Source organism: Streptomyces panacea, assembly GCF_040560175.1.
Lineage (GTDB): Bacteria > Actinomycetota > Actinomycetes > Streptomycetales > Streptomycetaceae > Streptomyces > Streptomyces panacea.
The window spans coordinates 1-115,343 of sequence record NZ_JARJHW010000002.1; the positions used below are offsets into that span (position 1 = coordinate 1).

A 115,343-nucleotide genomic window follows, 5' to 3' on the forward strand; every position below is an offset into this window, starting at 1 on the left:
TCGGACGGTGGATCCGACTCCGGTGGCTCGGACGGTGGATCCGACTCGGGCGGCTCGGACGGTGGATCCGACTCGGGCGGCTCGGACGGCGGCTCGGACTCCGGTGGCTCGGACGGCGGTAGCGACTCCGGTGGCTCGGACGGCGGAAGCGACTCGGGCGGCTCGGACGGCGGCTCCGACAGTGGCGGCTCCGACTCAGGCGGCTCGGACGGCGGTAGCGACTCCGGCGGCAGCTCCAGCGGTGGGGGATCCAGCAGCGGCGGCTCCAACGGTGGAATGGTCATCGGCGGACTCATCGGCGGGTTCACCAGTGGCGGACTCATCGGCGGACTCATCGGCGGCGGTTCGTCCGGCGGTTCGTCCGGCGGCGGTTCCTCCTCCGGCGGCTCCTCCGGCGGCAGTTCGGCCAGCGGCGGTTCTTCCAGCGGCGGCTCGGAGGACAACAAGGACGAAGACGATGACGACGAGGATGACGACAAAGACGAAGAAGAGACCGAGACCGTCTGCAATCCGGTCATGGCTCCCTGGGGCATCATGCAGTCCTGCACGGAGGTGGAGAAGCCGAAGGATGACGACAAGGACAAGGACAAGGACAAGGACGACGACAAGGACGACGACAAGGACGACGACAAGGACGACGAGGACAAAGACAAGGACAAGGACGACTGCCAGAACAACACGAACGTCGCCTTCTACGGCAGTGTGACCACCGGCGCGGCCGGCAGCGGACGCTACACGCTCGCCTCGGCCGGTGGTGGGGTCGTCTACGCGGCCGGCTCCGGAGCTCCCTCCGGGATGAGCATCATGGCGGCCGTATCCGGAGCCGCCATCGCCGGCGTCGATACGTACCAGGACGTGGAGAACAGGGTCAGCAACGCTCTCGGACTCACCGACGAGCCGAAGCAGCCCCCGGAGCCGAAGCCCGACTCGAAGCCCAAGCCGGAGCCCAAGCCCAAGCCGCCGCACCTGAGTGGTTGCCCCCTGAAGACCCCGATGAACGTCCTGGACGAAATCCCGGACTACAAGCCGGGTAAGGACGCGAGCAAGAAGTGGGCGGACGAGGTCGAGAGGATCGCCAAGAAGTACGAGCTGACCAAGGACTTCACCGCCGAGGACGCGCTCATCATCGCCGACTACACCGGTTCCTGGGCCGATGACGCGAACAGTCACCTGCGTGGTAACACGATCCCCGGTCTCCGCGGGAACAAGATGGATGAGTTCATCGAGCGCATGGACCGTGCTCTGGACCATCTGCCGCCGGTCGAGGGGACGTTCTACCGGGGGACGTTCATGCCGGACGAACTGGTCGAGCGGTTCGCCAACGGTGAGGTGATCGAGATGCCCGAGTACCTCAGCACCTCCAGCGACCCGGCAAAGGCCGATCGTGCCGTTGAAGCCTCGGCGAACAAGAACCGGCCCGGTGGCGAGAACGTCCTGCTGGAAATCACCACGGACAACGGCCGCAACATCGACCCACTGTCCCGTTACCGGGGCAAGGAGTCGGAGGTCCTGATCCCGCGCGACGGCAAGTTCGAGAAGGTCGGAGAGCGGACGAAGATCATCGGTGGCAAGGAGTACAAGGTCATCGAGGTGAAGCAGGTCGGCTGAGCGACACGTACGGCCCTGTGCGGTGACCGGCCGGTCACCGCACAGGCGGGCGCCCGGCGCCGTAACGACGGCCGCGACATCCTCGCGGCCGTCGTTCGTGTGACCATCCACTGCTGCCAGAATGTTGGTGCGACCAACGCTGAAGTGGATTGTTGGCCTCGCCAATGCCAACCCCCTCTCTCGTCTAGGCTGACGTCGGCAGCCCTTGCGACACATGACGAAGAGGGACAGATGAACGACGAGACCACCCGCGCCGAACGCCTGTTGGACGCCCAGGCCAAGGCCGCCGACCTCTTCGCCGAGATCGAGTCGCGGGGCCTGGTCGCGCCGGGGGTGGGGGAGCAGGCGGTCAGTGACCGCATCCGCGATCTCGCCAATGAGCTGTTCGGTCCGACCCGCCACTGGCACAAGCGCATCGTCCGTTCCGGGCCGAACACCCTCCACCCGTACCGGGAGAACCCACCGGACCGGGTCATCGGCCAGGACGACATCGCGTTCGCCGACTTCGGCCCGATCTTCGAGGAGTGGGAGGCCGACTTCGGGCGCACCTTCGTGCTCGGTGACGACCCCGTGAAGCACCGGCTGCGCGACGACCTGCCCGAGGTGTTCGCCGCCGGGCGCCGCGCCTTCGACGCGGACCCGGACATCACCGGTGCCCGCCTGCACGCCGAGGTCGGCCGGCTGGCCGCCGAGCGGGGCTGGGAGTTGGGCGGTTGGCACGCCGGGCATCCGGTGGGCGAGTTCCCGCACGAGAAGATCGACGGCGCCGACATCGAGTCGTACATCGCGCTCGGCAACGACACCCCGCTGCGCCGCCCCGACCGCGCCGGACGCACCTGCCACTGGATCCTGGAGATCCACCTCGTCGACCCCGAACGCGGCTTCGGCGGCTTCTACGAGGAACTCCTCGACCTCGGCTGAGACCCCGGCCGAGACCCGCCCGAGCCCCCGTCCGAGACCCGTCCGAGCCATGTGATGATGTTCCGATCGCGAACGGTCCTGGGGAGGAACCAGTCGCGCGACAAGGGGGAACGTCATGGCCAAGGACGATGCGTCCATACCGGACGAGGAGTGGGAGCGCTTCCTGCGGGATGCCGAGGCCGGTGGCCGGGGCGCGCCCGAGGAGCCGTCGGCGCGGGCCCGGATGGTCGGACGGCGCCTGCGCGAGGAGACCGGACCCCCCGAGGGATGGCGGACCCACCAACCACCCCCGCGCAGACGGAACAAGGGGTGGCATGTCGTCGGACTGCTGCTCGCGGTCGGCCTGTTGGGCGTGGCGCTGGATCCGGGGCGGGTCGTCGGATGGTTCGGGGACGGCGACGGAGGCCGCGGAAACGCGTCGCCCGCCGTGGAATCCGTACCCCAACTGCCCACTCGGGAACAGCCGTTCAGGGGATCGCCGGCGGCGGAGTGGTTCGACGGGACGGCCGGGATCGGCGTGCCCGCGGCGCGGGCGACCGGCTGGATGACCAGGGAACAGGTCGCGCGGGCGCTCGACGAGACCCGGGACTTCCTCGCCGCGTCCAGTCTGGATCCCGACGTGCTGCGCGGGGGGCGACCGGAGAAGGCCATCGCGCTGATGAATCCACATCAGCGCGATGTCCAGGACTACGTGACGGCCGCGTTCCGCGAGCCCCACCAGGAGAACGATCGCGAGAACGACCCGCTGCTGCTGTTCAGCCGCTTCGCGCAGACGAAGGTGCGGCTGGTGGGTGACGTGGTCAAGACGCGGGGAGAGATCACGTTCCGCGAGGGCAAGCGCGGCGCGGTCGAGGTGACCGCCGACGTCACTTACGTCTATCCGCTCGTCCGCGCCGCGAAGGGCAGCGACGAAGTCGCGCGCACCATCGCGCGCCGCGAGACGGTGATGAGCTGGGACGACCCGGAGAAGGTGATCACCGAGGCGGGAACGTTCTCCCTCCTCTCCTACAAGGTGGACGCCGCCAACGGCGGTTGCGGCGACTCCACGGGCTACTTCCTCCCCGAGTTCACCGCCGAACGCGCGGTCAAGGGTTCGGGGAAGGGCCCCGAGGTGGACCCGTACGAGCGCGAGACATCGATGGACGCGCGCCTGGGGGAGCCGGGCGAGACGGAGTGCGGAATCGCCACGCGATCGTGAACTCCCCAGCGCTGTGACCGTGTAGCTCCGCCGGGTTGGTGGTTGTGGCGGTCGGATACGCGCCGACGTCCGGTCCGCTCACCGGCGGGCCCGGGACATTCGTGCTGCTTGAAGAGGGGCCTGGCGGGGCGTCCGGTCAGGAGCCGTCAGGAGTCGGGCCGGCGCGGGAGGCGGGTTCCCTCACGGGTCACCGCCGACCTGGCGGTGTACCTCCGCCCGTATCCGACGCGGGAGAGTCGCCGGCCGCTGCCGCGATGGCCGCGCGCGATGCCCCTGGAGGGCGAACCGGCCGAGGTCGTGACCCGCGTCAGAGGCGTACGGCGCGTGGCTCGCGACCAGCGAGAACGTCCCCGAGCTCCTGATCGACTTCGCCCCGGGCCCCGGCGGACCCCGGTGAATCCGCTCCGGCCACAGCAAACGAGAACACTGTTCTTGACTCTGGTCGGAGGGTGGGGCATGCTCTTCCTCAACGGAGAACAGTGTTCTCGGAAGCCACCTCCTCACCCAAAGGACGCCCGTCATGGCCACAGCGACCACCTCTGCCCACAGCACCCCGTCCCGGCGTTGGGACCTCATCGGCCGCGGCCTGATGGCCCTCAACTCGGCAGTCACCTTCGCGGTGTTCATCAACGGCTTCTTCCTGATGGCGGCGGCGAGCGACGACCGTTTGATGGTGGAGGGATGGCGAACCTTCGGATACTTCGTGTTCAGCGCGATGTGGGCGATGCTCGCGTACCGGCCGCGTCATGTCCCGGCGATCTGGGAGCTGGTGATCCTCCACAAGGTCGCGGCAGCGGTGCTCGCCTTCACCATCCTGGACACCACCGAGGGCATGCAGTCCTCGATCACCGACTCCTCGGTCGCGGCGTTCACGATCTTCGCCTACATCGTCTGCCGCGGGTGGGAATCGTGGCGGGTCGTCCAGCTCGGGAACGCCCCACTGAAGGCGATCTGAGTTGGCGCGCCCAGCAGGCCGGCCGGGACACCCGGCCGGCCTGCGCGCACTGCCGGTCCAGGAGAGAACACCGTTGACTTATAAGGTGGATGCATGGTCACTTCACGGCAAGTAGCACGCGAGCAGATGATGCGTGACATCGTGCGCGTGGGGCGGGAGCACCTGGCGACGGTACTTCCGGCCGACCTGTCCCTGCGGGCCGTGGCCCGCGACATCGGAGTCGTACCGTCAGCGCTCTACCGTTACGTCCGGGACCGCGAAGCGCTCATCACCCTGCTGATCGTCGACGCGTACGACGAACTCGCCGACGACGTCGACGTGGCGCTCGCCGCGGCGTCGCACCTGTCGCACCGCGAGCGGCTGGAGGCGGCAGTACTCGCGGCGCGCGCCTGGGCCGTCCGCGAACCGTCCCGATTCGCCATGCTCTACGGCACACCCGTCCCCGGCTACACCGCTCCCGGCAACCAGACCGTGGGGCCCGGCACGCGACTTGCCCTCGCGCTCGCCGGACTGGTCGAGGACGCTTGGCGAGCGGGCAAGCTGAGAACGGTCGAGGCACCGCGTAATCCGACGGTCCGCGCCGACATGGAGCGACTGCGGGGAGCGTTCGGCTTCGACATGCCGGTGGGCAACGTCGCCCGGGTCTACGGGTTGTGGAGCGCGGTCATCGGCGCCATCCTGTTCGACACCTTCGGCCACTACGCGGCGGACACGCTGACCGACCCCGAAGCCTTCCTCCGCGCCCACACCGACGGCCTGGCGGACACGGTCGGCCTCTGACCGAGGCGACCGAGGCGACCGGGTCGATCGGACCGACCGGGCCGGCGGAAATGGTGTCGTGTTGGAACGCCGGGACCGGTCTGTCGGAATTGGTCGAGGGAATCAGTGGGATCGGCTTTCGCCCCGGCAGAAGTGATCGCCCAGGTGTGCGGGTCTGTTGTCATTCGGATAAGTCCGCCCGCATTCCGGTCGAGGGTCGACTTCGTTGCCGAAAGCGACGTCGAATCTGGTAGGTCATCTCCGGGCTCACGGCCTTTCTCCAGGGGTGCCGTCTTCTCTTGGCGATACGAGTGGATTCGTCTGCTGTGCTACCGGATGAATTTATTCGGAGACCCGTCTGACCAGGTACTATCGTCACAGCGAGGGAATGCGCGACGGGAACTGGCGGGTCGTTCTCGTGGTAGAGTTCAGTGAATTCGCAGTACGTCGCAACAAAAGGGGAATGGCGTGAATACCGAGAAGGTTACGGCTCGACGTCTTACGGCCGGTGAGGTTTCAGAGCTGGGGCTCCAGGACGGCATCTTCGTCTCGGCGGAGATGGATGGCCTTCCTCTCGACTGCTACGCCTCGGCTTTCCTTACGGAGCCGGGTAAGAATTTCGAAGGAGGGTCCTTCACCGCGAAGACGGTCTTCGGTGAGGAAATCCACGTTCTCCCGGACAATGCCGAAGAGCGCGGGATCTGGGTCGCCGACAAGGCGGGGGAGGAAATCGAGGTTCTCCAGAGTGCCGGCGTCCTCCTGAACCTCGCCCTCTTCGTACCCAACGGGAACATGGAGTCTCTGGACTCGCTCTACTCCGCCGCACGTGACGCGTTCGGCGCGGGGATCGTTCAGCGCTGGAGCGAGGAAGTCGCCGCGGTGCCGGACGTCAAGGTCGACCTGTTCGAGGAGCCGGCCCGGGGGCGGAAGAACACGACTGGTCAGAATCGCGACCGCCGCGCCTTGGACATCTACCCGACTCGTGTGCGGTTCCTGGAGCCCAGCGACGGCTGGAAGTTCATTGTCGAACCGCACAAGGAGATCGTCGATGAAACGCCGACGATCTGATCCGAAGCTGATTGCGGCGTAGCGATCCGCCGGTCGGTCCGCCGGTCGATCCGCTGGTGGAGCGGCTGTTGTCAGCGGCTCGGCCAGATGCTCAGCCAGACGCCCGGCCGGGGACTCCCGGCCGGGCGTTCTGCGTGCCGCGGTCACTGTCCCGCTCGCCGCGCCGGGTACGGGCGGCACGCAGGGACGCCAGCAGCCGCAGCCGCTCGGCGTCGGGGGTGCCGGGCTCGGCGGTGTAGACGAACATGACCGGGCCGGGGCTGCCGGGCAGCGGGTAGCTGCCCCACTCGACCGTGATCTCGCCGACCTGGGGATGCCGGAATAGTTTCGTCCCGTGCACCGTCTCGCGCACCTCGTGCCGGGCCCAGAGCCGCCGGAAGTCCGCGCTGCGGATGCTGAGTTCGCCGATGAGCGTGGTGGCCCGCGGGTGCGTCGGGTCGGTGGCGACGGCGGCGCGCAGCATGCCGATGTACTGGAGCGCGGTGGCCTCCCAGTCGGGGCAGCGCATCCGGGTCTCGGGGTCGTGGAACAGCGAGGTGAGCATGTTGCGGTGCTCCGGCGGCTGTTGGTTCGGGTCGCCGAACAACTCCTCGGCGAGCGTGTTCCACGCGAGCAGGTCGAGGTGTCGGCCGAGCACCACCGCGGGGGTGTTCATGGCGGCCAGCAGGTGCCGGGTGCCGGCCGGTACGCGTTCAGGGGCGCGGCGCTTGCGGACGCGCTGCGGCCGGCGTGCCGCCCGGGCGAGCGCGAAGAGGTGCCGGCGTTCGTCGTCGTCGAGGGTCAGCGCGGTGGCGAGGTCGTCGAGGACGTTGTCGGAGGGGTGTACGTCGCGGCCCTGCTCCATGCGCTGGTAGTAGTCGGTGCTCAGCCCGGCCAGCAGCGCGATCTCCTCGCGCCTGAGCCCGGTGACCTTGCGCCGGGGGCCCGGCTCCAGCCCGACGTCCTGCGGGCGCAGCCGGCCGCGCCGGGCGCGGAGGAAGTCACCGAGTTCACGGGCGAACGGGTGGTCGGCAGGCATACGGACAGTGTGCGGGTACGGCGCGGGCCGAAGGTAGGTCTGGCACTCCTAGGGAAAGAAGTGCGACCGCGCGTCGCCGGTCCACTCCTACCGTTGTCGCCGAGCAGCCCTGCACACCCCTCCTCAGCCGTGTGCACACCACTCCCCGGGAGACTCGGCCATGCCCGAATGGACTGAACGTGACATCCCCGACCAGCGCGGTCGGGTAGCCGTCGTGACCGGCGCGAACTCCGGGCTCGGCCTGGTCACCGCGACCGAACTCGCCCGCGGCGGGGCAGGGGTCGTGATGGCCGTACGCGACACCGTCGCCGGAGAGCGGGCGGTCGCCGGTATCCGGCAGGCCGTACCGGGCGCCGAGATCGAAGCACGCCAACTCGACCTGGCCTCACTCCACTCCGTACGCGCCTTCGCGAAGAGCATGAACGACGACTTCCCGGCGATCGACCTCCTGGTCAACAACGCCGGTGTCCTCCATCTCGGCCCGCCCCGCACCACCGACGACGGGTTCGAGGCCCACTTCGGTGTCAACATGCTGGGCCACTTCGCGCTCACCGGCCTGCTGCTCGGCACCCTCAGCCGCGCGGACGGCCCGCGCGTGGTCAGCCTCAGCTCGACCGCCCACCGGGGCGCCCGACTGGACTTCGACGACCTGATGTCGCGGAACGACTTCAAACCCCGGCGCGCGTACGCCCGTTCCAAGCTGGCCTGCACCGTGTACGGCTTCGAACTCCACCGCCGCCTGGAACGGGCCGGCTCGCCCGTCGTCAGCGTCGTCGCCCATCCCGGGATCTGCCGCACCAACCTCAGCCCGCGGGCGTTCGAGGAACACGGGGCGTTCTCGCGGGCCGTCGACCGGGCGACGCAGCGGGCGTTCCCTTCGGTCCAAGGGGGCGCGCGGGCGCAGCTGCACGCGGCGACCGCGCCCGGCGTACGCGGCGGCCGGCTCTACGGACCGTCCGGCTTCCAGGAGATCCGCGGCCCCGTCGCCGTGACGAAGCCCAACCCGGAGGCGGCCGACCCCGCGTGCGGGAAGAAGCTGTGGGCCGCCGCCGAGGAGCTGACCGGCATCAGCTACCCGTGACCGCGCCGTACGCCCGCCCGGCCCGGTCCGATGCCCGGCTCCGTCAGTTCCTCGTGACGGAGCCGGCCGCGCCGAGGTCACGGCGCATGAGGCCACGGAGCTCGGCCACCGCCGTATCGAGCCGACACCGATCGCCGCCCCGAGTTCGGCTCCTACGGGTACGGCCCCGAGCGCCCGGAGGCGCGGGGTCACCGGCCGAAGGCGCCCCGCGGACCGAAGCCGATGTCGGCGAAGCGGTTGCCCATCCGCCGATAGCCGGCCGCGTTCGGGTGCAGGCCGTCCGGCAGGTCGCCGAGGTCGTCGGGGCCGAAGAGGTCGCGCCCGTCCAGGTAACGCACGTTCCGGTCGTGCTCGGCGCGCTCGCGGACGATGTCGGCGAGGATCTCGCGTACATGGTTCATCGTCAGCGCGCCCCGGGCCACCTCGGCGGCATCCCCGGTCGTCGTGGTCCCCTCAGGCGTAAGGAAGCGGGGACCGGGGGCGTCCTCGACATTCGGGCAGACGATCGGCGAGATCAGCAGCAACGGGGTGTCGGGGTGACCGTCGCGGATCATGTCGAGGAAGCCGTGCACGGCCGGGGCGAACGTGCGCCGACGGAACGAGGCGCCAATGACGATGTTGGCGCCCACCTTGAGGCTGATCAGATCCGCCGGGGAGTCCCGGATGGTGCGCGCGACATACGGGTCCAGCATCGCGTTCCCGGCCTGGCTGAGATTGACCAGGTCCACCCCGGCGATCGCGGCGGCCACGGCCGGCCAGGTGCCCGTGGGGGCGTCCGCCTCGATGCAGTGGCTGATGGAACTGCCGTGGTGCACCCAACGGCGCCGGTCGCTCGGCGTGGGCGGCAGGACCTCGGCGTCGGCGCGCAGGGCGATCAGTTCGGTACGGGTCTGCTGCGGCAGCCACAGTTCGACCTCCTTGACCCCGGTCGAAAGGTCCGCGAACCGCACCGTCCCCGGGGCACCGGGCTCCAGCCGCGGTTCACCGCTCGGACCGGCCAAGCCCAGCACGTTCCCGACGGGCACCTCCGCACGGCCGGCCAACTCCCCGTCCACCACCAGATCCACCGACCCCGGATCCATCGGATCCGGAGCGCCGTCGAAGTGCAGCACCGTGGTGAGGACCTCGAGTTCCAGCGCGCTCGCATCGGTGCGGAACACCAGCCGGACGCCCGTCGGCATCTCGGACACAGCCCGCATGAACACGTCCGGGTACTGCGCCCTGGTCCACGCCGGTAGCCGCAGCGGCAACACCGCCGTCGCGGTGGTCTCCAGTTCCAGCGTGCCGCGGAACTCGACCGGGCCGCCGGCGAGGGGGATTTCACGCATCGGCCTGCTCATGGGTACGCCTCGCTTCAGCTTGTGCCGTCCTCTGGTCACCTGATCACCGACGTCAGTGCCGCGAGCTCGGTTCACCCGAGCCGGACGTGGCGTCAGATTCGTATCAGGCCCGCCCCGCGGATCGCCGCACACCGGGCCCCTGCCGCCGGTCCACCCCCTCGCCTGTCGCGGATCTTCCGCGTTTGTCGCCGCCCCCCTGCGGGTTCGTCCGCGATCGGTAACAGAGGTGACCGGTACCGGCGTTCGTATGTCTTGATGGGCGCACGGCATCGGCGGAGACAACAAAAGGGCGGGCGACATGGCACGGCACAAGGGACGGGGATGGCACGGCCGGCTGCTCGCTGCCGCGCTCGGCGTGACCGCGGTGGCCGCGGCCACCTCGATGTGGAGTGCGCAGGCCAACCCCGGCGGAGGGCAGCGGCCGCAAGCACCCGTCTCCGTGCCGGGCGCCGGGGAGCAGGACGGGAAAGTGGCCAAGGTGGCGGCGGACATCGCGCACGCCTCGGACCGCGGTCCCCAGGGCGTCAACATCACCATCGACGACGGGCCTGACCCGCTCTGGACGCCGCAGGTGCTGCGACTGCTGAAGGACAACGGCACGAAGGCCACGTTCTGCATGGTGGGCACGCAGGCCGAGGCCCACCCGGACCTGGTCAAGGATGTAGTGGCGGCCGGGCACCGGCTGTGCAACCACACGGTCTCGCACGACACCACCATGGACACCAAGTCCGAGGCCTACCAGTCCAAGCAGATCCTGGACGCCGAACGCATGATCACCAAGGCGTCCGGAGGTGTCCGGCCGCAGTACTACCGGGCCCCGGGCGGTGCCTTCACCCCGTACAGCCGGCAGCTCGCCGCGTCCCGGGGGATGCGGCCGCTGGGCTGGAACGTCGACTCCAAGGACTTCGAGCGTCCCGGCGTGGACACCATGGTCGCCACCGTCAAGAGCGAGATCTCCGACGGTCCGACCGTCCTCTTCCACGACGCGGGAGGGGAACGCTCCCAGACCGTCGCCGCTCTGGGTGAGGTGCTGCCCTGGCTGAGGGAGCAGGGGTACTCCTTCGGTTTCCCCGTGCGGTGAGTGACGCGTACCCGCACCGCCACCGCACCGCACCGCCACCGACGCCTTCCATGAAATGACATGGATCACAAAAGTGGACCGTGTGCGGAAAGCAACTATCCCCTTACGAGGCAATTGCCCCGCCCATGTGAACGGCGTGCGGCTCTCGTTCCCCGCTTAACACGCTTCCGACAACGGTGTTTTCGGTCATACGATCACCAACAAGCCCTGCGTGGTGCTGCCGCAGTGGTCGCCTCAACACGTGAACCCGCTTTTCGAGGCTCGTTTTTCGAGCCTGTTCTCAGACCTGTTTTCGGACCCGCGAAGGACTCCGTTGAAGATTCGCCGCATTCTGGCCACCGCCGTCGCCGCCGCCGTGACCACCCCCGTCGTCCTCCTCTCCGTCACCCCCGCGCTCGCCGACGCCAAGCCGTCCGCCGCGTCGCAGGCGCGGCAGGACGAGCGGGGCAAACCTTCCATCGAGGAGCTTGAGAAGGCCGCGAAGAAGGCGCAGAAGGCGTACGAGAACGCCCTCGCCGCGCAGCAGGCCGCACGGATCGTCCTCGAAGCGGCTCTCTCCGACGACGCGCCCCTGAACGCCGCCGCGGCGACCGCCAGGAAGGAGGCGGCAGCCGCCGCCACCGTCAAGGAGAACGCCGACAAGGCGCTGAGCGACGCCGAGGCCGCGCTCGCCGCGCTGCCCGAGACCGCGACCGACGAGGAGAAGGCGGCTGCGGAGAAGGCCGTCACCGACGCCGGGACCGCCGCCGTGTCCGCCGGGGACGCCAAGGCGACGGCCGACGAGAAGGCCGCGACGGCCGGCCGGGTCGCCGACGACGCGCGCGTCGCCGCCGCCCGGGAGTACTCCAAGGCCCAGAGCGCCCTGAAAGAGGCCCTTGAGGTGAAGGAGGCCGCCGACAAGGCGCTCGCCGACGCCAAGGAGGAGGAGTCGGAGGAGCCCAACGAACCGGAGTGCGACTACGAGAGGGAGCTCAGCACCGTCGTCCACGGCCTGCCGTCCAAGATCGCCGCGGGCTCGACGACCGACTTCTCGATCCGCGTGGGCAACGGCACGAAGAAGACGCTGGACGAGGTCTCCCCGTTCGTCTACTTCCACGCGACGGACAAGAGCGGTCTCAACGACATCGACGACGCCTTCCACCTGCAGTGGTCGACCACCGCGTCCCCGGTCTGGAAGAACGTGGGAGAGGACGGCACCGCCGGCTCCATCAGCCCGCTGAAGGCCGGCGCCCACGCCGACGTGAAGCTGCGCCTGAAGGTGGACGCCAAGGCCCCGGCGGGGGACGGCCTCGCCTTCGCCTCCAGTGACTACGTCAACGACGACGAGTCCTGCGGCGGGAACTTCCCCACCGAGTACGCCTTCGAACTCCTCGCCGCCGACACGAACGTCCCCGACGACGTCGACGATCCCAAGCCGGACAAGACCACCCCGCAGACCCCGGACACCGAGCCGCAGGGCGGCACGTCCAGCACCACGGCGAACTCCGCCACCGGCTCCCTGGCCAGCACCGGCTCCTCCTCACCGCTCCCGCAGTTCGCCGCGGCGGCCGGCGCGGCGCTGGCGCTCGGCGCCGCCGCGGTCTTCACCGTCCGCCGCCGCCGGACCGACTCCACCTCCTGACACACCCGCACCCGCACCCGCACCCGCACCGCACCGCGCCGTACTGGTGCGGTGCGGCTGTCACCGCGGCACTGACCGGCACTGACCGGCACCGACCGGGCACGCGGTCGGGCTCGGATACGGCGCGGTGCACGCGGCCGGATGGCCGGTGGCCATCGGAATGTTCACGTCCGCCACCACCAGCACCGCGACGCACGTTCCCTTCCCGCCACCGTCGGCAGGCACGCTCCCTGGGTGCAGACCCCGGGCGACGAATCGCATATACGCAAATGCCGGCTGCTGGGGCTCACCGGTTCCGCGGCCGTGGCCGTCGGCGGTACGAGTGCCGGTGCCCTGCCGGTCGGTGAGGCCCTCGCACCGTCGTCGGAAGCGGCGGCGGTGGGACTCTTCGGCGCCTACTTCGGGCTCGTGCTGCTCGTCGCGGCCTGGGCCTGGCTGGGCCGCGCCGTGCGCGGCCCGCGACCGCCCGGTACGCGCGCCATGGTCGTCACGCTCATGGTGTGGGCCGCGCCGCTGGTGATCGCCCCACCGCTGTTCAGCCGCGACGTGTACAGCTATCTGGCGCAGGGCGCGATGGTGGACGCCCAGATCGACGTGTACACCCATGGTCCCGACCAGCTCGGCGGTCCGCTCGCCGCGCAGGTAGCGCCCATCTGGCAGGACACGCCGACCCCGTACGGTCCGCTGTTCCTGTCGTTGGCCTCGCTGATCGCGCGCGCCTCACGGGCGGAGCTCTCGGCCGGGGTGCTCGGCATGCGGCTGGTCGCGCTGCTCGGCGTGGGCCTGATGGTGCTGTCGCTGGTGCTGCTCGCCCGCCGGGGCGGAACCGCCCCGGGTGCCGCGCTGTGGCTCGGGGCGCTCAATCCACTGATTCTGCTGCATCTGGTGGCCGGCGCGCACAACGACGCCGTGATGCTGGGTCTGCTCGGCATGGCGCTGGTGGCCGCGAAGGGCCGCTTCCCCGTGCTGGGCGCGGTGTTGATGACGCTCGCCGCTCTGGTCAAGGCACCTGCCGCGCTGGGCCTGCTGGCCGTCGCCGCCTTCTGGGCCGGCGGGCTCACGGGCCGGTACCGATGGCTCAGAGCGGCGTGCGCGGTCACCGGTACCGCCCTCCTGACGACCGCCGTGGTGACCGCGGTGACCGGCACCGGCTACGGCTGGATCGGCGCCCTCAACACCCCGGTCTCCCGCCACAATTGGGCCCTCACCTCCCTCCTCGGCCGCATGACCGCGTCGGCGCTGCACAGCGCGGGCAGCGACCTGGCGCCGTTCGCACTGGACGCCTGGCGCGCGGTCGGCCTGGCCGCGACGGCCGTCGCCGTGCTGTGGGTGTGGCTGCGCCGTCCCCGGCACAGCCCCGTCTACGCGCTGGGCCTCAGCCTGATCGCGGTCGCCGTCCTGGGCCCGGCGATCCGCCCCTGGTACGTGCTGTGGGGCCTGTTCCCGCTGGCGGCGGCGGCCCCGCCGGGACCGGCGCGCCGGGTGGTGGCCATCGCCAGCGGAGTGCTCGCGCTGGCCCAACTGCCCAGCGGACTGGCCGCGGACGGCCTCCAGTTGGCGCTCGCGATGTGCGGCGCGGTGTTCGCGGCGGTCGCGCTCTGGTGGGCGCGCGAGATGTCGGGCGACGAAGAGACGCTGACCGCGCGGGAAGCGGGGAGGGCCGCATGAAGGGCCGGGGCATGAGGGGGCGTGGCACGAAGGGGCCCGGCATGAGGCCGCGGGACGCGACGAGGCGGGGCACGAAGGGGTGGTGGCCCGCGTCGCGGCGCCGCCGGTATCTGCTCCTGGGCGTGCTGTGCGCGGGCGTGACGGCTTTCGTCGCGACCGTGCCGTACCACCGCGACTGGTTCGACCTGTGGGTCTACTACGACGCGGTGCGTCACTGGACCGACGCCGGGGGCGGGCTGCGCGGCGCCGGGCTCTACGACTACCGGGTCCCCGGCCAGGTGTACGGATTCACCTACCCGCCCTTCGCCGCCCTGTGTGTGCTGCCGCTGTCGCTGCTCGCCTGGCCCGTCGCGCTCACCGTGGGCATCGTGGCGAACCTCGGCGCCCTGGCCCTGATCCTGCGCCGGCTCGCCGAACCGGTGATCCGCCGTCACGGCCTGGACCGGTGGACCTCGTACACCCTGATCCTGTGCATGCTCGCGCTGCTGGAACCGGTCTACGACAGCATCAGCTTCGGCCAGGTCAATCTCCTCCTGCTGGCCCTCGTCCTCACCGACGCCCGTCTGCTGTCCACCGGCAGCCGGTGGGCGGGCATCGGCATCGGACTCGCCGCGGCGGTCAAACTCACCCCCGCGATCTTCATCGGCTACCTCGTCGTCACGCGCCGGTGGCGTGCCGCCGGGACGGCCGTCGCCGTCGCCGTGGGCGCGACCCTGCTCGCCGGGTGGCTCGCACCGGGTGCCTCGCACGCGTACTGGACGTCGGCCCTCTGGGACACGAGCCGTATCGGCGACCTGAGTTATGTCTCCAACCAGTCCTTGCAGGGCGTCCTCGCCCGGCTCTCCGCACCGGCCGAACCCGATCGGCTGTGGTGGGCCTGCGGCGTCGTCGCCGTCGTCGGCGCCTGGGCGTACCGGGTCGACAAGGCGAGAACGGTGGGCGACGTGCGCGGCGGCATCGCGCTGACCGGCGCCGCCGCGTGCCTCGTCAGCCCGGTCACCTGGGTGCACCACCTCGTCTGGCTGCTCCCGGCGCTGGCGGTCCTCGCCGACCGGGCCCTCGAACCGCCGCGCCGCGGGCGCCCGTTGATCGCGGCGGTCGCGGTGTACGTGATCCAGTGCAGCTACGTCGTATGGCTGTGGCGGTACGACGCGAGCGGCGTCGCGGGCTTCATCGGCGGCAACGCGTTCGTCTGGACGGCGCTCGCGCTGCTCCTGACGCTCCCCGTCCGGCCGCCGCACCCGGCGCTCAGAGCACTTTCCGGCGGACCAGTACGACCAGCACCAGAGCCCCGGGCAGCAGCGGCAGCCACACCGTGACGAGACGGAATCCGAGGACCGCGCCGGTCGCCACGGAGACCGGGGAGCCGGCGCCGACGAGCGCGATGAGCAGCGCGGCCTCGACGGAGCCGATCCCGCCCGGCGTCGGCACGATCCCGGCGACGATCCCGGCGGCCAGGTAGGCGATCACGATGCCGACGGTGGGCACCGGCATGTGCAGCGCGCGAGCCACCGAGACCATGACGGCGGCCTGGAGGGCGGGGAAGGCGAGTGCCCCGGTCCACAGCGCGATCACCCGGGCGGGCCTGGTGTGCAGGGCGCGCGCGTCGGTCAGCGCGGTCCGCAGGAAGTCCCCGACGAAGCCGCGCAGCGGCCGTACCGACCACAGCACCAGCGCCGCCAGGGTGAGCGCGCCGACCAGGAGGAGCAGCGCCGTCACCCCGTGCTCCGCCGACAGCGCCCCGGCCTGCGGAATGGCCCACGGGCAGGCGGCCATGAGCGTGAGCAGCAGGGCGTACCGGCCGATCGGCTGGGCCAGCGAGTAGAGGGCGAGCGCGGCGCACGCCCGCGTGGTGGGTATCCCGCAGACCTTGAGGAACCGCAGCGTCACCATGTGCGCGCCGAGCCCGGCGGGCAGCAGATGGTTCGCCGCTCCGGCCGCGACCTGGGAGGCCAGCAGCCGCCCGGCGGGCAGCCGTTCCATGACGGTGCCCTGGCGCAGCAGGCAGACCGGGATCCAGCACGCCCCGGTCAGGACGACCGCCGCCAGCAGCCAGTTCCGGTCCGCGCCGCGCAACTCGCCGACGCCCGCGAGGACCACCGGCCAGTTCCCGGCCACCCAGGCGCCCACGAGGAGGAGCGGAACGAGACAGACCAACTGCCGCAGCGGCAGTCGTCGCAGTGCGGAGGGCAGGGTCATCGACATGGCGCAGCCGTTCTTCCATGACGCGCCAAGGCGCGGGCGGGGGTTCCCGGAAGAGATCCCCGCTCCACGCGACCTTGCGGTGTCGTCCGCCCGTCGACCGGCGGAACGGTTCGAGCCATGTGTCCGGGCGCTCCACGGAGCGGCGCCCTGTCCGGTCGCGTACGGAACGGTCGTACGTCCTCAGCCCCGCAGGGTGGGGAGATCGGGTCCGGGCGCCCCCGGACTCCCGAAGTCGGGTCCGGTGTAGCGCGGGCTGGTGAAGCGGGGGCGATGGATCGCGGACCCGTCGCCGCCCGCCACGGGCGGTGCGGTCTCGTCGAGGTGCTGGAGCAGCAGCGCCCGTATGGCGGCGCGCAGTTGTCGCAGCCACGCCACCCGGGCCGCCTCGGCCTCCGCCGTAGCACTGCGATCGCGCCGGTCGCCCAGGACTCGGTGCCGAGAGGCTGTGCGGTACAGGCCGAGCACACCGACCACGGCGGCCAGCGCGCCCACGCCGAGGCTGATCCACCCCGAGTCGACCAGGGTGCCGGCCATGGCGGGTGCGCTGCCGGTGAGGCGCAGACCGTAACCCAGCAGAAGGAACACGGTGGCGGCGCTGACGGCGAGGACGGGGGTGAGGACCGCCAGGACCGGCAGCAGGCCCGCGCCACTGACCTGCTGGTGCCCCGGGCCGGACAAGGACGGCAGGAGAGGGGTCTCGCCGAGGGACCGCTGCCGCAGCGCGACGTAGGACCGGTAGGCGGGTTCGACGGCCGATGCCACGCGCGGACCCGCCGCCAGTCCCCGTACCCGCAACTGGCCCGGCTCGACGCCGGATTGTCCCAGCCGCCGCTGTATCTCCGTCGACCCGATGACATCGTCCAGCGCCGCCGTGTAGGCGGCTCTGTCCTCGTCCCGCAGCCGCAGCGACCTGTACCCGTCCATCCCGCCCCCGACTCGTGGTTGTCTCCGGTATGTCGCCAGGGCCGGGCCCGGCCCTGGCCCGGGAGTACTCAGAGGTCGAATTCGTCCGGCGAGATGCCGACCGCGAAGCAGGCTTCGCGGACCACGGCGCGTTCCGACTTGTCGAAGTTCCCGTCGGCGCCGCCGATGACGATGCCGATCTGGATGACGGCGCGGGCCTCGGTGGGCTTCTTGGCGACCTTGCCGATGGTCTGGAGAACGCTGACCTTCCCGAAGTCGAAGTCGGCGGTCAGCTGCTGGCAGTAGTCGTCGAAGCGGCGTTGCAGATCGGCGGCGGGGAAGTTCTGAAGTACGTCGTTGCCCATGATGAGCGAGGCGACGCGCTGGCGCTCGGAGGGGTCGATGGAGCCGTCGGCCGCGGCGACGAGGGCGCACATGGCCATGCTCGCGTCGCGGAATCCACCGCTCTTGAGGTCGTTCTTCTTCGCGTTGAGCTGTGTCTGCATCGTCGACGCGGACTCTTTGATGCGGTCCCACAGTGCCATGTGTGCGCTCCTGTTTTTCGGTGGGCGGGGAAGACGAGAGCAGTCGGTCAGAGGTGCGAGGCGACGGCGGGCATCAGGTCCTGGAAGGTGCGGCCGTCGGCGGGGGCGCCGATGGCCGTCATCTGCCAACCGGTGCCGGAGCGCTGCACCTTGGCCATGATCTGCGCGGTGTGGCGTCCGCCTCCGGTCAGGGTGTAGCGCGCCAGTTCCTGCCCGGTGGTCTCGTCGACCAGGCGGCAGAAGGCGTTGTCGACCTCTTCGAAGGTCTGGCCGGTGAACGAGTTGACGGTGAAGACGATCTGGTCGACGTGTACGGGGACGCGTTGCAGGTCGACGACGATCGACTCGTCGTCCCCGCCCTGGCCCGCGCCGCCCACCCGGTTGTCGCCGGTGTGCCGCACCGATCCGTCGTCGCTGGTCAGGTGCTGGAAGTAGACGACGTCCTGGGCGTCCTTCCCGGCGAAGAGGACGGCCGAGGCGTCCAGGTCGATCTCGCGGGCGGTCATGCGGGCGAAGAAGCCTTTGCGGGGCGCGGATTTCCAGCCGAGTCCCATCCGTACGACGGTGAGGTCACCGCCGCCGGACTTGGTGAGGCTGATCTGCTGGCCTTTGGAAAGATTGACGGTCATGATTCATTCCGCTCTTGGCTGGGGGCGGTGGGCGGTCGATGACGTACGGGTGCGGAGGCCGGCGGCGGCATTCAGAGGTTGACGCCGAAGTCCCTGACGATGCCGCTCAGGCCGGAGGCGTAACCCTGCCCGACCGCGCGGAACTTCCACTCGGCGCCGTGCCGGTACAGCTCGCCGAAGACCATCGCTGTCTCGGTGGACGCGTCCTCGCTGAGGTCGTAGCGCGCTATCTCGGCGCCGCCGGCCTGGTTGACGACACGGATGTACGCGTTGCGCACCTGGCCGAAGCTCTGGCCGCGGGTGTCGGCGTCGTGGATCGACACGGGGAAGACGATCTTCGCGACGCGGGCGGGCACGGCGGCGAGGTCGACCTTCACGGTCTCGTCGTCGCCCTCGCCCTCGCCGGTGAGGTTGTCGCCGGTGTGCTCGACGGAGCCGTCCGGGCTCCGGAGGTTGTTGTAGAAGACGAAATTCTCGTCGGAGAGCACCTTGCCCGCCTGGTCGCAGAGCAGCGCGCTCGCGTCCAGGTCGTGGTCGGCCCCGGTGGTGGTCCGGACGTCCCACCCGAGGCCGACAAGGACCGCGGTCAGGCCGGGGGCCTCCTTGCTCAGCGATACATTTCCGCCCTTGCCGAGGCTCACACCCATCGCGATTCCCGCTCTCCACTCGTCGTGTCCCGGACGGCGACCGTCCGGAAGGCTCAGTGCCGCTCCCTGAAATCTACAACACTGTAGAGATGGAATGGTGCGGGATTCGCCGCGATCGGCGAGAGTGGACCGTCTTCCGGACCCGTCGGCGCCATGCCCCGAGGTCCGCGGGACAGCTGGAATCGGGAAGGGGATCACGTCGTGGCCGGAGAGCGGGACGATCACGGGCAGGCGCCGCGCGCCCGCAGGCGGGGGCAGGGTGAACTCGAAGCGCTGGTGCTGTCGGCGCTGGGGGATGCCACCACGCCGGTGCCTGTCGGCTGGGTTCAGCGACGGCTCGGGGAGGACCTTTCGTACAGCACGGTCATCACGATCCTGACGCGTCTGCACGAGAAGCGGGCGGTGACGCGCACCGGCCCCGGGCGGCCCGTCCTGTGGCAGTCGGTCGCGGTGGACGAGGCCGATCTCACGGCGCTGAGCATGCGCCGGCTGCTCGACCGGCAGGACAACCGCGACGCGGTCCTCTCCAGCTTCGTATCGGCGCTCTCCTCCGACGACGAGGACCTTCTGCGGTCCCTGCTGAACGACGCCGGACCCGGATCACCCGCCGCGCCGACGGCCGAACCGGACGAATGACCCATGGGCGTCTTCGTCTTCCTGCCTCTGGTGCTTCCGCTGACCGCGCTGCCCATCGCGCGCCTGGCCGAGCGGCATCTGCACCCCCGGCGTGCCGCCCGCCTGCTGACGACCGTCGCGGTGATCCTCGCGTCGTGCAGCACCCTGTGCCTGGGGCTGCTGGTGGTCGTGGGCACCGCGCAGCTGCCCGGCAATCCGCTGCCCGACGGCTGGTCGGACCCGGAGGTGCGGGAGGCCGTGCCGCACGACCAGTTCTTCGGCAAGGCGGCCATCGTCGCCCTGCTGGTGGTGGCGACGGCGTGCGCGTGCGTCGTGGGGCGTCAGCGCCGGTTCCACGCGCTCGCCCACCGCACCCTCGACTCCTCGTCGGACCGGTCCGAGGTCGCTGTCCTGCGTGACGCGTCCCCGTACGCCTACGCGCTGTCCGGTGCTTCGGGCCGGATCGTGGTGTCCACCGGCATGCTGGCGTGCCTCGATCCGGCGGAGCGCGAGGCCCTGTTCGCGCACGAGCGCGCGCATCTCGCGGGCCGTCATCACCGCCTGCTGCTCGCGGTCCGGCTGGCGGGCTGCGCGAATCCGCTGCTGCGCCCGCTGATGTCCGCCGTCACCTACAGCACCGAACGCTGGGCGGACGAGGAGGCCGCCCGTGTCACGGGCGACCGGCGGACGACCGCCCGCGCCGTGGGCAAGGCGGCGCTCGTCTCCCGGCACGCTTCCGCGCCGCCCCTGCCGGCGTTCGCCGCCGGACCCGTCCCGCGCAGGGTGGCCGCGCTGCTGGGCCCCGTACCGCCGGACCGGCGCTGGCCGCCGGCGCTGACCCCGGCCGGAGTCGCGGCGTACGTCGCCGCGGCGGGTACGGCGCTGTCCGCGCTGTCCGCGCTCAACGCCGCGATCGCCCTCTTCCTCGTACTGAAAGCGGCGACTCCGCTCTAGGCCGTGGTCTTGGCGACCCCGCTCAGGAGCGGGTCGGGGGAACGACGGCACAAGGGCGACGACGAGCCTTCCTCTACAGCTATGTAGAGTTCCGCGTGGTGCGGTTCGGCCCGGCGGACGGGCGGGCGGACCGGGGGCCGGACGCGGAAGGATCGGCATGAGTGGGGAACGCAGGAAGCCACGGGCGCGCGGCGCGCGCCGCGACGGCTCGGAGCCGCCCACGCGGCTGACCCGGCGCGGCAGGCTCCTCGTACGCGGCGGCGCCGTGCTGGCCGTTCTGCTGGTGGCCGCCGGCGGTGCGGGCCTCTGGGCGTATCAGAGCCTGGACGGGAACATCCACTCCGCGGACATCGACGGCAAGCTCGGCGGTGGGCGGCCCGCCAACGCCAGCCCCGGGTCGAAGAACATCCTCGTGGTCGGCTCGGACTCCCGCGACGGCGACAACGGGAAGTACGGCAAGGGCCTGACCACCATGCAGTCGGACACCCTGATGGTCATGCACGTGGCGGCCGACCGGAAGTGGGCGACCGTGGTGTCCCTGCCCCGCGATTCCTGGGTACGGATACCCGCCTGCGACCGGGGGGACGGCACCACGTCGACGGCGCACCACTTCAAGATCAACGAGGCGTTCGCGGTCGGCGGCACCGGTGGCGAGGTCGCCGGAGCGGCGGCCTGCACCATCAAGACCGTCGAGGAGAACACCGGCTTGCGTATCGACCACTTCATGTCGGTCGACTTCCAGGGGTTCAAGGGCATGGTGAACGCCCTGGACGGCATAGAGGTGTGCCCCGAGACGGCGATCCACGACACGAAGGCACATCTCGACCTGGACGCGGGCTGCCAGACGGTCAAGGGCGAGAAGGCGCTCGGCTACGTCAGGACCCGCTACAGCGTGGGAGACGGATCCGACATCGGCCGCATAGGCCGTCAGCAGGAGTTCATGGAGGCGCTCGCGGCCAAGGCGCAGGCGAAGCTGACCAGTCCGACGGCCCTGTACGGCTTCCTCGACTCGGCCACCGAGTCGCTCACCACGGACAAGGCGCTGGCCGGCATCAAGCCCCTCACCGCGCTCGCCTCCGAACTCAAGGGGATCCCGGGCGACCGGCTGACCTTCCTGACCGTGCCCAACTACCCGCGCGAGGCCGACGTGCCCACCGACAGGGCGAATGTGGTCTGGCAGTACCCGCAGGCCGCCGACCTGTTCTCGGCTCTGGCGAAGGACCGGGAGGTGGACAAGAAGTCGGTCGAGGCAGGCAGCGAGAACCCGCTCTACGCGGCGGCGGTCCGGGTCCGCGTACTCAACGCGACGGGCAGGGCGGGCGAGGCGGCCAAGGCCGCGGAACTCCTGCGCTCGGCCGGTTTCACCGTCGTGGGGACCGGCAACGCGCCCCAGGAGGCCGACGACACGGCGGTCGGATTCCCCGGCGGACTGGAGCGGCAGGCACGGGCGCTCGTCAGCCGGCTGCCCGGGACGACGGCGTCCAAGGACACCGGGGCCACGCCCGGCGAAGTGACCCTGACCGTCGGCGGCGACTTCGAGGGTGTTCGCTGAACACGACCGAACACGACTGTGCTCGTGCGCCCGGCTGTGCTCCTGTACGCGACGGCGCTCCTGTACCCGACCGTGCTCCTGTACCCGGCTGTGTTCATGTACCCGACCGTGCACCCGCGCTCGATCCGATGCCGACCCGCTGCCGACCTGACCCGCTGCCGATCCGACCCCCGATCCGACCTGACCTGACCTGACCCGATCCGATCCGACTTCCGTACGTCCTTCGGTCGACCGACCCGACAGAGAGCTGTGATCCCGTCATGGACGAACCTCCCGGCGCGGCCGGCGCCGTCACTGCCGCGCCCAGGGCCTGCCCGAGCCGCGGGACGGAGGTGCCGCGATGAGCGCCGTACTCCTCCTGCTGCTCTCCCTGGCACTCACCCTCGCCTGCGCCGTCTTCGTGGCCGCCGAATTCGCCCTGACGACCGTCGAACGCGGCGAGTTGGAGCGGTCCGCCCAGGCCGGTGAGCGCGGTGCCGGCAGCGCCCTCAAGGCCGCGAAACGGCTGACCTTCCAGCTGTCCGGCGCCCAACTGGGCATCACCGTCACCTCGTTGGTGATCGGCATGCTGGCGGAACCTTCCCTGTCCGTGCTGCTGCGCGGGCCGCTGGAAGCCACCGGCCTGCCCTCTGGCGGTGTCTCGACCGCCGCCACCGTGCTCGGCGTCGCCGTGTCCACCGTGGTCCTCATGGTGATCGGCGAACTCGTGCCGAAGAACTGGGCCATCGCGAGCCCGCTGGCCGTCGCGAAGGTGGTGGCGGCCCCGCAGCGGGCCTTCACCGCGTGCTTCGCCCCGCTGATCCGGCATCTGAACAACACCGCGAACCGTGTCGTACGCCGGATCGGCCTGGAGCCCGCCGAGGAGCTGGCCTCCGCCCGTACGCCGGACGAACTCGTCGCACTCGTACGGCACTCCGCCCGTGAGGGCGCCATCGAGAAGGACTCCGCCGAACTCTTCGTCCGTACGCTCCACCTGGCCGAGCTGACCGCCGAGAACGTCATGACGCCACGTGTCGACGTACAGGCCCTGGACGTCCGAGCCACCGCCGCCGACGCGGCGAACCTGGCCCTCGCGACCGGGCTGTCCCGTTTCCCCGTGCTCCGCGACAGCCTGGACGAGATCGTCGGCACCGTACACATCCGTGACGTGCTCGCACTCGACGAGACGGTACGGGGCACCACCCCGGTCACCGCGCTCGTGACCGAACCGCTGCGCGTACCCGACTCCCTGCCCGTGGACCGGCTGCTGCGCCGGCTGAGGCAGAGCCGCACCATGGCCGTCGTCATCGACGAGTACGGCGGTACCGCGGGCATCGCCACGGTGGAGGACATCGTGGAGGAGGTCATCGGTGAGGTCCGCGACGAGCACGACCCCCACGAGCGACCCGATCTGATGGAGTGTCAGCCAGCAGCGGACGGCCGCGCCGTCTGGGAGGCCGACGGCGGCATCCGCCTGGACGAGCTCGAACGCATCGGGTTCGAGGCCCCCGAGGGCTCCTACGAGACCCTCGCCGGTCTGATCGCCGACCGGCTGGAACGTATCCCCACGCTCCAGGACCGGATCGACCTCCAGGGCTGGCAGTTCGCCGTGCTCCACGTCGAGCACCACCGCGCGGACCGCGTCCGCGTCACCGCCCCCGAGCTTCCCCCGGCTTCACCGAACGACACGGAATCGTCATGACAGCCCTTCAGTTGGCCATCGGTGCTTTCACCCTTTTCACCAACGCCTTCTTCGTCGGGGCCGAGTTCGCCCTCATCGCCGTACGGCGCAGCCAGATCGAACCGGCCGCCCTCAGGGGCAACGCACGCGCCCGGAACACCCTGTGGGGGCTGGAGCACCTGTCGGCGGCCATGGCCACCGCCCAGCTCGGCATCACCATCTCCTCCCTCGTACTCGGCGCGGTGGCCGAACCGGCCATCGCCCATCTCCTGGAGCCGCCGTTCGAGTCCATCGGCGTGCCCGACGGCCTGGTCCACCCGATCGCCTTCGTGATCGCGCTGACCCTGGCCACCTACCTGCACATGCTGATCGGCGAGATGATCCCGAAGAACATCGCGCTCGCCGCCCCGGCGCGCACCGCGCTGATCCTCGCTCCGGCACTGGTCGCCCTGACCCGCGCCCTGCGGCCGGTCATCTTCGGCATCAACGCCTTCGCCAACGTGCTGCTGCGACTGATGAAGGTCGAACCGAAGGACGAGGTCGCCTCGGTCTTCACCGACGACGAACTCGTACGGATGGTCGAGGGCTCCAGCGACGCCGGTCTGATCGACCCCGCCGACGGGGAGCGGCTGCGCGACGCCCTGGAACTGGGCAAGCGGCCCGTCGGCGAGGTGATGGTGCCTCTCGCCGACACGGTCACGGTCGGCCACGACATCACCCCGCGCCAACTCGAACGTGCCGCGGCCACCTCGGGATTCTCCCGTCTGCCGGTCACCGGACCGAAGGGCGAGGTGCGGGGGTACCTGCACATCAAGGACGCCCTGGGGGTGGCGGAACGCGACCGGCCCCTGGCACCCACCGCCCTCCGCCCGGTGGTCGTCGTCGAGACCGACACACCACTCGACGACGCGATGACCGCGATGCGGTCCGCCGGGACGCATCTGGCATCCGTGACCGGCGACAAGGGCACCGTCCTCGGCTTCGTCACCATGGAAGACCTGCTGGAAGAACTCGTCGGCCCCGCGACGAGCGACGCCTGAGCGACGCCTGAGCGACGCCTGCGCCCCGGCACGAGCCCGACAGCACCGGCAAGCACCCGCACGAGCCCGACAGCACCCGCACGATTCCGCAACCGCCCGCACGAGCCCGCGGAGGCTCCCGAGAGAAGAAGCGACAACTACGCGATGTCCGAACGGACCTCCTCCCACTTACGCCGTGCCGTGGCGTCCCGTACGCGCCGTATCACCGAGTCGGCGGCGTTCACGGCCACGGTCTTCTGCCTCATCCTCGGCAACGCCGTACTGCTGGGAGTCGAGACGTACACCGGCGCCGTGGACCAGTGGCACGACACGTTGAAGGCGGCCGAACACGTCTTCCTCGCGGCCTTCACCGCCGAGATCCTGCTGCGCGCCGCCGCCTGCGCCGACCGTCCCGGGGACTTCTTCCGCGATCCGTGGAACGTCTTCGACCTCGCGGTGGTCGGCCTGGCGTTCATGCCCTTCGCGCGTGAGAACGCGACCGTACTGCGGCTCCTGCGCCTGGCACGCGTGGTGCGCGCGGCCCGCTTCCTCCCGCAGCTGCGCATCGTCATCGTGGCCGTCGGCAAGAGCCTGCCGGGCACGGCGAGTTTCGTACTCGTCGGCGCGCTGCTGCTGTACGTCTACGCGATGATCGGCTGGGTCTTCTTCGCCGCAGAGGACCCCGAGCACTACGGTTCGCTGGGCCGCGCGGCCCTCACGCTGTTCCTCCTGATCACCCTCGACGGCCTCGGCGACGCGGTACGGGCGGGCCTGGAAATCTCCCGCTGGACCATCCTCTACTTCGCGTCCTTCGTCCTGCTCGGCTCGTTCCTCCTCGTGAACCTGCTCATCGGCGTCGTCATCAACTCCCTCCAGGAAGCACGGGAGATGGAAGCCGAGGGAGAGGCGGGGCCGCTGCACCGAGAGGGCACCCCTGACACGGGGCACGACCTCCGGGAACAGATCGCCGCCGCGAGACGGGCCCTGGACACCATCGAGGCCGAACTCGCACGCGCCGGCCCGACGGGTCCGAGGGGTGAAGGGCCTTCGGTCCACTCCTGGTGAGGAGCTACGGACGTGGCGCGTCGTTGCCCGGAGGGTTGGTGGGGTGCGGGCCGGACGCCTCGGGGGTGACGCGGATGACACGGGGAGCCATGGCCTCCCCGGATGACGCCTGGTCCTCGGCCGGTGGAGTCCGGTCGGATTTCATCGCCTTGGCCTCGCTCTTGAGGATGCGCGCCGACTTCCCGGCGGAACGGGCCAGTTCAGGAAGTTTCTTGGCGCCGAAGACCAATATGACGACGATGAGGATGATGGCGATCTCGCTGATGCCGAACATCGGTATCTGTGCTCCCGGTGGTGGGTGGCAGTGTCCTGGCGAGGGGCGGCGTACGGGGTGCGGTCACCCATGACCGCACCCTCCGGCGGTCGGGTGCCCGACCCCGCTGCCCTCGGCATCTGGCGACGCGATAGAAATCTACAGGACTGTAGAGATGAGCGGCAGGGGGCCTTTTTCGTCCCGGCGGCGCGGGGGCGGGATCAACTCGGTTCAGCCCCCGCGTACACGACGGTGATGACGATCCCGACCCGTCCGCACGCGAAAACAGGCGCCCCCGGCCGGTACGGGTTCCGAGAGGCGTTCTCAGCCCTCGTCGCCCTCTTCCTCGTCCTCCCCCTCGAAGAAGTCGCCGACCTCGTCCACGACTTCGGCGGCGACCATGCCGCCGACGACTCCCACCGCGAGGCCCGCGGCCCCGGCGGCGACGACGGTGCCCATGCCGGGACCGGAGCGGTGGCCGCCGTCCTGGTGATGGTGCTGACCATGGCCGTGGTCGTCCTTGTGCGCGTGACCGCCGTGATCGCCGTAACCGCTGTGTCCGCCGTGTCCGTACGAGCCGTCGGCGCCGTAAGAGGCGCGGTGCTCGACGAGTTGGCGTACCCAGCCGTCGACTTCGGTGTTCCAGTCGTGCTGAGCGACGTCGTCGTGGCTGACGGTGAAACGGGTGAGCGAGTCGTGACCGGCGGAGAAGAGCCCACCACGCTTGTCGGCCTCCAACACCACCTCCATGCCGCCCGGTTGGGCGAGGAAGGTCACCTCGATCTCGTTCACGGCGTGCGCGTAGCGCGCGGCCGGCGCGAGCTCGATCTCCTGGTAGAACGGCAGTTGCTGTCCGGTGCCGCCGATCCGTCCGTACTCCAAGTCGGCGGACCGGAAGTCGAAGCCGTTCTGCCCCAGAGCCTCCAGGATCGCCTCCTGGACGGGCAGCGGTCCGACCGCGAGGGGATCGAGGTCACCCTTGTCCTTGGCCCCCGCCACCGCCAGCTCGGTACGCAGCCCGAGTACGACCCCCAGCGGCTGGCCGTACAACTCCGTGACCGGCGTCTCCCAGGGCAGCGTCACGGAGAAGGGAACGCCGTGCTGCTCCCCCTCGGCGAGGCGGAAGCCGCCCCCCACCGTGAACCGCTCGAAGACGACGGTGCCTTCGTGCTCCCCGTCCTCGGTCTCCGCCTCGACCCTGGCGACGAGTTCCAGGGTGATCTGCTCGATGTCGAAGTCGGCACCGCCGCCCTTGAGGTACACCTGCCCCCGCAGAACCCCGCCCGGCACCGCCACGCCGGGGTCCAGGACGGTGTCCACGGTGGGTCCGCCGACACCGAGAGAGCCGAGTAGCCGTTTGAACACCATGGTGGCGTTCACTCCTTCACGTAAGCGCGATTCGTGGCATCACAGGCCGCCATGGCCGGTGCGACCGGGGCCTGCGCATCTCTACAAGTCTGTAGAACAATAAGGGCGACGTACCGCCCGGAGGGCACATCCCGCCGCGCCGACCGGGAAAGTCCGAAAAGCCACGGCCCTTGTCCGAACAGCGGCGCGGCGGGAAGGCGAACCAGGTACGAGGCACGCTCCGCGACGTCACGATGGAGCTCTGAGAGACCGGCGACCATGTCGGAATCGGAATCGAGAGGATCTGATGACCGCGATGTCCGACCACCGGGAAACCCCAACGCGGCCGAGCTCCGAGCGGACCGCGGGTGAGCACGGGGCCGGCGATGCCGAACTGTTCGACTACGACGCGGAGTTGCGGCTGTACAACGAACACTTCCGCGCCGCGGCCCGCGTCGGCTCCGGCGACCGCGTGCTCGACATCGGCTGTGGCACGGGCCAGACCACACGCGAGGCCGCCCGCGCCGCCACCACCGGAAGCGCGCTGGGCGTCGACCTCTCCGCGCCGATGCTCGAACGGGCCCGCCGGCTCAGCGACGAGCAGGGACCAACTCCGTCGCGAGCGACGCCACTCCGGGGGCCTGTCCTGGCGATGCGGAGTGGCAGCCGCTCGGACGGCTTGTTCCGAACTCACGGGCTGGTCAATTGACTGTCAGGACCGCCGTGTTGTTCGTGCGGTCCGGGTCGAAGTCGAAGGGGTGCTCGCCGAACTCGCCGAACGCCGGGTGAATGCTCACGGCACCGGTCGCGCCGGGCACCACGGTGTCGACGCGTACGGAGAACGCGAACGTGCGCCGGGTGTCTTCCAGCACCCAGTACCGCAGGTCGCAGTCGTAGCGAGGGGCGCCAGTCTGCTGCGGGTAGTAGCCGCCGTCGAGGGTGCGCGGGTAGCAGCCGGACGGCACGCCGGTGACCTTGGCGCCTTGGGGCACGATCAGCCGGACCTCGGCGACCGGGTCGCCGGAGCCGAGGTTGCCGAGCCAGGCCGGGCCGTTGTTCTTGAAAGTGAGCTCGGCCGTGGCCGTCTCGCCCGCCCCGCCGGAGATGGAATCGCCGGTCACGGAGAAGTCCGCGGTGTTCTCCGCGCCGATCTGGAGGGCCACGTAGTCGTTGTCGGAGTCGATGTCCTGGGCGCCGCCGCCCGGCTCGACGTCGATGTCGAGCCGCTCGTTCAGCGCGTGCGGGGCGAGTCGCACCGTCAGCGGCTCGGGCAGCTCGAAGGAGTCGCCCGGCGCCAGCACCTGGTCGAACGTGCAGACCGCGGTGCTCGACGGTGCGTAGTCCTCGCCGTCCGACGTGGTGTAGGCGCAGGCGTCGTACCGGGTCAGATCCGTCAGGCCGTACGAGGCGTACAGCTTGACGGTGAACCCGTTCGCGCTCTGGTTGCCGTTGTTGGTCACCTTGAACGGGATCGTCCGCTCGTCGCCGGGCTGACCGACCTCGATGTCGGCGACGGGGTCGATGGCGAGGTCGGGCCCGGCGCCGACGGTGAGCGTGGTGTCGAAGCTCTCGTGCGGCGCGGTGAGTGTGCCGTCGGGTCCGCCGGTGGCCGTCGCCTCGTAGGTGATCCTGGCCTGCGCGCCGATCTCGGCGCCGTCAGCCGCACGCACCGTCAGGAGTACTTGGTCCTCGTAGTCGTCGCCGATCACGGGCACCACGGGGACGTCGCACACCGCGCTCGTGCCGCTCGGCGTGCAGTTGTCGGGCCAGGTCACCTCGGCGACCCCGGCGAGGTCGGAGACGTCGACGGTGAGCCTGCCGTCGGTCACCGTGAAGGTCTCGTTGTCGTGGTAGATGCCGACGCCAAGGGTGCGGGACTGCGGCCCGCCGCCGTCGGTGCCGAGCGGCAGCGTTTTCTCGTACGGCGGGTTGATCCACAACTGGTCGGTCTGCGGCGCGTCGTCGTCAGCGAACGCGGGCGCGGCGAGGCCGACGGTCAGCAGACCTGCCGCCATCGCTACGGCGGCGCCGGATCTGAGACGTACTGGGCGTCCAGAGAACGGTCTCATTGCTCCCCCAAGGGTGCGGTAACGCGACTGACGCACCGGCAGTTCCGGCGCACCGGAGGGATCATCACATGGCAGCGGATCCCACCGCGCCCCGGTTTCCGGCCCTGTTGGAGACCACCCGGCCGCTGGCACCAAGTAGCTGAGTCGGACGATTTCGCACGTACGCTCAGGCACTCGCGAACAGGATCGAGCTCAACGTCAACAGCCCGAGACCTGCCACGGCCACGATGCTTCCGATGATCCGGAAGAACCAGGGACCGATGGAGTCGTTGCCCGCAAGGCCCAGGTCGCCCGACCGTTGCCCCTTCAACTCCAGAACAGCACGTCGGCGCTGGAGGGTCGAGTCGACGGCACCACGCCAGTTGAACGCCCACCTCACTCCCATGATGAGCGCCACGGCCCCCATGACACCAAGGAATATGAGAAGCCCTGTGGGGGTGTCGGCGTCAGTGGCCGCCGCAAAGATCATGAACATGTTGCGGAGCATCTCAGGTAGTGAAGTAGATGTCATCAGCAGATCCGCAAGGCGAGGTCGGTGGAGCGGATTTGGCCGGTGGCCTGCTCGGTCCGGGGTCGTGGATGATCAAGGGCCCCAGCTGGTCGGCGAGTCGGGCTGGCCGTGCCCCTGCGAGGACGTCGACCTGGACGAGACAGCCATTCGCGTGTGCATGGCGGCGCCCGAGCTGATGACCGGCCGCCGTGCTCCTGGCGATACCAAGTCGGACGCGCGCAAGCGGGTCGTGGTCCTGCCGTCCTTTCTCCGACGGAACCTCCGACGCCACCTCGATTCGTACGCGCAGGGAGCAGGTCAGGCCGCTCCGGCGGTCCAACTTCGCTCGGAGACGGCGCAAGGCCCGTTCGCTACTCGGTTGCGCTGGTCCACCAGGACGCGGCGGCCTCTCGGTGTGAGACGGGGAGGGTAGGTCCGTCGAGGCCCCGGTGCTTTCCGGGGCCCCGGTCGGGTGGGTGGGTCAGCGGAGTCCGGCGAAGAGGTCGTTCTCGGGTACGGGCGCGGCGGTGGTGTCCTTGACGCGTACGAAGGTCTCCATGCCCATCCACTCGCCGAACTTCTCCTTGCCCATCTTGAGGAAGAAGATGTTCTCGCCCTGACTGGCGTGGGCGGCCAGTGCGTCGAATTTCTGGTCGCTGAATGCGGTGGTGTCCACCCATGTGGTGATCTCGTCGTCGGGGAGGCCGATCTCGGCCATGGCGGCGGCCTCGGCGGGATCCGGCTCCGGCATGTCCTGGAGCTCGCGCATGGTCTCCCCGAATCGCTGCATCAGTGAGCGGGGCATCGTGGTCCAGTACACCTTGGGTGTGAGCGTGGTCATCTCCAGTGCCGCCATGGTGATGCGGTTGGCCTGGATGTGGTCGGGGTGGCCGTAGAAGCCGTTCTCGTCGTAGGTGACGACCACGTCGGGCCGGTAGTGCCGCATGAGTTCCGCGAGCCGGGCGGCGCCTTTCTCCACGGGGGTCTGCCAGAAGGAACCGGGGGCGGTGTTGCTGGGCCAGCCCGCCATGCCGGAGTCGGCGTAGTCCAGCATCTCCAGATCGCTGATCTTCAGGACGTCACAGCTCTCCTTGAGTTCCTGACGCCGCATCAAGGCGACGGCCGCCGGATCGTGACCGGGATCGCCCGGCTTGACACCCCCGGGTCCGTCACCGCAACCGCCGTCGGTACAGGTCACGAGAACCGTGCGGATGCCTTCGGCCGCGTACCGCGCGAGGATTCCTCCCGTTCCGGTCGCCTCGTCGTCGGGGTGGGCGTGTACTGCCATGAGCGTCAAAGGCCGGTCGGTCATGAAAAGCAGTCCTTCTGTAGAAATACGTCTTGGTCCGAGTACGCGGCGGGCGTACCGCGATTCCGGGGCCCGGATCCTGGTGGGACGGACGACCTCGTGGTCTCCGTGTTCCCCGCCCGTGCGGCGCCGGCCCCTCGGTCCATGCAACCGTGCGGGCCGGACCGGCTGTTCCCGGCCCGGCCACTTGCCCTTCCGGGCGTCGGCGTTTCAGTGCCTACGAGGTACGGGCGCGACCCGCACATCTCCGCGCGCCACATTGGATCCGGCTTCCCCGGCCGAGTTCCGCCGTCTGCCGGCAGCTACCACCCGTACCATCATCCCGGCGCAGGCCGCTTCAGGGCTTTCTGGCAACCGCCCCGTACATGGCGATGTCGCGTCCGTCGATGCCGGCCTGTTCCGGGCCGGGGTGCCAGGTGTGCACCTGGGTGACTCCTGGCTCCTGTAGTTCCAGTCCGTCAAAGAACGAGGTGGCGGTGGCGAGATCGCGCAGCGCCATGGGCATGTTCTGCTGCCGGTATTCCTCTGCCACCCGGTTGACTTCCTCGGGTGCGAAGTCGGCGGTGCCGATGGTCATCGCCAGATAGCTGCCGGACGGCAGTGGTTCCAGGAGCCGTTTGATCAGGCGCCGGTCGTCCGGAGGCAGGATGAAGTGCAGGATGCCGATCACCATCAGGCCGACGGGCCGGTTCAGATCGATGAGGTCACGGAATTCGGGGCTGTCCAGAATGGTCTCGGGGTGGTGCATGTCGGCGTCCACATACGCGGTGGCCCCCTCGGCCGAGCTCTGCAGCAGGGCGCGGGCGTGGGCGAGGACGACGGGGTCGTTGTCGACGTAGACCACATGTGATTCCGGCGCCACCTCCTGCACGACCTCATGGAGGTTGGGCGAGGTCGGCAGACCGGTCCCGACGTCGAGGAACTGGCGGATGCCTCGCTCCTCGGCGAGGAAGCGGCCGGCGCGGTGCATGAATCGGCGGTTTTCCATCATGTGGACGGGCAGCGCGGGCCAGTGCCGGCGCATGGCTTCGCCCGCTTCGATATCAACGGGATAGTGATCCTTTCCGCCCAGAATGTAGTCGTACACCCGGGCGGAATGGGCGCGCGAGGTGGCAAGTCCGCTCTGTCGATCGTGCGGAGCATTCATGCGGCGCCTCTTTCGGTCAAGGACGGCTCACCAACGCCAACGGTATGAACGTGGTGTTCCGGTCGCAAGCGAAACAGCGGGAAACAGCGGGAAACAGCGGGATGAGGATGGGTCCGGTAAGCCGACGGAGCCGACCGGCCGCTCCGCGTATCCCCGGAGCCGTCGGGAGGACGTCGCTGGGGCGGGGTATCACCGCTCCCTCCGGGCTTGCAGGGCGATGACGGCGATGTCGTCCCAGCGGTTCTGGACGGGCGGCAGGAGCCCTCTGATCAGGGCCGGCTGGGACACCCCCTTCCGGACCAGTGCGTCGGTGTGCTCACGCAGGCGCTGGAGACCGTCACCGATGTCCGTGCCCGGCACTTCCACGAGTCCGTCGGTGTAGAGCACCAAGGTGTCGCCTTCCCGGATGACCGCGTGGATGTCGGTACGGGGGAGGGCCTCGCCGACGCACAGCGGTGGATCCGAGGCCGTGAGGTCGTGCAGGTACCGCGACGGCGCGTCGGCCGGGATCAGCAGGGGTGGCGGGTGGCCGGCGTTGGACAGAGCGATGTGCCAGGCATCGTCCGCCTGCCGGTGCAGGACCGCGTGCACCGCCGTGATCATCGACGGGCCGTCGAGCGCCTGCACGATGCGGTCGAGCCGGCTCAAGATGGCCGACGGGCTGGCGGCCGGGCCGCTGTCGTAGGCGAGTCCCCTCAGCATGCTGTTGACACGCCCCATCGCGGTGGCCGCGTCCACGTCGTGACCCGCGATGTCGCCGATGGACAGGGCGAGTGAGTCGGCCGAGAGTCTGACGGCGTCGTACCAGTCCCCGCCGACCTCGGCGGTCGAGTCGGCCGGATGGTAGAGCGCCGTGATGACGAGACCTTCGACGGACGGCGGGACGGCCAGGAAGGACTGCTGCAGTACGAGGGCCGTGTCGCGGATGCTCTGTAGTTCCATGGTCCGGCGCAGGGGCCCGCTCATCTGCTGGAAGACGTCCTGCAGGAGGTACAGGTCGGCCTCGTCCGAGGGCGGGTTCCCCCGGCAGGTCGCTGTGGTCGCCAGCGCGACAGTCCGGCCGTCCACCACGACGGGCAGCAGGGCCACGCTCGTCGCGTCGGCCTCCCGCAGCCACCGGACGGAGAGCTTGGAAAGACTGTCTTCGGGCGGCCCTCCGGGCGGGAAGGTCAGCAGCCCCGCCTCCTGGCTCTCGATGGCCTCTTGTGCGGCCGGCCCCAGCAAGAAGTGCGCGTCCAGCGGGTACATGGGAGGCAGCCCGGGAGCGAGCCCCACCCGCTCCGCCGACGCCCCGGCCGCTACGCCCCCGGAAGTCCGAAAAGCAGCCTCGGCGTCGCCCCGTACGTGGAAGACGGCGACGGCGTCGGCAAGTTCGGGCACGACGGCTGCCGCAGTGGTCAGAAAAGCCTCGGCCAGGTTGTGCGCGGCCGGTACCGGTGCCATACGAGCCAGCAGCTTCTCCCGCATCCGGGTGCGCCAGTGGTCCTCGGCATCGGTGGCGGTACCGACCCACTCCAGTTCCCCGCGACGGTCCAGGACAGGCGCGGCGATGATCTTGATGTGGCGGAAACGGTCGGGGGCGTGCTCAAGCCGTACTCGTACGATCGTGTCGAGGGAGGACCGCTGCTGGTTGGCCTTGCGCCACGCCCGCTGGAACCAGTCCCGGTCCTTCGGATGCACCGCGTCCATCCATGAGCTCTCACCGTCGGGGTGCCACAGCCTCTCCGGCATCCCGCTGCCCATCAGCAGAGTGACGACCCCGTCCGCCGACAACACCCAGACCGACTGCGGTACGGCGCCCAGCAGCGCTTCGTACTGTCTGAGGAGACGTCCCTCATTCACCGCCCCCTCCCCGCTGCCGGGCCGACGAGCGCGCGGAGCCGCCATGAGCGGCGGCTTTCTCGGCCCGGACCCGCCAGACAGGACCCGTCACCGACACGGCTGCCCCTGTCACCGCCTCCTCGAAGCCCTGAAAGCCCGGCTTCGCAGCACCGAACACCAGAGGATCATCGCCTCTCATGCATCGATCATCCCTCGCATGCGGGACAACAGCACGCCCTGGCCCTTCGCCCCTTCGCCCACCTGGCGATGCCTCCGTGGCCAGGCACGGACGGCCGCTGACCGGGTGCCGCGGATATGACCGGGCTGCTCGACCTCGTCACGGCGACTGGCGCCCGCGGTGCCGACTGGGGGTGCACTCGCTGAGCGGCGCCCTGCGTGCGCGCGCCTTCGCCGCTGCCAGGGCGTTGCCACGGGCCGACGATGCCGAAGATCACGCCGTCGACCGGCGCGCGCGACTGCGCGATACGGCGGCCGGGCTCGATCACCAGGTGCCCGCGGTGGTGCTCATCGCACCACTGCGGGTGCCCGCGGTGGTGCTCGCACCCGGCCGTAGCCGTCGCAGTCCCGTGAAGGCCGCGTTGCGGGTCACACCGATCGCCTGGGCGATCTCCTCCCGGCTCAGGCAGTCAGTCGTACGACGTCCGACTCGGCACCGGGCGCGGTGAGTTCGGCCAACCGTAGGAGCGTCCGCGCCGGCCTGACGACCGAGGGCAGGGTCAGCGGTTCGGTTCGGTGCGGTGTGCGTCGGACTCCCGCGGTCGGGAGAGGGCTTGGCGCACCACGTGAAGCGCGCCGCCTGGCATCGCGAGGGGCCGCGCGGCACGGGAGGAACCAAACCCGTGCCGCCGGCCCCCGCGCTCAGAAGGTGATGCGCACCTTCAGCGCCGACCGGTCGTCCCTCGCCCGACAACCGTCCGGAACCGTCCGGAACCGTCCGGAACCGTCCGGCACCTCGGCCAGGGGCAGGGCACGGTCGAAGACGGCCCCCGGATCGAGGGCCCCGGCGCACATCCGGCAGGAGTTCGGGGAGTGTAGGCGCGGGACCGGGGCGATACCCCCGTGCAGCGCTCCCGGACGGGCGCTCAGCGCCTCGTCTCGTACCTGGTCAGGATCACGCCGCCGGGAAGCGTCCGCGTCTCCACCAGGTTCAGGTTCACCCAGTTGTCCAGCGCGGCGAAGAACGGCGTGCCGCCGCCCACCAGGACCGGATGGACGGCGATCACGTACTCGTCGATCAGCCCGGCGCGCATGGCCGCCCCGGCGAGCGTCGCGCCGCCGATGTCCATCGGGCCGCCGTCCTCGGCCTTGAGCCGGGTGATCTCGGCGACCGCGTCGCCGGTGACCAGGCGGGTGTTCCAGTCGTCCTCGGCGACCGTCGAGGAGAACACCACCTTCGACATGTCCCGCCAGCGGCGCGCGAACCCGATCTCCGCCGGGGTGGCATCGGGCTGCTGGTCGCCGGTCGGCCAGTGGGAGCTCATCGTCAGCCACAGCTTGCGCCCGTACAGCGTCACGTCGGTCGCCTGCAACTGGTCGGACCAGAACTGGAACAGCTCGTCGCTCGGCACGCCCCAGCCGATGTCGCCGTCGGGCGCGGCGATGTAGCCGTCCAGGGTGAGGTTCATGCCGTAGATCAGTTTCCGCATGGCGCCAGCCTTCCGTGAGTCGGTCTCACATGTACAGACCGGCGCGGCGCGGGAAACTCATCGGCGCCGATCTGAGCCGATCTGAGCTCGCGTCTGGTCCTCGTGCTCGGCGGCTCAGCCGCGGACTCATCGGCGGACGGCATCGGTGGTGCGGCTGTTGATCCGCGTCATGTCGCCGTCGGACAGCCGCCCTTCGGCATGCCAGTGCTCAACGCAGCTGTTGCGCCACGCCCTTGACAGCGACCGCGGTGTCGATGCGGAGCGAGAGCTCAGCTCCGTCGGCATTTAACGTTTCACTTCTACCTCGGTCGTTACTTTCGTCCAATCCGTTGACCCGCTTTCTGTACAGCGCCTAGCCTCCCGAGCACCCGAATGAAACCTTTCATCCACTGGGGCTGCCCATGTCCGGACACCTGACGCGCAGAACTGCCCTACAGCTGGGGGCCGCCGCGTCCGCCTCTGTCGTGTTCACCGCACCCCGGGCGTCCGCCGCCGCGCAGGGCAAAGGCAAGGGCAAGGGCAAGGGCGCGCCCCCTTCGCCCACCGGTCTGCTGACCGACCTGCTGCCGCAGGCTCTGGGTACCACCGCCGGACAACGGCCCCGGTTCAGCTGGCAGGTCCCCGACCTCGGCCCCGGTACCCGCCAGCGCGCCTACCAGCTGGAGGTCGCCACCACCCCGGCCGGGTTCAAGAACCACCGGCTGGTCTGGAGCAGCGGCAGGGTGGCCGCTGCCGAGTCCACCGCCGTGGCCTACGGCGGTCCGGCGCTGAAACCGCGTACCGCCTACTGGTGGCGGGTCCGCAACTGGGCGGACAAGCGGTCGTCGTGGTCGGAGCCCGTGCTGATGGCGACCGCGGTGGAGGACGAGTGGCAGGCCGAGCCCATCTGGGCCCCGGCCGGACCCACCATGACGGACGGCGCCTTCGCCGCTCGCCTCAAGATCACCGCGGTGGCCGCCGGTCTGTGGTTCCGGGCCACCGACACCGCCAACAACTACATGTGGCAACTGCGCGCCGGCGTTACCGCCGGAGTGCTGCGCAAGCACGTGTGCGTGAACGGTACGTACAGCGTCCTCGGCGAGGTGACTCTGCCCTTCCCGGTCGCGACCGGTGAGTGGGTGGACCTCTCGGTCACCATGACCGGCTCCGCCTTCACCACCAGCGTCAACGGCACCGTCGTCGACACCACCACCCACACCCGCTACCCGGCGGGCAACATCGGCTTGCGCAACGGCCGCACCGAGTCGCAGGTGTACGACAGCGTCCGCTTCACCGCGGCAGACGGCACCGTGCTGCTCCAGGACGACTTCGCCTCCGCCAAGGGCACGTTCTCCGCGGGCACCGTCGCGAACGGCGTCCTCACCTTCCCCACCGACGCCTCCTCGCTCTCCTCCTACGGCGCCGACAACACCTGGGCCCTTCTGCGGCACGAGTACGACCTGGCGGCCGGCAAGAAGGTCGCCGCCGCCGTCCTGCACGTTGCCGCCACCTCAGCCAACCCGGCCAGGCAGTACGTCGCCAAGGTGTGGAGCAACGCCAGTCTGGTCGGCTACGCCTCCGTACGCTCCGGTTCCGGGGTCGCGTACCAGTCCTTCGACATCACCGACACCCTGCGCGCCGGCCGGGCCAACGCTCTGGCCGCGCTGTGTCACACCCGCTCGGAGAAGAAGTTCCTGGCCCAGCTGGAGATCACCTACACCGACGGCAGCCGGGCCACCATCGGCTCGGGCGGCGATTGGAGGGCCCGCGGCCAGGACGGTCTGCTCCCGGCCGGGGGCAGCGCGGGCAGCACGTTCTTCGCCGCGCCCCAGGAGCAGTGGGATCTGCGCAACGAGCCCGTCGGCTGGACCGAGCCCGGCTTCGACGACGCCGACTGGCTCACCCCCGCCTCCCGCCCCGCCATCGACGGCCTGGTCCCGGCGCTCATCGAGCCCGTACGGCTGCACGACGTCACCCCGGCCTCGGTGACCGAGGTGGCTGACGGCCGCTGGCTGGTGGACCTCGGCCGGGAGATCGTCGGCGGGCTGGCCCTGGAGGTCACCGGGAACGCGGGCGACACCGTGGAGGTGCGCCTCGGCGAGGAACTCAACGCCGATGGCACCGTGAAATATCAGTTGCGGGCCACCAACCTCTACCGCGAGGTCTGGACTCTGCGCGACGGTGCCCAGCGCTTCGAGCACTGGGGCTACCGCGGCTTCCGCTGGGCCGAGCTGCGTACCTCCGTCGACCTGTCCCGGGCGACCGTCAGGGGCCGCGCCTGGAAGCTCGACTGGGACGACTCCGGCTCCCGCTTCAGCAGCTCGGACCCCGATCTGGACCAGGTCTGGGAGCTGTGCCGCTACTCCATCGAGGCGACCCGCGGCGACCTCTACCAGGACACCCCGACCCGCGAGCGAGGCCCCTACGAGGGCGACGCGCTGATCAACCAGCTCTCCGAGTACGGCGTGCAGCGCTCGTACGCGCTCGCCCGGTGGTCCAACGACTACCTGGTCCGCCGGGGCACCTGGCCCACCGAGTACCGGCTGATGTGCGCGATCTCCGCCTGGGAGGACTACCTCGCCACCGGCGACGACCGGCAGCTCGCCAAGGACTACGCCCTGCTCGCCGCCAAGAACCTCACTTCCTATCTGGGTTCCGACGGTCTCGTTCACAAGTCGCCCGGCAACTCCAGCCAGGATCTGGGCGACTTGGTCGACTGGCCCGTCACCAGCCGCGACGGCTACGTCTTCACCAGTGTCAACACCGTCGTCAACGCCTTCCAGTACGCGGCCTTCGACGCTCTCGCCAAGTGCGCCGCCGCCCTCGGCAAGAGTGATGAGAGAGCGTTGATGCGGGAGCGGGCCGACACCCTCGCCGCCGCCATGCGCGACACCCTGCTCGACACCTCGGCGGGCCTGTTCCGCGATGGCGCGGGCACCACCCACAGCGCCCAGCACGCCACCGCCTTCCCGGTCGCGCTCGGTGTCGCCGCTGCCCTCGACGGCGAGGTGCTGACCAAGGTGGGCGACACGCTTGCCGCGGGCGGTATGAAGATGAGCGTGTACGGGGCGCAGTTCCTTCTCGACGCGTTGTTCCGACTCGGCCGCGCCGACGCCGCGCTCGCGCTGCTCACCTCCAGGGCCACCAACTCATGGCTGCACATGATCGACGACCTGAAGGCCACCATGGTCACGGAGGCGTGGGACCCGTCGCTGAAGCCGAACATGACCTTCTCCCACGCCTGGGCCTCCGCCCCCGCCAACGCCGTGGCCCGGCACATACTGGGCGTCCAGGTCACGGAAGCGGGCGCGGCCGGGTTCCGCGTCCGGCCGAGGACAGGGAAGCTGACCGAGGTCGCGGGAACGGTCCCGTCCCTGCGCGGCCCGGTCTCGGTCTCCCTGCGCCGTTCCAAGGGCACGCACTCCCTCAAGGTGACCGTGCCGCCCAACAGCCGGGCGGTGGTGGAACTGGAGATCGGCGACGCCGACCCGGCGGCGTACCGGGTGGCCATGTCGTCCGCGGACGCGCACGGAGGCATCAAGATGACGTCGTTCAACGACCTGACCGGCTCTGTCCTGCGGGTGGGCCCGGTCGGCTCCGGCACCACGGTGATCTCGCTGCGTGCGTAGGCGATGCGCTCCGGCGTTCCCCGCGCCGGCACTCCGCCGCTCCGGCGCTCCGGCGCGGGGAGCGGCGGCTGAAGCCGCGATCCGGCGCGTTGTGGAACTACCCGCACCCCGGGTCCAGGGACTCCTGGACCGCAGCGGACTCCCGGTCCTTTGCGCCTGGCTTGGCCGCCTCTGACCTGGGGAAACGCGTCCCTGGGAGTGTGTCGTGGTGGCTTCGACTCGGGACGGCCGGTGCGGGGCCCGCGCTGGTAAGGTTGGGTCGCGCTTGCAGAGAGCCTGGGCCCGTGCCGGACAAGGTACGGGCCCAGCTCCGTTCAGGGCGCCGAAACGAGGAACCCCAATGAAGGCGAAGCAGTCGGCCTCCGGTCGCTCCGGACCCGGCAGGTCCGACCGGGGGAGCGCCCCGCGGGGCGAGCTCTCGGTGCCGGGGACACTGACGCCCGGCCTCCCACCGGCCGGCTCCTTCGCGGAGCTGGAACTGCCGGACGAGCTGATGGGGGTGCTGGCGGGGCTCGGGATACGGGAGCCGTTCCCGATCCAGGCGGCCACCCTGCCGAGCGCGCTGGCCGGCCGGGACGTCCTCGGCCGCGCGCGGACCGGCTCGGGGAAGACCCTCGCCTTCGGGCTTGCGCTCCTCGCGCGTACGGCGGGCCGGCGCGCCGAACCGAAGCGCCCTCTCGCGCTGGTCCTGGTGCCGACGAGGGAACTCGCGCAGCAGGTGAGTGAGGCACTGGCTCCTTACGCGGAGGCGCTCGGGCTGCGCTCGGCGACTGTGGTCGGCGGGCTGGCGATCGCCCGGCAGGTGGCGGCGCTCCGGGCGGGTGCCGAGGTCGTGGTGGCGACGCCGGGACGGCTGGCCGATCTCGTGGCCCGGCGGGACTGTCACCTGGACCGGGTGCGGATCGCGGTGCTGGACGAGGCGGACCAGATGTGCGACATGGGTTTCCTGCCGCAGGTCTCGGAGACCCTGGACCGGACGCCCCCCGGCGGGCAGCGGATGCTGTTCTCCGCGACGCTCGACCGCAACGTCGATCAACTGGTCAGGCAATATCTGAGTGAGCCGGTGTTCGCCGCGGTCGATCGGGCGGAGGGCTCGGTCGCGACGATGGAGCACCACGTACTGAACGTCCACCCCAGCGATAAGTACGCCACAGCCACCGAGATCGCCGCCCGGGACGGGCGGGTGCTGATGTTCCTGGACACCAAGCACGCTGTGGACCAGTTCACCCGCCACTTGCGGAGCAGCGGCATACAGGCGGGTGCTCTGCACAGCGGGAAGCCGCAGCCGCAGCGCACGCACACGCTGGCCCAGTTCAAAAACGGGGAGATCACGGTGCTGGTGGCCACCAACGTCGCTGCCCGTGGCATCGACGTCGAGCACCTGGACCTCGTCGTCAACGTGGATCCGCCCTCCGACCCCAAGGACTACCTCCACCGCGGCGGGCGCACCGCGCGTGCCGGGGAGTCCGGCAGCGTGGTCACGCTGGTCACGCCCGGCCAGCGCCGGGACGTGAACCGGATGATGTCGGATGCCGGGATCCGGCCCACGGTCGCTCAGGTTCGCTCCGGCGAGGAGAGGCTGACCAGCATCACAGGCGCGAAGCGCCCGCCGGTGCAGGACGTGGCGAAGACCGGCAACGCGGCGTTCCGGGGGCTGGGTACCCGCGCGGGCCGCCCGCCGAAGGAATCCCGCAAGGCGGCGGAGGCGCGCACGATGGCGGAGGCCCGCAAGGCCGCCCGAGCGCGCAGGGCCCACTGACGGGCGGTACGGCCGTCGCGGTCGGGAGACACAAGGAGGCACCCACTGCCTCGCATCGAGTGGAGCGTCGAGGAGTGCCGATGGCGAACAGGGTCCAACGCCCCCATGAGGAAGCCGAGTTCGAGTTCATCCTGGCGAGGGCGGATGTGCCGGTGCTCGCGTACTTCCACGGGGTGTGGCCCAAGGCCGCGGCAGCATGCAAGGAAATGGATCCCCTGGTGGGGGAGGTGGCCGACGCCTATCAGGGCCGACTGATCGTCGTGCGGGCCGACATCGCGAGGTGCCCCGGCCCGGTACGGCGGTACGGCGTCACCGGCGCGCCCTCCTTCGTGCTGATCGATCGGGGCGAGGCGATGGCGGCCGGGAGCGGTCCGATGTCCAGGGCAGCGCTCGGGGAGTTCCTGGACGCCCACCTGTGAGCAGGCCGCATATACCGGCCGGCGAGGTTGCGCCGGATCGACCGATCGTTCTGGGGCCGACGTGACAGGGCGTCAACACAACAAACAAGGCCCAAGTCGCTGACTTGGGCCTTCATCGTGGAGCGGGACTGTGGTCTTCCCGCACCCATTGGCGGCATCAGTGGAGCACCTTGGTCTTCGCCCTCTGGAACTCTTCGTCAGAGATCGCACCCTTGTCGTGCATCTCGACCAGCTTCGTGAGTTGTTCTGCCTGGCTGGTGCCCGTTCCGGCGGTTGCGCGGATGTAGGAGTCGAAATCGTGCTGCCGGGCCCGCGCGTGGTGCTGTTCACGTTGTCCCATGCCGCGACCGCGGATGGCGACATAGACGAAGACCCCGATGAAAGGGAGGAGGATCACGAAGATCAACCAACCGGCCTTGGCTCCTCCGGTCATGTCGTCCCTGAATATGTCGGCGATGATTCTGAAAAGCAGAATCAACCACAGTGCGCTCAGGACGAAGAAAAGGACCGTCCAGAACGCGCCCAGGATCGGATAGTCGGTTGCCAGGTTTATTTCTCCGGTCATGGTTTCTACTCCGCTCGTAGGGGCGGTGGAATTCGTCCTTGCCTCCGGTCCCGCGCTACGCGTCTACTGGAGTCAGCGGCTGCACGATCCTACGGATGCGGGAACCCTCACCGTCATGGTGCGGCTTTGAGCAGCAACCTGCCACCCGAACGCGTCGCACCCGGAAAACCTCACGCGCGCCCGCTCAGGGCATGGGCCATGGCGTCCGGGACGAGAGCGGCCCGCGGGCACGTCGTCCGGCTGCGTAGCCTCCGATACCGGCCAGGATAAGCACGGTCCCGAGGCTCCCGAGCGCCACCAGCACCGTCGGCACGGCGGAGTCCTTCAGTATTCGTCCCTGTACTCCGGAAGCCGCGATGCTGCCTGACTTCTCACTGAGGTGAAAACGCGAGTCGTTGGAGTTCACCCGGTAGTCGCCCAGCAGGAACAACCGCCCGTCCGGCACCTTCACGTCATACGGCCTGACCATCAAGGGCTCTTCGCGATGCCTCACATACGGCTCATCGACCGGCTCGCCGTTCACTGTGACTTGGTTCCCGTCACCCGCCACGTGATCGCCACCCGTCCCGATCACCCGCCGCAGCATCGGTTCGCCCTGATAGTGCTCGGGCGCCTCGATGAGCAGGACATCACCCCGGCGTATCTCGCTCGCGCCGATCCGCTCGGTGAACAGCCGGTCGCCCTCGGAGTACGTGGGTCTCATCGAGTCGCCCATGACGGTGACCATCTTGTAGTTCGCGAGGGTGTGCACGACGGTCCCCATCAGGAGCGTCAACCCGAGTGGTGCCAACACCCACACCGCGTCCCTCAACTTGCCGATCACTCTTCGCCTTTGCCACATGAGCATCCATCCCCCTTGAACCGCACGACGGCGTCGCTGACTCGGGCCATCGTCGTGGAGCGGGTGACGAGAGTCGAACTCGCGCTCTGAGCTTGGGAATCAACGACGCGTGGGGCGAGGGACGACGCGGCCGGCGCCGCCCGGCGGCGGCGGTGCGTCAGCTCTGTGCGGGGTCGTCAGGGGGCGGGGAGTCGGGGGAGCCGTGCCAGCGGAGGGTGACGTCGAGGTGGGCGCCGACGTTGGAGCTGGCGATGACACCGCCCAGTTTGCTGTCCAGGACGACGCCGAAGCTGACTTCGACCTCGTCGGGAGGGTGGGCGAGGCTGCGGAAACCGTCGATCGCCTCGGTGGCGGCGGAGGTGATGGGGGCCAGAGCCTCGCGGAGGCTCTGCTGCGCGGCTTCCAGGCGGCGGCCGAGACCGACCGCTCCCGTGCCGGCCCGGGCGGGAACTTCCACAAGGACGATGGTTCCGTCGGCGAGGGGGAATTGGACGGCGTCTGGCATGGGATTCCAATGGTGAGGTGTTGTCGGGGGTCAGGTCGCGGGGGCGCACAGACTGTTCGGCCGGACCGGGGACTTCCCGCTGTCCGACTGGACCTTGTCGAGGCCTTCGAGGAGGGACCTCAGCGGCGACTCGTCGGCCGTGTAGTCGAGGACCGCCCGGTAGAAGGCGGCGGACAGGTCGGGTGTCATCGCGTCGGCGGCACTGAAGCACAGCGTGTAACCGGAGCCGGGCTCGAGCATCTTGGCGATCCGCTGCTGCACGGTGTTCTTGTACTCGGAGTGCTTCACCCGACCGTGGGCGGAGAGGCCGTAGCTTCCGGGCTGGTTGACCCAGGCCTGCTGGGCTTTGGCGCCGGAGAGATAGGTGATGAGTGCGGTGCCGCTCGGGTTCTCGGTGAACCTTCCGACAAAGTCCGCCGAGACCTCCAGCCGGCGCGTCGGCTCCGGGGCCGATGTCACGTAGTCGTAGGCCGCACCCGCGACGGCGGAGGACGGGAAGCCCATGGCGGACAGGGTGCCGTGGGCGAGAGCGCAGGTGGGGGACTTGGCGGTCATGCCCCCCGCCGCGTCGCCGAACTTCCTCTCGGGTGCCTTCTCGGCGCTCTCGGCGACGATGCTCCGCCACGCCGTCCAGGCCGCTGCGACTTCTGGCGAATCCCAATCCGGGTCGCCCGACAGCCAACCCTTGTATGTGTCCGTGCCGCTTTGGGAGAGCAGGATGTCGGCGATCCAGTCGGCGCCGGGCCAGCCGGAGGTCGGACCGGACGCCAGGCCCAGGCACCAGGTCTCCGGTCGCTCACGGGACAGGGCCTGGAGGGCGGGCAACGTGTTGGGCGGCGGCTTGGGGGTGACCTCGGGGTTGTACCAGATGAGGCTCTTGACATCAGCCTTGACGGGTACCGCGTACACCTTGTTCCGGACGATGCCGAGTCCGCGGAACGGCTGCGCGTAGTCCGCCGTGATGGCGGCGTCGAGCCGCCGCAGACTGCGGTCCCGCACGAACCGGTTCAGCGCTCCCACACTGGGGAGCACGGCCAGGTCGGGCGGCGCGCCCGCGGCAACCGCGGCGTCGAGCTGCTGTGTCTGGGCTCGGGTGACCAGCACGTCGACCTTGATACCGGAGTCCTTCTCGAAGGATCTGATCACCGAGTAGAACGCCCGGAACTCGGACCCCGACCAGGGAACCATCACGGTCAGCCGGTCGCTCGGCGGCCCGCTGCCGCAGGCGACCGCGGTCAGGAGCAGGCCGAGCGCCACGGCGCAGCGCGTCAGGCGCGCCGTCAGGGTGGCCATCAGGGTCTTCCCGACCGTGGGAACCGGTACTCGGCGAGGCGGGGACTGTAGGCGAGGTAGGCGAGCACGGCCGCCGTGGCGAGTGAGGCAAGCGCGAGTGTCAGCGTCAGCGGGTGCCTGGCCAACGGGTGTGCGGCCAGGTGGTGTGCGTCGACGGAGCTGAGGACGGCGGTGGTGACCCCGGCCGACGCGGTGGCCAGTAGCGCGACAAGAAGCAGCGGGCTGACGTGCCGACGGAAGTGCCGGGCCACGATGTAGCCGGTGGCCAGGACGAGCAGCAGCATCACGGCCGCCGGTCCGACGAGCAGCGGGTATACGTAGGCGGGGTCCAGCCAGAGCGAGTCGCGCTGCTGGGCCTTCGCCTTCTCCTCGGTGGTCCGGAGGTCGTTGAGTGAGGCCACGAGACCGCCGGTGCCCGCGATGGGCAGATGGGTGACGGGGTCCAGCTCCCGCGGGGCGGTCAGCGCTGTCTGGGCGGCGTCCATGCCCGTCACGCCGGTGCGGGCGTAGTCGCGCACCGCGGTGTTGGCCAGTTGCAGACAGGTGGTCAACTGGCCCTGAATGAACTGGATCTGAGTCCGTCCCCGCGCTCCGGCCGCGTTGCCCGCCGCCGCCGACGTGACGTGGGTGTAGACGCTGGCGGTGTGGTTGGCGAAATCGGTACCCGTGCCGATCAGGGAGACCTGTCCGTTGCCGAAGGCCACCTCAAGCGCTGAGTCCGCTTCCATGGCCCTGGTACGTGCGGTGTCGATGTTGTCGATGGCGACGTCGGTGCGAAGGGCGGCGGCCAATTGCTGTTCGGCCTCGGTCGACACCACCAGGTACAGAAGCGCGGTGGCCGCCACCGTGGCGACGACGCCGGTTCGGAGCCAGCGCAGCACCGTGGTCGGGTGGGTCGTCCGGAGCCGGGTCCGCCATCCGATCAGCGTGTCCCGAAGGAACCTCCGACGTGGGGCCGAACCGGTCATGAGGCGTCCACCGGAGTGCCGCCGTCAGGACCGTCGCCCTGTTCGTCCGTCCTGTCGCCGAACTCGTGGCCGCATTCCTCGCAGTGCCGCGGCAGTCGCGCCGTTGTCGTCGTGCCGCATCGCCGACAACGGCGCCGTAGCGGGCGACCGTGCGGCGGGGGGTGCGTCGGGTCGGCGTCCGGAGCTACGGTCCTGGTCGAGCTCAGGCCGAGCTGCTGCATGATGCCGCGCGGCGCTGTGCGGCTCAGCTGCGGCCTGCCGTCGGGGCCGGTGACGGTGACGGTACGCAGCAGCCTCAGCCGGGCGGTCTCCCCGAGGGATTCAGCCAGTTCGAGTGCGATCCGCAGCTCCTGGTCGGCCTTCTCGAATCGTCCGTTCCGCTGGGCGTCGGCGCAGGCCCGCATCGCCATGCCCAGCTCGTGGACGTTCTCGACCCGGGTGTGACTCGCGGGCGTCCTGATCGGGAAGTCCGATGTGGCCCGGCGCGTTACGACGAGCGCCTCGGGGGCGGCGCACGGTTCGCGGCTGCCGTCGTTCCGTTCGGCGCGCAGCGTGATTCGGGCGGCGCGCAGTTCCTCGCCGACCCGCAGCGTCGCGGGGTCGAGACGCAGCGACATGAGGTATTGGCGGTCCTCCGGCGGCCAGGAACCGAGCGGTATGTGGATCTCGTCGTCGTGGCGTTGCTGCTGGGCGGTCAGGTGGGCTTCGACGGGCAGGGTCTGACGGACGAAGTCCAGCCGGAAACGTTCGTTGAGGTGCAGGCCCAGGTAGACGCGGGGCACCACGATGCGGCGGGCCTGCTCCATGAGCAGCGTGAAGTCCCGGGTGAGGTCGGAGATGGTGACGACCGCGTTCGCGGTGCCGTGCAACGCCTCCGTGATGCGCAGCAGTTCGGCGTAGTGCCAGTCGTCGCCGAGTCCGCGGGCGTCGCACACGAACCGGTCGGTGCACGCTTCGAGCGCGCTGCCGAGTTCCTCGGGTGTTTCGTGCTCGTCCTTGCCGTCCGTGTAGAGCACGGCGTGACGTACGGTGCTGCGCGCGGTTACGGTGGCGAAGAGACGATCGGCGCAGGTCAGCCACTTGCCGATGGCGGTGCCGCCTTCGGGGAACTGGTCCAGGATCCGGTTCTTCGCCGCCGTCCTGGCCGCGGCGTCGATGCGGGCGAGGCCACCGGTGACCGGGTAGATGACCTCGGCGTCGTGGTGTCCGGCGACGATCCCCAGGTACGTGCCGTCCGGCAGGGTGTCGACGGCCGCGCACATCGCGCGTTTCGCCTCGTTCAGCTTGCCGTGGCCGGCCATGGACAGCGACTTGTCCATGATGAGGATCTCGGCGATCGAGGTTCCGGACGGCGCTTCCGCGGTGGAGCGGGCCCTGATCGTGAGGAGGGCGTCCACCCGCTGATCGTCGAACGCGAGGTCCGAGGACGCGTCCACCTCGACGGAGAAGCGCAGCCCCAGTGGCGACTTGCCCTCCGCAGACGTCACATGCTCGGCTTCTAACATGTCATGTCCACCCCCGGGTTAAGAGCCTAGCGGGCCGGTTGTCTCTCCGAAACGTGGTGACCGCTTCGGCTACGGCGCCTGCGCCACGGCCACTCCAGCGCCGGACGCAGTCGGTTCGCCAGGTCGACCAGGGCGGTGTAGTCGCGCTCGGTGGCGGCATGCGGGCCGAGTCGGCGGATCGTCTCCGACAGCGTCAGCCGGTCGTGGGTGCGCAGATACTCCGCGTACTGGAGTTCGGCGCCCAGCCCGGCGGCCGCGGCGGTGCCCACGTCGAGCCTGGCCAGCGCCTCGCGGGCGCGCGCCAGGTCGGCCTCCGTCGGACCGGCGGGACGGGCCGGGCCTCCCGGGGAGTCGACCGCCGCGCTGTCCGAAGTGCCGTTGCCCTCGGGCTCCGGCGCGGCGGCGGACACCAGCAGCCGCACCGCCGCCACGCGCGCCTCCCGCTCGTAGCGGAACTCCTGCGCCAGCCGTTCCGCGGTGGCCACCGCGTCCGCCCGCCGACCGGACAGCAGGTGTACGCGGGCCAGGCCGAAGCCCGCCGCGCCGAGTGCCGGGGTGGTGTCGAAGACCGTGCCGTAGTGCGACCGGGCGACGGTGAGGTCACCGCGCAGTTCCGCGCACAGGCCGAGCGCGAGTTGGGGGATGAGTTCGCCCGGGAGTGCGCCGCGTACCTCGGTGAAGTGCGCGGTCGCCCCGCCCGCGTCCGCGCGGGTCAGGGCGATCAGACCGGAGTACCAGGAGTGCAGCCAGTGCCACGCGGGCAGCCCCGCGCGGGCGAGGGTGCGTTCGGCCAGGTCCGCGTCGTCCCTGCGCAGGGCGAGCCGGCTCTCGGCCAGTGAGCTTTCGGCGAAATCGGCCAGGTCCGGCTCGTCGGGGTCGCCCAGCGGCGTGGGGAGCGCTATCGCTATGGTCCCGGGCGTCGGTGAGGAGAAGGCCGGCGGCAGGATCAGTGCCCCGTCCTCGGTCAGGGCCGCCGTGAACCAGTGGTCGAGCGGTCGTGCCGCCCCCAGACCACCGTGCAGTGGTTCCGGCATCGAGCCGAAGAGCGCCGACGGCCGGCTCACCTGCCGCAGGGTCGGCGGCGCCGCCACCACCTGCCGGATCACCCCGCTGAGCTGTTCACCGAACTGGCGGGCCGAGACGAACCGGCGCCTGGGCACCGCGGTGTCGGTGGCGCGCGCCAGCAGCAGGCCCAGTGAGTCGATGCCGGGCGCGGTGCGCTCGCGCAGATGGGAACGGGACACCTCCCTCAGCGTCATGCCGAGGCTGTACAGGTCGAAGCCGGGTGTGGGACGCACATGCTCCGGATCGTCCTCCGGAGGCGCGTAGTCACTGGTGTACGCCGTGACGGGCCCGGTGTCCTTCCGGGTCCGCACCGAACCGAAGTCGATGAGCCGCACCCGGTCGCGCGGCCCGGCGGAACTCTCCTCCTTGAACCGGATGATGTTCAGCGGCTTGACGTCGCAGTGCAACAGCCCTCTGGCGTGCAGGTAGTCCAGCGCCTGGAGGATGCGGACGCCGTGCGCGAGAAGGAATTCGAGCCGGTCGCTGGGCCGCGCCGTCAGCGGCGCGCCGGGTAAGTACTCCAGCACCAGGTGCGGGCCCTCGGTCTCGTAGCCGAGGATGCGGACTATGCTGTCGTGACGCAGCCCGACCAATACCCTTCGCTCGTGGTGCACCGTCGTGGCCACCGAGGTGTTCTTGAGCTTCTTCACGACGACGTCGGTGGCGAGGTTGCGGTCGTGGGCGAGGTACGCGGCGCCGTACGCGCCGGCGCCGAGGTAGCGCCGGACGTCATAACGGCCGCCGATGGTCAGGCCGCGGGGCTGGCCGAAGTCGAACGCGACACCGCAGTTGGGGCAGTAGCCCGCGGTGCGGCCCGGTAGGCCGCCGTGACCGCGGCCGACCGGTTCTCCGCAGGCGGGGTCGTCACAGAAGCGGTACTCCTCGGCGATCGCCGTGGGCTCGGGGGCCGACGTTTCGACGGCGTCGGGCAGCCGTCCGGCCTCGGCGAGGTCGAGGCCGTACCAGGGGTCGGGGCGTACGCTCGCCACGCCGATGCTCAGGCCCTGTGTCTCGGCCTCCCGGTCCGGGGGCGGGAGCGGGGTCCGCTCCAGCGGGCGCCGGTCGCACTCGGCGCAGAAGCCCTGTTCGTCGATCGGGCCGCGACCGCAGTCGGGGCGGTTGCACCTGCCCGCCGCGTCACTGTTCCCCGAGGCGTCACCCTTTTTCGCGCTGTGACCCTTCTCCGCTGCCTCACCCTTCCGCACCTCATGCCCCCTGTTCGGTCTGTTCGATCCGGCGGTTGACCTCGTCGATGTAGCGCCTGACTCGTTTCCGTGCCGCCGTCAGATCGATCGGCGGGGTCCGCAGCTCGCGGGCCGCAGGCGCGTAGAGGTCGCCGAGCGCCAGGTCCTCGTCGCCGAAGTACCGCGCGGCCCGCACACGGTGCACATCCAGGGTCCTGCGCAGATCCTCGACGGTGGTGATCATCTGCCCCAGCTCCCGCTCGAAGCGGGCGACCTCGGCGCGGGCCGCCGAGGCGTGGAGATGGATCGCGGCGAGTTCGTGATCGGGCTCGGCGCCCCGAGCTACGGCTGTACGCACCCGCAGGCGCGGCGCGGCGGCGATCGGCAACCGTGGCGCGGCGAAGAACGTCAGCCCCGATTCGGCCTGTAGCAGGGCCGCCGCGTCCTCCTCGGCCGTCAGTTGTCGGACGGCCGCCTCGACCGCCTCGGCGGTCACGCTGCCGGGCACGGTCGCGGTGAGCTGTTCGGCGTCGAGGGACACCTCGTACGACATGCCGGACGGCGGCTGGTTCTCGAAGCCCAGGGCGAGACGGAGGCCGCGAGTTCTGGCATGGGCCGCCAGCGGCCCCAGCAGCCGCCGCACCAGTTCGTCGGGGTCCTCGGCCCGGTCGATGCTGCCCACCACCAGGCAGGCGGGCGGGCGGCGGCGCAGCAGTTGGTGGACGATCTCTCTGTCGCCGCCGCCCGGAAGCCCGAACCGCCTTACGAGATAGCCCTGTACGTCCTCGACGCTCTTGTCCCGGGCGTTGTAAGCCGCGTCAATCGCGCCCAGCCCGAGCACGGTGTCCCCGGGCGCCCCGGTGAGTTCGGCGTCCGACAGGCTGGGCCTGGCCGCGGGATCGGCGGTATCCACCAGGCGCATCAGCCATGAGGAGCCCGCCCCGGTCGCGGCGCCGGTACCGACGACCACCGCGCCCGCCCACTCCCCGTCGAGCAACCGGGTGAGTTCCTGGGTGAGGGCCAGCCGCAGCGAGTCGTCCAGCACATCGTCAGGCCACGGCGTGTCGGGGGGACGGAGATCGTTGGTGGGGACGCCATCGGTGAACGGCTCGATCTGCGGCAGGTACGCCTGGATGGTCTCGGTCGGCAGCATCCAGGCGGCGTGGGCGTCGCCGTCGACGTAGTCGGCCACCACGATCCCGATGACGCGGCCCTTGAACTCGCCCTCACCGGTGACAGCCACTCCGGCACCCGAGTAGCCCGGCTCGATCCAGGGACCGCCGGGGCGCACCTGGTTGAGCAGGCCCCACTCGCCCTCCCGGCCGCCGGAGCCGGCCAGTTCGGCCTCCGCCCCCATGCCCAACGTCCCGGACGCGTCCGGGAAGCCGTACACGCTCACGGTGCCACCGGAGAGGGGCACCCGCCACAGGGTGGTACGTGTGCCGCAGTCGGCCGGCTCGTCCAGCCGGAGCAGCGCCACGTCGCCTCGGTGGGTCCCGTCCCTGTGCACCCAGGACCCCGGGGCCACCCGTGCGGTGCGGGTCCATTCCTGGCGGCAGGCCACACTGGTGATCTGAAGATCGGCGGCGCTTCCGCCAGGCGCGGCCCCCACCTTCCTCACGACGTGCGCGCAGGTGAGGACATGCCATTCGTCGAGCAACACCCCGGCACCACAGGGAGTCCCGTCCGCGTCGTCCACCCTGACCCGCCAGGGTTTGTCGCTGTGGTGATGCCCCATGCTCCCCACCGTAGTACGACATCGGGTATGAAGTGCCCTTCATGTGCGCTCTGTTGGGTCGAACCGCGCAGGACGGAAGCGATTTCCGGCCGGAGTTGAACGAGCGCCGTTTCACCTGCCCGGTGACGGCCCGCCGCTCGGCGGCCTCCCGGCGTGCTGGTCACCCTCGTGGTCTTCGCCATAGGGCGGGTGACGAGAATCAGGGGCGCGGCAGATATGAAAGCCGCTTTGAAAGCCGCTATACGACGCCCGTCGTTCATCAAGCCGACGTACGGTATTCCGTAACCCGTAATCTGCAATTCTTGATTCGTTACCCGCGGTCGATCAATGGCTACAGGTGACGGACTCCGTAATGGCCCGCATAAAACGGGTACTGGAAGAAACTTCACGGGGTCGTGCAACTATTCACTGGTTCTCCATGTCTGATCAGTGGAGTCAGCGGACTCCGGAGACCGACTGGATTGGGCGTCCCGTGCGCCCCTTTTTGCAGACGTGGGGAAACACATGCGCATTCGTGCCTCTGTCGCCGTAGTGACAGGCGCCCTGGCCCTCTCCGCTCTCGCCGTCCCGGCGGCGCAGGCGGATGACAGCAAGACCGTCTCCTCGTTCACGCGGGGCATCAAGGCCGACGCGGCGGTCGTTCCGGCCGACGATGTCAGCGGAGACACCACCATCTCGAACGCGGTCGTGAACGGCGGCAAGCCCGTCGTCATGGGTGCGACCACGAAGAAGACCTTCACGGTCAGCTTCACCGCCACGGACGACTCGGGCATCGAGTGGGCAGCCGCGATGGTCTGGCGCGGTTCGACCATCGACGACCTTGACGGCGGCGTGGTGCCCAACGAGGACGAGGCCGTCTGCACCAAGGTCAACGTCACGACCTCCACCTGCAAGCAGACCTTCACGATCGACGCCAACTACGACCTGGTGAACAGTCTGGCCGGCGGCTGGAAAGTCTGGGCGCTCGCTCAGGCCACGGACTTCGACTACGTCCAGAAGGACAACGCCAAGGGCTTCAGCCTGCAGCGCATGTCGAAGCTGACGGTCAACGCGTCCCCCGAGCCGGTGGTGAAGGGCAAGACCATCACCGTCACCGGCGCGCTGACCCGTGCCGACTGGGAGACGAAGAAGTACGCGGGACTCAGCGGCCAGTCGGTCGTGCTCCAGTTCCGCAAGGCGGGCACCACCAACTACACCAACGTCAAGGGAATCAAGTCGGCCACGGGCGGCGCGCTGAAGACCACGGTCACGGCGTCCACCGACGGCTACTACCGCTTCACCTACGCGGGTATCGCGTCCACCGCGGCGGTCAGCGCCGTGGGTGACTACGTCGACGTGAAGTAGCCCGTAGCCCTGTAGGCCAGGGAATGGGCACGAGACGCCTGGCGAGGTCTGGAAACAAACAACCCCCGGGCCGTTGGCCCGGGGGTTCGTCGTGGAGCGGTGCCCCAGGGACGTCCACGCCGACCGAGGCTCCGGGGCGGTGGCATGCGCGTCTGTGACGGAGCACGGGCAAGTCGGCCGGCCGACCGGCCGGGCCGGCGACGCTCCGCCCTTCGAGGCGGCGCCGTCATCCCGCAGCCTTCGGGCCAGGGTGGCGCGGCCTGGCCATGCGAAGTGGACAACTCACGATCGCCGCCCACGAGGCCGCGCTTCACCTCGTAGCCATTGCGATCCGGACGCGACCACCGACGGCCAAGGACTCCCGCTCGCCGGGAAGGTCCCGACTCAGGTCCTGGACGAGGCGGCAACCGCCTTCACCCGGCAGTCCGAGCAGGTCCCGGACTTCTTTGCGACGAACAGATGCCGATACACCGTCACCTGGCGCCGCGGGATCCCACAGAGCGTCACCTCGTCGGCCAAGGCGTGCTCCAGAGCCGGGTCAGCTGTCTCCAGGCACGCCGCGAAGCGCGTCGGGGCCGGCCCGAAGGATCGGAGGTGGTGGCCATGCTGCGGCATGGCCACCACCCTCGCACGCGGCCCGATCAACGTGAAGTCGGAGACAGGCCCTGGGCTGCTATCCGGCGAGGACGTCGCCGAAGTACGACAGACCGGCGGGCCCGCCGACCGAGGCGGCGCCGAAGGACGTCGAACCGGTGGCGGTGATGCCGCTCGTACCGGACTTGAAGAGCCAGACCGAACCCGCGCCCTCGTTCTCGGCGAAGGCGCCGGCGATCAGCTCGGCGCGGCCGTCGTTGTTGCTGTCCGTGAGTTCGACGGAGGAGCCGAACTGGTCGTCGGCCTCGGCCGCACCCGGTACACCCGCCGTGTCCTGCGTGAAGCTCTTGGAACCGGTGCCGGTCAGCCCCTTGGCGGAGCCTCGCAGCACGGTGACCGTACCCGTGGCCCGCTTGCTCCCCGTGGCCTCGGCCGGTGCGCCGATCGCGATGTCCGCGTAGCCGTCGCGGTTGGTGTCACCCGCGGCCAGACTCCACCCGAAGCGGTCACCCTTCTTGGCGGTGCCGGAAACCGCGGTGGTGTCCTGGGTGATACGGACCGGCGTACGGGTGGACAGCCCGGCGGCGCTACCGTACGTCACGGTGATCGCGCCTCCCAGACCGCCGTTCGGTTCGTCGGCGGACTTCTCCATGAAGTTGCCGGTGACGATGTCGCCGTAACCGTCCTTGTCGACATCGGAGATGACGGCCTCGTAGCCCCCGGCGACCTTGCTCGACGCCTTGAGACCGGTCGTGCTCCCCTTGTAGAGGACGCTGCGGGTCCGGTACGCGTCGCCGCTCTCCTCCTGGCCCATGACCAGGAGGTCGGTCGCGCCGTCGCCGTTGACATTCCCCGCGACGATCTTGTCGGCGTTGATGCCGGTCTGGGTCAACGTGTCGATACCGACGAGACCCGCCGCCTTGCCGGTCCGGGAGATGGGTCCCTTGAATATGTTCAGCTCGGGTGCGGCGATATTGACGGCGGCCAGGTCGGTCCGCCCGTCCCCGTCGAAGTCACCGGAAGCCAGGCCCCAGCCAAGTTCGTTCCGGTACTTGGGCAGCGGCGCCGAAATGTCGACGGCGGACTTCAGCCCGCTCGCGCCGCCCCAGATGACGGTGAGGACGCCGAAGGAGTCGGTGCTGCCGATCCGCTCGCCGTGCACGCCGACCACCAGGTCGGTGTACCCGTCACCGTCGAGGTCACCGGTGGTGAGACGGTCGCCGAAGTAGTCACTCGTCTCCGGTGTTCCCGGAATACCGGTGGTGGCTTGGCTGATGATGGTGCGCTTGGACTTGTCGAGCCCGTTCTTGGTGCCGTAGACGACGGCCACGTACCCGGCCCCCGCCTTTCCACTGATCTTTCCGAGGGGCGCGGCGATCGCGAGATCGCGGTAACCGTCGCCGTTGAAGTCGCCCTGCATCCCGGACGGCGCTGCGACGGCACTGCCCCCGGCGGCGAGAAGCAGCCCGCTGACGAGGGCGGCCGAGGCGGTGGTCGCGAGGACGGTGCGAAGGTTCTGCTGCATGCGTGTCTTTTTCTCCTACGGCACGCCGGACGCCGTGACGGCTGTCCGATTCGGTATTCCGAGCCGACGACATGCCGGGGGGCCGGATCCTGCCAAGCTCCCGACCCCGTACACGTATCGCTCGGTGCAGGTGTGACCGCTGAAGGGCCCCGGGGGTTGTACGGGCTCCACGGAACGGCCTCGAAAGCCCTGCCCCTCACCTCGGGCGAGGAGCCCGAGCACGAACGAAGCGCCTCCTCGGGAGAACCTCAGGTCAGAGCAGCAAAGCGCAGTGCCTCCGACAGGATTCGAAGGTGCGAACCCCGGCCGCCGTCCGCGGCACCGGGCACGACGGAAGAGCACCACGGGGAACCCCACCCGCCAAAGGTGGACCCGGCACCGTGAACCAATCGGGGACGGCACGCTGTGGCTGGTGTCCGAGTTCGGGGGGCTGAGGATGTCGAGAACGTGCCACCGGCTCCGTCCCAGGGGCATCAGCGGCCACCACCGGCCGCACGAGGAAGAAGGAGAACCAGCATGGCGATTCAGCGGATGGACAACGTCGGCATCGTCGTCGAGGACATGGATGCAGCCATCGGGTTCTTCGTGGAACTCGGTATGGAGCTGGAGGGCCGGGCGGAGGTGAAGGGCCTCGTCGCCGACCAGTGCGTCGGACTCGACGGCGTCCGCTGCGATATCGCGATGCTCCGGACCCCGGACGGGCACAGCCGACTGGAGCTGGCGAAGTACCGCAGCCCCGCGGTGATCAGCGCCGGGCCGCGCAACCGGCCGCACAACATTCTGGGCACGCACCGCGTCATGTTCGCCGTCGACGACATCGAGGAGACCGTTGCCCGCCTGCGCCCTCACGGCGCCGAACTCGTGGGCGAGATCGCCCGGTTCGAGGACAGCTATCTGCTCTGCTACGTCCGCGGCCCGGAGGGCATCATGGTCGGATTGGCCGAGCAACTGCGCTGAGGGGGAGGAACCGAACCATGCGGCCGAACGAAATCATCGAGCTTCTGAACCGCCCGTCAGCCAGGAGCTGCCGGCCTGTGACGTGACCCGCCTGGCCCACATGGCCAAGGACGGAACTCTCCATGGCCGGGTGCTCACAGCCTCCCGAACGGCGGAACCGCCACATCGGTCACGCCGGACCAGGGCACATCAACAAGATCAAGTTACGAGCTCGTAGCCGCGAGTACGTCCCGGAGTACGTTCTCGAGCGTGACGCGGGCCAGCTCGTTCCTCAGAGTTTCCTCGATGCCCTCGTAAATGCTCTGCATTGCCGGCTGGATGCCGTGCCCCACCACGCATCCCTGGTCCGGGGTGGTGCGGTGCATTGCGAACAGCGGGCCGGGTTCCACTGCCTCGTACACGTCGAGAAGGGTCATCGACTCCAACTCGCGTGCCAGCGACCAACCCGCGCCCACGCCCCGCCGGGACTCCACGAGCCCGGCCCTGCGCAGCTCGCCGAGCAGCCGTCTGATGACCACCGGGTTGGTGTGCGCGCTGGTCGCGATCTGCTCGGAGGTGGCGACCTCGTGGCCCTGGCGCTGATAGAGGCCGATCCAGGCCAGCGCGTGGGCGGCGACGGTCAGCCTGCTGTTGGCGCTCATGGCTTCCTCCTCTCGGCCGCAACGCTTCATGTTACGACAGCCCAGTCGTAACAGTGAAGGTTGCAACAGTCGGTCGTAACAATTAACGTTGCGACTGTCAGGATGGGTCAATCAGCGAGGTGAGAAGAATGAGCAAGCCACTCATGGGCAAGGTCGCCCTGGTCACCGGGGGGTCGCGCGGACTGGGAGCCGCGACCGTACGACTGCTGGCCGAGCAGGGCGCAGACGTCGCCTTCACCTATGTCAGCTCCGAGAAGCAGGCGCAGGCTGTCGTCGACGAGGTGCGCGGCAAGGGAGCGAAGGCTGTCGCCTTCAAGTCCGACCAGGCGGACACGAGTCAGGCGCCGGCGCTGATTGATGACGTGGTGGCGCACTTCGGCGGCCTGGACATCCTCGTCAACAACGCGGCGATCTCCGTGGCCGGCACGGTGGACGACCCGGACGCCGACACCGCCGCACTGGACCGGATGCACGCCACCAACTACCTCGGCGTGATCGCCGTCATCCGGGCCGCCTCCCGAGTGCTGCGCACGGGCGGCCGCATCATCACGGTGAGCTCCGGACTGGGCTCCCGGGTCGGCGTCCCCGGCCTTGCCGACTACTCGGCGACCAAGTCCGGGATCGAGAGGTACACCATGGGCGTCGCACGCGACCTCGGGCCCCGGAACATCACGGCCAACGTCGTGGAGGCCGGACTGATGGAGGGCGGCATGCAACCGCCGGACCCCGAGACCCTCAATGCCCTGCTCAGCTCGCTGTCCCTGCAACGCGTGGGGCACCCCGACGAGATCGCCGCGGCGATCGCCTTCCTGGCGAGCCCCGCCGCGTCGTACGTCACGGGCGCGGTGCTGGACGCCCACGGCGGCTACAACGCCTGAACCCGAACCCCTGCCGCACGCCCCGACGGACATCGCGCCGTCGGGGCGCGCCCCGCCAACGACCCGCGTGTGCGTGGACACGCCGCGAGAAGCCCGGATCGTGATCGTGTTACGAGCTCTTCGTGCTGAACTCATCCGGCAGAACTCCGCCAACCGTTCGCGCACACAGCCCTGCCCACCCATGACCTGCGGCGCAGGCCACCGACTGACCGCTTCTGCTCTTGGTGTACCGCCCTGAAGGGCTGGGATGGGGCTGGGCCTGGATGGGTTCGGGGCACTCGCACGGGTAACCAGGCATGAGCACCTACGTCGGCGGCTCATCGCATCCGTCCCATGCGGCGTGCCGAGAGCGCGCGTAGCACGCCGTGTCGTCGTAGAGGCTTGAAGGCGCGGCTCGCGGCGCCTGCCGTCGCGAGTAAGTGACCGGCCGTCAGCATTGGCTCGCCAGCGAAGGTGGCCAAAGCGCTCACCGTGAACGACGTGCACCTCGCGGTGGAAAAGCTGTCCGGCGTCATGCGCGCCGGCGCCGAACGCATCGGCCGCGATCCGGCCGCCTTCGCGCACACGGTCCGGTCGGCGCGGGAGATCATCCCGGCGTCCCTGACCGCCGGCTGGCACCGGCCCGACCGGTCGGCCGATTCCTCGGGACGGAGCTGTGCCGCCGTCACGAACGCCGCGGCCCGCTGCTGTCGCGGTCGTTCAGGGGAACGATCCACGGGTCCGGCAGATGCAGGAAACCCTGCGTTACGAGCCGGTGGGTGCCGACATCACCGTTGGCCCGCTACTACGGGCGCGAACGGGCTCCGTCTCCGTCAGTTCCTTCACGCGTACGGCCGCGTCGACGATGAAGGGGTTGAACAGTTCCCGGATACACAGAAGCGGTCGGCCGTCACTGTCGAGGGTGTAGGTCTTGACCGCACACGGGGTGCCGTCCGGCCAGGTGGCCCGGCCGACGTGCACGATGCGCCTGCGCAGGACCACCTCGGCTTCGGCGAGCGCGAATCCGACCGGTTGCGAGGGGTCGGTGACCGCCTTGTCGACGCGCGGGTCCACTCCTGAGCGGGCCGCGACCGTGTTCTCCGACACGGTCTGTCCCGTGACCGTCAGAAGGCGGGAGCGGCGCAGGAGGCAGTGGTCGCGGATGTCGGGGCGCAGGGCTTCGCCGATGCCGGGCGGGAGAACGGTCGGCCCGACGGTCCGTACGCCGTCTGCTCGCGCCCGCAGGGGACCGTGAACGAGCGCCTGCAGAAGGGGGGTGGTCATGCCGTCACCGCTCAGCAGCATGCGTGTTGCCGCGGAGGAGAAGACCATCGCGGCAGGATTCAGGCCGCGCGGCGCCGACTCGGTTCCAGGCTGGAGAGTGGGGGAAGGCACGAACATCCTCGGTCTGGTCGACAACGGTAATCGGCGGTGCTGAAGCGGACGGCGACGATCGCGCGCCGTCCCGGCGGGTCGGATTGTCACCGGACTGGGGCTTGCCCCGGGGGGCGCGGGGCGGTCGGAGTCGCCGGGAACGCCGACGGCCCGGTCCGCGCCCACTCGGAAGTGCCTGCGACAGAAGGGGGCGTGGGCCTTTTCCCGCAGGCGCGCTTGCCAGAGCGCTCACCGCCAGGATACTGCTATCCGTGACGAAGTGATCACTATGTGTTGTGTGCGGCGATGGTCGTGCGAGGCGAATCGAGGAACCACGTGAGCAGAGCACCGGCCGCCGTACGCGACGTAGATCCTCCGGAGGCCCCCGACTATCTGCTCGGGTCCTCCTGTGCCGAGCGTGAACGTCTCCTCGCCCAGTGCGCACTCCTGCGACCGGCCGCCGCCGCCTTTATCGACACGATTCCCCTGCCGTCGGACGCGGACGCGCTGGACCTGGGCTGCGGCCCCCTGGGCATCCTCGATCTTCTCAGCGAACGAGTCGGCCCCACCGGATCGGTCACGGGCCTCGACACCGACCACCGGATGACCGGCTGGGCCCGCGAGTCCGTCAGCCAACTCGGCCTCGGCAACGTGGAGATCCGCCACGAAGCCCTGCCGCCCGCCGCCGAGGCGAACGCCCTGTACGACCTGGCCCACTGCCGACTGCTGCTGATCAACACGACCGGCCCCCGCGAGATTCTGGGCTCCATGGCTGCCGCCGTCAGACCCGGCGGGTGGGTCGCGGTCCAGGAGTTCGACTGGGCGACGTGGCAGTGCGACCCGCCCCACCCTGCGTGGAACCGCATCAAGGACCTGCTCGCCGGGGTCTTCGGGGGCGACGTCCACATCGGCGCCCGGCTGCCCGGTCTCCTGCGCGAAGCCGGCCTCACCGATGTCCAGGCCACCGCCCACACCTACTACTGGCATCCGGGCGACCGCTACCAGACCCTGCTCCTCTCCTTCGCCCACCTCTTCCGCGACCGCCTCCTGCACCACACCTCGCTCACCATCGAGGAATTCGACTCCCTCACCAGCGCACTCCACGACCACCTCGACCAACGCCACACCACCGTCCGCGAAAGCCTCCTCGTCCAGGCACGGGCCCGCAAACCCTGACCCCACCAGCCGGTACGACGCCGACCTGGGCGGGCGGGTCATCACCGGGAGCCTGTGCGTCGGCCCCGGATGGCCTCGTCGTCGGGGTGGGCGTGTACTGCCATGAGCGTCAAAGGCCGGTCGGTCATGAAAAGAAGTCCTTCTGTAGAAATACGTCTTGGTCCGAGCGCTCGGCGGGCGTACCGCGATTCCGGGGCCCGGATCCTGGTGGGACGGACGACCTCGTGGTCTCCGTGTCCCCCGCCCGCGTGACGCCGGCCCCTCGGTCGATCCAACTGTGCAGGCCAGACCGGCTGTTCCCGACGCGGTCGCTTACACGAGATTTGAAGCCCTACGGCGGTTCCCCGCGCATGCGGGGTGCGGCCCTCCGGGACACCACCTTCGGCCGGAAATGGCGTACGGCCCGTCCCGCGGCAGGCATGCCGAAGGTTCGCTTCTACGTTCGCGCAGACCGTTGGGCTCGGTCTGGCGCCCGCTGCTGACCGCGGATCACCGCCCCCTCGGGCACGGACGAGGCAGAGGGACACGTGTACCCGTCACGGACATTCGGCCGTCACTCCGGCGCACCGGCGGCCTGACTCGAACAGCGGCGCGGGTCACACATCCGGCTCGCTCTGACGTGCGACGCGCCACGGGGTTCGTTTATGTGATGACTGGCAACTCTCTGTGACCGTCGATGAGGCCGCAGGACGGCCCCACGACGCTGCGAAGGTAGGACTCTGATGAGGCTTGATTTCGGTTCGCGTCTCGCAGCGGTGGCCATCACCGCAGTGACAGCGATTGTGACGGTGGGCCAGACGGCATCAGCCGCGCCGATGGGCGGGGACGGGAAGCCGTTCCTCGGGCCGCTGCACAACGTCTCCACGATCGCGTCGACGGTTCCGGCCAACGGTGACGTGAACCCGTACGGCACCGCCCTGGTCGAGAAGAGCGCCGGTGATCTGCGGCGCGGCAACGTGCTGGTCAGCAACTTCAACAACGCCGCGAACCAGCAGGGCACGGGGACCACGCTCGTGCAGATCAGTCCCAAGGGCGAGACCAGACTCTTCGCTCAGATCGACCCGAGAAAGCTGCCGGGACCGTGCCCCGGGGGCGTGGGGCTGACGACCGCACTGTCCATCCTGCCGGGCGGCTGGGTGGTCGTGGGGAGCCTGCCCACGACCGACGGCACGTCCGCCACGGCGAAGGCCGGGTGCCTGATCGTGCTGGACAAGCATGGCAAGGTCCGCGAGACCTTCAGCGGCAAGGGGATCAACGGTCCCTGGGACATGACCGCGAAAAGCCACGGCGACAAAACCGATCTGTTCGTCACCAACGTGCTCAACGGTACGGTGGCCGGCGGCGGCGACGTCGTGCGGCGGGGCACCGTGCTGCGGATCACCCTGCACCGCCATGACGACCGGCCGCCGACCCGCGTGGCCACGACCGTGATCGGTTCGGGTTTCGCGCAGAAGACCGACCCGGCGGCCCTCGTGATCGGGCCGACGGGTGTCGGGCTGCGGGACGGGACGCTCTACGTGGCGGACACCGAGGACAACCGCATCACCGCGATCCCGGACGCGCTGAAGCGGGACACCAGTGCCGGCACCGGCCGAGTGGTCACCACCGACCAGCACCTCAACGGCCCGCTCGGGTTGGCAATCGCTCCGAACGGCCACATCCTCACCGTCAACGCCGGTGACGGCAACATCGTCGAGACCACCCCGGGCGGCGCCCAGGTGGCGGTACGCACGCTCGACAGGAGCGGCACGCCGCCGGGAGCGGGCGCGCTGTTCGGTCTCGCGGTCGCCGAAAACCCCGACCGCGTCTACTTCGTCGACGACGCGACCAACACCCTGAACCTGCTCAGCCGACACTGAACCGCTCGCGTGCACGATGGGCCGCCGCTGTCGCGCCGGCCTGCTTCGATCGACGCACGCGTACGCACGGAGCACGAGAAGTCCAAGAAGGCTGAAACCGGCCCGGACGATCGGGCATTGTGTACGGAACGGGCACGAGACGCCTAGACAGGTCCAGACAACAAACAAGGCCCAAGTCGCTGACTTGGGCCTTCGTCGTGGAGCGGGTGACGAGAATCGAACTCGCGCTCTGAGCTTGGGAATCCACGGCGCCCTGGAGCACCACAGGGCTCTGGCCAGGTGTTACTTGGGTCTACGGGCCGTGCTGGCTCCGGTTGGACTGACCGCTTCTGACCTTGGTGTACCACCCTGAAGGGCTGGGACGGGGCTGGACTTCGATTGGACGAAATGGAAGAGAGCCGGTTACCTGCACCACCGATCAAGAAGACATGCCATCAGGGATGGCACGGGACCAAGCCCTACTTGGTCGTGTCTTCAAGGTCCCGCCTGCCGTGTGCTGAGTGGGGAGTTGGCTGCGGTGTGATCTGGAGGACTTCGCAGCGGAGATGCTGGAGCCGTGCGCGCGGGCGGATCAGCAACGGTGGGGCGGGGTCTATCTACGGGGACCTGCTGCTGGACGGCGGGCGCAAGCCCGGTGGAGCCGACGGCGGGCCCGGCTGTTCCCGGCGTTGCCGTTGACCTTCCAGGCGTCGGCCTTCCCGGGGACCAGGCCAGCCGGATGAGGGCGGTGAACGCCTCCTCATTGTCGGCGACTTCGGTCGTGTGTGTCCTGTTGGCGAACGTTCCGCCCGGTTGCCGGGCAACGCTCCCGGGGTGAGGGCAGGGATGGTGGGGGCATTACGAAGTCGATGTCGATGGGGGTAGGCGCACCGGACGACCTGTGTCCCTTTTCTGCCGTCATGGTCTGAAGCGAAGTTGTTAGGGTGACGCGGGGTGCCAAGTAACCAGTGCGGCAGTGACGTTGACGACCACGGACCGGGGGATGCGATGAGCGGCGCAGGTGGACAACCACGACTTCGGGCGCAGGCCGAGCAGCTGACAGACCTGGCCGATGACCTCGACGGTATGCAGGACTCCCTGGACAAGCAGGTCAGACGCATGGACGCGATCGTCGACCGGATCGAGGCGGGATGGCAGGGGCCGGCCGCCCGTGCCTACCGGGACCTTCACCGCGGCGCGGCCGAGGACGCCGTACGTATCCGCATGGTCATCCAGGCTCTGGAACAGGCCGTGCGGTTGAGCCGGGACGGGTTCTCGGAGCAGGACCTGGACATCATGGCGCAGCTACAGAAGGTCCAGGTCGAGACGGATGTGGAGCGCGAAGCGGACGCGCTGTCGACGCCGAACACCGAGGCGCCCGCCGTGCCGCGCAGCACGCTCTCCGACCTCTGAGAACTCATACTCCGACGGACGACTTCTGAACGGGGGAGGTATGGCGGACGACGAAATAGCCGTCGACTTCGCGACGCTGCAGGAACTTTCCGGAGATCTTGAGGACATTCTCAAGCGCCTCAACGACCAGCTGGATCTGCTCTACCGGCGTGCCGAGAAGGTGGTCCTGACCTGGGAGGGCGAAGCCCGCGAGGTGTTCATCGACAAGTTGGACGAGTGGGACCGGTCCGCGGCGGACCTTCAGGCGGCCCAGGCGTGGCTGCACGACGTCGTGGTCAACGGTGAGATCAACTACGCGGCGGCACACCGGGCGGTACTGCGGGGCTGGGGTGCGGCCTGATGCCTGATCTGCCTTCCGGCAAGCAGCGACAGCGGGAACGCGACCAGGCCAAGACCGCGCCACCCAACCAAGGTGTGGGCCGCTTCGATGTGCAGCCTCAGCACCTCTACTTCACCTCGCTCGTCGTGCGCGACGCTCAGTTCGCCTATGACAAGAAGGCGAAGACGTTGACGGACACGCTGGACAAGTACAGCCAGTCCGCGGGGACGGGCTGGGGCGCGGACTCCTTCGCAGACCGGTACGGCATCGTCGCCGGGAAGTTCCTGGAGCTCTGGGCGAAGAGCGTGGTGTCGGTGGGCGGTGTGTCGGTGGGCTTCACACAGACTGCCAACAACTACGCACTGGCGGACTGGGCGGCGAGCAAGGGCAAGGGGGTTCCACCGGAGGAGAGGCAGCCTCCAGCGGTGATCGCCACCGTGCCCAAGTACGGTCCGCCGAACGACCTCAGGTGGCGGGGGGAGGGCGAGTACCACGACTCGTGGGCGATCTCGGGAATCCTCGGAGAGGTCCCGGACTTCCTCATGTTCATCATGAAACCCGTGGTCGACGAAGGGCTGAGACTCGGCCGCATCCACGAGAAAACGCCGGGCGTCAAGGAAGAAGAGTTCCGCGACATCGCTGGGGCCTGGCGGATCGCCTCCGAGGACGTGAAGAAGGCGGCGGACGACTTCACGGACGCGATCTCCTACATCACCGACCCCACAGGCAATGGTGAATGGCAGGCCGCGATGAAGGCTTTCTGCCAGACGATCTGGGGAACCACGGCCTGGGGGAAGGTCCGTGATCAGCGGGCCGAGGTGACTCCCAAGAAGGGCGCCCGGAGCTGGAAGACCCACGGGAAAATGGACCCCGCCACCAGGCGCCCTGTGATCGAGGTCCTCGACAAGAGTGCGAACGTGATTCAGAAGCTGTTCGACGATCTTGCGGACGTGGGCCAGAAGACTACGGAAACCACCACGCGCCTGGCCAAGGAGGCCACGGACAAGACGGTTAAGGACCTCACCTCGGGCCTCGATCTCACCAAACTCACCAGGCTCGTGGCCGGGCTCGTGGTCGCGGAGGTCGTCCTGACCTTCCGGTCCCATATGGACAAGGCGGCCATGGACGCGGCGGTCGCGGCCTATCACGAGGCGTTCAGCGATGCCGCCGGCAAGCTGGCCATGCTTGAGTTCGAACTTGATGAAGCGCTCCAGAGCGTGCCCACGTTCCAGGCGGAACGGGCTCGGGCGCAGGGGTTCGGTGCGCGCTCCCTGAATGAGTTCAAGAAGGAGCACAGCTGGCAACTGCCGGAGAGTAAGTTCCCCTACAAGTACTCGGTGGACCTCGCGGCGATGGAGGGTGTGGGCGGAGCGCACGCCATCGACAAACACGTGGGGAAGACCGATGAGCAGTTGTTGCAGCGGCTTCGAGATGAGCGGAAGCAGAGCGGCGAGTACAACATTCCTGGCGCATCTACCTATGTCGACGTCGAGTCCGCTCAGCGATACACGCAGTACTGCCTCCGCGAAAATACGGCTGAGATCGATGAGTGGCTGAACGAGGACCCGCCGGACCCGACGAAGGAGATCGGGACGAAGTCCATCCCCGTCCAGGGGCCTCTCGTCGGCGATGCGGTCACCGGCAGGGGCTCGACCGTGGGCGACGACGGCAAGCCCTCGAAGGTAGAAGACACCAAGGGAGTCGCGATACGTCTCCTGTATAAACCGGACTTGAACCCGCCGTATATCGTCTTCAGCTCGATGCCCAAGTGAGAGGTCCCGGATGCACAGCCAAGCCGACCACGACCCGACTTGCGGACCGTCGGCGTGTCTGGATGCCGATATGTGGTCGGCCGCAGTCGAGATGTACCGCCATCGGTACTCATTCATCGCTGTCGGTCCGCGAACTGGGGAGAACTGGCTGCCCGACGTCGCCGCGATCATGCGCAGGGAGGTGGCAGATCCCCGGGGGTGGCGAGGCAAGGACCCGGAAGTGGGGGAACCGGAGTTCCTGGAGGACCCCGCCTTCCCGTTCCGCGTTCCGCCGGTGGACGAGGCCGGCGCTGCGGAGTGGCGAAGCGGACTCTTCGAGATTCCACGCCGCGCGGTGGTGCGCCTCCTCGTGATGCTGGCCACGAATGAGATGAACGTGACCAGGCAACATGGTTTCGCCGAGCGCAGAGCCGGGATGGAATGCCACGCGGAGGCGATCCTTTCGCGCTTTCCTGACGGATCGACATTCTTCACCAACACTCGCCATGGCGGTGAGAATCCGGACTTCTATGAGCGGGTATCCGGTTGCTGGCCTCTGAGCCAGTACGTCTGGGACTTCGGGCTCCTCGCGGTGTCCGATGACGAAATTGGCCTCATCTGGTCGTTCGACGCAAGCTGAAGTGGACAGACATGACCGCACGGACCCGATCGGCTACCTACCCCGACCGAGAAACCGCCCAGTGGGCCACCCAGCAGGCGGTGACTGGAAACGAGCAGAACATTCACCGCTGGCTCGCCCAGGGCACCCGCGCCCGCCTCGCTATCGAGGCCACCTGGCCCTCCCGCGAGGCGCCCGTCGGTCGTGTACTGCTGCAAGCAATGATGCTCGCAGGGCGCGAGCCCGTCGATGTGCGCGCGGCACGCGTCGTCCTCAAGCGTGATCCGAACAGTCCGCACGGCTTCGTCGTGCTCACCACCGTCCCGATCTATCTGTAGAGGTTGAGCGCCGTGTCCATGAAGCCGCTCGAATTCGACCGCCGCTACGGTGAGTTGCACCAGGTGATCAGCGCGTACGCCGGTATGCCGGCCGACGACGAGCCGAGCGAGCTGAGCGAGGCTCTGCAGGCGTACCTGCGCCACACCTGGCACACCCGCCCCTGGGCCCTGGCCGCGGCCGAACAGCAGATCCGCGAGTACGCCCGCAACCCACCGGGCCGGCTGCGTCTGAGCCTCGGTGAGTTCTACCCCGTGCCTGACATCGGCCTGCCCGAATCGGCAATCCAGGGATGGCTGTTCGTCATTGCGGACCACCTGAAGCGGTCGATCGAGGAGGGCGAGGTCCCGCACCCGTCCGTCCCTCGTACCCACTGGGAGTGGCACGCCCGCTTCCCTGAGCTCGGCCAGTTTCTCGGCGGCTGGTTCTCGCAGGACATGCCGGACGAGTTCCCGGACCACGACGCGGCCGTAGGCGACTACGCCGTCACCACGGACTCGCAGCTGGTCGCCCACCTCATGGGTGAGCTGCACGAACTGCTCGCCCTCGCCCTCGAAGAATCCGAATACGCCCTCGCGTTGGCGGAGCTGGGTATGGAGGTCGACCCGCCCCAGCCGTACTCCCCGAGCGGCTGGCTGGCACACCTCGCGGACGGCCTGGGCGGATTCAAGGCGGACTACGGCCCCGAACCGGCCACGGGCTGACCGCGTGCCCGTCTTCGCTCACTTCGCCCCGGGCGCCGGCCCCCTCCAGAGCACGATGCTCAAGGACGCGATGGCCCGGGCCGGGCAGCCCGAGAAGGCCACCTAGATCTATCAGCACGCGGATCTCGAGCGGCGGAAAGGGGTGGCGACAGGCTGGACGGGATGGTCCGGTGCTCGCTCATGTGAAGGGCTCGGAGCAGCCGAAGACGGTCAAAGTGGTCCTGAGGTAGTGCGCGATGGTGGATCGGTCCAGACAACAACTAAGCCCCAAGCCGCTGGCCTGGGGCTTTTCTTTGGAGCGGGTGACGAGAATCGAACTCGCGCTCTGAGCTTGGGAATCCACGGCGCTCTGGAGCACCACAGGGCTCTGGCCAGGTGTTACTTGGGTGTACGAGCTGTGCTGCCTCTGGTTGCACTGACCGCTTCTGACCTTGGTGTGCCGCCCTGAAGGGCTGGCACGGGGCTGGGTTTGCGACGGCGCAATTTGCGGAGGCGGTTCGGCTAGTCGCGTCAGCATGGCAATGCGCTTCATGCTCAAGATCATGGGGACGGTGTGCTCTCGCGAAAGATCCGGAGCACTTCCTCCGCTCGAGCTTGCGTCAGCACGCCTTCGAACTGTTCATCCGGAGTCTGCTCTGGTTCGTCACTGTCCGGTCTTGGCCAGAGCGATTCCATGGTGTGCCTCCGGACCGGCAGGCTGCTGTTCTGCGTCAGTGAGCGTTTGAAGCCGTTTGCTTGACCAAATAGGCATGCTTGCCCCTGTTCCAGGCAGGTCTTCAGGCTTTCGATATGGTTTATCGATGTCGTGCGCAGAAGCTGGACCGCACGTTGTGCAAGAGGCGAGTGAGTCGCCCGGACACTCGCTGTTATCTCCATGTGGGCAAGCCGGCGGGCCGCGTTCCTACGCCTCGAAGCCGACCTGTCAAGCGCGCTCAGGCGCCGCGGCGAGTACCGCGTCGTCCGGCATCTCGGGTCGCCATCCCGACCCCACGTGCCTCCCGACCGCCAACGCGGCCCGCGCGGGAGCGTCTGAGGGTTGAGGGGCCAGCAAGGGCGGCCTTGGACGTAGTAGAGCGCGGTGGCGCGGCTGTCATCGCTGAGCGCGCGGTCGCTTACGCCTCGGACGACTCTTGGAACAGGTTGGTCAAGCGCCATAGCAGGAGAGGCTGCGAGGATCTCGCCCTGCTGGCTCGCAGCATCCTGCTGGGGAAGGACCAGTTGCATGATGTCGTCGGCCGTGCCGCAGGTGGTCTTTTCGGGCTGCTGGGACGCCCCAGGATCGAGCGGGTCTTCGCGCAGGAGCTGGCGCGGAGGATCCCGCTACCCGTCGACGCCCAACTCTCGGCAGCGGCACGAGGCTTGCAGATCGCCGGCATCTACGTCTGTGTCGTCGGCAACCGGAGCCTGACCGACTGTGCCTGCCTGCACGTACTCATCGTTGACGGTCAGGAACGCCTGCAGCAACTGCTCCAAGGTGCCCTGGAGGACTGGCAGCGGCTCCCCATCCGAATGAACGGCGGCACCACAGAGTGACCACGGTGCTGGGCGGTCCTCTCCTACGGTGCGGCGTCTCGCGCAGGCCAACCTCCAGCTCAGGCATCCCACCTGCCCAAGCCAGTTGCGTGCCGACTTCCCGCCCGAGGTTACGGCAGAAGAGGCCGGCGACCATTCTGCGGCGAGCGGAGTGTGCTCGGCGTCGCTTGTGACGCGTCAGGGCAGGCTTTGCAGGTCACGGATGTGGCGCTCCCCGGTGACCGGCAAGAGTGGGAAGACACGTATCGACTGGGCTGAAGCTGCCTCGTAGCCGCCAGGTCGACAGTTGCGCGACGTCAGTCCGTGTTTCCCAGGACCGTGCGGGCGGTCAAGCGGAAGTCCTTGATTGTTTGGTAGAGGTCTCGTTCGCGCTCCGCTGCGAGAGCGCGGTCCGGGACCTGCCGTGAGACTTGGCTGGTCCCGGCGTCCTCGACCATGCGGCGCATGACTTGCGAGAGTTCCTCGGAAGCGTGGGTGATGCGACCGGCTGCTTCGGCGAGGGTGTGCGGTCCTTCGAGGATGACGACTTCCGCACGTCGATGGACCTCGCGGGCGAGGGCGACGAAGCGCTGTACGTTCTCATCGACGTCTCTGAGGTCGGATTCTCTGTGCTGTAGGGCGTCGAGGATGCTGTCCATGGCTATGTCGCGATCATGGAGTGCGCTGAGGTAGCCGGCGTAGGCATCGCGGCGATGCTGGCGACGCCATTGTTCGTGTTGTGCCCTCGCCTGAGCACGGCCGCTCAGAATTGTCGCCCCGAGCGTGGCGACAGAGCCGATGCCAGCGCCGAGAAGCGCGGCGATTCCTGCGTCCATGATGGAAGTCTCGCTGATCCTTCCGGTTCGTGTCCGCCCGCGCGTGAACGCGACAACGCGAACCGACCTGCTTCCACATCCAGTTGCGGGGACGAAGGAACCATTTGACAAGTCCACCTGACCTCCAACTGATGGGCATTCTGATCGGGTAAGGCAGCCACGGGCCCGTGTCGTGAGCCAGTTGAGCAAGTCGTGCGTGCCACCGACGGAGTCGGTGCGGATGGTCTTCCACGTCGCGATTGCGTTCTGTTTCTCGGAGCGAGCCAGGACCAGCACTCCCGCGAGGTACACGACGACTTGGCGACCGGTGTCGGACGCAGCGGTGCCGGACAGCTTCCACGCTCGCCCGCGAACTTCGGCCCTGCCGCGAGAGATCGCTGTCGGTGCGCGGGGGCCGACCGTGGCTGGGTCTCGACCAGCGCGAGACGGTTGGTCGGAGGCCACCGGCCTGAGTACCGCAGGTTCGGCTCGCAGACGCCGATGACCGGACTTGCGGATCGTCTCCACCAGAAATAGTCGAGCCGGCCTGCGAAAACACAGAGTCCCCGCCGCCCTGATTACGGACAGATGGATACGACCCGATACGCGTGTTCACCTGGAGAGTGCTTCTTTCCTCGCAGCTGACAGGACCCTCGACACGTCCTGTTGCCGCAGTTGGAAGCGCCTATCATTTATTTGATCAAGGCTCGGACAGCCCCACTCGCGAAAGGCGAGACCACTGCCATATGCTCCGGACCGCAGGGGGTCATGTCAACTGGCCGTTGACCGTCGAAGATTTGCTCAAACGGCAATGCTTTCAAGACAACGACGCCACAAATCGGTGCCCATTTTTGAAAGCCCTTCGGGTGCCTCTGGGAGCGATGTAATCTCACGTTCGATCGCGCTATTACGTTTGCGACAGTATTGGCGCCACTCGCCTTGTACGCCCGTTAGAATGTCGAGCGCCTGGTGGATAACGGCAAAGACGTAGAGACCGTGCAGAAGTCCGGTGATGGGTCGAACTTCATCCTTCCATGGTGAATAGCCGCTTGCGCGATCATCTACGGCCAGAGGCTCGATTGAGTCGACAAGAGTGAGTTGAAGGTGCATCGACTCATGGATAAGCGACTCGGCCACCCTTAGCAATGCATCCCGCTCGTCCTTCTCCGGTATCGAGACAAAGATTGAGAACGGCAGCTCGGGCGTGCTGTGGCTGACGTCGTAGTCCCTTAGGGATTGAATCGGATGGATTACCTTCACAACCGAGCCGATACTCTCAGCCATGTTCGGGACCTGTGTAAGGAGGTCAGCCGCCGCTTGGATCAGCTCACGGATGTGTGGATCACGACTGACAGCAAAGTGCAGACCCTCGAATCCTGCCGCTGTCTCGCTTGACAAGTATTCAATCTTTGCTATGTGAGGCCCGACTCGAATGTCACCGCCGTCGGGTGCGGGAGGCCTCGCATTGCCCGCCAACCAGCGAGACGTCCCATACTGTTCGACAAGACTTGGCTCCACTTGGTTGCGCGATATGAAGTCTGCTACTAGTTCGGCCGTCAGGCCGGGGAACCAAAGCAGATCTTCCTTGCCCAGGCGTAGACTGAGGGAGCTAGTCACGTCGAGCTCGAAGCGAGTAAATGACCGTGTATCGGGCTCCACCATGCATTTCGGAAACCGCATGAAAAGAGTCGGGTGAGATTTCAAACGCAAGTGCGCTCAGGTGTTGCGGACGCAGTACGCGGTGAACATCGGCGGGGTCGCCGGAGCTGAAGAGCATGAGAAATCCGCCATCGGTCTCAGCGAGACCTCGGTTCAGCTGGACGGTCAATCGGTGCGACTCCTCTCCGACGAGATAGTCGTTGTGTATGCCGATTCGATGCCCGCGCACGAGCTTGTGGCACACGACGCTGACGTCCGGCTCGAACTCGCATCCGAACATTTCTGTCATCGCAGTGCCGACAGCATCGAGGACGTTGTGGCTGGTCAGGTAGGAAGCTGTCGGCGATGCGCTATCCCAGCAGCTGAACTCGTACTGCTCGTAGAAGTCGGTCCGCTTCACGACCCACGGCGCGTCGCGCTCAAACCATTCGAGCACGTACTCACCGATCTGCGACGTGAAGCACTCAGTCAACATCGCGTGTCGAAACGGAGTTGCGACCACCTCGCGGCTACCCAGATCTGGCTGCGGCCATGCTGCCGTATCGGACACCTGCAATGAGCCTCGTTCAGGTGGAGAGTTGGTCGTCACGGTGATTCCTCGTGTCGGTCAGTCCCCTTGGCAGCGATGAAGAGACGGCTTTTGACAGCCGAGATCAGTTTAAGCTGGTCGCTACAGAAGACGGTCGGGTTGGAGTAGCCGTTCTTGGTAGACCAGCGATGCGCGGGCATTCCTCCGCCGCATACCGTCAACTCGGGACAGGCTTCACAGGTCGGGGATGTCGGATGCTGGAGGGAAAAATATTCGTCAAGCTCTGTGCCACCAAGCTGGTCAAGGAGAACTCGGTCGACAATTGAGCGCTCTTGTTGAAATCGATCAGCACCGGGGTACGCCACCTTGAGCGTATCGTTGCGAGTGATACGACCGTCGGTGTCGATCACAATAATGCCGTACTCATCTTGCCCGATACCTTCTTTGCGGCCGTGGCCGCCAAGGATGAGACGGATGAGGTCATCGAGTACGCGGATTCGGGGCGGGGTCAGGTCAGCGAGATAGTGGTCGAGTAGGCGTACCATCCAGTCGCCATATTCGGTCGATTCTGTCTGACTCTTCCCTGGAGGAAGGGCGTCATGGTTTCCGTCCCGATAGAGGAAGTCTAACGACGGCGTCCCGGTGGCCTTCAGGAATTCGTACACCTCGGCAGGGTCTGACGTCGGATCGACAACCGCGAGTAATCCGCTGAACAGCCGGTCGCGCGCCGGGTGTGCGACGAGTCGAGCAACGCCGGCCACCACACGCTCGTGCGAACCGTCGCCGTGTCGGTCCCGACGATTCCGATCATGCAACTCGGCCGGACCATCCAGGCTGATCGAGATCCCCACGTCGTAGCGATCGAAGACGTCAATGAACTCGTTGGTTAACAGCACGCCGTTGGTCTGGATATGCAGACCGGCATCTGCGCGCAGGCTCGACTTGAGACCTTCGACGAAACGCTCGGTGGCACCGACGCCAAGCAGGAGCGGTTCGCCCCCATGCATTACTACGCTTAGCGAGCGGGACTGTGAATGGCTGAGCGCGCCTAACTGATCAATGACAGCACTCATCACCGTATTTGTCATACGGCGAGGCTGGCTCTTCCAGCCTTCGTCGCCGAGGTTGTAGACATAGCAGTAGCTGCAGTCCAAGTTGCACCGACTGGCCGTCTTGACCAGTACGGTGTCAATCTCCCGATTCAGGACGGACCTCTAGCGGTTGTGGCGATTGTAGGTCCGGTTATAACTACCAGTCACCACCGGCTCGCTTGTTCGGACTTCCTCGATCAAACGTTGCAGGACGACACTGTCTGTCTCCAGCGATGGGACGGCAGGTACCGAAACCGCCATACTGTCGCCCGATTCTACCGAATTCATAAGGGATTTCCCTTCGAGTGGCGGCGTTGATCAAGGGCCTGCGCCCCCTCGGTCGCGAGCTAGGGCGCGCAAAAATACCAGGGGCTATGATCCGTATCTCCGATGATAGACCGTTCGTCAGCACCTGTGTTGTGTTGCGGAGTTCTTCTCGCTGGCTCCTGACTGCGACCGAGTGAGCCACAGGTCAGCTCTTGCTTCGCAGGGTGTGGCAGCGATCAGTGATGACGTCAAAGTAGTGCAACTCGCCCCAGCCTCAGGGGGGCCATCGCACTTCAGCCCTCCGCCGGGTTGGTGTGCATCGAGGTTCGGGCTCGCGTGGGGGGACACTCTGCCGGAGGCCGCGTTCTCCCCCTATGGGATGTTCGTTCCTTGTCGAGGTCTGCAGTCGTGAGTCGAGTACAGGAAAGGGGCCGTCCGCGGATTCGCGCGGCTGCCGCCAGAGGCCGGTCTCCGGCGAGAAATGGTCTAGACAACAATGAAGCCCCAGGCCGCTGGCCTGGGGCTTTTCTTTGGAGCGGGTGACGAGAATCGAACTCGCGCTCTGAGCTTGGGAATCACCCTGCACCTCGGCCGGTAAATGGCCTCTGAACTGCGGTGATGTCTGTCTTGGGGTGTTCGCGGCCAGCTCCCGTGAAGCCCCTGAAGACCGCTGTTCACCGCCCCTACTGGCACGTTGTGGCACGACCCTACGTGCGATGGGAGGGATTTTTTCACCCGTGCAGATTTCTGGGCCCAGGATGGCTCGGAACCGGATGGAGGTACAGCCGAACCCTAGGGCCTCGACAGTCGGCCCGTCACGGGGTACGAGGCCCATTCGGGCTCGCGATGCGAGACGGGAGGGAGGACGCGGGCAGCGAGGGAGCTGCGGTGGAATGCTCGTTAGCCCCCGTCGAATCCCTCTGCTCCTTTGCCAAACCGTCGATCTGGGCCAGCAGATTCATGGTCGGAGTCCATTTGGCGAGGAGATCCATCAGGTCGGGCAGAGAAGCAGCGTAGGTGGTGAGTATGGATCCGTAGGTGTTGCCCGTCAGCACGATGACGAATCGGGGTACACGCGAGTGCCTCTCGTAGACGACCAAGTTCAGCGGCACGTGACGGTCGTGGACGTAGCGGCTGTCGACCTTGTCCGCGAATCCGTCTGCGGCGAGCCAAGGATCGAATTCCGCCGCGCGAAGATCGTCATAGAAGTCGCCGGTGCCCGCGTCCGGTACAGGATCGTAAGCCAGGTCGATCCACTCCCCGGAGGAGTACATCTGTTCATGTGCCCCAAGCCTGGTTCCGTTCCGAACCGGATTCTGGCTCTGCCCGAACTGAACCTGACCACCCATGATCACAGGGCCGTGAAAGGTACCGCCGCTGGCCTCGTTGTTGGTATGAGATGCCGTACTTTGCCGCCGGTGGTTGCGGTCTGCGCGGTCCTCTTCCACCACTTCACTCCCGTTCGCATCGTTCGAGATGCCTATCGTGCATCAGGAGTGTCGGGGCGCGTACGCGATTCGCACCAAGATGTGATGGACGCGACGGACCAGGCAGGTGGCGGTGCTTAGCCCCGCACTACGCCGTCGGCGGCGGGCGTCGCGGTGAGCTCGATCTGGCTTTTCGGTCCCGCCGGTCATGTCGACGGTGAGGTTGGAGAAGTTGCGGCCTTGGATCACCGGACCGTTCTGCGTACCTCCCGAGACGCTGTTGTGCACCTCGCCACCGGCTACCTGTGCCCTCTGCCACCACTCTTCGAGGCGGACGCGCAATTCTTCGTCTAGAGCCGCCCGTACGTGAAGGGCTGTCGCAAGTGCCTGCGCCCGGTTCAGATCGGTGCTGTCTTCTTGTAGCGCGGCGAGCTCCAGTTCGCCGGAGCTGGCCCGGGGCAGCCCGTTCCCAGCCGGCTCCGGAACCGTCCCGCGCCGGAACGGGCGTCGCACCAAGGCAGCCAGCCTCGCCCATGCTTGGCGGCCGACCTCACTTCCCGCGCTCCCTACCAGTGCTGCCGAAACAGGAAGGTCGGACGACCCCATGGCTAGGGACTTTCCCGCCTCCATGCGGATCGCCGACACCGATCCGCTGTGGGACGACCACGACGGAGGCAGCGGGCACGACGGACGCCCGAATGGCTGCCTGGCGACGTCGGGAAGGCCCTTGCCTACTGGGAGACACTAGACAGGAAGGGGCAGAGCGTTCTCGCCTACCTCTTCGATCATTCCGGGCGACTCGTCAACCGCAGCGAGCTCGAAGAAGAGCTCCGCCTCGACCTCGAGGGAACGAAGAACGCCGCGAGGGTGATGGCGGGCGCGCTCCCCAAGATGGGCGCCGCGAGCCCGGAGAGGGACCGCTCGTACCCGTACCGCTGGTGGAAGACCCCGAACGGCACGGTCTACGCCGTCAAACACGAGGTCGCCGAGATCTTCAAGGCCGCCTTGAAGCAGTAACGCGCCTCGCAGCATCAACACGGGACACATCGCCAGACGCAACCTAGAAGCACCCCGGCGCCGCTCCACCGGCGCCCCGCAATCAAGCGGGCCGATGACGGGCACCCCGGCACCGCCGCGGCTCGCAGCGACATCCTCGACGGCATCCGATCCGTGTCGACCGCCCTCGACTCCGGGCTGATGCGTATCCACCGCTCATGCACCGGGCTGCTCGACGAGCTACCGGGCTACGCACGGGACCCGCAGCATCCGACCGCGACGAGGACCAGGCAATCAAGCGTGACGACCGCAGCGCCGAGGCGCTGCGCTACATCGTGCACTCCAATGCGCACGAGTGGCGCCACCTGCTCACCACATCCACCGGTGCCGGGGAACTGGGATAGTTCGCCCCGTCCGGGCCCTCCACAAGACCACGGAGCAGTAGACCCAGCCGAACAGGGAGATCAGCCCAAACAGAATGCTCAAGGCGCCAACGAGCGCAGCCCAGGGGAACACGCGCAGATACCCCAGCGCCACGGCCAGACTCTCAACCAGCAGCAACCACAAGTTCCAACGTCGCTTCCTGTGAACGACCCTGACGTAGTCTTCAAACCTGCGCTGCTCTGCTGCCTCTTTGGCGGTCTCTTCTTCGAGGATGCGCCGCTGACGTTCGCTCCAACGTCGTTGCGTCTCCGCTGTCTCCGGGTCCACCGGCGCAGTGGGCGAAGTGAACACAACGTCGCCGTGAATGGCACCGGACTGCACGACGTGACCCCCGACGCTCCCACTCAACTCATTGCGTATGGACGGCTGTTCACTCATGAGACGGAAGATACGCGCTTAACTTACAAGATCACCGTCGAGGCGGCCGATGCCAATGCCCGCGAACACATTTGGTGACCACCTCCATCGCCTTCCCGAAGAACGGCGTACCGTGGCCGTCGCCGGCGTGGGCCCCGTACTGCCGCCAGGCTCAGGTCTGACCGGAAGGTGTCCCGAAGCTCAGCGAGCCCACGTTGCCAGCCTGAATCACTGGGCCGTGCTGCACGCCCCCGCTGATCGTGTTATGGACATCGGCGACCTGTTGATCACCCTTTAGGGGCGCCAAGTCATCGATTATTGCCCGCAGTTCGGAAGCCGCAGCCGGATCGGCCAGCAAAGTGCGTCGCAATCGTGTACGCCACTCCGCCTGGACATCCAAGGCGGTCTGCTCGTCGCTGGCCTCCATCGCCGCCGCCAGTTCTCCGCGCGAGGTCTCCAGCTCCCCCTCGATCACATCTTCCTCACCACCGCGACGCGAGAAGAACGACACCATCCGGTCACGAGCTTGTGCCCAGGAGTCCACCGCCATTTGCTGAACCAATGCCGTAGCGCCTGCGGCAGCAAGTGCCACCAACTCCGCTTCCATCGAACCCCCTTTGCAGCATCTGAGGCAGCCACCGTACCCCCTGACACTCGACGACCACAGCGTCGACGCCCTGTGCTACGCCGTCCACTCCACGGCACACGAGTGGCGCCACCTGCTCGCCCATCAGCTATGCAGGATTGGCCTCTCGTACTTTCCTGATTTCGTCCCTAAACCTCGACAACCGTTCGTGCAACCCCTCTCGAAAGCGCTCGTGGTTCGACCGTCCAGCCTGCTGGAGATCAAGACCCGCAGCGCGTACGAGCTCGACGAGTGGCTCGCCGGTGTGCCGGACGGGCCGGCGCTGCAAACGCACTGGTACCTCGCCCTGACCGGGTAGGAGCAGGCGCACGTCGCTGCACTGCTCGGCGGGAACCGGCTGGTTGTACACCGTGTCCACCTGCGTTCGTGGCACTCCCGGCTCGACGACAACTCGAGCCTCTCCGCGGCCTACATCGACGCGCTGCGCGCCGAGTACGTCGGACTCTGGCGCCGCCGGATGATCGAGGGCGCATGGGTGATTGCCGAGGGCGGTCTACGACATGTTCGACGATCAGCGGCACGTCGTCGACGAACTGCTGCCGATGCGCCGGTGCTGGGTCATCGACTACCGAATCGCGAACCGTTCTCGGCGATCCTGTTCGGCCTCGGCGCCGACGACCGGCTGCGCGGTCAACGAGTGGCGGCCCAGCTCGCGAGCCGCAGACCGACAGATCACCCGACGCGCAGTACAGCCGCGCTGTGAGCGCATGGCTCGACGAGCATCAGGTCGTTCCCGAGCAGACGCTTATTGGCCCGTCCGCGACGAGCTTTTCCACTCAGTTGTGGACAGACAGGCATCCCGTCGTGGCCCTCGCGAACAACGAGGTCCTCAACGGCATCCGCAGCGTGTCGACCGCGCTAGGCTCGGGGCTGCTGCACGTACATCACGCATGCCGGGGACTCCTCGACGAGCTGCCAGGCTACGCCTGGCTAGAGGAGGCCGCAGCACGCGGCGAGGACAAGCCGATCAAGCGCCACGACCACTCGTGCGACGGGCTGCGGTACGTGATCCACTCGACTGCGCACGATGGCGCCAATTGTCAGACGGATTGAAGGACAGCGGTTGATCAGCTGATCAATCCGGGACTCAGCGGTAGCGTCGAAGAGCCAACCAGTGCTTCGCCAGGAATCCGAAACCGATCACCACGTAGAACCACCCAATCGACTCCCACATCACTCGCGTGCTGTCGCCCCTGGATGCGTGACCACCGACGACGAGGAACAGGCCGAAAAGGATCCCTGCGACAGACCCGTAGATTCCGCGACGTGCCTTCTTGAGGAATCTCTTTCTCTGAAACTGATACCGGGCGTAGCTTGCTGCACGTTCTGCGTCTTCGGCGTCCAGGATTCGTTTTGTGCGTGCCGCCCAGCGAGCCCGTAGCTCTGCCTCCTCTGGGCTCGGCGTAGCAGGCAGGAGCACATTGCCGTTGATGGATCCAGCCTGGACCACGGGCCCGTTGACATGGCCGCTCACGCCGTTGCTTACGTTGTTGGTGACGTCTCGTCGCTCTCCCATGTTCCAGAAGGTACGGGAGGGCGCCAGCACTCTCAATCGACTCATGGTGATCCACGCCTGGCTCGCTTGGTACGTGAAGAAGACCCTGGGCGGGTTGTTGTTCGTGGGCGAGCGGGGCAAGCCTTTCCGTCGCTCGACCTTCGGCCGGAAGTGGCGCAAGGCCCTCAGCGCTGTCGGACTGCTGGCCGATTTCCGGTTCTACGATCTTCGTTACACCGGACACACCCTGACCACCCGATCGGGCACGACGCTCAAGGACATGGTGCGTGCCGGCCAGTCCACGGAGAAGGCCGCGCTCATCTCGCAGCACTCGGACACCGAGCGTCAACGCGAGGTCGCTTCGAGGCTCGACTCCCTGGTGCAGGCCGAACGCCGGAAGGCCGCGGCCAAGGCCAATGAGCAGGCATCGGGCACGGAAAGGGCACGAGATGCCTAGAGAGGTCTAGACAACAAAGGAGGCCCAAGTCGCTGATTTGGGCCTTCGTCGTGGAGCGGGTGACGAGAATCGAACTCGCGCTTTGAGCTTGGGAATCAACGCATCCTCGGTCCGTCATGTTGCGCTGAACTGCGGAGATGAGTGCCAAGGTGACCTGGGGGACTCGCCTTGGCGCCTGTGATCGACCGTGATGCACCGCCTTGCCGGGCACGGATCGGGCGCGGCAACCTTCAGGTCCGTAGCTCTAGCCAGATCGATCGGCCTCGGTCAGTGTGCGGTTTTGAACCCAGCGCTGCTGTCGTCTATCGGGAGCCACACGGGTTCGCCGACGTCCGTCACGTCCCTGATGCCAACAGTGATGAACGTCAGCGCGCCACATGCACGCTGCACTCAGCCCGGCACTGCTGCACCCGTCATCAAGGCGAAGCAAGCCCCGCCAACGACGCCTTCACAGAAGCCGGCAACCATCTGGCGACCAGCAACCATCAGAGAAGTCACCATAGCCATCACCCTCTCGCGCACCGTCTGAGACATTTCGTCACGATTGAAGCGAGCGACGCGACGGCACACAAGTGCCACGAGTGCACACAGTCCGGAACCCAGCAGTGCTGGGCTCAGTCCAGCGTCTCGCCATTATCGCAGCAATGGCCATGGCATTGTCCAGACTCAACCAGTGCCGCACTGGCGACAGCTTGTCTTGCGTGGCGACCGCCTCGGCCCGAGTCACTGACGACGACGTCCCCCTCAGTCACTAGACATGATCAAAAGATTGTTCCGTTTGCGCCAGAATTTCCCTCAGCTTGCTGTGCCTTTCGAGCGCGAGGCTTCTTGGCTTTCGGGAATGAAGGGCCAGGCCCATAGCGAACCGCTGTTCCGCGTTTTTGCTCCGACGTGCGGGTAATGACTTCCCGCCCGACGAGGTCGCGCAAGATGTCGCGAGCCTGGTAGACGTCCACGTCGAAAAGCCGTTGAATGGTTCTGTTATTGACCTCGCCGTAATCGACGATGTGCTCAATGATCTTTTTGTCAATATCGTCGATTGCTCGACTATGGTAAGTGACCGCGCTGCCAAGTCTCGCTACGACTTCTCCTCGCAGGCGATATGAGGGGAACTTGTTTCGCATCGTCCCTCTTGTTGGTTCCAGGATGCTTAGTGGCTCCACGGACAACCTCAATAGAGCGCCTTGAGCTTCCTCTTCTGTTCGTTGAATGACGTCAGAAATTTCGGGCGCTTTAACTGTTCGCTTACTGCACAGGGTGCGAATGATAAGCAAGGCGTCAGTGTCATCTTGCTCGTCTTCGGGAAGGGAGGCTAGAAATTTCGCAATCCGAGTGTTCGGAGGTGCCCCGCGAAAAAGCACGGATACTTGTTCTGAATCTTCAGAAATTACGGGTACATCTCGACCTGAACGAATCATTTCGCGGTACATTCGATCGACACCTTGGCCGACTTCCTCTGCCAGCCCAAGAAGTCGGAAGGAGGCGGCGAGGGCCGGGTAGCGGGCGCGGGATCCCCTCGTGAGGATGTTGCTCGTAGTGACGCCAGATACGAGCGGACCAGGAGAGTCGATTTTCAGGTACTGCGGAGAGTGTTCGATACGTACAGGAACACGGAGTCGCCAGTCTCCATGAATAAGAGAATTTACAACCGCTTCGCGAACGGCGGCGGATGGATAGTCTTCGATTTGGAGCTGTCGACCGTCAGGCAGGGTTACGGGTGTGATGCCTTGACGCGCGCGGATGGCTTGCAGCACTTCTTCGAATGCTAGAACTAGCGGAGTTCCAAGTCTGAGGACGGCATCTGTTTCCCCTGCTTGAGTCCGTCGATGCTGATAGACAACTGCTTCAGCAGGAGACGAAGTTGCGTCTTGACACAACATCAACTCACCGGCCCGGGTCAGGCTCCCGTCATCTGCTACAGCCTTCATAGCGTGGAGCAGATCACGATCGTTAAGCTTTCCATGTCGCTGGCGCGTGACGTCGATGGAGCTTGTCAGGAGTCGTCGGCAGTAGCGAAAGGCAAGCGGGTCAATATCATCTAGCGGCCGACCACTAGATGTGGCTGACCAGTCGAAACCCTTACGCTCCTCTGTTAGCCGTGTAACATCCGCAGGTCTCATGGGGATACAGTCAGTGTTGATCCGCTGGTAGGTGTACCCCTTTGTTGTCGAGTACACCTCCAGCCCTTCTGGTACTGAGATAGTCAAGATTCTTTTCCCAGAGAAGGTGATTTCGTCTACTTCCACTAGCAAAGATGGGCTGGTGAGAGAGTGGATGCGACCTCGCAGGGTTAGTGCGTCGAGGTCACAGCCGATGAAGGCTTCCTCGCCGCTACGCCCGTCAACAACGCCTACGACGATCGTCCCACCGCTCGCGTTGGCGAAGCAGACTGCGGCCTCTGCTAGGTCTGTGAAGGCGTCCTTCTGATTGGGCTTGGCCTGCTTGAAGTCTAGGATCTCCGTCTCGCATTTTGCCGCAGTGGTGCCGGCCAGTACCTTCTCCAGCACTGCGAGGATCGACGGTCGCATCGTTTGAGGCTCCTTTGGGGAAGGTCTTGCAGTCAGAGTAGCCTCAAAGGGCTCTCAAAGGAGGTGCGGCTTGCGCCGTAGGGCGTTGGAACGGCCCAACTGGCCCATGCTCCTCCACTCACCACTCACCACTCACCCCGGCTCCCATCCCGTCCGCTCGGCTCTGCCTAGGTCGAAGGTGGTTGGGGATGGGAACCCCACGAAGCTCGCACTACTCCGGTCGGCACTCGCGAACGGCGCCCCTCCCATCCTGGATTCTGAGCGCCCCCGCTGGACGCATCCTCTTGAAGCCGCGGGCTTGGTTCTCGACTCATGCCCCACGGGCTTACACAGGGCGCGCGTCGGCGGCGGCAGCGCCGAGCAGGCCGAAGGCAGGAGCGCGGGCGCAGCCAGAGCCGGGAAGCGCGCCCGGCGGAGCGGAGCGCAGCCGGGTGCCTTGAAACCGTAGAGAAAGTTGTTACTCAGGCTTCGGGGCGGATGCGCCAGAGCGGGGGTTGGTACTGCTCTGGGCGGTTGTTGAGCAGGAGGTTTCTGAGGTCCTGGCGTTGGTTGCCGTTGAGGTCGAGGGCTTCTGTGAGGTGGCGGAACGTGGCGTGGGTGATTCTGCGGCTGCGGGCTTTGTCCTCGAACTGGGCGAGTTGGTGGAGCGTCGTCTCTGGGTCGAGCTTCTGCTCTTGCCGGGTGCCGAGCCAACTGGCCTTGTTGCGTTCGTAGTCGATCTCTGAGTAGCCGCAGATTTCCCGGCTGTGCTGCTCGGCCTCTTCGAGGGTCTGTGTGGTGAGGATGGCTCGGGCGATCTGGTTGCGGTTGAGGGTGTCGTCCAGGTCGGCTTCGTGGACGGTAGGGCCCTCGTTGGTCAGAGGAATTGGCAGGCCGGCATCTCTGACTTCGCACAGGCCGCGGAACCCTCGTGCTGTGGCTGCGAGCATCCCCGTTGCTTCGGACGGGTGCCATTCCAGGACAGGGCTGATGGGCGCGACGTGTTCGGCAGTGAGGGTGAGCGTGGTCGGGCCCATGCGGTCGTGAAGAAGGTCGGCGGGCAGTTCACCGTCCAGGCCGGGGCCGGCGGCCAGGAGTCGTACGGGTGCGTTGACTTGGCAGCAGGCTGCGAGGGTGAGCGCGTCGGCCAAGGGGCTGCGGAGTGTGGGCTCGTCGCCGTGGGCGAGGATGTCGCCGCCGACGTCCAGGAGGTCGATCGACTCGGGAGCACGGTGCTCGATGAGTTCTTCGAGCTGTCGCGTGATGCCCTCGACGCCGCGGTGTGGGTCGATCAGGGCGAGTGTCTGGGGAAGTTCGGCCGCCAGCCGGGGGAGTGTCGAGCCTGCGGGGCTACTGGCCTCGCGTCTGCGGGCACAGCCTGGACGCTTCTGGTGAGGGGGAACAGCTTGCTCTTCGTGGGGGAGAAGGGTGCGCCGTCCGGCGGTCCAGCTTCGGGCGGAAGTGGCGCAGGGCGCGGACGAAGGTGGGGCTGCCCGACACCTTCCGCTTCTACGATCTCCGCCACACCGGGCACACCCTGTCGACGCAGTCCAGCGCGACGCTCAAGGACACGATGATACGCGCCGGGCAGTCCTCGGAGAAGGCGGCTCTCATCTATCAGCACTCCAACCGGGAGCGTCAGACGGAGGTCGCGGAGGGGATCGACGCTCGCGTACGCACGGAGCGTGAGAAGACCAAGAAGGCTGACACCGGCCCGGACGAATAGGCATCGGGCACGGAACGAGCACGACACGCCTAGACAGGTCTATACAACAAAGGAGGCCCAAGTCGTTGACCTGGGCCTTCGTCGTGGAGCGGGTGACGAGAATCGAACTCGCGCTCTGAGCTTGGGAATCAACGGCGCGCCGGAGTGCCGCAGTGCTCTGACCAGGGACTACCCGGGCCTATGACGGGTATTGGAGGCAGTTGCTATGACCGCTGCTCGCCTTGATGTACCGCCCTGAAGGGCTGGGATGGGGCTGGCCCGCGACGGGGCGGTTACGAAGACGACTTGGGTGGGCGTTGGCCTACTCGGCGAGGGACTTCGCGTCCGTGCCCACAGTGGAGTATGCGCATGCGAAGAATTCAGAGTCCGTCCGCTTGCGCACACGAGCACGCTGGAGCATGACCTTGCAGGTGGAACAGGCAGAACAGCACCCCGAGGTCGGAACAGCCGGATCGGAGGGCCATGTACTCGCGCAGCTACTGCGGATGCCGGGTTCGGCAGGTTCTGGTCGCGCTCATTGGGCCGACTTTTGTGATCTGGCTGATATGGCAGGCCCGAAGGCGAGCGTCATCATAAGTCAGTTATACAGGTGAAGGTTCACACAATCGCATGAACGGGTGGGGTGGTTAGTGTCTCTCCCCAGGTGGATCACGTTCCCCTAGTGTCCCGACTGATACGAGGGGAACCAATGACCACTCAGTCCAGATTCACCGCCAACGAGCGTGAGGCGCTCGCCGATCAGGTGATCGACGGTGCTCGCACCATCCGGGAGGTCGCCGACGAATGCGAAGTACCGCGGCAGACTGTCCAGAACTGGGTGAAGAGCCGTAGGGAGAAGCGTGGAATCCCGACGCCGCGACCTGGGTCTGGACCGTCGACCCCAGAGCGCATGGCCGCTCGGCTTGAGAAGTTGGAGAGGGCCAAAGCGGAGGCTGAGGCGCGAGCGGCAAAAGCGGAGGCACGAAGCGCTTCTCTGGAAGCACTCGTTGCTCGCCAGCGGGCCGCAGTGGCAGCACTCAAGGAGACGTTGCGGTTGTACGTCGATCCGGAGAGCTTCGGCGATGGTGTGACCCCTGCCTGACGTGAGGCAGCAGCGACGGGCGAGGTTGGTTCTGATCCGAGCAGTACTCTCCCCCATCACGAGCGTGCGAGCCGTGGCCACCCGATTGAGGTGCGTACCCCCGCTTCCGTTCAGCGATTCCTGGCGGCTAGTAAGGGTCAGAGCCCATCCAGATGAGCTGGTCTACGACCTATGCAAGACCCAGGTGGGTAAAGTCACCGGGTCTGATTCACCTCGGGTGGTAACAGAACACAATGACGATCACTGATCGTTGAGGCGCCACGCGGGATACCGTGCACACAACCCGCGGGACCGAGGCGCGAAGAGGACTGCTCCGTAGAAGCGTGACGACTCGGTGGCGAAGTCAAACCGATCTGATCCGCCACGCCAGTAGCCGCGTTGAGACTACCGCTACAGCACCATGCGCCCCTCGTGCCCCCTTGAGGGACGCCCACCATTTGCGGTCAGCTTGCCCTGAATGTACTGACAGGGGAGTTGAGGCTGATCTCGGTCGGCCCTTCTGGAGGGGGAGCAGTGGTGATCAAGTTGCTGTCGGTTGCGCCGGTGCAGAGCGATCTGATCGACAAGGCCATCACGCTGGGCAATCGCTACACCAAGACATTGGGGCTCCTGAAGCCTCCCGCGTACAGCAAGGCAGCGGAAGACGGTGGACTGCTCGTAGCGGTTGAAGCGGAAGAGGTGATCGGCTACGCACTGTTCGGGCTCCCTAAAAGGAGTGCCCACATCCGCCTGGCCCACCTGTGCGTGGCGGAAGAGCAGCGCGGCAGGAGCATTGCACGGCGGCTGGTGGAGGAGATCAAGGAGCGGTATCCACAACGGCTCGGCATCAAGGCCAAGTGCCGTCGTAACTACAACCTCAGTGCCATGTGGACGAGCTTGGGATTCGTCCCACATGGCGAGGTACGAGGACGTGGTCGCGATGGAGAGATCCTCGACGGATGGTGGCTGGACCTCGGGCACCCCAACCTATTCACGGAGGTGGAGAGTGACGCCCTGTTGGTGGTGGCGATCGACCACGCGGTGTTCGCTGATCTCCGCGGACTCACCTACACAACTGACGTAGAGGAATCCCGAGCGCTGGAAGCGGGCTGGATGACAGACCTTGTCGAGCTCGCCTACACGCCCCAACTCGTCCATCAGATCCGCGATATCGCTGACACCGCCGAGCGCCAGCACCAGAGAGCGGCACTGCCCGGACTGCGCCAACTCACTCCCGCCCCCGCGGCCGTGGCTGAACGGACGGCTGAGCTGCTCAGCGCGGCGACACAGTCGCTCCCGGACCTCCCCGACAACAGGGCGTTGCGTCGCTGCGCGCAGTACGTGGCTGAGACGTCGTGCGCCGGCCTCCGGGTGCTGGTCACTCGAAACCCCCTCCTGTCCCGCCTGGCGGACGTGGCTTGGGAGGTTGCCAGGGTCCGAGTCGTAGCGCCCTCCACCGTGACGCTGCACGTGGACGAGCTTCGACAGGCCCAGGTGTACCGTCCGGCGGACTTGATGGGTACGGACTTTCGGTCTGTGGAGGTGTCCCCACGCGCGGAGGATGAACTAGTCGCCTTCTTCGATCAGTCCGGAGGGGACGACGGATCAGCCTTCGCCGAACGCTTGCGCTCCCTGACCGCGGACTCGGTCGCATGGCGCCGCGAGCTGCTGCGGGATGGGGAGGGCCGCCCTGTCGCCCTCTATACGTGGGCTTTGGACGGGCGGACTCTCATTGTCCCCGTGCTCCGCACCGCGGAGCACGCACTGGGAGAGACCCTGGCCAGGCAACTCCTCTTTCTGCTCAAGCGCCTTGGGCGCGACTTCGGCGCGGAGATCATAAAGATCACCGATCCGCATCCCTCCACGGTGGCCAGGGCAGCCGCAGGGGACGACGGCTTCTTCGAGCACGATGGTGGGCTCGTGGCTCTCCTGGTGAATGTGTGCGGCACCGCAGCTCAGGTGGAGGTAGTGGCTGGCGGGCTCGCTCGCGAGCTGACGGTGGAGGTAGCCACGCTGCAGGAGGGGATGCCTGCCGAGGTGGCCGCTGTGGTGGAACGCGCCTGGTGGCCGGCGAAGGTCATCGACTCCGGGCTGCCGTCCTTTCTGGTGCCGATCAAACCGCGTTGGTCCTCGGAACTGTTCAACTTCCCGGCCATGCTTCTACCACGTAGCCAGGTGCTGGGCATCAGCAGGGAGCATGTCTACTACCGAACTTCGGGGCACCGGGGCGAGAGCGTTCCCGGTCGTCTCCTCTGGTACGTCAGCGAGGGTCCTTCCAGCGTGGAAAGCCAGATGGTCGTGGGCAGTTCGCGGTTGGACGAGGTGCTCATCGACACACCCGACAGTCTCTTCTCGAAATTCGAACACCTGGGCGTATATGGTCGGGCTGAGGTGTACGGAGTCGCAGATGCCTCTGGTCGTGCCATGGCGCTGAGGTTCTCGGACACCGAGATCTTCCCCGAGCCAGTAACGCTTCGGCGGTTGACCTCGCTGGCCAGGGAACTGGGACTACCTTGGTCGTCGAACTCGTTGATCTCGCTGTCGAAGATCAGAAACGAGCTGTTTCAGGCTGTCTACCAAGAGGGGCACCGAAAGAAGTGAACGACCCGGAACGCGCGATGCTGCTGTCCGTCCACCCGCGCTTCGCCACCGCGATCCTGGCCGGGAGTAAGACGGTGGAGGTCCGCCGCCAACGCGTCGCCGCGCCTCCCGGAACGCCCGTCCTGCTCTATGCGACCGCGCCCACCATGGCCCTGGTGGGCATGGCGCGCATCGCCTCAGTCCACGTGGCCTCTCCCAAGGAGGTCTGGTCGGCGCATCGCACTCAGACGGGAATCACTCGACGCGAGTACGACTCCTACATGAGTGGCGCCGCCCAGGCGAGTGGCCTCACGCTGGCGGATCCTGTGTCCTTCGACGAGCCGGTAACGCTCAGAGCGTTGCGCGCCAAGGGAGCTTTCCATCCTCCACAGAGCTACCGATACATGAAGGGCGATGACCTGCGGCAGGTAGCCGAAGCCGGCCCCGTGGTGGTGACGGCCCTTCGCGGGGCGCTGGGCGATCTGGTGCCCGCTTAGGAGAGGGAAGCGAGCCAGAAACGTTGGTCACCAGAGGAAAATGTTGATCGTCGGGACCATGGCGAAGAGCAACGTCGCCCGCCCCAGTAGGACGCCGAGGCCGGGACCGCAAGTCCGTTGACGGCTGACCAGTCAGACCTGCCAGGTTCGCAGGACGCGCAGTTGGCGCCTTCACTCACCAGCGTGCTCGCCAGCGCCGAGGCCGCTGGCTACAACCCCGTCACCGTCCTCCACCAAGCATCCGGCCAACGTTCCCTGGATGACGCAAAATCAGCATCCGAAGTCCTTGTCTGGCGCATCCAGCGCCTAGGTGACCGACACGTCCCCAGCCCCCGAGCGCAAGCAGCGAAAGCCCGCAACACCGCACAACGCGCGAGCCCTCAAGCTTACGCCCCGGCCGTGGATCCGCTCCGTTCAAATCCCCCAGCGCGAAGGCGGTGACCAGTGCGATCGAGAGCTCCCTCAGCACCTTCTCGGTGATGGGAACTGCTCTTCTCGCGCCTCGCGCTCACGCCTCTCGTGGTTAGGGAGCATCTCCGAGCCCATGGCAGGAAGGAGCCAAGATCGGGAATCACGCCCGAGCCGCTCCCTGCTCACGGCACGCTGTAGGAAGCCCCCTGACCGATGTCTGTAGACCTCCGGAGCAGAGCGCATGACTGAGCGAACCGTCTACCTCGACCCTCCCCCGTACGACTGGCGCTCCCGGAAGGTCCTCGTCCGGCCCTACCGCTGGTACGCCATTGTCCGGCTCGACCGTGACGGGTACGCCAACGTCACGCGGCGGCAGGGAAACGCCGGCGAACTGGCCGCTGCCTACACCGAAGCCGTCGATGCGGCCCGCAGAGCGGGCATCGACCGCATCCGGTACGACGGCAGCTCGGACACCTTCTCGTGGACCGGCGGCCCGGAATGGATCACCTTGTTCGTTCCCTTCCGGCATGTCGAAGCCACGGTTGAGGCGCTGCGTGTCGCCGAGCTCAACCACGACTACGGCATGTTCCACACGCTCACCGACGAGATGGCTCTGCCCGTCGATGACTGGCTGGCTCCCGGCGAGCGGGAGCTGGTTCGAGGTGTCGACTTCGACCCGCCGCCCCGCGTGTTCCTGAGGTTCCTGCGGGGCAAGGCGAAGCAACAGGGAGTCCGCCTCAACGGTCGGGCCACGGCAGGCAGCATTTGGATCCGCCCCACGCTGTCACCCGTCGAAAAGCAGCTACGAGAGGAAGACCCCCAGCGCTATCCGGGCTGGAAGGACCGTTGGTCGGAGTACGAGGAGCTAGACGATGCGCCCATGCGCCCCTGGGTGGGCGGCCAAGACCAAGAACTCAGCTCCGGGGCGATACCTGTCGCGTTCCGTGAGGTGACGACACCGAGCACTTCCTCCTGCCCATGCGGGATGACCCTGCCGGATCTAGTGGACGGCGGTAACGAGCACGCCACCCACCACACAGCGTGGACCTTCGGTATCAGGTCGCCCAAGAACCTTGACTGGCACAGCGATCTGGCCATCGTGACGGCGCAGTCCCCCATCTCGTGGCGCAGGCTGGCCAACCGGGTGGCGCGGATGCCGCAGAAGGAAGAGCACTACGACTTCAACTCATGGACCCATCTTGGCGAGCCGGAAGAGACCTCGGACAACGTACGCGCCTACCTCCTAAAGGCGAACGGGCACGTCATCGGCTATCTGGCAGCGCACGACACCGCCGAGCATGCCCTTTGGGACTTGACCGACGGTTCGCCATACGGCGACAAAGACCTCACCCTGCGCCCACGGATCATCCTGATCTGGGTCGCAGACATCTACCGAAGCCAAGGAGTTGGAGCCACGCTCGTTCACGCGCTCGCCGAGGACTTCGGATGCCAAGTAGCCGACGTTTCCTGGTCAACCCCGGTCAGTGACGCGGGCCGACGCCTCGCCCTACGGATCTCACCCAAAGGCATCTGGGTCAGTTGAACAGAGGATCACGTGTGAGGTCGGCTCCCGCCGACCCGCTGCACGCGCAGCCCGGGGGTACGCAGGTAGGACCTGAGGACGGGTGATCAGTAAGCGCCCTGGCGGGTAGGAGCGCCTCGACAATAAAGACCCGAATGAGCCCAGCCAGGCAGGGCATTCGTTGTGCGCCGCTTGCGACGGAGTTCAGCCAGAAGCGGGGTGCGATCGACAAATGCAGCGTTGGATAGTTGCCGCATGGATGCGATCGAAGCCGCTCGTGCCGTAGTAGAAGAGCACCACCTTGGAGCGCGAGCCGGGTTCCTGGGCGGCAGCGTCGTCCGACTTGGCGTCGCGGCGCAGGGCGCGCTCGTCAAGGACGACGGGTCGCGACCGGCCCCGTCCTCGGCGGCAGTGAACACACCTTCGCCTTCGGCTGGCAACTCGGCGTATGCCCTATCCGTTCTGCGGACGGTGGTCAGTCCGGGCTGCGAGCCGACCACCTTTTACGGACCAGCTACTGCCACAGTTTTGCCGGGTGTCCGCGCATTCGTCAGTCGACGAGGTAGTGGGCTTCGACGTAGGCGACGGTGGAGCCGTAGGGCTCTCCTACCGGCTTCAACATGTACCGGCGGAAGACCGCAGCGGTGGCACGGCGTATTGGCCATGCCGGACGACTCAGCGAGAACCCGGTTGACTACGCGGATCTATCACGGCGAGCTCTCGCGCCGCTCATGTTCATCCGCCACGTGAGCATCTCCCTGCTGACCCCATACCGGAGCATCGCAACGTCAGGACTGAGTTGCTTTCGAGCGATGGACCAGGCGGCCTCGTTCGTGATCAGGAGGTTGCCGGCCAGCCAGTTGGCTTCGTCTTCGACGTCTCCATCCCAATGCCGACAGCCACGTGCGTCGAACGCCGGGCCGGGTGGATGCTGGAGCAGCGCATGAGCGATTTCGTGGCCGGTTGAGCTGTTCTGGCGTCCCTCGTCATGAGAGTCGTTCACCCAGATCTGTCGCCGCGGCCCAGCGTGCACGGTCAGGGCGCTGACAGCTTCACGCTCACTGGTAAGCAGCTTCCCGATCCGAGCGTCAGCGGATATTGCTGAGCTGAACGTACTGATGGGGATCATCAAGTGTTCGGCCAATCGCGCGGGGGCAAGCGGCGAGGCGGGGTGGAGCTTGAGCTCTCTCCGCATCAGCACTGCCAGGCGATTGGCTTCAGCCTTGAAGCCATGGCGCAACGACATGAAGAGCTCCCCTACTCCGGCTGATCAGAAACCAACTGCTTATAGGCAACCGCGATCAGGGCTTCGAGCGCTTCCGCAGCTTCGGGTGTGAGATTGCGGTCACCTCGCAGGTGCGTGGCCACCTTGGTCAAGGTGTCCGGACTGCGCGGCTCGTCGCTCCGACGAACAAAGTCGTCTGCACTCAGGTTGGCCCACGTAACAAGCGCCGCGAGTCCATCAACATCCGGCCTTCTACCTTGCGCCAGCCGTGTCAAGGTCGAAGCGCTGACTCCCGCCTGCTTGGCGATGTCCTTCCAGAGAAGACCTCGCTCTTGGCGCGTGCGATCTAGGGCCGCGTGAAACGCGACTGCGTCGAACCGTCCCGCTGTGTTTCGTTCGCTCACGATCTCCTCCTCTCCCGTCAATCCTTGCACAACAGGAACCACTTGCGAAAGTCGAAGAGCATGAGTACCGTTAGTTGCGAGATCGGTATCACTTTGAATCTCGCAACTACTGTGCCCATCAGAGAGAGAAGGTGGAGTCGGCATGGCTACGAACACCGGCAAGGGCTTCCGACGCGGCAGCGTCTCCCGGCGGAGCCAGATCTTGAATCCGCGTACCCGTGCATGGACGAAGCGGGGCGAGAACGGGCGGTTCATGGACGGGAAGGCAGGCAGCTCTCCGTTCAAGGGAGTCCGCCGCGAAAAGTAGATCGCTCACTTCAGTGGGAGAACCGTCATGTCTCTCACTTGCACGGATGGAGATCCTGATGGTTCGTAAAGATTCTCTTCCTTCGCTCCTCGAAGAAGGACGCCGCAAGATCCAAGTGACCGACGAGGAACTCAAGGAGGCCAAGCGCCGCCGTCGACTCCTCGCCGCGTCCGTCCGCCGAGCCTTCGCCGGCTCAATCACCTACTTCAACGGCAGCGTCGCGCACGGCGATGCCAACACTCCTCTGACCGACGTCGATCTCGGGGTCGTTCTCACCGCGAAGGACGCGGAGCCCTACGGTCCGGGCAAGAAGAGCGCCCTGCCACTCATGGAGATCGCCCGAGACGCGATCCATGAAGACCTTGACGCGGAATTTCAGAACCTGATCGTCGAGGTCGTCGGCCGTCGCCGCGCAGTCCTCGTACGCTTCGGCGACTCGGTCACCAAGGGCCAAGCCGACTTCACCGCAGACGTCATGACCGCGCTCCCGCACCCCTCCGGACGCGGGCTGTACATCCCGAATACGAAGATCGCGGACCAGTGGGACCGCGCCGATCCGATCACGCACACCCAGATGGTGCTGCAGGCCATCACGGACACGAAGGTCGTATTCGCCCGTACAGTGCGGCTGCTGAAGCACTGGAACGGCACGCACAGCAAGCCCATGTGCTCCTGGAACATCAAGGCCCTCTCCCTTGGGTGCCTCAACGAGCCCATGCCGCTGATCAACGCGCTCCAGGTCTTCTTCACCTACGCGGCAGATGAGATCGACAAGGGCCCGACACCGGACCCTGCCGACGTGGCCGGGCCCATCCCTCTCAACATGACACGCCGCGAGGTACACAAACGGCTGTGCACCGCACGTGACTACGTCGATCTTGCGATCGAGCATGAGGCCGCCGGACGCCTGCTCAGCGCCCAGCACGCTCTTCACCAGGTCCTCCCCGAACTCATCCCGGATGCGGACGCCACCCACGAGGAGTCCGCCCGATTGACGTCGACTGTCCGCTCGGGCGGGACGGCCGCCACCGGCCTAGGTCTCGCCGTCGGACCCGTCACGCCCACCCGGGCCTGGGGAATCTGAGCCATGCCGGCCTGGTACGGGGTCCAGCCTGTCTGGTGGGCCCCGCTCGAACGTGACGCCCGGCGGCGCCTCGGATCCGATCTCCGACACACGTACCGCCGCGGCTCGCTGACGTACCAAATCGCCGGACTCGACGTCATAGGCGAGCCCGACCCGATCGACGTCAGCATCAGTTTCTACGAGAACCCGCTCTACCTGACGTACGGCCAGAACCCTCAGGATTTCCCGCGCGTCCACGCTAAGCCGGGAGCATCCTCGAAGCACCGCTACTCCAACGATGATGCCCTCTGCCTATGGCACCCGCTGGATCCGGAAGAGAAAAGGTGGACGAATTCGAAGGGACTCCTGGACCTCATCGAGATAGTTCGCACACACTTGTTCCTCGAACACTACTGGCGGCTCACTGGCGGTGAGCAGGGCGGCCGGTGGCTGGTGGAGGATGCCCCGCACGGCATGCCGGGGAGTGGTGCATGGAGGTCATCGCGGCGACAGAGACGACGAGCGGCGGGTGGACCTGGGCCCAGACCACCGCGCTGATCGTCCCCTTCATCGCAGTGTTCGGCGGATTCCTCACGTACGCCCTCAACCAACGGGCAGCGAGTCGGGAGCGCCGGGCAAAGACCTTCGCCGAAGCCCTGACCGCGGTCGAGGAGTACCTGGAGATGCCATACCGCATACGACGCCGTCCCGAGTCCTCGGCCCTCGTCCGGCAGCAGCTCACCGACGAGGTCAGCGGCCTCCTCGCACGAATGGCCTTCCACCAGGCATGGCTCCAAATCGAAGCGTCGACCGTCGCAGGTCACTACACAACCCTCGTCGCCACGGCCCGTGCTGAAGCCGGCACTCAGATGAGCCTCGCCTGGCAACAGTTGCCCATTACTTCCGACGACGGCATGAACCTCGGCTCCGCATACCCCCGCGACCGATCAAACGCAGCCCGAGCCGCCTGCATAGATGTGATGCGCCGTCACCTCTGAGAAATGACGCTGATCCTGGTGCCAACTAGAATTCCTCGTCGCAGCCGAGGCGCTGATCCAGACACTCAAACAGCATCATGAGCTCAGCAGGTGATTCAACCTTGATTCATCGCTTCCACCAAGGAAAATCATCAGCGGAATAATACTCACTCCAGTCCTCTTGATTCAAAGCATCGTGCCACTGAGTCGAGAAGAAAGTGCCATCGAGAAATTTCTCCTCAGGCATTTCCGCTTGAGGGAGAATCTGCCGATCAAGAATTTCACTCACATCGCCGTGCAGCCCTGCGAGGCGCCCTTGGTGGGCTTGCTCAACGCGTTCGATCACAGTGTGGAGCACTCCGACACTGACACCAAGGGGATCGAATTTTGCAACTCGATAATCGCCTTCCGCATCCTCAACTCTACCGAGATCGAGCGCCGCAAGAAAAGGCTCGTAGTACGCCTGAATGAACTTGTCCTGATCCACCGAAAGGTCTACGGCCTCAGGCTCGTCTTCAGCCGGGTCGACAGCGAAGACGCGAAGGCGTTCGCTGCCGCTTTCATCCATTGGGAAATGCGCTGCGCAACCATAAGCGATGTCTGGCTTGGCCCCTGCGATCAGACGGACTGTTCGTTTCTGAGCCCTCATCGATTGTTTGACCTTATCGTCAACACCTCGGGAGCGGCCTTTGGCCTCAGCCACAACCCAGCCTCCCTGCAGCTTCTCACCGAAAAAGTCCGCACGTCTCCTGCTGTTCCCAGCAAAGACAAGCCCGTGCCGCGCTGCATATCGGTCAACATGCATGAGGAAGCGTACCGACATGATGTTCTCGCTGAAGACTCCGGTCATGGCTTGTCCCAAGGTATAGGACAGTGAAACCTTCTCGGACTGATCGAGCTCGCGTGCAAGGTCTGATCGAACGAGCGAGCCATTCGGTGCACGCCGAACATAGGCAGGGATTAGCGAGGTTCGGTGGATCCACTCATAAACGGAAGTCACTCCGTGCTTAGAGCGATCTTCCGGTGCTCTGCCGGTGACAAAAAGCGCATGGGCGAGAGCCGCAGCGGAGAAGGTGAGGCGATCTGTGCGCCGAATCTCGGGCGGAAACTCTTCAGCCCGATACCAGACATCGAACCGATCCTCCTGCGTCACCGTGGTGCTCCTCCCGTCCTACTATTAAGTGCGTGCCCGTGGATGACGTCGAAATCCGCCCGCCCCGCCGATACTCAATCACGACTGGAATCTTTGGTGTTTGGGAATATTTTCAAGCAGAGTGCCCTGCCATTCGCGTTAGAGGATTGTCTGTACGACAGAGTCGCGCCACACGCTGTTCTTCTGGATGTGTTCGCGGATCGCCTACTCCTCCTGCATTCCGGCGGCCAGCATGGTTTTGGTGGAGGCGGTGTTGAACGGTGAGCGTACGCCCCAAATGCGGTAGAGGTTCGAGTCGTTGAATCTGAGGCCGAGGAGGAGTCCGACGGTCTCGACGCCGTAGCCGGCCCCCAACGGTCTGGGCGCAGCACGAAGCCGAGAGTGGCGGCGCGCTGTTGGTGGGGGTCTGTTGCGAGGCGGGCGAATCCGATCAGCTCGCCGCCGTCGCGCTCGATGACGGCGAGGGCGTACTCGGTGCGCGACTCTGCGGTCGCCGAGGCGATGGAGCGATGGAGGATCCGGCCGACCTCGTCGCGTGAGCGCGGCTCGAACGACAGGTGCTCTGTCGCTTCGCGGCTTCCGTAGATCGCGAAGACTTCGTCCGCGTCGGCGGTGGTGAACTCGCGGAGTTCCAGGCGTTGAACGTGGCGGCTGACCGGATACATGCCAGGTGACATTACTCGTGGCCTCCTAGCGAGGAGCGTTGGTCGCACAGGCTGGAACATGGCGATCTCAATGCTCAGGTCCCGCGCGACGGCGGCATCGCGAGTCGACCGCGGACGAGGGCGTCTCGTACGCGTTCGGCCGAGACCGCGATGCCGTTGTTCCGGCTACTCGATCAAACTCTGGGCAGGGGGACAGCCAGCCCGAGTTGCGGGGCCGGCGTACGGCCTCCCGATCATGTCCGATCTCAACCCCGAGCAAAGCCCCTCCAGCCGGCCACGACGTCACACGGCGGAGCCCTCCACCGCGCTACGGCGACGAGTGCGCGCTCCTCAATCCCGCGAGCGTCCCCTAAAGCTCCTGGCGCGCGGGGCGGGCGTGTGCTCGGCAGCAGGGGCTTTGAGGGGGAGCACCATCGCGGTGTAGAACGGGGCCCCTTCCCATGGGTGGGAGGTGCCGACTTCGCGGTACCCCCATTTCGCGTACGCCGCTTGGGCGGCCTGGGCTTCGGGCTCGGGCCGGACCGTGAGGGTGACGCGCTCCACGTCCAGGCCGCGAATCAACTGCGCGTGGAGACGGGCGGCGACGCCCTGCCGACGCCACGGCTTGCGTACGGCGAGTTCGATGATGACCCAGGTGCGTGTCCCGTCCTCGCGCGTGAACTCCTTGCTGAGCGGGACGAGCACGTTGTTCCACCATGAGGTGTAAGCAGGCAGTAGGTAGCCGTAGATGAAGCCGACGGTCTCGTCACCGTCGCGGGCGATGATCAGCCGCATGTGGTCCCGCTGGACGTGCACCTGGTAGTGCTCGATGAACTCGGCGACGTCGCTCGGGCCCTCACTGTACGGAGGCTCCGCGTACACCTCTTCGTACGCCGCTAGGAAACTGTCGAGCGCAGTGGCAGCCGCCCCGCCCTCGTACACGTCATAGCTCAGGTCCTCTGCCGATGTCATGCCGCTCCCCTCGCGTGGGCGTACTCCGTCAGCTCTTCCACGGCCCGGCGGGCGGTCTCGGCATCACCGTGGCGGAGAAGGCCGGTCACCTCACCCAGCCTTCTCGTGACGCGGCCGGACTCGACTTCCTCCAGATGTTCCAGGCTCCCCACAGCGTGGGCCGAGCCCTCGTCGACCTCGCCGGCCTTGACCAGGCTGCGGGCCAAGGTGAGCCGGTAGAGGGCTCGGTTGCGGCCGTAAGTGCGGTCCTGGTGGGCGAGCGCGGCGCGTAGGAACTGAACCGCGGCGTGGTGGTGGCCGAGTTCTGTGTAGAGCAGCCCTTGGGCGTAGTCCAGTTCGGCGTGTCCGTGGAACGCCGCCCACTCCGGGGACGGGGGGCCGGTGTCTGCCCCATCCACGAGACGCATCGCCTCGGACAGTCGTCGGGTGGCCGACTTGCCCTCGCCGAGAAGCGACAGGGCGCGTGCTTCTCTGGAGGCGATGAGCGATCGGAGTACCGGTGATCCGAGTCGGGCGGCGCGCTCCTGCGCGGCTCTGGCAAGGTCGAGACCATCGCGCGGCCGGTCCTCGTAGCAAGCCTGCAAGCTCATGGAAGAGAAGATCATGACTTCCAAGTTGAGGTCCCTCAGCATCGTGGCGGTCGTCAGAGCCTCGCCCCAGTACCGGCGGGCGCTGTCCTGGTCGTCCGCGTCGTAGGCCAGCCAGCCGCAGTGCTCGGCCGACTCCCCGACGAGGAGCTGGAGTTGACGGCCGATCGTGTCCGGATACTCACCGGTGTTGATGATTCGGCGGACCCGGCGCAGGTGCCGGATTGCGAGTGACCGCACTTCGTCCCCGCCGTAGGCGTCATCGAGCTGGACGAGAGAGCGCAGGCCCTCGCGCAGCTCCAGGAGGTGCGTGGTCCCGATGGCGCCGGACTTCCCGGGCGGTGTAAGCGACTGGGCGGATGCAGGCAGACGTACCGCGGTGGCTGCGCCAAGAGAATCAGCAAGGAACGCACGTCGGTCCACGGCAGGCGTACCTCTCTGTGCGGGGGATGGTTCATCCACCACGGTGGCACCTGGCGGGGGCCCAGGAAAGCCGAGCAGGTTCGGGCTCACCCCGAACATCGCGTGGAGGACTTTCCATGCGCGCGCCCTTGGCATGGGCGGCCGGGGCTGTCGCCAGCGACGAAATTGACGGTCAGTCACAGTTACCGCCACGCCTAGGACTTCGGCCGTTGCTTGGAAATCCCGTAAGAACGCTGCCGGGCTCGCCCATCCATGCTCGAGACATGCCTGCTCGAACGGCGTCAGCGTCTCCACCCGTTACCTCCGGTGATCCGATCCTTATCGACGGTAGCGGTTTCGCGGCACGCGGAAAGTCCGGTCGCGCTGAAAAGTCCGGCGAGGAGTCCGGCCGTACGTCCGGCGGCGCCTGCGTCCGGGGAGTTGGCTCGTATCGAGGGTCAGCGACCGAAGCGGTCGGTGGCCGACCGAGAGGAGGTGATGATCTTGCGTTCCGTGATCAGATTCGCTGACTGGACGCTCGGCACCGACACCGAGCCGGGTGCGTCCGGACCTGTGCACGAGATCGAGTGCACGACGTGCGGCGAGGTGTCCGATTCGGCGGAGGAGCGGACGACCCCGGAGGAATGGGCGCTCGGGCATACCGGCCGCACCCCTGAGCATCGCGGCTACCGGGCAATCACAACGTCGTTCCTGCGTGTGACGCCGGCGCCCGGCAATCCCTACGCCAACCAGACGGGCGCCCCGCCTCGGACCACCTGAGTGACGGTATGAACCCACCACTCCCCGCAAGTTCAGCGCCACCACCGAAGCTCGTGACTCCTTTGGCCGGCCCTCTGTCTGCCGCGCCGAGGGCGACGGCAAGGGGTGTCTCTACACCCTGTCGATACCGAGCTGCTTCGGCTTCCTCGCGTTCATCGGCCTGCTGTTGTTCCTCGCGGCCGTGCACGACCTCACCCAGTGACCTAGCTGTCGAAAGGCGCCACCATGGCCGCACCCACAGCAGCAGCACAGCCGATCCGAGACGAGCGGCTGGTCGAGCTCGAAGAGACCATCCACCAGGGCGGCTTCTGGAGGCTCGTACCTGAGTCCGTACCCCGTGTCTACGCTCCGGTCGACCGCTCCCTGCTCGTGCATGTTGAGAAGTGTCTGCGGCGGCTGGCGTGAGGGCGATACAGGGACCCAGCATTGCGGTTCTTGAGCCCGTGGCCGTCGAGGGATGCGACGTGTGCGCGGCACTGGCGGGGCAGCGCGAGGCCGCCCGGCGCCAGGGCGGCGTGCCGACTGTCGAGGACTGTAACGCCGAACTGCGCTCTCACCCCCATCTCGCTGGTCCTGCGGGGCGGCGTACCCCATAGGTCCCGGCCTCGTCCGCCGCGCTGGTGCAGGAAGGGCATCGCGCGGTCGGGTGGGGCCGGATCAGAGGTCCGTCCGGCTGGACCCCATCGGCGGGGACGGTCGGCAGCCGGACGGGCCTCACCCCCATGGCGACCGAATCGGGTCAGGGTCGCACCCATCACCAGTCGCCAGGAGCCAGGATGCGCTCACCACGGAACGTGAAGACGAGGAGCACCTGGCGGCGCCGGGCGGCGCACGCCCGGGATCTCGTCGTCGTGGCGTACGACGAGACCCGTGTCCGGGTGTTGCGGGCGCTGTCCCCGCGTCGTCGGCGCAGGGACCGCCTCCGGCACGGGGTACTCCTCGACGTGCTCGCCGACAACGCCACTCCGGCTGCCGAGGCCGCCTTGTACGAGCGGATCTTCGGCGTCCCGGCGCAGGGCGCCGATGCGCCCCGCCACGGGCCTCTGCCGGACCAGACTCCCGCCCCCGGCCGCGCTGAAACCCCGCCGCGCGGCCGGGGTGCGGGCTCCACTTATCCGCTCACTCTCGAAAGGCAACTCGCAGTGACAACCAACGAATCCGACTTCTCTTCACTGAGGGGGGTGCTCGCCGACGCGGTGGAATCCGCCGGCGTCACGGGGGCCGTGAGCCGGCGTCGCGATGATGAAGGCGAGTTTCTGGAGCTGCGGCTGATCGGCAGCAGACGGCTGCCGTTCGCCCTGACGACCGAAGCAGCCGCCGCGTGGCTGGAGGCGGCAGGAGTTGACGCGACCGTCGACTACAGGGACGCCTGCCTGGTGATCTCGCTGCGCGACGAGCGGACCGTGGATCGGTTGGTGGAGCGGCTGTTGAGGCCCTTCATGTACGCGGAGTCGGTGTGCGAGCGGCTGGGCGACGCGCTCGCCCCCCACCGGCTTCATCCGCAGTTGTCGCTCCCGGATTCGGGATCGCTGGTTCTGGCTCTCCGTGACTCCGAGGCCCTCGGAGCAGCTGTCCGGCTGGGCGCGCTGCTGGGGGCCGGGGACATCGGCGAGGGTCTGAAGCTCCACCGGCCCGGCGGGATGCGCAAGCTGGCCGCCCGAATGCGGCTCTTGTTGACCGGGGCCCTGGGGCGGGGTGTTCGCGTGCTGGCCGAGCCCGGCTGCGCCCACGAGCAGGACGAGCTGAGTATCCACCTGACGGTCGAGCAGGGCCTGCGGCTCGCCGGGAGGATCGCGGCCGAATCTGTCCGCGCAGAGCAGGAAGAAGCCCCCTTCCCCGTTGAAGAGACCCGCATCCCGCCGATCTGGATCTCGTCGGACTCGTGATCCGGTTGACGCTCGCAGGCGTCGCCCTCGGTATCGACCAGCTCACCGCACAGAAGGCCGCGGCCTGGAGCACCGCCCGGCTGATCACCCGCCGCCCGCTGGCGGGACTACCCAATCTGAGAGAGCTACGCACCCATGTCTGCATTCCGATGCCCCCGCGACTGCGGCGCCGCCCGCAAGGACTACCAGCCGCACACCCTCATTGACTTGCTCATCGCCGCCGACGAACACCTCGGCTCCGGTGGGCCGGTCAGTGTGTCGTCCCTGGAGATCTCCCTCCTCGGCTTCCGGGCGCGGTCCAGCGGCAAGACCGGCTTCGCCGCGCTGGAGGCCATGCGCCGCGACCACCCCGTGCTGGTCCACGGCCTCTACACCTACCTCAGCGTCATGGCATTCGTCCTCGCCCTCATCACTGCCACCGCGATCGGTGGATGAACGGTCCCGACCACGCACATGAAGGAGGAACCAGTGTTAACTCTGCCTGTCTATCCGGACTTTGAGCACGCGTACCTGGATGTGCTCGGCCACCTCGTGGATGGGTCCGAGTACCGGAACGCGCCACGTGGGAACGCCGCCCGTGAGCGCATCGGGCTCAGCTTCCAGATCGCCGACCCGCGTGCGCGTCTTCCGTATCTGGCCGAGCGGAAGGTCAATCCGGTCTGGCACTTCGCCGAGGCCCTGTGGTACTTCGCCGGCCGCAACGACGTGGAGATGCTGGCGTACTACGCGCCGCATGTCCGGCAGTTCTCGCGTGACGGCCGGACGATGGGCGGCTCCGCGTACGGCTCGCGCATGTTCAACCCGGCCACGGCCGGCGACACGTCACCGTTCGACCGGGTCCTGGAGCTGCTGCGTACGGAGCAGGACAGCAAGCGGGGCCTGCTGCCGATCTTCACGGCTGATGAGCTGGCCGTGGCCGACAACCCCGACATGTCCTGCGTGGTCGCGCTGCATCTTCTCGTCCGGGAGGGCCGGGTTCACATGGTCTGCTACATGCGGGCCAACGACTGCGACCGCGGGCTGCTGTCCGACACGTTCTCCTTCACGATGATCCAGGAGTTCGCCGCCGTACAGCTCGGTCTCGAACTGGGCACCTACACCCATCACATCGGCTCGGCTCACGTCGGCGAGCGGGATGTCCCACGTATCAGGCGCGTGATCTCGGAGGCCGAGCTGCGCACGCCGCAGCGACGGTTCCCGTTCCCGAAGATGCCGACCGGTACGTCGTCCTCGACCGTGGCCGACCTGCTCGTGCACGAGGAGCGGCTGCGTACGGGGCAGGGCCGGTTGACGCCGGTGGAGATCGTGACCCTGGGCTTCGACCCGTACTGGCAGCAGGTGCTGCTGCTGTTCGAGGTGTACCGGCAGATCCGCCACTGCCCGGAGGACCCGGTCGACGAGAGCGTGCTAGCCGCCCTGGACCCCGGGTTTCGCTGGCTGGTGGGTCACCGCTGGCCCAAGCGCATGCCCGATACGGGAGCACGGTCATGACGTCGCCCCGGAGGCCGTCGTGGAGCGGCGGTGTGGTCGACGGCGTCGACTGGGACCGGTGGACGGTGATTCTCTGCAAGCCGGACTGCGCGGAGACCGGCCTCACGGACCGGGTTCTTGAGCGGATCGCCGCGTGCGGCGTCAGTGTCCTCGGCAGGCTCGACCTGACCGCGAGGGCGTGGCAGGCACACGTGCACTACTGGGACCTGCTGGTGGACGCCGACTGGTTCACCGGCCGCGACATTCCCACCGCGCTCGACGCGCTGTACGCGGACAAGCCGGTGACCGTCGCCCTCGCCCACGGTGACGTCGGTATCCACGGCAGAGTGCGGGACCTGCTCGGTCACTTCGACCCCACGCAGGCCGCCAAGGGCACCATCCGCGGGGACCTCGGCCGCGACAGCCTGGAGGCGGCGCTCGCCGGCGGCCGGCTGGTGAACAACCTCGTGCACACCTCGGACGACCCCGACGCCGCGCGCCGGGACTTCGGCACCTGGTACGGCGCCCGCCGCCGGGGGCTGCTCACCCCGCCGGACCACCGCCCGCCGCACCAGCGTGCGGCAGCCGAGCACCCGCTCCGCCACACCCCCGACTGGAGGTCCACATGACCACTCCCGCTGCCCCGTTACGCCGCGCTCTGCCCATCCTGTCCACCGAGAAGATCGGCGGACTCAAGCCGGAACTCGCCGACGTGATCGAGTACCGCAAGTCGGGGCTGTCGCTGAACTGGATCGTCGGCTGCCCGCTGGAATGCGGGTACTGCGTCCGGCACCTCTTCGACAACTTCGAGATGAAGGCCCCCCGCCGCCTCATGTCGGACGAGGAGGCCGCCGCCCGCCTCGTGGGGCACCCGTACTTCCGGCCGCACAAGACGCCCGTCCAGCTCCTGAACCGGGCCACGGACCCCATGCTCCCCGTCGTCAAGCCGCACGTGTTCAACGTGCTGCGGGCACTGGACGAACAGGGCCTGACCAACCACGTACTGATCATCACCCGGTGGCGCGTGACGCCCGAGGACTGCGCGATCCTCAACAGCTTCACCCACCTGCGCCTGACCGTCCTCGTCACCCACTCCAACATCGCCAACCCCGCGATCGAACCTGTCGACTCGACCATCGCCGCGCGCAGCCTGCGCACCCTGTACGAGCACGCCGAGCGCTACCGCACCGTCCTGTACTGGCGCCCTATCGTGCCCGGCCTCAACGACTCCACGGCCGACATCGAACGGGCACGGGAGTTGTCCCGGCACGCGCACGCGACCGTCTTCACCGGACTGTTCTTCCGCGAGGAGATCGCCTCCTACTACAAGGCGCACGGGCTGCCGATGCCCTACGACGAGACGGCGCGGCGGAAGATCATGCCCGAGGTCGCCGAGCAGCGGATTCTCGACGCCTTCCAACAGGACGGCACGTGGGGGGCGTTGTTCCGCAAGACGAGCTGCGGGGTCGCGTACGCGCACGGAGAGGCCGACTACAACGGTCACTTCGGTGTCCGGGAGCTGTGCGACATCTGCCCCGAGGACCAGATCGCACGGTGCCGGGCCGCGTGGGTCAAGCCGGATCCGGTCACCGTCACGGCCGAAGCCCGAGCACTCGGTGCGACCGGTGTGGTGGAGGTCAACGACCGTGCCATCGTCGTGGAGGGACTGGACGAGCCGCCGCGCTACTTCCTCCAGCACGGCTTCGGCTACCAGTGCCACGACCGCACCAAACCCCATCACCACCGCCGGCACGGCCGGGCCCCCATCGGCTGGACGGCGGAGAACGGACCCACCCCCGCATGAACTTCTCCACCTGGCCCCCGCTGCTCGTGGTCGACGTCGAAGGCAACGGCGCCAACCCGCCCGACCTCGTCGAGGTCGCCGCCCTCCCCGTACGCGAGGGACAGCCGGACACCGGCACGGCGGGTGCGTGGCTGACCAAGCCCAGGCACCCAGTGACCCCGTTCGCCGCCCGCGTCCACGGCCTGACGAACGAGCGGCTGGAAAACGAGCCGGGCTGGGAGGAGATCGCCGACCAGGTCCACACGCTCATGGGCACCTCGTGGATCTGCGCGCACAACGCACATGTGGACCACCGGGTGCTGTCCGCGCACCTCCCGACGTGGCGGCCGGCCGGAGTTCTGGACACCCTCCGTCTCGCCAAGGCCACCCGTCCCGGCCTGCCCAAGTACACCCTCGACGCCTTGATCGAGCACCTTCGGCCGGACCTGAGCGCGGCGCCCGCACACCGGCACCGCGCGACGTTCGACGCTTACGCCACGGCGCAGCTCCTGATCGCCATGGCTGCCGAGTACGACACCTGGGACCAGCTCGTCGCCGCGGCCGTGCTGCCCGGCCTGCCCGGAGCCCCCGAACCAGAAAAGGACCCCACCCTGTGGTGACCACCCCTCAGCCCATCCGGATCGGCGTCATGGGCACGCACTCCACCGGCAAGACCACTCTGCTCAGGCGCATCGAGATGGAGCTGCGCGGTCACGGAATCCCCGTGGCCCGTACCGGCCGCCTCGGGAAACGGGCCGCACTCGCCGGCCTGCCGAAGATGCAGCACCACACGGCTGCTTCCACCGAGTGGGTCATCGCCCAGGGCATCGCCGACGAGATCGCGGCCACCCGCCCCAACCCCGAACCGATCCAGGTCGTCCTCGCCGACCGGGCAGTCTGGGACGCCCTCGCTTACTTCCACGCCGCCGAGCAGTGGCGCCAGGAGACCCCTGACCCGCTGGAGCGTGAGCGGTTGCGGCTCCTGGCTTCCACTCAGGCGCCGAAGTACGACGTGCTTCTGGCCACGGTCCTTGACGAGACATTGCCGGTCGAGAACAAGCACGACTACGACGCCCGGTACCGCGCCCTGGTCGATCACCACACGCACGCGCTCCTCGCCGAAGACGAGATCCCGCACCAGCGCGTCACCAGCGACCCCGACAACCAGGCCCGTGCCGTCGAGCACGCGCTCCAGCTCTGCCTCAACCAGACGACAGCGTGAGCGCTCCGACGCCGGCATGGTGGCCGCTTCCGAAGGAGACGGGCAGTGAGTGACCGAAACCGCCAGGTCCTGTACGTGGCGATGCTCGCCGGTCTGATGGCCGTGTTGTGCGTCGGCATCTTGACGCGGTAGGCGAAGGTGGACCGGACGTGGAACCGCGGCCTGTGCTGGCGCTGCGAGGACGATGGAGTGCCCGTGCTGTGGCTCGGCCCCGTACAGAGCGCGGAAGCCGGCGACGCCCCGTTCTTCTGCTGCGCGCCCTGCGTGCGGCGCCTGGAAGCGCTGGTGAGCTCGTACAACCGCCGTGGTGTCGTCGTGGATGAGAACCCGGTCACGTCGATGTTCGTCCGGACGTACGGGGCGTAGGCGCGCGATCCGGCCACCACGCCGAAGCGCTGGCGCTCGTCCCTCTTTTGGAAGCGACGAAGAACCGGCGGGTCAAAGGGGGCAGGGAGGAGCCCGACCGGCTGCGGCGCCGCACATGTTCGCCGGGGGCAGACGGGAAAGCTGCGGAATGACTGGCCAACGGTTTCAGAAGCATGTCAACGTAGACGACCTTCCCTGAAACTCCCAAGTTGGAGGGGTGGTTGCTCGTGATCATGGGTCCGGATGTCCCTGACCGTTGAGACTCTGCAGCTGTCCCGTTCCGTTTCGGAACACGAAGGGCGTTCCGTCTCGGAACACCGAGCGTGTTCCGTTTCGGAACGCGCTGCCCGTTCCTCGGAGGAACGGGCAGCGCGTTCCCTTTGGCGAGCGGGTCGGGGTCGCCCTGCCCGTCATGGGACGTGCACGTCAGCGGCAAGGGCAGCCACGTCTTTCCTTGCTGGTCCCCGCCGAGGGGCAGATGCACGGTCGTGGCCAGAGCTGTTCACTCGGTGAACGCAGGCGCCGTTCACTAGTGAACGCTCCTGCCGTTCCCTGGGTGAACAGCAGGGAGCCACGATGGGCACGAGGGCGAGGCACTGTCCTCGACTCGCGCGGGCCTGATTCAGTCAGTCGGATCCGTGGCGGTGAGTACAAGTGCCTGTTCAGCGTCTGAACGGCTGCGGCGTTCAGACGCTGAGCACCTCGCCCGTTCAGCTTCTGAGCAGGCGCGTCTGCTCTTCGGTGAGGCCCACGGACCATCTTGGTGCTGCGGCGTGCTTCGTACGTGAGATCCAGCTCGGGCTGCTGCCGGAAGGGATCCCGAGTCGGCTGACCGGAGTTGTCATCCCTGTGCCGATCGCCCAGCAGCAATGTAGTTGCTCACCCCTGGCCTTGGAGGCGCTTCTGTATCCCGAGTTCCCGCTCGAACCGCCCACCCCGTCCGCCTCGTTGGGAGTCCAGGTGTTCTGGGCGGGTCCCCGGTATCTGGCCGGTGACGACGGCCAGCTCTACGAGACGGTGGCCGGGACACTCACCGGGCTCGGCTGGGCGAACCTGGCGATCGTGCGCGGACGGCGGGAGCCGGACGAGGGGCCGGAGGAACGTCAGGTCTTGCGCAGTACCGTCCTGCATGTCAGTCCGGACACGTTGCGCTGGGCTCAGTGGGTGCTGGCGGATGAGCCGTTCCTCCTGGGGGAGTTGCCGGTCGCCTGGCAGGTCTCTGCCCGTGCGGACATCGACAGTCCGCTCGCCACGTGGTCGGCCTACTTCACACCGGGTGTCCCCGGCGAAGCCGTGGCCGGCTTCCTCGTCGGACTCGGCGACCGCGCCCAGCCCGCCGTGCCGCTCGGCAGCACGGAGCTGGTGCTCGACGCTGTCACCTCGAACGGCTGGCTCCGGGACATTGACCAGCCCCACGCCATGGCGACAGATCCGATGTTCACCACGTGCGTGAGCCTCGGTGAGGTGCCGCCGCTCATCCAGGATGGTGACCCGCGTGCTCTGACTCTGGCGGTCGACGAGGCGGGCCCGGCCGGGTGGCAGGCGTGGGCCGAACCCGTAGTCGGTGCAGGGTGCTTGTGGGCGGCGTCGTTCTCCGCCGGCGTGCCGCAGGATCTCGTCGCGGCCTTCGCCGCTTCCCTCAGCTCCACCGCCCCGGTCCTGCGTCGGGTGTTGCCCGAAAGCACCCGCGACCGGCTGCTACTCGCACCGGCGAGCTGACGGTCGGCAGTTCCTCCTCGGCCTGACGTGCGATGCCCGGCCCCACCTCTGGGAGGGGGCCGGGCATCGCACGTTTCTGCTTGCGCGCGGCATACAGGCTGCCCTGCCGTGGTCTATCGGCGTTGTGGGGGCTGGAGTGTTGTTGGGGGTGGTGTGGTGGTGCGGGTTTTGGCCGCTTGTGCGTGTGGGCTGGGGGTGTGGCGTTGGCTGAGGCGGCGGATGCGCCAGGTGAGTGTGCGGGTGGGGTTGCGGGCGTCGTTGAGGGTGCGCTGGTTGAGGGCCTGGTCGAGGAGGGTCGTGGCGTTGTGGCTGGATGTTTCGGCTTCGGCGAGGACAGTGGTGAGGGCGTCGAAGGCGGGGTCGGTGAGGATGTGTTCGGGGCGCCGATGAGAAATGGCGCCGACAGTCGTCTAAGTACGGTCCGGTGAAAACGCGCTGCGCGCATCAAGGGAGAGCAACCAGATGAGACGACTTCGATACTCGATCAACGTCACGCTCGACGGCTGCTGCCATCACGAGGCAGGGCTCCTCCCGGACGAGGAGTCGATGCGCTACTGGACCGCTGAGATGGAGCGAGCCGATGCCCTGCTATTCGGCCGGGTGACCTACGAGATGATGGAGTCGGTGTGGCGGAAGCCGGCCACGGACACGTGGCCCGACTGGATGGCTGAGTGGCAGATCCCGTTCGCCGAGACCATCGACCGGGCGAAGAAGTACGTCGTGTCGAGCACACTGAGCGGGGTCGACTGGAATGCCGAGCTGGTGCGAGGCGACTTGGGGCAAGCGGTTCAGCGGCTCAAGCAGCAGTCAGGCGAGGGCCTGTGGGTGGGTGGCGTGACGCTCCCCCTGGCGTTGGCAGATCTGGGACTGATCGACGAGTACGAGTTCCTTGTGCAGCCGGTCCTTGCCGGACACGGGCCGACGTTGCTCGCCGGTCTGCGCGAGCGCATCCAGCTCGAGCCCTTGGACCGCCATGAGTTCCGGTCCGGGGCGGTAGCCCAGCGATACCGGCCCACGCGAGGTGCGGCTTGACGCGATTGGTCCTGGCACGTTGGCCGCTCCCTCGCGACGCAACGCCGGCTCGCAGTCGCGTTGGCCGTGCCCTCGAACGCGCGGACATATCGACGGGGACATCGCACCGAGGAAGTGCCCGTAGCGGGCGCGGCAAACGTTGCCTGACGTGGCACTAGTCCTCACCGCCGGCGTGGTCGGTCCAGACGGGTCCCGGTCCGGTGGCCCGGGAACGCCCGTGCTGGTGCTGTGGCGTTCCTGGTGTCGGGTATCTGTTCGGTGTCGGCGGGAAGGTCGGCGATGCGACGCAGCCGCCACACGAGCACGTCGCTGATGGAGTCGGCGGTGTCCAGCTCCCGGCGTGTGGTGGCTTCGGCGAGCAGGGTGGCCGGTTGGTGTTCCGTGGCTTCGATATCGGTGAGGGTGGCGGCGAGGGCGGGCCAGCCGGGTTCGGCGAGGATCTGTTCGGCCAGCTCCGGCACCGCCGTGCGGAGGTGCGCGGCCTGTCGCTGTAGCCGGAGCTGTGTGAGGCGCTGGCCGCGTTGGCGGAGTACGGCCATCGGGTGCTGGGCGGCGGCCCGGTAGGCGGTACGCAGGTGTTCGGCGCTCTGGCGGGCGGCGGCGGCCTGCTGGGCTTGGTTCTTGCGGGCGTGCCAGTGGGCGGCGGCGGTGATGAGGAAGAACGCCATGTCGATCACCATGGCCGTGGTCGCGCCGTCCTCCCCGCCCCCGCCGGCCGGTCCGTTGCGGACGAGGTCGCGTGCGGCTTGGCGAAGCGCGCGGTCGTGTCCGCGTACGGCCTGGGTGTGGGAGCGGGTGGCGCGCTCGAACACGAAGGCGGCCCGGCGCAGTTCGTGCCGGGTGGGGGCGGCGGAGGTGGTGGCGAGTGCGTCCAGGACTTCCCCCGCCCCGGCGATGCGGGCGGCGATCTGCTCGTCGGTGCCGTGGTCGATGACCAGCAGCGCCTGCCACATCGCGGTGCTCGCACGCCGTCTGGCGCCTGCCGACCCCGGCCACCGATGACCTGCGGACACGTCGGCCCCTGCGTCAGGTTCCGACTCTGGACCGCTGGTGGTCCAGCGTTTGCGGATCTTGGGGAGGGAGAGGTCGGGGGCGAGGGTGGAGCCGGCGTAGAAGACGGGTTCGCCGTCGTGGTTGCGGTCGTCGGGCAGGGCGACCTTGTAGCCGAGGAGGTCACCGGAGGGCGCGACACGTTGGTGAACCAGGAGACCGGCGGCAGTGAGGCGGGTGAAGAACTCGGTCTCGTTCATGGTGCCGGCTGCCGCGTGGCGGACGGTTTCTCGTAGTTCCTCGCGCGGGGTCTGAGGGCGCCTCTCGCGTGCGGCTTTGTGGCGCTCCGCGTTGGTGGGGCGTTTCGCGGCGGTACCGTCGCCGGGGTTGAGCTGCCGCAGGCCGTATTCGGCTTCGAGGAGGCGTGCTTCGGCCTGGGCGCGGGCGGCGTCGTTGTTCAGCCGTGGTCTGCGGCCGTCTTCACGGACGAGGGTGGCGACGATGTGGATGTGGTCGTCCGCGTGGCGTACAGCGGCCCAGCGGCAGGCCGTGTCGTCGCCGGTGGGGGCGATGCCAGTGGCCGCGACCATACGGCGAGCGATGTCGGCCCACTGCTCGTCGGTGAGCAGCGGGTCCTCGGGGCTGTTGCGTACGGACAGGTGCCACACGTGCTGGTCTGGGCGACTTGAGGGGACCAGGGCGTCGACGGGCTGGTCGAGGAGCCGTGCGAGGTCGGCGTAGGTGGCGTCCGGGTGGCGTCCGGGGTCGGGGGCGAAGGCGTCCCAGGCCGCGACGAGGTGGGGGTCGGTGTGCTCCTCGCACCTGCCGGGCTCATACAGGTAGAAGACCAGGCCGACTGTGCGGCTGCCCCGCTTCTGAACACGGGGAATCATCCGGGCCGGTTCTCGCCGGTGAGGTAGTGCTGGGTGAAGGCGTCGACCCGCCGGGCGGCGCGTTCGACGGCGTCGAGAACAGCGGTGGCGTGGAGCGCGTCTGCGCCGGAGTTGGCGGCTGCTGCGACCTGGTTGAGGTTGTTGCCGATCTGGCCGAGATGCCGGCGCAGCGCGAACAGCTCGCTGACCACTTCGCGTTCACCGGCCACCTCTGCGGCGGTGCGCTCCAGGTCTCGGGCGGCGTTGAGACCGGCGCGGGCGAGGAACGCGGCGATGCTCATACCGCAGGCGGCAGCACCACGGGCAAGACGCTGGTACTCGGTGTCGTTCATGCGGCAGCTCGGCTGGTGCATGCGCTTGTCGTCGTCACGCAGACGCTCACGCTGCTTCACACGCGGCTTCAACGGCGCGACGCAAGCGTGCTCACACGACGAACGACGGCACGCGTGCTGCTCCTCCTGCTGTCCCGGACGGAGGCCGCCCTCGGCCCCATCCGGACCGGCCGGCGCCCCCTGGCGCCGACCGGCTCCCGCCACCCCCGGGGCGGGAGACGCGTGAGCATTGCTGCCATCGGCAGCAATGCTCACGCGATAACTTGCTCCGCCTGAAGCCGAGTTGGAGTCCTCCTGACCAGGCTCGTGGGCGGGGGTGTTCTGCGGGTCTGTCATCGGTTTCGGTTCCTCATCGTGCGTGGTCGTCGGATGTCAGGTGGTGGTTTTGGTGCGCAGTTCTTGCAGGACGAGGCCCAGACGGTCGTTCCGGCCGCCCGTCAGGCCCTCGTTGCGGAGGATCTCCCGCAGCTGAACCCGGTTGACGGTCTCGTTGCCGTCCCGCTCCAGGAGCGCCGGAACATGGGGTCTGACCCTGGTGACGAGCTGCTCCATCGGCAGCGCCGATCCCCTCGACGCGCCCTTCGCCTGGCGTGCACGGGTCCGCTTGCCCTTCCCCTTCGGCTTCCGCCGTGCTGGGACCGTGCCAACATGGCCCCGGTCCCCGCCACGCCCGGTCCCCGAGCGGGTCCCGGTCCCCGTGTCGGTCCCGCTCGGTCCCCGGTCCCCGATGCGGTCGGTCCCCGACTTGGTCCCCTTCGGTCCCCGGTGCGTTTGGGGGGTGTGAGCAGGCGTTTCTCCCGCGAAAAGCTCGGTCCCCGCGTCTTGGTATCGGCTTTCGGGGACCGGTCCCCGTTCGGTCCCCACGTCGGTCCCCAAGCTGTGGCTTGTGCTTTTGGGGACCGGTCCCCGTTCAGTCCCGGCTGTCCGGTCCCCGACGGGTTCGGTATCCGTGCGGGGACCGTCGCCCGGGACCGAGGCACTCCGGGCCTTCGGTGAGGGGACCGTGCCTGACCCCGGATCAGCCGGTTCGTCGTGTCCGGTGGTCCAGGGGGAGGGGAGGGAGACGGTGGCGAGGGTCTGTGCGTGCCGTCGGGCGGCGAGCTGGTCAAGGAGCTGCGCGCGCTGCTTGGGGTCGGTGCCGACCGCAGCTCCTCCTACGGCTTTGGACAGGCGGTGTGCGAGTCTCCTCCCGCGCCACGTCTGCCGTTGGGCGGGTGTGTGTTCGGCGAGGCGGGTGGCGAGGGTGACGGCGCGGGTGGTGGCGCGGTCGCGGGTGATCTGCGCGGCGTCGCGGTCGCGGGCGGCGATGCCCAGACGTGACAGGAGGCGCTCGCGCGCCTCGCGGCCGAGGGTGGCGAGGAGGCTGTGCGAGGCGGCGTCCGGCTTGTGCAGGCGCAGTTCGATGCCCATGGCGAGGTGCCAGAGCATCGCGGCCATGACGGGGCCGACGAAGGCCCGCACGGTGCCGCCGACCGGACCGGACTCGGCGTACGCAGGGATGATCTGCACTCCGGTGATGACCCAGACCAGGCTCCCGGGCAGACCGGGTGTGCCCTGGGTGTTGAGGTTCTGCCGGGCCATCAGGGCGGTGGCGAACAGAGCCAGTTCCGCAGCGCCGAACATCATGGCGCGCTCGACGGTGCCGGCCATGTCGAGGTAGTCGGCGGCGAACCGCCACGAGGTGTCGGCGCTGTAGGCGGTGCAGCCGAGCGCCGCGAGCGCGGCGACCTTCACCGCCGGGCTGCCCGGCCGACGCACGCTCCGTGCGGCACGCCGTCGGCGGCCCCATCCCGCTGCCGCGAGGGCGATCATGCCAGTGACCGCGATCCCGACCGCGAGAAGCGCAGGCAGGGCGGTGAGAGAACCCGGGGACAGGAGGTTGCTCATGCGGCCTTTCCGATAGGGGAGTTCGCGGTGTCAGCCGAGGGCTGACGGGTCACCGCCTCGTCCGTGCCGGGTCCGTTGGGTGCCTGCTGGCTGCTGGTCGAACTCGGTCTCGTCCGGCCGGAGACCGTCGAGGGCTGCCGGGTGTGCCGCGCCGCGGCGAGATCGAGGCGGCTCGGGTGGGGTGTGGCGCGGGGGGTGTTGCCTCTGGCTCCGCCCTCGGGGCCGACGCGCCTGCTGCGGCAGGGCTGGCCCTCGACGGCGTGGCACCACTCGCAGCGGACACCGAGGGCATCCGGCCGGCCCTGGGCGATAGCCGCTTCGCGGGCCGCGCGGGTGGGCCGGTAGGTGGCCAGCTGCGTGCGGACGGTCGGCGGTATGCAGGAGCCGATCTCCCTCAGCCGCGCCTCCAGGTCGGGGCGTGCCCAGCCGCCGGTGAGGGCCTGGTGCTGGGCGGGCTCGGCGCTGCCGGTGGCCACGGCCCGCCTGGTGCGGGCCAGTTCGGCGGTCCAGGCGGCCTGGTTGTCCGGATCGGCGGTCGGGGTGGGGTCGGTGTGCCGGTGGAGACGGTCGCGGCGGTAGGCGTTCCACCGGCGGGCGATGTCGGCGGGGAGGATCGGGTACGGCGAGTTGAGGATGTGGTCCCGGGCGACGAGGCGGGTGTCCCATCCGTGCCCGGTGTCCAGGGGCACGTCGCCGAGCAGGTGGTGCCACTGGGCTATCTGGTCGCGGGCTTCGCCGGTGTCGGTGCGGATGAGGCGCGGGTCGAGCCGGCCGAGATAGGCCAGCAGGGCGCCGACTTCGTAGGGGGTCACCGGGGTGCTACTCCGTTCCGTTCGGCTCGTCGAGAGCGGCCCGCAGGGCGGCGCTGTGGGCCTGGGTCCGGGTCAACCCTCCAGCGGGGGAGGGGCCTTGGCCGGGCATCGCGTGGAGGTTCGGGCGGCTGGGTGTGGGGTTGTGCTCCCGAGCGATCCAGGACCGCCAGTCCGCCGCCCACGCTCCTGCCGTGCGGGGCTGGTACTCGGCACGGTGGGCACGCCACTTCGCGTCGGCGGTGGCGAGGCCCTCTTCGCCGAGGCGGTCGAGATGGCCCTGCTGCCGGGTCCAGGTGTGGGTGTCCGGGTCGGCCTGCCACTCGGTGGCCGAGGTGACGGCGGCAGCACCACTGCTGCTGTACCTACTTCGGTTCACCTTCGGTTCACTACGGTTCTGGGGGTCAGTTTCTGACCCTTCCGGGGGTCGGGATCCGACCCGTCGAGGGGTCGGATTCTGACGTGAGGGGCCAGATTCCGACCCGGTCGGATTCTGGCGACGGGGGTCGGATTCCGCCCCGTCCCTGGGCCAGATTCCGTGCCTCCGCAGCCGTTTCCCGTCCAGCTCAGGCACCGGATCGGAGGCGGTCGGCGGCTCGACAATCGCCTCGAGGTCGTCCTCCGTGGCTGCGGCGGCCTTGGTGAGCTGTGCGGCGGTGCGCGGCAGCCGGTAGACCGTGCTGCGCTGCGGACCGACGAAGGTGTCCAGCGTCTGCAGCTCGCCACTGTTCACCAGGGTGGTCAGAGCGCTCCGCACTGCGTTACGGCTCGCATTCGTCCGCTGCATGAGAGACGCGATCGAGGCCCAGGCGACGCACTGCTCGTCCGGCACCCGGTCGGCGATCGACAGCAGGACCAGACGCGCGGTTCCCCGGCTGGAGCTGTGCTCCCACACCCATTCACGGGCGTCCTTGCTCATCGGCCGCCCCGGCGGCCGGCTGCGGTGGGACCAGGAGGCTGGCTCGGCCTCGGGGCATGGGAGACGCCTACGGCGGGCTGGGCCGTAAGGTCGGGCATGGAGGTTCCTCACCCGGTGGCTATTGGGCTGGCACCCATGGCACACCGTTGTGTTCGTCGCGGAAGGGCGAATCGGCAGGGGACTTGGCGGCTCCCGGCGCTCTGCGTGCCGGGAGCCGGCCTCATTTCCGGGCGGGCGAATCCAAGAAGCCACGCCCACGCCGCACAAGTCCAGCATTCACCGGAGAAAGCGGACAGCTGTCGGCGAACACCGGCTACGGGGGCCTTTCTCTAACGGTAGACCCGAAACGCCGGTTGACGAAAAAGCCCGCCCAAGGACAAAGCCAGAAGCATCACATCGCGGAAACCTTGCACAGCCGCCGCGATCCGAGCTACAACACACAACCCCACGTCAGGCCACACCTCGACGCCCGCCACCGACACCCGCACCTCGCCCCCGGGGTGGCCCGCTCAACTTCCCCGTGACGGTGAAACGGGGCGCAACATAGCCGCAGAACGCCGGTTCACCAAACCGGCGAACGCGAGGTACAAATTTGGCTATGGAAATCAGACCGCTCGCAATAGGCCCGCCAGGAATCCGGGCTGCCCCCACCGTTGAATTCGTCGGCACCTGGCAAGGCATCAACAAGTGGCAACTCGTCGACCGGGCACCCGCTTTGAGCCGCACGCTGGCCGACACGGCCGTGTGCCGCATCGAACGCACCCCACGACGCCCCGGTATCGACGATCTCGCCGTCATGGCAGGCGTGCCGCGCGTCTCGCCCTCCGCACCCCTGCCGGAGCCGACCGCCCCCTAGCTGGGCTGACCCGCCTCTCCCCGCCCTTCCGCGATCAACACCCAAGGCGCCAACCAGGGATGCCAGTCCCGCGCGCCGGAACAGGAACGTTCTTGGACCGCTCCGCCATGCCCTCGCGCGGATCCTCCGCCCGGACCGATGCCGGGAAGGAGGTGAGCAACGAACCCGATCGCCTCCTCACCGTGGCCGACGCCGCCGAACGGCTCGGTACCGGCGAGCGGTTCATACGCCGCCTGATCCACGAGCGCCGTATCCGCTACGTCAAGGTCGGCAAGTACGTCCGCATCGCCGAAAGCGTCCTTCGCGCCTACGTGGACGAGCGGACCATCGAGCCCGTCCGCAGCACGCGGTCCCGTCACGGGAGAGCGGCGTGAGCGCCCGCGCGCGTGGGGCTTCGCGTCGCCGCTTCGGCGCGATACGCAAGCTGCCGTCCGGCCGGTACCAGGCCCGGTACCCCGGCACCGACGGCATGTTGCGCCCAGCCCCCGACACGTACGAGACGAAGCGCGACGCCGAGGTCTTCCTCGCTCAGATCGAGGCCGACCAGACGCGTGGCGACTGGATCGACCCGGCCGACGGCGAGGTGCTGTTCGCCGAGTACGCCAGCCGCTGGATCGACGAACGGGGCCTCGCGCCCACGACGGACGAGCTGTACCGCCGGCTCCTGCGACTCCATCTGGAGCCGACGTTCGGTGCTTTGTACGTCAACGCCATCAGTCCGGCCCGCGTCAGGTCCTGGCGCGCGGAGCGGCTGCGGGCCACGGGCAGGACCACGGTCGCCAAGTCGTACCGGCTGCTGAAAGCCATCATGGAGACCGCGGTCGACGACGACATGCTCCGCAAGAACCCGTGCCGTATCCGCGGCGCGGGACGCGAAGAAGCCGACGAACGACCCGTCGCGACGGTGGCCCAGGTCTTCGCCGTCGCCGATGTCATCGGCCTGCGCTGGCGGCTGATGGTCCTCCTCGGCGCGTTCGCCTCGATGCGCCCTGAGGAACTCGCCGAACTCCGCCGAGGAGACATAGAACTCGACGCCGGCTCCCTCTGGGTACGCCGTGCCGCGCCCGAGCTGAACACCGGACACCGCGTCATCGGCGACCCCAAGTCCCGCGCCGGCAAAAGAGAGATCGCCCTGCCCGCCTTCCTGTACGAAGACCTCCGCCGTCACCTGGAATGGTTCGCCGAGCCAGGAGGCGACGGGCTGGTGTTCGTCGGAGAGAAGGGCGCGGCCCTGCGCGGTACGACCTTCGGGCGCAAGTGGCGAAGAGCCCGGGACCAGGCGGGCCTGCCCGATGGCTTCCGCTTCTACGATCTGCGGCACACCGGCAACACCCTCGCCGCCGACACCGGGGCCAAGCTGAAGGACCTCATGGTCCGCGCGGGCCAGTCCTCCGAGAAGGCGCAGCTCATCTACCAGCACTCCACCAAGGAGCATCAGCGCCGGCTCGCCGCCGACATCGACCACGACGTCCGCCGCCAGACGCAGCCACCCCAGCAGGGCGGCAGCAGAAGCGCGACCATCCATCCCTTCGTGCCACGCCCTTCTGGGTCTGG

At 67.9% G+C, this 115,343-nt stretch carries 103 protein-coding genes and 5 pseudogenes (1 of these 108 running past the window's edge); 59 read left to right on the forward strand and 49 right to left on the reverse strand.

Going from position 1 to position 115,343, the window contains the following annotated elements; all coding sequences use genetic code 11:
* The 6 genes from P3L51_RS00720 to P3L51_RS00750 form a co-directional block, all read left to right on the forward strand.
* On the forward strand, positions 1-1,608 hold a 1,608-nt coding region (locus P3L51_RS00720; protein WP_354603004.1), incomplete at its 5' end, for an ADP-ribosyltransferase.
* 231 nt (positions 1,609-1,839) lie between these two features.
* Positions 1,840-2,529, forward strand: a complete 690-nt coding sequence (locus tag P3L51_RS00725) for a M24 family metallopeptidase (RefSeq protein ID WP_354603005.1) — start codon at positions 1,840-1,842, stop codon at positions 2,527-2,529.
* A gap of 115 nt (positions 2,530-2,644) precedes the next feature.
* Entirely contained in the window at positions 2,645-3,727 is a 1,083-nt protein-coding gene (locus P3L51_RS00730) for a hypothetical protein (RefSeq protein WP_354603006.1), read from the forward strand.
* 520 nt (positions 3,728-4,247) lie between these two features.
* Positions 4,248-4,682 carry a hypothetical protein gene (locus tag P3L51_RS00740; protein ID WP_354603007.1) on the forward strand — a complete coding sequence of 145 codons (435 nt, stop codon included), beginning with the start codon at positions 4,248-4,250 and terminating at the stop codon, positions 4,680-4,682.
* Positions 4,683-4,775: 93 nt separating this feature from the next.
* A complete protein-coding gene (locus tag P3L51_RS00745) occupies positions 4,776-5,462 on the forward strand; it encodes a TetR/AcrR family transcriptional regulator (RefSeq protein ID WP_354603008.1) in 687 nt (228 codons plus the stop codon).
* 447 nt (positions 5,463-5,909) lie between these two features.
* Positions 5,910-6,509: a hypothetical protein gene (locus P3L51_RS00750; protein WP_354603009.1), complete on the forward strand. Its 600-nt coding sequence runs from the start codon at positions 5,910-5,912 to the stop codon at positions 6,507-6,509.
* A 91-nt stretch (positions 6,510-6,600) separates the two neighbouring features.
* Here P3L51_RS00750 and P3L51_RS00755 read toward each other — a convergent pair whose 3' ends face one another.
* Entirely contained in the window at positions 6,601-7,527 is a 927-nt protein-coding gene (locus P3L51_RS00755; protein ID WP_354603010.1) for a helix-turn-helix transcriptional regulator, read from the reverse strand.
* 160 nt (positions 7,528-7,687) lie between these two features.
* Here P3L51_RS00755 and P3L51_RS00760 point away from each other — a divergent pair, with 160 nt between their 5' ends.
* On the forward strand, positions 7,688-8,608 hold the full coding sequence (locus P3L51_RS00760; protein ID WP_354603011.1) for an oxidoreductase: 921 nt from the start codon (positions 7,688-7,690) through the stop codon (positions 8,606-8,608).
* Between the two features lie 188 nt (positions 8,609-8,796).
* Here the strand turns inward: P3L51_RS00760 and P3L51_RS00765 are convergent, their stop codons facing one another.
* A complete protein-coding gene (locus P3L51_RS00765) occupies positions 8,797-9,936 on the reverse strand; it encodes a GDSL-type esterase/lipase family protein (RefSeq protein WP_354603012.1) in 1,140 nt (379 codons plus the stop codon).
* Between the two features lie 310 nt (positions 9,937-10,246).
* On the opposite strand from P3L51_RS00765, the gene P3L51_RS00770 reads away from it, so the two are divergent.
* The 4 genes from P3L51_RS00770 (at position 10,247) to P3L51_RS00785 (ending at position 15,637) form a co-directional block, all read left to right on the forward strand.
* Entirely contained in the window at positions 10,247-11,029 is a 783-nt protein-coding gene (locus P3L51_RS00770) for a polysaccharide deacetylase family protein (protein WP_354603013.1), read from the forward strand.
* A gap of 313 nt (positions 11,030-11,342) precedes the next feature.
* The gene (locus P3L51_RS00775) at positions 11,343-12,650 is read left to right on the forward strand and encodes a peptidase (protein WP_354603014.1); all 1,308 of its coding nucleotides are present in this window, start codon (positions 11,343-11,345) and stop codon (positions 12,648-12,650) included.
* Between the two features lie 234 nt (positions 12,651-12,884).
* On the forward strand, positions 12,885-14,318 hold the full coding sequence (gene mptB, locus P3L51_RS00780) for a polyprenol phosphomannose-dependent alpha 1,6 mannosyltransferase MptB (RefSeq protein WP_354603015.1): 1,434 nt from the start codon (positions 12,885-12,887) through the stop codon (positions 14,316-14,318).
* A 41-nt stretch (positions 14,319-14,359) separates the two neighbouring features.
* Positions 14,360-15,637, forward strand: coding sequence for a glycosyltransferase 87 family protein (locus P3L51_RS00785; protein ID WP_354603016.1), 1,278 nt, complete (start codon positions 14,360-14,362; stop codon positions 15,635-15,637).
* On the opposite strand, the gene P3L51_RS00790 is transcribed toward P3L51_RS00785, so the two are convergent.
* From P3L51_RS00790 to P3L51_RS00810, 5 genes are all read right to left on the reverse strand, one after another.
* Complete coding sequence (locus P3L51_RS00790) at positions 15,567-16,523, reverse strand: lysylphosphatidylglycerol synthase transmembrane domain-containing protein (protein WP_354603017.1); 957 nt, start codon at positions 16,521-16,523, stop codon at positions 15,567-15,569. The two genes, P3L51_RS00785 and P3L51_RS00790, sit on opposite strands and share 71 nt — an antisense overlap.
* A 180-nt stretch (positions 16,524-16,703) precedes the next feature.
* The gene (locus tag P3L51_RS00795) at positions 16,704-17,447 is read right to left on the reverse strand and encodes a hypothetical protein (protein ID WP_354603018.1); all 744 of its coding nucleotides are present in this window, start codon (positions 17,445-17,447) and stop codon (positions 16,704-16,706) included.
* A gap of 68 nt (positions 17,448-17,515) precedes the next feature.
* The gene (locus P3L51_RS00800) at positions 17,516-17,971 is read right to left on the reverse strand and encodes a tellurite resistance TerB family protein (RefSeq protein ID WP_354603019.1); all 456 of its coding nucleotides are present in this window, start codon (positions 17,969-17,971) and stop codon (positions 17,516-17,518) included.
* Between the two features lie 47 nt (positions 17,972-18,018).
* The gene (locus tag P3L51_RS00805; RefSeq protein WP_354603020.1) at positions 18,019-18,600 is read right to left on the reverse strand and encodes a TerD family protein; all 582 of its coding nucleotides are present in this window, start codon (positions 18,598-18,600) and stop codon (positions 18,019-18,021) included.
* A 71-nt stretch (positions 18,601-18,671) separates the two neighbouring features.
* Positions 18,672-19,247, reverse strand: a complete 576-nt coding sequence (locus tag P3L51_RS00810) for a TerD family protein (RefSeq protein ID WP_354603021.1) — start codon at positions 19,245-19,247, stop codon at positions 18,672-18,674.
* Between the two features lie 201 nt (positions 19,248-19,448).
* Here P3L51_RS00810 and P3L51_RS00815 point away from each other — a divergent pair, with 201 nt between their 5' ends.
* From P3L51_RS00815 to P3L51_RS00840, 6 genes are all read left to right on the forward strand, one after another.
* Complete coding sequence (locus P3L51_RS00815; RefSeq protein ID WP_354603022.1) at positions 19,449-19,883, forward strand: BlaI/MecI/CopY family transcriptional regulator; 435 nt, start codon at positions 19,449-19,451, stop codon at positions 19,881-19,883.
* Between the two features lie 3 nt (positions 19,884-19,886).
* Positions 19,887-20,816, forward strand: coding sequence for a M56 family metallopeptidase (locus P3L51_RS00820; RefSeq protein WP_354603023.1), 930 nt, complete (start codon positions 19,887-19,889; stop codon positions 20,814-20,816).
* 157 nt (positions 20,817-20,973) lie between these two features.
* Positions 20,974-22,368: an LCP family protein gene (locus P3L51_RS00825; RefSeq protein WP_435594348.1), complete on the forward strand. Its 1,395-nt coding sequence runs from the start codon at positions 20,974-20,976 to the stop codon at positions 22,366-22,368.
* A 340-nt stretch (positions 22,369-22,708) separates the two neighbouring features.
* Complete coding sequence (locus P3L51_RS00830; RefSeq protein ID WP_354603024.1) at positions 22,709-24,049, forward strand: hemolysin family protein; 1,341 nt, start codon at positions 22,709-22,711, stop codon at positions 24,047-24,049.
* Positions 24,046-25,068: a hemolysin family protein gene (locus tag P3L51_RS00835; RefSeq protein ID WP_354603025.1), complete on the forward strand. Its 1,023-nt coding sequence runs from the start codon at positions 24,046-24,048 to the stop codon at positions 25,066-25,068. Before P3L51_RS00830 ends, P3L51_RS00835 begins: the two co-directional genes overlap by 4 nt.
* A 144-nt stretch (positions 25,069-25,212) precedes the next feature.
* Entirely contained in the window at positions 25,213-26,112 is a 900-nt protein-coding gene (locus tag P3L51_RS00840) for an ion transporter (RefSeq protein WP_354603026.1), read from the forward strand.
* A 4-nt stretch (positions 26,113-26,116) separates the two neighbouring features.
* Here the strand turns inward: P3L51_RS00840 and tatA are convergent, their stop codons facing one another.
* Together tatA and P3L51_RS00850 are read right to left on the reverse strand one after the other, a co-directional pair.
* Positions 26,117-26,386, reverse strand: coding sequence for a Sec-independent protein translocase subunit TatA (tatA, locus tag P3L51_RS00845; protein ID WP_354603027.1), 270 nt, complete (start codon positions 26,384-26,386; stop codon positions 26,117-26,119).
* A 303-nt stretch (positions 26,387-26,689) separates the two neighbouring features.
* Positions 26,690-27,733: a sporulation protein gene (locus tag P3L51_RS00850; protein WP_354603028.1), complete on the reverse strand. Its 1,044-nt coding sequence runs from the start codon at positions 27,731-27,733 to the stop codon at positions 26,690-26,692.
* A gap of 286 nt (positions 27,734-28,019) precedes the next feature.
* Here P3L51_RS00850 and P3L51_RS00855 point away from each other — a divergent pair, with 286 nt between their 5' ends.
* Complete coding sequence (locus P3L51_RS00855; protein ID WP_435594349.1) at positions 28,020-28,421, forward strand: class I SAM-dependent methyltransferase; 402 nt, start codon at positions 28,020-28,022, stop codon at positions 28,419-28,421.
* On the opposite strand, the gene P3L51_RS00860 is transcribed toward P3L51_RS00855, so the two are convergent.
* The 6 genes from P3L51_RS00860 to P3L51_RS00885 form a co-directional block, all read right to left on the reverse strand.
* Positions 28,414-29,727: a COG1361 family protein gene (locus P3L51_RS00860; protein WP_354603029.1), complete on the reverse strand. Its 1,314-nt coding sequence runs from the start codon at positions 29,725-29,727 to the stop codon at positions 28,414-28,416. The two genes, P3L51_RS00855 and P3L51_RS00860, sit on opposite strands and share 8 nt — an antisense overlap.
* 220 nt (positions 29,728-29,947) lie before the next feature.
* Positions 29,948-30,268 (reverse strand): hypothetical protein, encoded by a 321-nt coding sequence (locus tag P3L51_RS00865; RefSeq protein ID WP_354603030.1) that lies wholly within the window; start codon positions 30,266-30,268, stop codon positions 29,948-29,950.
* A gap of 484 nt (positions 30,269-30,752) precedes the next feature.
* On the reverse strand, positions 30,753-31,583 hold the full coding sequence (locus P3L51_RS00870) for a PIG-L family deacetylase (protein WP_354603031.1): 831 nt from the start codon (positions 31,581-31,583) through the stop codon (positions 30,753-30,755).
* Between the two features lie 334 nt (positions 31,584-31,917).
* On the reverse strand, positions 31,918-32,727 hold the full coding sequence (locus P3L51_RS00875) for an SAM-dependent methyltransferase (RefSeq protein ID WP_354603032.1): 810 nt from the start codon (positions 32,725-32,727) through the stop codon (positions 31,918-31,920).
* Between the two features lie 189 nt (positions 32,728-32,916).
* Entirely contained in the window at positions 32,917-34,569 is a 1,653-nt protein-coding gene (locus tag P3L51_RS00880; protein WP_354603033.1) for a PP2C family protein-serine/threonine phosphatase, read from the reverse strand.
* Between the two features lie 1,082 nt (positions 34,570-35,651).
* Positions 35,652-36,215 carry a dihydrofolate reductase family protein gene (locus tag P3L51_RS00885; RefSeq protein ID WP_354603034.1) on the reverse strand — a complete coding sequence of 188 codons (564 nt, stop codon included), beginning with the start codon at positions 36,213-36,215 and terminating at the stop codon, positions 35,652-35,654.
* A gap of 464 nt (positions 36,216-36,679) precedes the next feature.
* On the opposite strand from P3L51_RS00885, the gene P3L51_RS00890 reads away from it, so the two are divergent.
* From P3L51_RS00890 to P3L51_RS00900, 3 genes are all read left to right on the forward strand, one after another.
* Positions 36,680-39,823, forward strand: coding sequence for a family 78 glycoside hydrolase catalytic domain (locus tag P3L51_RS00890; RefSeq protein ID WP_354603035.1), 3,144 nt, complete (start codon positions 36,680-36,682; stop codon positions 39,821-39,823).
* Positions 39,824-40,163: 340 nt separating this feature from the next.
* On the forward strand, positions 40,164-41,582 hold the full coding sequence (locus P3L51_RS00895) for a DEAD/DEAH box helicase (RefSeq protein WP_354603036.1): 1,419 nt from the start codon (positions 40,164-40,166) through the stop codon (positions 41,580-41,582).
* Positions 41,583-41,662: 80 nt separating this feature from the next.
* Positions 41,663-42,001, forward strand: a complete 339-nt coding sequence (locus tag P3L51_RS00900; protein WP_354603037.1) for a thioredoxin family protein — start codon at positions 41,663-41,665, stop codon at positions 41,999-42,001.
* 157 nt (positions 42,002-42,158) lie between these two features.
* Here P3L51_RS00900 and P3L51_RS00905 read toward each other — a convergent pair whose 3' ends face one another.
* The 8 genes from P3L51_RS00905 to P3L51_RS00940 all read right to left on the reverse strand — a co-directional run bounded on the left by P3L51_RS00905 (position 42,159) and on the right by P3L51_RS00940 (position 51,665).
* Positions 42,159-42,566 (reverse strand): SHOCT domain-containing protein, encoded by a 408-nt coding sequence (locus P3L51_RS00905; protein ID WP_354603038.1) that lies wholly within the window; start codon positions 42,564-42,566, stop codon positions 42,159-42,161.
* Positions 42,567-42,750: 184 nt separating this feature from the next.
* Positions 42,751-43,413 (reverse strand): signal peptidase I, encoded by a 663-nt coding sequence (lepB, locus tag P3L51_RS00910; protein WP_354603039.1) that lies wholly within the window; start codon positions 43,411-43,413, stop codon positions 42,751-42,753.
* A 151-nt stretch (positions 43,414-43,564) separates the two neighbouring features.
* The gene (locus P3L51_RS00915) at positions 43,565-43,912 is read right to left on the reverse strand and encodes a CU044_2847 family protein (protein ID WP_354603040.1); all 348 of its coding nucleotides are present in this window, start codon (positions 43,910-43,912) and stop codon (positions 43,565-43,567) included.
* Positions 43,913-43,942: 30 nt separating this feature from the next.
* Positions 43,943-45,205 carry an ABC transporter substrate-binding protein gene (locus P3L51_RS00920; RefSeq protein ID WP_354603041.1) on the reverse strand — a complete coding sequence of 421 codons (1,263 nt, stop codon included), beginning with the start codon at positions 45,203-45,205 and terminating at the stop codon, positions 43,943-43,945.
* Positions 45,205-46,086, reverse strand: a complete 882-nt coding sequence (locus tag P3L51_RS00925) for a hypothetical protein (protein WP_354603042.1) — start codon at positions 46,084-46,086, stop codon at positions 45,205-45,207. The genes P3L51_RS00920 and P3L51_RS00925 overlap by 1 nt, the downstream gene beginning before the upstream one ends.
* An 83-nt stretch (positions 46,087-46,169) precedes the next feature.
* On the reverse strand, positions 46,170-47,660 hold the full coding sequence (locus tag P3L51_RS00930; protein ID WP_354603043.1) for a VWA domain-containing protein: 1,491 nt from the start codon (positions 47,658-47,660) through the stop codon (positions 46,170-46,172).
* Positions 47,661-47,704: 44 nt separating this feature from the next.
* Positions 47,705-49,948, reverse strand: a complete 2,244-nt coding sequence (locus P3L51_RS00935) for a tetratricopeptide repeat protein (RefSeq protein ID WP_354603044.1) — start codon at positions 49,946-49,948, stop codon at positions 47,705-47,707.
* Position 49,949: 1 nt separating this feature from the next.
* Positions 49,950-51,665: a S1 family peptidase gene (locus P3L51_RS00940; protein ID WP_354603045.1), complete on the reverse strand. Its 1,716-nt coding sequence runs from the start codon at positions 51,663-51,665 to the stop codon at positions 49,950-49,952.
* A gap of 504 nt (positions 51,666-52,169) precedes the next feature.
* Here P3L51_RS00940 and P3L51_RS00945 point away from each other — a divergent pair.
* On the forward strand, positions 52,170-53,009 hold the full coding sequence (locus P3L51_RS00945; protein ID WP_354603046.1) for a DUF5707 domain-containing protein: 840 nt from the start codon (positions 52,170-52,172) through the stop codon (positions 53,007-53,009).
* Between the two features lie 673 nt (positions 53,010-53,682).
* On the opposite strand, the gene P3L51_RS00950 is transcribed toward P3L51_RS00945, so the two are convergent.
* On the reverse strand, positions 53,683-55,128 hold the full coding sequence (locus P3L51_RS00950; protein WP_354603047.1) for an FG-GAP and VCBS repeat-containing protein: 1,446 nt from the start codon (positions 55,126-55,128) through the stop codon (positions 53,683-53,685).
* Positions 55,129-55,644: 516 nt separating this feature from the next.
* Here P3L51_RS00950 and P3L51_RS00955 point away from each other — a divergent pair.
* A complete protein-coding gene (locus P3L51_RS00955) occupies positions 55,645-56,085 on the forward strand; it encodes a VOC family protein (RefSeq protein WP_354603048.1) in 441 nt (146 codons plus the stop codon).
* A gap of 203 nt (positions 56,086-56,288) precedes the next feature.
* Here the strand turns inward: P3L51_RS00955 and P3L51_RS00960 are convergent, their stop codons facing one another.
* Complete coding sequence (locus P3L51_RS00960) at positions 56,289-56,726, reverse strand: Rrf2 family transcriptional regulator (RefSeq protein ID WP_354603049.1); 438 nt, start codon at positions 56,724-56,726, stop codon at positions 56,289-56,291.
* Positions 56,727-56,854: 128 nt separating this feature from the next.
* On the opposite strand from P3L51_RS00960, the gene P3L51_RS00965 reads away from it, so the two are divergent.
* Positions 56,855-57,604 (forward strand): SDR family NAD(P)-dependent oxidoreductase, encoded by a 750-nt coding sequence (locus tag P3L51_RS00965; protein WP_354603050.1) that lies wholly within the window; start codon positions 56,855-56,857, stop codon positions 57,602-57,604.
* A gap of 744 nt (positions 57,605-58,348) precedes the next feature.
* Here P3L51_RS00965 and P3L51_RS00970 read toward each other — a convergent pair.
* A complete protein-coding gene (locus P3L51_RS00970) occupies positions 58,349-58,867 on the reverse strand; it encodes a hypothetical protein (RefSeq protein WP_354603051.1) in 519 nt (172 codons plus the stop codon).
* Between the two features lie 426 nt (positions 58,868-59,293).
* Between P3L51_RS00970 and P3L51_RS00975 the strand changes: the two genes are divergently transcribed.
* The 9 genes from P3L51_RS00975 (at position 59,294) to P3L51_RS01015 (ending at position 68,646) form a co-directional block, all read left to right on the forward strand.
* Positions 59,294-60,133, forward strand: coding sequence for a methyltransferase domain-containing protein (locus P3L51_RS00975; protein ID WP_354603052.1), 840 nt, complete (start codon positions 59,294-59,296; stop codon positions 60,131-60,133).
* Positions 60,134-60,903: 770 nt separating this feature from the next.
* Positions 60,904-61,992 carry an NHL repeat-containing protein gene (locus P3L51_RS00980; protein WP_354603053.1) on the forward strand — a complete coding sequence of 363 codons (1,089 nt, stop codon included), beginning with the start codon at positions 60,904-60,906 and terminating at the stop codon, positions 61,990-61,992.
* Between the two features lie 987 nt (positions 61,993-62,979).
* The gene (locus P3L51_RS00985; RefSeq protein WP_354603054.1) at positions 62,980-63,384 is read left to right on the forward strand and encodes a WXG100 family type VII secretion target; all 405 of its coding nucleotides are present in this window, start codon (positions 62,980-62,982) and stop codon (positions 63,382-63,384) included.
* Between the two features lie 40 nt (positions 63,385-63,424).
* Positions 63,425-63,724 carry a WXG100 family type VII secretion target gene (locus P3L51_RS00990; protein ID WP_069628433.1) on the forward strand — a complete coding sequence of 100 codons (300 nt, stop codon included), beginning with the start codon at positions 63,425-63,427 and terminating at the stop codon, positions 63,722-63,724.
* Complete coding sequence (locus P3L51_RS00995; protein WP_354603055.1) at positions 63,724-65,475, forward strand: RNase A-like domain-containing protein; 1,752 nt, start codon at positions 63,724-63,726, stop codon at positions 65,473-65,475. The genes P3L51_RS00990 and P3L51_RS00995 overlap by 1 nt, the downstream gene beginning before the upstream one ends.
* 10 nt (positions 65,476-65,485) lie before the next feature.
* Complete coding sequence (locus P3L51_RS01000; RefSeq protein ID WP_354603056.1) at positions 65,486-66,094, forward strand: hypothetical protein; 609 nt, start codon at positions 65,486-65,488, stop codon at positions 66,092-66,094.
* An 11-nt stretch (positions 66,095-66,105) separates the two neighbouring features.
* Entirely contained in the window at positions 66,106-66,411 is a 306-nt protein-coding gene (locus P3L51_RS01005) for an RNase A-like domain-containing protein (RefSeq protein ID WP_354603057.1), read from the forward strand.
* A gap of 12 nt (positions 66,412-66,423) precedes the next feature.
* Positions 66,424-67,113 carry a contact-dependent growth inhibition system immunity protein gene (locus P3L51_RS01010; protein WP_354603058.1) on the forward strand — a complete coding sequence of 230 codons (690 nt, stop codon included), beginning with the start codon at positions 66,424-66,426 and terminating at the stop codon, positions 67,111-67,113.
* A gap of 1,059 nt (positions 67,114-68,172) precedes the next feature.
* Complete coding sequence (locus P3L51_RS01015) at positions 68,173-68,646, forward strand: hypothetical protein (protein WP_354603059.1); 474 nt, start codon at positions 68,173-68,175, stop codon at positions 68,644-68,646.
* A 296-nt stretch (positions 68,647-68,942) separates the two neighbouring features.
* Here P3L51_RS01015 and P3L51_RS01020 read toward each other — a convergent pair whose 3' ends face one another.
* The 6 genes from P3L51_RS01020 to P3L51_RS01045 all read right to left on the reverse strand — a co-directional run bounded on the left by P3L51_RS01020 (position 68,943) and on the right by P3L51_RS01045 (position 74,434).
* Positions 68,943-69,461, reverse strand: coding sequence for a proline dehydrogenase (locus P3L51_RS01020; protein WP_354603060.1), 519 nt, complete (start codon positions 69,459-69,461; stop codon positions 68,943-68,945).
* Positions 69,462-70,241: 780 nt separating this feature from the next.
* A complete protein-coding gene (locus P3L51_RS01025; protein ID WP_354603061.1) occupies positions 70,242-71,120 on the reverse strand; it encodes an aKG-HExxH-type peptide beta-hydroxylase in 879 nt (292 codons plus the stop codon).
* Positions 71,050-71,688 (reverse strand): cyclophane-containing peptide 2OG-Fe(II) oxygenase YhhC, encoded by a 639-nt coding sequence (gene yhhC, locus P3L51_RS01030; protein WP_354603062.1) that lies wholly within the window; start codon positions 71,686-71,688, stop codon positions 71,050-71,052. Before yhhC ends, P3L51_RS01025 begins: the two co-directional genes overlap by 71 nt.
* Positions 71,685-72,833 (reverse strand): cyclophane-forming radical SAM/SPASM peptide maturase YhhB, encoded by a 1,149-nt coding sequence (yhhB, locus tag P3L51_RS01035; protein ID WP_354603123.1) that lies wholly within the window; start codon positions 72,831-72,833, stop codon positions 71,685-71,687. The genes yhhC and yhhB overlap by 4 nt, the downstream gene beginning before the upstream one ends.
* Before the next feature lie 9 nt (positions 72,834-72,842).
* Positions 72,843-73,007 (reverse strand): YhhA family cyclophane-containing RiPP, encoded by a 165-nt coding sequence (gene yhhA, locus P3L51_RS01040; protein WP_354603063.1) that lies wholly within the window; start codon positions 73,005-73,007, stop codon positions 72,843-72,845.
* Positions 73,008-73,801: 794 nt separating this feature from the next.
* Positions 73,802-74,434: a hypothetical protein gene (locus tag P3L51_RS01045; protein ID WP_354603064.1), complete on the reverse strand. Its 633-nt coding sequence runs from the start codon at positions 74,432-74,434 to the stop codon at positions 73,802-73,804.
* A gap of 633 nt (positions 74,435-75,067) precedes the next feature.
* On the opposite strand from P3L51_RS01045, the gene P3L51_RS01050 reads away from it, so the two are divergent.
* A complete protein-coding gene (locus tag P3L51_RS01050; protein WP_354603065.1) occupies positions 75,068-75,430 on the forward strand; it encodes a DUF6416 domain-containing protein in 363 nt (120 codons plus the stop codon).
* A 348-nt stretch (positions 75,431-75,778) separates the two neighbouring features.
* On the opposite strand, the gene P3L51_RS01055 is transcribed toward P3L51_RS01050, so the two are convergent.
* Positions 75,779-76,231, reverse strand: coding sequence for a hypothetical protein (locus P3L51_RS01055; protein ID WP_354603066.1), 453 nt, complete (start codon positions 76,229-76,231; stop codon positions 75,779-75,781).
* Positions 76,232-76,382: 151 nt separating this feature from the next.
* On the reverse strand, positions 76,383-76,817 hold the full coding sequence (locus tag P3L51_RS01060) for a hypothetical protein (protein ID WP_354603067.1): 435 nt from the start codon (positions 76,815-76,817) through the stop codon (positions 76,383-76,385).
* A 211-nt stretch (positions 76,818-77,028) separates the two neighbouring features.
* Between P3L51_RS01060 and P3L51_RS01065 the strand changes: the two genes are divergently transcribed.
* Positions 77,029-77,154 (forward strand): hypothetical protein, encoded by a 126-nt coding sequence (locus P3L51_RS01065; protein ID WP_354603068.1) that lies wholly within the window; start codon positions 77,029-77,031, stop codon positions 77,152-77,154.
* Between the two features lie 401 nt (positions 77,155-77,555).
* Entirely contained in the window at positions 77,556-77,909 is a 354-nt protein-coding gene (locus tag P3L51_RS01070) for a hypothetical protein (RefSeq protein ID WP_354603069.1), read from the forward strand.
* Between the two features lie 34 nt (positions 77,910-77,943).
* On the opposite strand, the gene P3L51_RS01075 is transcribed toward P3L51_RS01070, so the two are convergent.
* Entirely contained in the window at positions 77,944-78,372 is a 429-nt protein-coding gene (locus P3L51_RS01075; RefSeq protein ID WP_354603070.1) for a hypothetical protein, read from the reverse strand.
* On the opposite strand from P3L51_RS01075, the pseudogene P3L51_RS01080 reads away from it, so the two are divergent.
* Positions 78,347-78,808 (forward strand): annotated as a pseudogene (locus P3L51_RS01080) (tyrosine-type recombinase/integrase); the annotation flags it as partial. The gene P3L51_RS01075 and the pseudogene P3L51_RS01080 sit on opposite strands and share 26 nt — an antisense overlap.
* A gap of 761 nt (positions 78,809-79,569) precedes the next feature.
* Here P3L51_RS01080 and P3L51_RS01085 read toward each other — a convergent pair.
* Positions 79,570-81,336, reverse strand: coding sequence for an RNA/DNA-binding domain-containing protein (locus P3L51_RS01085; protein WP_354603071.1), 1,767 nt, complete (start codon positions 81,334-81,336; stop codon positions 79,570-79,572).
* Between the two features lie 461 nt (positions 81,337-81,797).
* Positions 81,798-82,720 (reverse strand): annotated as a pseudogene (locus tag P3L51_RS01090) (DUF1152 domain-containing protein); the annotation flags it as partial.
* Between P3L51_RS01090 and P3L51_RS01095 the strand changes: the two are divergent.
* From P3L51_RS01095 to P3L51_RS01115, 5 genes and pseudogenes are all read left to right on the forward strand, one after another.
* Positions 82,719-83,041 (forward strand): annotated as a pseudogene (locus P3L51_RS01095) (tyrosine-type recombinase/integrase); the annotation flags it as partial. The pseudogenes P3L51_RS01090 and P3L51_RS01095 sit on opposite strands and share 2 nt — an antisense overlap.
* 688 nt (positions 83,042-83,729) lie before the next feature.
* Positions 83,730-84,122: a transposase gene (locus P3L51_RS01100; protein ID WP_107433867.1), complete on the forward strand. Its 393-nt coding sequence runs from the start codon at positions 83,730-83,732 to the stop codon at positions 84,120-84,122.
* Positions 84,123-84,638: 516 nt separating this feature from the next.
* Positions 84,639-86,702: a GNAT family N-acetyltransferase gene (locus P3L51_RS01105; protein ID WP_354603072.1), complete on the forward strand. Its 2,064-nt coding sequence runs from the start codon at positions 84,639-84,641 to the stop codon at positions 86,700-86,702.
* Positions 86,699-87,178, forward strand: coding sequence for an ASCH domain-containing protein (locus P3L51_RS01110; protein WP_237285554.1), 480 nt, complete (start codon positions 86,699-86,701; stop codon positions 87,176-87,178). The genes P3L51_RS01105 and P3L51_RS01110 overlap by 4 nt, the downstream gene beginning before the upstream one ends.
* Positions 87,179-87,830: 652 nt before the next feature.
* A complete protein-coding gene (locus P3L51_RS01115) occupies positions 87,831-89,132 on the forward strand; it encodes a GNAT family N-acetyltransferase (RefSeq protein ID WP_354603073.1) in 1,302 nt (433 codons plus the stop codon).
* Between the two features lie 673 nt (positions 89,133-89,805).
* Here the strand turns inward: P3L51_RS01115 and P3L51_RS01120 are convergent.
* Together P3L51_RS01120 and P3L51_RS01125 are read right to left on the reverse strand one after the other, a co-directional pair.
* Entirely contained in the window at positions 89,806-90,357 is a 552-nt protein-coding gene (locus P3L51_RS01120; RefSeq protein WP_354603074.1) for an ImmA/IrrE family metallo-endopeptidase, read from the reverse strand.
* An 11-nt stretch (positions 90,358-90,368) separates the two neighbouring features.
* Entirely contained in the window at positions 90,369-90,740 is a 372-nt protein-coding gene (locus tag P3L51_RS01125; protein WP_354603075.1) for a helix-turn-helix domain-containing protein, read from the reverse strand.
* A gap of 353 nt (positions 90,741-91,093) precedes the next feature.
* Here P3L51_RS01125 and P3L51_RS01130 point away from each other — a divergent pair, with 353 nt between their 5' ends.
* Positions 91,094-92,131: a hypothetical protein gene (locus P3L51_RS01130; protein ID WP_354603076.1), complete on the forward strand. Its 1,038-nt coding sequence runs from the start codon at positions 91,094-91,096 to the stop codon at positions 92,129-92,131.
* A 470-nt stretch (positions 92,132-92,601) separates the two neighbouring features.
* A complete protein-coding gene (locus P3L51_RS01135; RefSeq protein WP_354603077.1) occupies positions 92,602-93,108 on the forward strand; it encodes a hypothetical protein in 507 nt (168 codons plus the stop codon).
* 106 nt (positions 93,109-93,214) lie between these two features.
* Here the strand turns inward: P3L51_RS01135 and P3L51_RS01140 are convergent, their stop codons facing one another.
* The 5 genes and pseudogenes from P3L51_RS01140 to P3L51_RS01160 form a co-directional block, all read right to left on the reverse strand.
* On the reverse strand, positions 93,215-94,240 hold the full coding sequence (locus P3L51_RS01140) for a hypothetical protein (protein WP_354603078.1): 1,026 nt from the start codon (positions 94,238-94,240) through the stop codon (positions 93,215-93,217).
* Positions 94,241-94,444: 204 nt separating this feature from the next.
* Complete coding sequence (locus P3L51_RS01145; RefSeq protein ID WP_354603127.1) at positions 94,445-94,594, reverse strand: GNAT family N-acetyltransferase; 150 nt, start codon at positions 94,592-94,594, stop codon at positions 94,445-94,447.
* 44 nt (positions 94,595-94,638) lie between these two features.
* Positions 94,639-94,965, reverse strand: a pseudogene (locus P3L51_RS01150) (GNAT family N-acetyltransferase); the annotation flags it as partial.
* A gap of 270 nt (positions 94,966-95,235) precedes the next feature.
* Complete coding sequence (locus tag P3L51_RS01155; protein ID WP_354603079.1) at positions 95,236-95,856, reverse strand: GNAT family N-acetyltransferase; 621 nt, start codon at positions 95,854-95,856, stop codon at positions 95,236-95,238.
* A complete protein-coding gene (locus P3L51_RS01160) occupies positions 95,853-97,160 on the reverse strand; it encodes an NsdA family TPR-like regulatory protein (protein WP_494338534.1) in 1,308 nt (435 codons plus the stop codon). Before P3L51_RS01160 ends, P3L51_RS01155 begins: the two co-directional genes overlap by 4 nt.
* A 198-nt stretch (positions 97,161-97,358) precedes the next feature.
* On the opposite strand from P3L51_RS01160, the gene P3L51_RS01165 reads away from it, so the two are divergent.
* The 12 genes from P3L51_RS01165 (at position 97,359) to P3L51_RS01225 (ending at position 107,103) form a co-directional block, all read left to right on the forward strand.
* Positions 97,359-97,625 (forward strand): DUF7848 domain-containing protein, encoded by a 267-nt coding sequence (locus P3L51_RS01165; protein WP_354603081.1) that lies wholly within the window; start codon positions 97,359-97,361, stop codon positions 97,623-97,625.
* Positions 97,626-97,850: 225 nt separating this feature from the next.
* Complete coding sequence (locus P3L51_RS01170) at positions 97,851-98,030, forward strand: hypothetical protein (RefSeq protein WP_354603082.1); 180 nt, start codon at positions 97,851-97,853, stop codon at positions 98,028-98,030.
* Positions 98,031-98,569: 539 nt separating this feature from the next.
* The gene (locus P3L51_RS01175; protein ID WP_354603083.1) at positions 98,570-99,511 is read left to right on the forward strand and encodes a hypothetical protein; all 942 of its coding nucleotides are present in this window, start codon (positions 98,570-98,572) and stop codon (positions 99,509-99,511) included.
* A gap of 135 nt (positions 99,512-99,646) precedes the next feature.
* A complete protein-coding gene (locus P3L51_RS01180; protein ID WP_354603084.1) occupies positions 99,647-99,946 on the forward strand; it encodes a hypothetical protein in 300 nt (99 codons plus the stop codon).
* A 33-nt stretch (positions 99,947-99,979) separates the two neighbouring features.
* Entirely contained in the window at positions 99,980-101,002 is a 1,023-nt protein-coding gene (locus P3L51_RS01185; protein ID WP_354603085.1) for a thymidylate synthase, read from the forward strand.
* On the forward strand, positions 100,999-101,610 hold the full coding sequence (locus P3L51_RS01190) for a nucleoside-diphosphate kinase (RefSeq protein WP_354603086.1): 612 nt from the start codon (positions 100,999-101,001) through the stop codon (positions 101,608-101,610). The genes P3L51_RS01185 and P3L51_RS01190 overlap by 4 nt, the downstream gene beginning before the upstream one ends.
* A complete protein-coding gene (locus tag P3L51_RS01195) occupies positions 101,607-102,785 on the forward strand; it encodes a radical SAM protein (RefSeq protein ID WP_354603087.1) in 1,179 nt (392 codons plus the stop codon). Before P3L51_RS01190 ends, P3L51_RS01195 begins: the two co-directional genes overlap by 4 nt.
* Complete coding sequence (locus tag P3L51_RS01200) at positions 102,782-103,384, forward strand: 3'-5' exonuclease (protein ID WP_354603088.1); 603 nt, start codon at positions 102,782-102,784, stop codon at positions 103,382-103,384. The genes P3L51_RS01195 and P3L51_RS01200 overlap by 4 nt, the downstream gene beginning before the upstream one ends.
* Positions 103,381-103,986, forward strand: a complete 606-nt coding sequence (locus P3L51_RS01205; RefSeq protein WP_354603089.1) for an AAA family ATPase — start codon at positions 103,381-103,383, stop codon at positions 103,984-103,986. The genes P3L51_RS01200 and P3L51_RS01205 overlap by 4 nt, the downstream gene beginning before the upstream one ends.
* Before the next feature lie 195 nt (positions 103,987-104,181).
* Positions 104,182-104,352 (forward strand): hypothetical protein, encoded by a 171-nt coding sequence (locus P3L51_RS01210; protein WP_435594350.1) that lies wholly within the window; start codon positions 104,182-104,184, stop codon positions 104,350-104,352.
* An 891-nt stretch (positions 104,353-105,243) separates the two neighbouring features.
* Positions 105,244-106,071, forward strand: coding sequence for an SPDY domain-containing protein (locus P3L51_RS01215; RefSeq protein ID WP_354603124.1), 828 nt, complete (start codon positions 105,244-105,246; stop codon positions 106,069-106,071).
* Between the two features lie 462 nt (positions 106,072-106,533).
* Positions 106,534-107,103 (forward strand): dihydrofolate reductase family protein, encoded by a 570-nt coding sequence (locus P3L51_RS01225; protein ID WP_354603091.1) that lies wholly within the window; start codon positions 106,534-106,536, stop codon positions 107,101-107,103.
* A gap of 161 nt (positions 107,104-107,264) precedes the next feature.
* Here the strand turns inward: P3L51_RS01225 and P3L51_RS01230 are convergent, their stop codons facing one another.
* From P3L51_RS01230 to P3L51_RS01250, 5 genes and pseudogenes are all read right to left on the reverse strand, one after another.
* Positions 107,265-108,986, reverse strand: coding sequence for a relaxase/mobilization nuclease domain-containing protein (locus P3L51_RS01230; protein ID WP_354603092.1), 1,722 nt, complete (start codon positions 108,984-108,986; stop codon positions 107,265-107,267).
* Complete coding sequence (locus P3L51_RS01235) at positions 108,983-109,378, reverse strand: plasmid mobilization protein (protein ID WP_354603093.1); 396 nt, start codon at positions 109,376-109,378, stop codon at positions 108,983-108,985. The genes P3L51_RS01230 and P3L51_RS01235 overlap by 4 nt, the downstream gene beginning before the upstream one ends.
* Before the next feature lie 312 nt (positions 109,379-109,690).
* On the reverse strand, positions 109,691-111,205 hold the full coding sequence (locus P3L51_RS01240; protein WP_354603094.1) for a hypothetical protein: 1,515 nt from the start codon (positions 111,203-111,205) through the stop codon (positions 109,691-109,693).
* Positions 111,206-111,339: 134 nt separating this feature from the next.
* A pseudogene (locus tag P3L51_RS01245) lies at positions 111,340-112,017 on the reverse strand (zinc finger domain-containing protein); the annotation flags it as partial.
* A gap of 7 nt (positions 112,018-112,024) precedes the next feature.
* Complete coding sequence (locus P3L51_RS01250) at positions 112,025-112,933, reverse strand: helix-turn-helix domain-containing protein (RefSeq protein ID WP_354603096.1); 909 nt, start codon at positions 112,931-112,933, stop codon at positions 112,025-112,027.
* Positions 112,934-113,531: 598 nt separating this feature from the next.
* Between P3L51_RS01250 and P3L51_RS01255 the strand changes: the two genes are divergently transcribed.
* The 3 genes from P3L51_RS01255 to P3L51_RS01265 form a co-directional block, all read left to right on the forward strand.
* Positions 113,532-113,789: a hypothetical protein gene (locus P3L51_RS01255; RefSeq protein ID WP_354603097.1), complete on the forward strand. Its 258-nt coding sequence runs from the start codon at positions 113,532-113,534 to the stop codon at positions 113,787-113,789.
* A 107-nt stretch (positions 113,790-113,896) separates the two neighbouring features.
* Positions 113,897-114,163 carry a helix-turn-helix domain-containing protein gene (locus P3L51_RS01260; RefSeq protein ID WP_382709318.1) on the forward strand — a complete coding sequence of 89 codons (267 nt, stop codon included), beginning with the start codon at positions 113,897-113,899 and terminating at the stop codon, positions 114,161-114,163.
* On the forward strand, positions 114,160-115,343 hold the 5' portion of the coding sequence (locus tag P3L51_RS01265) for a tyrosine-type recombinase/integrase (RefSeq protein WP_354603099.1). The gene runs 25 nt beyond the window's last position; 1,184 of the gene's 1,209 nt are visible here — the first part of the coding sequence; it begins with the start codon at positions 114,160-114,162; its stop codon lies off the right edge, out of view. The genes P3L51_RS01260 and P3L51_RS01265 overlap by 4 nt, the downstream gene beginning before the upstream one ends.

Coding starts and splice junctions, on each gene's coding strand:
- P3L51_RS00725 (WP_354603005.1), top strand. CDS start 1,840: ATGAACGACGAGACCACCCGCGCCGAACGCCTGTTGGACGCCCAGGCC.
- P3L51_RS00730 (WP_354603006.1), top strand. CDS start 2,645: ATGGCCAAGGACGATGCGTCCATACCGGACGAGGAGTGGGAGCGCTTC.
- P3L51_RS00740 (WP_354603007.1), top strand. CDS start 4,248: ATGGCCACAGCGACCACCTCTGCCCACAGCACCCCGTCCCGGCGTTGG.
- P3L51_RS00745 (WP_354603008.1), top strand. CDS start 4,776: ATGGTCACTTCACGGCAAGTAGCACGCGAGCAGATGATGCGTGACATC.
- P3L51_RS00755 (WP_354603010.1), bottom strand. CDS start 7,527: ATGCCTGCCGACCACCCGTTCGCCCGTGAACTCGGTGACTTCCTCCGC.
- P3L51_RS00760 (WP_354603011.1), top strand. CDS start 7,688: ATGCCCGAATGGACTGAACGTGACATCCCCGACCAGCGCGGTCGGGTA.
- P3L51_RS00765 (WP_354603012.1), bottom strand. CDS start 9,936: ATGCGTGAAATCCCCCTCGCCGGCGGCCCGGTCGAGTTCCGCGGCACG.
- P3L51_RS00770 (WP_354603013.1), top strand. CDS start 10,247: ATGGCACGGCACAAGGGACGGGGATGGCACGGCCGGCTGCTCGCTGCC.
- P3L51_RS00785 (WP_354603016.1), top strand. CDS start 14,360: ATGAGGCCGCGGGACGCGACGAGGCGGGGCACGAAGGGGTGGTGGCCC.
- P3L51_RS00790 (WP_354603017.1), bottom strand. CDS start 16,523: ATGTCGATGACCCTGCCCTCCGCACTGCGACGACTGCCGCTGCGGCAG.
- P3L51_RS00795 (WP_354603018.1), bottom strand. CDS start 17,447: ATGGACGGGTACAGGTCGCTGCGGCTGCGGGACGAGGACAGAGCCGCC.
- P3L51_RS00800 (WP_354603019.1), bottom strand. CDS start 17,971: ATGGCACTGTGGGACCGCATCAAAGAGTCCGCGTCGACGATGCAGACA.
- P3L51_RS00805 (WP_354603020.1), bottom strand. CDS start 18,600: ATGACCGTCAATCTTTCCAAAGGCCAGCAGATCAGCCTCACCAAGTCC.
- P3L51_RS00810 (WP_354603021.1), bottom strand. CDS start 19,247: ATGGGTGTGAGCCTCGGCAAGGGCGGAAATGTATCGCTGAGCAAGGAG.
- P3L51_RS00820 (WP_354603023.1), top strand. CDS start 19,887: ATGGGCGTCTTCGTCTTCCTGCCTCTGGTGCTTCCGCTGACCGCGCTG.
- P3L51_RS00825 (WP_435594348.1), top strand. CDS start 20,974: ATGAGTGGGGAACGCAGGAAGCCACGGGCGCGCGGCGCGCGCCGCGAC.
- P3L51_RS00830 (WP_354603024.1), top strand. CDS start 22,709: ATGAGCGCCGTACTCCTCCTGCTGCTCTCCCTGGCACTCACCCTCGCC.
- P3L51_RS00835 (WP_354603025.1), top strand. CDS start 24,046: ATGACAGCCCTTCAGTTGGCCATCGGTGCTTTCACCCTTTTCACCAAC.
- P3L51_RS00840 (WP_354603026.1), top strand. CDS start 25,213: ATGTCCGAACGGACCTCCTCCCACTTACGCCGTGCCGTGGCGTCCCGT.
- tatA (WP_354603027.1), bottom strand. CDS start 26,386: ATGTTCGGCATCAGCGAGATCGCCATCATCCTCATCGTCGTCATATTG.
- P3L51_RS00850 (WP_354603028.1), bottom strand. CDS start 27,733: ATGGTGTTCAAACGGCTACTCGGCTCTCTCGGTGTCGGCGGACCCACC.
- P3L51_RS00855 (WP_435594349.1), top strand. CDS start 28,020: ATGACCGCGATGTCCGACCACCGGGAAACCCCAACGCGGCCGAGCTCC.
- P3L51_RS00860 (WP_354603029.1), bottom strand. CDS start 29,727: ATGGCGGCAGGTCTGCTGACCGTCGGCCTCGCCGCGCCCGCGTTCGCT.
- P3L51_RS00865 (WP_354603030.1), bottom strand. CDS start 30,268: ATGCTCCGCAACATGTTCATGATCTTTGCGGCGGCCACTGACGCCGAC.
- P3L51_RS00870 (WP_354603031.1), bottom strand. CDS start 31,583: ATGACCGACCGGCCTTTGACGCTCATGGCAGTACACGCCCACCCCGAC.
- P3L51_RS00875 (WP_354603032.1), bottom strand. CDS start 32,727: ATGAATGCTCCGCACGATCGACAGAGCGGACTTGCCACCTCGCGCGCC.
- P3L51_RS00885 (WP_354603034.1), bottom strand. CDS start 36,215: ATGCGGAAACTGATCTACGGCATGAACCTCACCCTGGACGGCTACATC.
- P3L51_RS00895 (WP_354603036.1), top strand. CDS start 40,164: ATGAAGGCGAAGCAGTCGGCCTCCGGTCGCTCCGGACCCGGCAGGTCC.
- P3L51_RS00900 (WP_354603037.1), top strand. CDS start 41,663: ATGGCGAACAGGGTCCAACGCCCCCATGAGGAAGCCGAGTTCGAGTTC.
- P3L51_RS00905 (WP_354603038.1), bottom strand. CDS start 42,566: ATGACCGGAGAAATAAACCTGGCAACCGACTATCCGATCCTGGGCGCG.
- lepB (WP_354603039.1), bottom strand. CDS start 43,413: ATGCTCATGTGGCAAAGGCGAAGAGTGATCGGCAAGTTGAGGGACGCG.
- P3L51_RS00915 (WP_354603040.1), bottom strand. CDS start 43,912: ATGCCAGACGCCGTCCAATTCCCCCTCGCCGACGGAACCATCGTCCTT.
- P3L51_RS00920 (WP_354603041.1), bottom strand. CDS start 45,205: ATGGCCACCCTGACGGCGCGCCTGACGCGCTGCGCCGTGGCGCTCGGC.
- P3L51_RS00940 (WP_354603045.1), bottom strand. CDS start 51,665: ATGGGGCATCACCACAGCGACAAACCCTGGCGGGTCAGGGTGGACGAC.
- P3L51_RS00945 (WP_354603046.1), top strand. CDS start 52,170: ATGCGCATTCGTGCCTCTGTCGCCGTAGTGACAGGCGCCCTGGCCCTC.
- P3L51_RS00950 (WP_354603047.1), bottom strand. CDS start 55,128: ATGCAGCAGAACCTTCGCACCGTCCTCGCGACCACCGCCTCGGCCGCC.
- P3L51_RS00955 (WP_354603048.1), top strand. CDS start 55,645: ATGGCGATTCAGCGGATGGACAACGTCGGCATCGTCGTCGAGGACATG.
- P3L51_RS00960 (WP_354603049.1), bottom strand. CDS start 56,726: ATGAGCGCCAACAGCAGGCTGACCGTCGCCGCCCACGCGCTGGCCTGG.
- P3L51_RS00965 (WP_354603050.1), top strand. CDS start 56,855: ATGAGCAAGCCACTCATGGGCAAGGTCGCCCTGGTCACCGGGGGGTCG.
- P3L51_RS00970 (WP_354603051.1), bottom strand. CDS start 58,867: ATGACCACCCCCCTTCTGCAGGCGCTCGTTCACGGTCCCCTGCGGGCG.
- P3L51_RS00985 (WP_354603054.1), top strand. CDS start 62,980: ATGAGCGGCGCAGGTGGACAACCACGACTTCGGGCGCAGGCCGAGCAG.
- P3L51_RS00990 (WP_069628433.1), top strand. CDS start 63,425: ATGGCGGACGACGAAATAGCCGTCGACTTCGCGACGCTGCAGGAACTT.
- P3L51_RS00995 (WP_354603055.1), top strand. CDS start 63,724: ATGCCTGATCTGCCTTCCGGCAAGCAGCGACAGCGGGAACGCGACCAG.
- P3L51_RS01000 (WP_354603056.1), top strand. CDS start 65,486: ATGCACAGCCAAGCCGACCACGACCCGACTTGCGGACCGTCGGCGTGT.
- P3L51_RS01005 (WP_354603057.1), top strand. CDS start 66,106: ATGACCGCACGGACCCGATCGGCTACCTACCCCGACCGAGAAACCGCC.
- P3L51_RS01020 (WP_354603060.1), bottom strand. CDS start 69,461: ATGGACGCAGGAATCGCCGCGCTTCTCGGCGCTGGCATCGGCTCTGTC.
- P3L51_RS01025 (WP_354603061.1), bottom strand. CDS start 71,120: ATGCGGTTTCCGAAATGCATGGTGGAGCCCGATACACGGTCATTTACT.
- yhhA (WP_354603063.1), bottom strand. CDS start 73,007: ATGAATTCGGTAGAATCGGGCGACAGTATGGCGGTTTCGGTACCTGCC.
- P3L51_RS01055 (WP_354603066.1), bottom strand. CDS start 76,231: ATGAGTGAACAGCCGTCCATACGCAATGAGTTGAGTGGGAGCGTCGGG.
- P3L51_RS01060 (WP_354603067.1), bottom strand. CDS start 76,817: ATGGAAGCGGAGTTGGTGGCACTTGCTGCCGCAGGCGCTACGGCATTG.
- P3L51_RS01075 (WP_354603070.1), bottom strand. CDS start 78,372: ATGGGAGAGCGACGAGACGTCACCAACAACGTAAGCAACGGCGTGAGC.
- P3L51_RS01085 (WP_354603071.1), bottom strand. CDS start 81,336: ATGCGACCGTCGATCCTCGCAGTGCTGGAGAAGGTACTGGCCGGCACC.
- P3L51_RS01100 (WP_107433867.1), top strand. CDS start 83,730: ATGACCACTCAGTCCAGATTCACCGCCAACGAGCGTGAGGCGCTCGCC.
- P3L51_RS01115 (WP_354603073.1), top strand. CDS start 87,831: ATGACTGAGCGAACCGTCTACCTCGACCCTCCCCCGTACGACTGGCGC.
- P3L51_RS01120 (WP_354603074.1), bottom strand. CDS start 90,357: ATGTCGTTGCGCCATGGCTTCAAGGCTGAAGCCAATCGCCTGGCAGTG.
- P3L51_RS01130 (WP_354603076.1), top strand. CDS start 91,094: ATGGAGATCCTGATGGTTCGTAAAGATTCTCTTCCTTCGCTCCTCGAA.
- P3L51_RS01135 (WP_354603077.1), top strand. CDS start 92,602: ATGGAGGTCATCGCGGCGACAGAGACGACGAGCGGCGGGTGGACCTGG.
- P3L51_RS01155 (WP_354603079.1), bottom strand. CDS start 95,856: ATGACATCGGCAGAGGACCTGAGCTATGACGTGTACGAGGGCGGGGCG.
- P3L51_RS01170 (WP_354603082.1), top strand. CDS start 97,851: ATGGCCGCACCCACAGCAGCAGCACAGCCGATCCGAGACGAGCGGCTG.
- P3L51_RS01180 (WP_354603084.1), top strand. CDS start 99,647: ATGTCTGCATTCCGATGCCCCCGCGACTGCGGCGCCGCCCGCAAGGAC.
- P3L51_RS01190 (WP_354603086.1), top strand. CDS start 100,999: ATGACGTCGCCCCGGAGGCCGTCGTGGAGCGGCGGTGTGGTCGACGGC.
- P3L51_RS01195 (WP_354603087.1), top strand. CDS start 101,607: ATGACCACTCCCGCTGCCCCGTTACGCCGCGCTCTGCCCATCCTGTCC.
- P3L51_RS01200 (WP_354603088.1), top strand. CDS start 102,782: ATGAACTTCTCCACCTGGCCCCCGCTGCTCGTGGTCGACGTCGAAGGC.
- P3L51_RS01225 (WP_354603091.1), top strand. CDS start 106,534: ATGAGACGACTTCGATACTCGATCAACGTCACGCTCGACGGCTGCTGC.
- P3L51_RS01230 (WP_354603092.1), bottom strand. CDS start 108,986: ATGATTCCCCGTGTTCAGAAGCGGGGCAGCCGCACAGTCGGCCTGGTC.
- P3L51_RS01240 (WP_354603094.1), bottom strand. CDS start 111,205: ATGAGCAACCTCCTGTCCCCGGGTTCTCTCACCGCCCTGCCTGCGCTT.
- P3L51_RS01250 (WP_354603096.1), bottom strand. CDS start 112,933: ATGAGCAAGGACGCCCGTGAATGGGTGTGGGAGCACAGCTCCAGCCGG.
- P3L51_RS01255 (WP_354603097.1), top strand. CDS start 113,532: ATGGAAATCAGACCGCTCGCAATAGGCCCGCCAGGAATCCGGGCTGCC.
- P3L51_RS01260 (WP_382709318.1), top strand. CDS start 113,897: ATGCCCTCGCGCGGATCCTCCGCCCGGACCGATGCCGGGAAGGAGGTG.